This is a genomic window from Octadecabacter sp. R77987 (assembly GCF_042466115.1).
GTDB lineage: Bacteria > Pseudomonadota > Alphaproteobacteria > Rhodobacterales > Rhodobacteraceae > SW4.
Map to the genome: position 1 here is coordinate 2,511,698 of NZ_JAXHBQ010000001.1, position 110,482 is coordinate 2,622,179.

The 110,482-nt window shown below is 60.0% G+C and carries 119 protein-coding genes and 1 tRNA gene (2 of these 120 cut by a window edge); 54 read left to right on the forward strand and 66 right to left on the reverse strand.

Annotation, left to right across the window (positions count from 1 at the left end; translation table 11 throughout):
• From SJY21_RS12745 to SJY21_RS12785, 9 genes are all read left to right on the forward strand, one after another.
• Positions 1 to 578: the 3' portion of a carbohydrate ABC transporter permease gene (locus SJY21_RS12745; protein ID WP_377511250.1), read on the forward strand. Its footprint begins 265 nt before the window's first position; the window shows 578 of its 843 coding nt (coding positions 266–843); its start codon lies off the left edge, out of view; the stop codon is at positions 576 to 578.
• Between the two features lie 23 nt (positions 579 to 601).
• The gene (locus tag SJY21_RS12750) at positions 602 to 1,813 is read left to right on the forward strand and encodes an ABC transporter substrate-binding protein (protein ID WP_377511252.1); all 1,212 of its coding nucleotides are present in this window, start codon (positions 602 to 604) and stop codon (positions 1,811 to 1,813) included.
• 88 nt (positions 1,814 to 1,901) lie between these two features.
• Positions 1,902 to 2,999: an ABC transporter ATP-binding protein gene (locus SJY21_RS12755; protein ID WP_377511254.1), complete on the forward strand. Its 1,098-nt coding sequence runs from the start codon at positions 1,902 to 1,904 to the stop codon at positions 2,997 to 2,999.
• Positions 2,996 to 4,132, forward strand: coding sequence for a Gfo/Idh/MocA family protein (locus SJY21_RS12760; RefSeq protein WP_377511256.1), 1,137 nt, complete (start codon positions 2,996 to 2,998; stop codon positions 4,130 to 4,132). The genes SJY21_RS12755 and SJY21_RS12760 overlap by 4 nt, the downstream gene beginning before the upstream one ends.
• A gap of 2 nt (positions 4,133 to 4,134) precedes the next feature.
• On the forward strand, positions 4,135 to 5,133 hold the full coding sequence (locus SJY21_RS12765) for an SIS domain-containing protein (RefSeq protein ID WP_377511259.1): 999 nt from the start codon (positions 4,135 to 4,137) through the stop codon (positions 5,131 to 5,133).
• A 106-nt stretch (positions 5,134 to 5,239) separates the two neighbouring features.
• On the forward strand, positions 5,240 to 6,139 hold the full coding sequence (locus SJY21_RS12770; protein WP_377511262.1) for an ROK family protein: 900 nt from the start codon (positions 5,240 to 5,242) through the stop codon (positions 6,137 to 6,139).
• Positions 6,139 to 7,278, forward strand: a complete 1,140-nt coding sequence (locus SJY21_RS12775; RefSeq protein WP_377511265.1) for an N-acetylglucosamine-6-phosphate deacetylase — start codon at positions 6,139 to 6,141, stop codon at positions 7,276 to 7,278. The genes SJY21_RS12770 and SJY21_RS12775 overlap by 1 nt, the downstream gene beginning before the upstream one ends.
• Entirely contained in the window at positions 7,265 to 8,005 is a 741-nt protein-coding gene (locus SJY21_RS12780; protein WP_377511268.1) for a copper homeostasis protein CutC, read from the forward strand. Before SJY21_RS12775 ends, SJY21_RS12780 begins: the two co-directional genes overlap by 14 nt.
• 113 nt (positions 8,006 to 8,118) lie before the next feature.
• Positions 8,119 to 9,489, forward strand: a complete 1,371-nt coding sequence (locus tag SJY21_RS12785; RefSeq protein ID WP_377511271.1) for a hypothetical protein — start codon at positions 8,119 to 8,121, stop codon at positions 9,487 to 9,489.
• On the opposite strand, the gene SJY21_RS12790 is transcribed toward SJY21_RS12785, so the two are convergent.
• Complete coding sequence (locus tag SJY21_RS12790) at positions 9,486 to 10,295, reverse strand: division plane positioning ATPase MipZ (protein ID WP_377511274.1); 810 nt, start codon at positions 10,293 to 10,295, stop codon at positions 9,486 to 9,488. The two genes, SJY21_RS12785 and SJY21_RS12790, sit on opposite strands and share 4 nt — an antisense overlap.
• A 697-nt stretch (positions 10,296 to 10,992) precedes the next feature.
• Here SJY21_RS12790 and SJY21_RS12795 point away from each other — a divergent pair.
• Positions 10,993 to 12,303 carry a DEAD/DEAH box helicase gene (locus SJY21_RS12795; RefSeq protein ID WP_377511277.1) on the forward strand — a complete coding sequence of 437 codons (1,311 nt, stop codon included), beginning with the start codon at positions 10,993 to 10,995 and terminating at the stop codon, positions 12,301 to 12,303.
• Positions 12,304 to 12,366: 63 nt separating this feature from the next.
• Here the strand turns inward: SJY21_RS12795 and SJY21_RS12800 are convergent, their stop codons facing one another.
• The 3 genes from SJY21_RS12800 to rplS form a co-directional block, all read right to left on the reverse strand.
• A complete protein-coding gene (locus SJY21_RS12800; protein WP_377511279.1) occupies positions 12,367 to 14,565 on the reverse strand; it encodes a calcium-binding protein in 2,199 nt (732 codons plus the stop codon).
• A 225-nt stretch (positions 14,566 to 14,790) separates the two neighbouring features.
• Positions 14,791 to 15,012 (reverse strand): 50S ribosomal protein L31, encoded by a 222-nt coding sequence (gene rpmE, locus SJY21_RS12805; protein ID WP_377511282.1) that lies wholly within the window; start codon positions 15,010 to 15,012, stop codon positions 14,791 to 14,793.
• Positions 15,013 to 15,023: 11 nt separating this feature from the next.
• Positions 15,024 to 15,407, reverse strand: a complete 384-nt coding sequence (gene rplS / locus SJY21_RS12810; protein ID WP_377511285.1) for a 50S ribosomal protein L19 — start codon at positions 15,405 to 15,407, stop codon at positions 15,024 to 15,026.
• Between the two features lie 353 nt (positions 15,408 to 15,760).
• Here rplS and SJY21_RS12815 point away from each other — a divergent pair, with 353 nt between their 5' ends.
• The gene (locus tag SJY21_RS12815; RefSeq protein WP_377511288.1) at positions 15,761 to 16,618 is read left to right on the forward strand and encodes a hypothetical protein; all 858 of its coding nucleotides are present in this window, start codon (positions 15,761 to 15,763) and stop codon (positions 16,616 to 16,618) included.
• A 156-nt stretch (positions 16,619 to 16,774) separates the two neighbouring features.
• Complete coding sequence (locus SJY21_RS12820) at positions 16,775 to 17,617, forward strand: alpha/beta hydrolase family esterase (RefSeq protein WP_377511291.1); 843 nt, start codon at positions 16,775 to 16,777, stop codon at positions 17,615 to 17,617.
• Between the two features lie 4 nt (positions 17,618 to 17,621).
• Here SJY21_RS12820 and trmD read toward each other — a convergent pair whose 3' ends face one another.
• The 9 genes from trmD to SJY21_RS12865 all read right to left on the reverse strand — a co-directional run bounded on the left by trmD (position 17,622) and on the right by SJY21_RS12865 (position 23,798).
• Positions 17,622 to 18,419, reverse strand: a complete 798-nt coding sequence (trmD, locus tag SJY21_RS12825) for a tRNA (guanosine(37)-N1)-methyltransferase TrmD (RefSeq protein WP_377511294.1) — start codon at positions 18,417 to 18,419, stop codon at positions 17,622 to 17,624.
• Complete coding sequence (locus tag SJY21_RS12830; RefSeq protein ID WP_377511297.1) at positions 18,416 to 19,231, reverse strand: hypothetical protein; 816 nt, start codon at positions 19,229 to 19,231, stop codon at positions 18,416 to 18,418. The genes trmD and SJY21_RS12830 overlap by 4 nt, the downstream gene beginning before the upstream one ends.
• Positions 19,224 to 19,757 carry a ribosome maturation factor RimM gene (rimM, locus tag SJY21_RS12835; protein WP_377511300.1) on the reverse strand — a complete coding sequence of 178 codons (534 nt, stop codon included), beginning with the start codon at positions 19,755 to 19,757 and terminating at the stop codon, positions 19,224 to 19,226. Before rimM ends, SJY21_RS12830 begins: the two co-directional genes overlap by 8 nt.
• A gap of 54 nt (positions 19,758 to 19,811) precedes the next feature.
• The gene (gene rpsP / locus SJY21_RS12840; protein WP_377511303.1) at positions 19,812 to 20,249 is read right to left on the reverse strand and encodes a 30S ribosomal protein S16; all 438 of its coding nucleotides are present in this window, start codon (positions 20,247 to 20,249) and stop codon (positions 19,812 to 19,814) included.
• 50 nt (positions 20,250 to 20,299) lie between these two features.
• Positions 20,300 to 20,596: a chorismate mutase gene (locus SJY21_RS12845; RefSeq protein ID WP_377511306.1), complete on the reverse strand. Its 297-nt coding sequence runs from the start codon at positions 20,594 to 20,596 to the stop codon at positions 20,300 to 20,302.
• A gap of 67 nt (positions 20,597 to 20,663) precedes the next feature.
• Positions 20,664 to 21,242 (reverse strand): GNAT family N-acetyltransferase, encoded by a 579-nt coding sequence (locus tag SJY21_RS12850; protein WP_377511309.1) that lies wholly within the window; start codon positions 21,240 to 21,242, stop codon positions 20,664 to 20,666.
• Positions 21,239 to 21,658: a hypothetical protein gene (locus tag SJY21_RS12855; RefSeq protein ID WP_377511312.1), complete on the reverse strand. Its 420-nt coding sequence runs from the start codon at positions 21,656 to 21,658 to the stop codon at positions 21,239 to 21,241. Before SJY21_RS12855 ends, SJY21_RS12850 begins: the two co-directional genes overlap by 4 nt.
• On the reverse strand, positions 21,655 to 23,142 hold the full coding sequence (gene ffh / locus SJY21_RS12860) for a signal recognition particle protein (protein ID WP_377511315.1): 1,488 nt from the start codon (positions 23,140 to 23,142) through the stop codon (positions 21,655 to 21,657). The genes SJY21_RS12855 and ffh overlap by 4 nt, the downstream gene beginning before the upstream one ends.
• A 38-nt stretch (positions 23,143 to 23,180) precedes the next feature.
• Positions 23,181 to 23,798, reverse strand: a complete 618-nt coding sequence (locus SJY21_RS12865) for a hypothetical protein (RefSeq protein ID WP_377511318.1) — start codon at positions 23,796 to 23,798, stop codon at positions 23,181 to 23,183.
• Between the two features lie 122 nt (positions 23,799 to 23,920).
• On the opposite strand from SJY21_RS12865, the gene SJY21_RS12870 reads away from it, so the two are divergent.
• A complete protein-coding gene (locus SJY21_RS12870) occupies positions 23,921 to 24,847 on the forward strand; it encodes a LysR family transcriptional regulator (protein ID WP_377511321.1) in 927 nt (308 codons plus the stop codon).
• Here SJY21_RS12870 and SJY21_RS12875 read toward each other — a convergent pair.
• From SJY21_RS12875 to SJY21_RS12885, 3 genes are all read right to left on the reverse strand, one after another.
• Positions 24,796 to 25,749, reverse strand: a complete 954-nt coding sequence (locus tag SJY21_RS12875; protein ID WP_377511324.1) for a hypothetical protein — start codon at positions 25,747 to 25,749, stop codon at positions 24,796 to 24,798. The two genes, SJY21_RS12870 and SJY21_RS12875, sit on opposite strands and share 52 nt — an antisense overlap.
• A gap of 73 nt (positions 25,750 to 25,822) precedes the next feature.
• A complete protein-coding gene (locus SJY21_RS12880; protein WP_377511327.1) occupies positions 25,823 to 26,461 on the reverse strand; it encodes a hypothetical protein in 639 nt (212 codons plus the stop codon).
• Between the two features lie 42 nt (positions 26,462 to 26,503).
• Complete coding sequence (locus tag SJY21_RS12885; protein WP_377511330.1) at positions 26,504 to 26,830, reverse strand: ArsR/SmtB family transcription factor; 327 nt, start codon at positions 26,828 to 26,830, stop codon at positions 26,504 to 26,506.
• Positions 26,831 to 27,037: 207 nt separating this feature from the next.
• Here SJY21_RS12885 and SJY21_RS12890 point away from each other — a divergent pair, with 207 nt between their 5' ends.
• The 5 genes from SJY21_RS12890 (at position 27,038) to SJY21_RS12910 (ending at position 29,619) form a co-directional block, all read left to right on the forward strand.
• The gene (locus tag SJY21_RS12890) at positions 27,038 to 27,376 is read left to right on the forward strand and encodes an AtpZ/AtpI family protein (RefSeq protein ID WP_377511333.1); all 339 of its coding nucleotides are present in this window, start codon (positions 27,038 to 27,040) and stop codon (positions 27,374 to 27,376) included.
• A gap of 1 nt (position 27,377) precedes the next feature.
• Positions 27,378 to 28,136, forward strand: coding sequence for a F0F1 ATP synthase subunit A (locus SJY21_RS12895; RefSeq protein WP_377511336.1), 759 nt, complete (start codon positions 27,378 to 27,380; stop codon positions 28,134 to 28,136).
• Positions 28,137 to 28,185: 49 nt separating this feature from the next.
• Positions 28,186 to 28,422, forward strand: a complete 237-nt coding sequence (locus SJY21_RS12900) for a F0F1 ATP synthase subunit C (protein WP_148054488.1) — start codon at positions 28,186 to 28,188, stop codon at positions 28,420 to 28,422.
• 80 nt (positions 28,423 to 28,502) lie between these two features.
• Positions 28,503 to 29,039 (forward strand): F0F1 ATP synthase subunit B', encoded by a 537-nt coding sequence (locus SJY21_RS12905; protein ID WP_377511340.1) that lies wholly within the window; start codon positions 28,503 to 28,505, stop codon positions 29,037 to 29,039.
• A gap of 4 nt (positions 29,040 to 29,043) precedes the next feature.
• Positions 29,044 to 29,619 carry a F0F1 ATP synthase subunit B gene (locus tag SJY21_RS12910; protein WP_377511343.1) on the forward strand — a complete coding sequence of 192 codons (576 nt, stop codon included), beginning with the start codon at positions 29,044 to 29,046 and terminating at the stop codon, positions 29,617 to 29,619.
• A gap of 75 nt (positions 29,620 to 29,694) precedes the next feature.
• Here SJY21_RS12910 and SJY21_RS12915 read toward each other — a convergent pair whose 3' ends face one another.
• The 4 genes from SJY21_RS12915 to SJY21_RS12930 form a co-directional block, all read right to left on the reverse strand.
• Positions 29,695 to 30,462: a FadR/GntR family transcriptional regulator gene (locus SJY21_RS12915; protein WP_377511346.1), complete on the reverse strand. Its 768-nt coding sequence runs from the start codon at positions 30,460 to 30,462 to the stop codon at positions 29,695 to 29,697.
• Between the two features lie 137 nt (positions 30,463 to 30,599).
• A complete protein-coding gene (locus tag SJY21_RS12920; protein ID WP_377511349.1) occupies positions 30,600 to 31,256 on the reverse strand; it encodes an OmpA family protein in 657 nt (218 codons plus the stop codon).
• 111 nt (positions 31,257 to 31,367) lie between these two features.
• The gene (locus SJY21_RS12925) at positions 31,368 to 32,207 is read right to left on the reverse strand and encodes a methylated-DNA--[protein]-cysteine S-methyltransferase (protein ID WP_377511352.1); all 840 of its coding nucleotides are present in this window, start codon (positions 32,205 to 32,207) and stop codon (positions 31,368 to 31,370) included.
• Positions 32,208 to 32,260: 53 nt separating this feature from the next.
• Entirely contained in the window at positions 32,261 to 33,253 is a 993-nt protein-coding gene (locus SJY21_RS12930) for a Hint domain-containing protein (protein ID WP_377511355.1), read from the reverse strand.
• A gap of 98 nt (positions 33,254 to 33,351) precedes the next feature.
• On the opposite strand from SJY21_RS12930, the gene nth reads away from it, so the two are divergent.
• Together nth and SJY21_RS12940 are read left to right on the forward strand one after the other, a co-directional pair.
• A complete protein-coding gene (nth, locus tag SJY21_RS12935) occupies positions 33,352 to 33,996 on the forward strand; it encodes an endonuclease III (RefSeq protein WP_377511358.1) in 645 nt (214 codons plus the stop codon).
• Positions 33,993 to 34,991, forward strand: a complete 999-nt coding sequence (locus SJY21_RS12940; RefSeq protein WP_377511361.1) for an adenosine kinase — start codon at positions 33,993 to 33,995, stop codon at positions 34,989 to 34,991. The genes nth and SJY21_RS12940 overlap by 4 nt, the downstream gene beginning before the upstream one ends.
• On the opposite strand, the gene SJY21_RS12945 is transcribed toward SJY21_RS12940, so the two are convergent.
• The 5 genes from SJY21_RS12945 to SJY21_RS12965 form a co-directional block, all read right to left on the reverse strand.
• The gene (locus tag SJY21_RS12945; protein WP_377511364.1) at positions 34,978 to 35,679 is read right to left on the reverse strand and encodes a hypothetical protein; all 702 of its coding nucleotides are present in this window, start codon (positions 35,677 to 35,679) and stop codon (positions 34,978 to 34,980) included. The two genes, SJY21_RS12940 and SJY21_RS12945, sit on opposite strands and share 14 nt — an antisense overlap.
• Before the next feature lie 112 nt (positions 35,680 to 35,791).
• Entirely contained in the window at positions 35,792 to 36,496 is a 705-nt protein-coding gene (locus SJY21_RS12950) for a phosphatase PAP2 family protein (RefSeq protein ID WP_377511367.1), read from the reverse strand.
• Positions 36,493 to 36,897 carry a hypothetical protein gene (locus SJY21_RS12955; protein ID WP_377511370.1) on the reverse strand — a complete coding sequence of 135 codons (405 nt, stop codon included), beginning with the start codon at positions 36,895 to 36,897 and terminating at the stop codon, positions 36,493 to 36,495. Before SJY21_RS12955 ends, SJY21_RS12950 begins: the two co-directional genes overlap by 4 nt.
• Positions 36,897 to 37,601 (reverse strand): hypothetical protein, encoded by a 705-nt coding sequence (locus SJY21_RS12960; RefSeq protein ID WP_377511373.1) that lies wholly within the window; start codon positions 37,599 to 37,601, stop codon positions 36,897 to 36,899. The genes SJY21_RS12955 and SJY21_RS12960 overlap by 1 nt, the downstream gene beginning before the upstream one ends.
• Positions 37,582 to 38,400 (reverse strand): sulfotransferase family protein, encoded by an 819-nt coding sequence (locus tag SJY21_RS12965; protein ID WP_377511376.1) that lies wholly within the window; start codon positions 38,398 to 38,400, stop codon positions 37,582 to 37,584. Before SJY21_RS12965 ends, SJY21_RS12960 begins: the two co-directional genes overlap by 20 nt.
• A 144-nt stretch (positions 38,401 to 38,544) precedes the next feature.
• Here SJY21_RS12965 and SJY21_RS12970 point away from each other — a divergent pair, with 144 nt between their 5' ends.
• Positions 38,545 to 40,122: a DUF5928 domain-containing protein gene (locus SJY21_RS12970; protein WP_377511379.1), complete on the forward strand. Its 1,578-nt coding sequence runs from the start codon at positions 38,545 to 38,547 to the stop codon at positions 40,120 to 40,122.
• Positions 40,123 to 40,130: 8 nt separating this feature from the next.
• A complete protein-coding gene (locus SJY21_RS12975; RefSeq protein ID WP_377511383.1) occupies positions 40,131 to 40,493 on the forward strand; it encodes an HIT domain-containing protein in 363 nt (120 codons plus the stop codon).
• A 4-nt stretch (positions 40,494 to 40,497) separates the two neighbouring features.
• Here SJY21_RS12975 and SJY21_RS12980 read toward each other — a convergent pair whose 3' ends face one another.
• The gene (locus tag SJY21_RS12980; protein ID WP_377511386.1) at positions 40,498 to 41,427 is read right to left on the reverse strand and encodes an ABC transporter ATP-binding protein; all 930 of its coding nucleotides are present in this window, start codon (positions 41,425 to 41,427) and stop codon (positions 40,498 to 40,500) included.
• Between the two features lie 96 nt (positions 41,428 to 41,523).
• Here SJY21_RS12980 and SJY21_RS12985 point away from each other — a divergent pair, with 96 nt between their 5' ends.
• Genes SJY21_RS12985 through polA form a run of 3 tightly spaced genes read left to right on the forward strand, consistent with a single transcriptional unit; the run spans position 41,524 to position 44,959 of the window.
• Positions 41,524 to 41,703: a zinc-finger domain-containing protein gene (locus SJY21_RS12985; RefSeq protein WP_377511389.1), complete on the forward strand. Its 180-nt coding sequence runs from the start codon at positions 41,524 to 41,526 to the stop codon at positions 41,701 to 41,703.
• Positions 41,700 to 42,137 (forward strand): GNAT family N-acetyltransferase, encoded by a 438-nt coding sequence (locus SJY21_RS12990; RefSeq protein WP_377511392.1) that lies wholly within the window; start codon positions 41,700 to 41,702, stop codon positions 42,135 to 42,137. The genes SJY21_RS12985 and SJY21_RS12990 overlap by 4 nt, the downstream gene beginning before the upstream one ends.
• A gap of 17 nt (positions 42,138 to 42,154) precedes the next feature.
• Positions 42,155 to 44,959: a DNA polymerase I gene (gene polA, locus SJY21_RS12995; RefSeq protein WP_377511395.1), complete on the forward strand. Its 2,805-nt coding sequence runs from the start codon at positions 42,155 to 42,157 to the stop codon at positions 44,957 to 44,959.
• 90 nt (positions 44,960 to 45,049) lie between these two features.
• On the opposite strand, the gene SJY21_RS13000 is transcribed toward polA, so the two are convergent.
• Complete coding sequence (locus tag SJY21_RS13000; protein WP_377511398.1) at positions 45,050 to 45,928, reverse strand: LysR family transcriptional regulator; 879 nt, start codon at positions 45,926 to 45,928, stop codon at positions 45,050 to 45,052.
• A gap of 129 nt (positions 45,929 to 46,057) precedes the next feature.
• Between SJY21_RS13000 and SJY21_RS13005 the strand changes: the two genes are divergently transcribed.
• The 3 genes from SJY21_RS13005 to SJY21_RS13015 are packed head-to-tail and all read left to right on the forward strand — an operon-like array spanning position 46,058 to position 47,652.
• Entirely contained in the window at positions 46,058 to 46,537 is a 480-nt protein-coding gene (locus SJY21_RS13005) for an ester cyclase (protein WP_377511401.1), read from the forward strand.
• Positions 46,538 to 46,563: 26 nt separating this feature from the next.
• Positions 46,564 to 47,058, forward strand: coding sequence for a nuclear transport factor 2 family protein (locus SJY21_RS13010; protein WP_377511404.1), 495 nt, complete (start codon positions 46,564 to 46,566; stop codon positions 47,056 to 47,058).
• Positions 47,059 to 47,103: 45 nt separating this feature from the next.
• Positions 47,104 to 47,652 (forward strand): luciferase family protein, encoded by a 549-nt coding sequence (locus SJY21_RS13015; RefSeq protein WP_377511407.1) that lies wholly within the window; start codon positions 47,104 to 47,106, stop codon positions 47,650 to 47,652.
• Between the two features lie 133 nt (positions 47,653 to 47,785).
• Here the strand turns inward: SJY21_RS13015 and SJY21_RS13020 are convergent, their stop codons facing one another.
• From SJY21_RS13020 to SJY21_RS13075, 12 genes are all read right to left on the reverse strand, one after another.
• A complete protein-coding gene (locus tag SJY21_RS13020; protein WP_377511410.1) occupies positions 47,786 to 48,712 on the reverse strand; it encodes an alpha/beta hydrolase in 927 nt (308 codons plus the stop codon).
• Positions 48,713 to 48,763: 51 nt separating this feature from the next.
• On the reverse strand, positions 48,764 to 49,798 hold the full coding sequence (locus SJY21_RS13025; protein ID WP_377511413.1) for a serine hydrolase domain-containing protein: 1,035 nt from the start codon (positions 49,796 to 49,798) through the stop codon (positions 48,764 to 48,766).
• A 24-nt stretch (positions 49,799 to 49,822) separates the two neighbouring features.
• Positions 49,823 to 50,485 (reverse strand): hypothetical protein, encoded by a 663-nt coding sequence (locus tag SJY21_RS13030; RefSeq protein WP_377511416.1) that lies wholly within the window; start codon positions 50,483 to 50,485, stop codon positions 49,823 to 49,825.
• Entirely contained in the window at positions 50,482 to 51,369 is an 888-nt protein-coding gene (locus SJY21_RS13035; RefSeq protein WP_377511419.1) for an SDR family oxidoreductase, read from the reverse strand. The genes SJY21_RS13030 and SJY21_RS13035 overlap by 4 nt, the downstream gene beginning before the upstream one ends.
• 242 nt (positions 51,370 to 51,611) lie before the next feature.
• Positions 51,612 to 51,971 (reverse strand): glycine zipper family protein, encoded by a 360-nt coding sequence (locus SJY21_RS13040; protein WP_377511422.1) that lies wholly within the window; start codon positions 51,969 to 51,971, stop codon positions 51,612 to 51,614.
• 247 nt (positions 51,972 to 52,218) lie between these two features.
• Positions 52,219 to 53,409: a helix-turn-helix domain-containing protein gene (locus tag SJY21_RS13045; protein ID WP_377511425.1), complete on the reverse strand. Its 1,191-nt coding sequence runs from the start codon at positions 53,407 to 53,409 to the stop codon at positions 52,219 to 52,221.
• A 311-nt stretch (positions 53,410 to 53,720) separates the two neighbouring features.
• Positions 53,721 to 54,194, reverse strand: a complete 474-nt coding sequence (locus SJY21_RS13050; RefSeq protein ID WP_377511428.1) for an Hsp20 family protein — start codon at positions 54,192 to 54,194, stop codon at positions 53,721 to 53,723.
• Between the two features lie 130 nt (positions 54,195 to 54,324).
• The gene (locus SJY21_RS13055; protein ID WP_377511431.1) at positions 54,325 to 55,137 is read right to left on the reverse strand and encodes a trypsin-like serine peptidase; all 813 of its coding nucleotides are present in this window, start codon (positions 55,135 to 55,137) and stop codon (positions 54,325 to 54,327) included.
• A gap of 55 nt (positions 55,138 to 55,192) precedes the next feature.
• Positions 55,193 to 56,512: a glycolate oxidase subunit GlcF gene (gene glcF / locus SJY21_RS13060; protein WP_377511433.1), complete on the reverse strand. Its 1,320-nt coding sequence runs from the start codon at positions 56,510 to 56,512 to the stop codon at positions 55,193 to 55,195.
• A 9-nt stretch (positions 56,513 to 56,521) separates the two neighbouring features.
• Positions 56,522 to 56,881, reverse strand: coding sequence for a hypothetical protein (locus SJY21_RS13065; protein WP_377511436.1), 360 nt, complete (start codon positions 56,879 to 56,881; stop codon positions 56,522 to 56,524).
• Positions 56,881 to 57,987 carry a glycolate oxidase subunit GlcE gene (gene glcE, locus SJY21_RS13070; RefSeq protein ID WP_377511439.1) on the reverse strand — a complete coding sequence of 369 codons (1,107 nt, stop codon included), beginning with the start codon at positions 57,985 to 57,987 and terminating at the stop codon, positions 56,881 to 56,883. Before glcE ends, SJY21_RS13065 begins: the two co-directional genes overlap by 1 nt.
• A 9-nt stretch (positions 57,988 to 57,996) precedes the next feature.
• Positions 57,997 to 59,436 carry an FAD-linked oxidase C-terminal domain-containing protein gene (locus SJY21_RS13075; RefSeq protein WP_377511442.1) on the reverse strand — a complete coding sequence of 480 codons (1,440 nt, stop codon included), beginning with the start codon at positions 59,434 to 59,436 and terminating at the stop codon, positions 57,997 to 57,999.
• Between the two features lie 121 nt (positions 59,437 to 59,557).
• On the opposite strand from SJY21_RS13075, the gene SJY21_RS13080 reads away from it, so the two are divergent.
• Entirely contained in the window at positions 59,558 to 59,968 is a 411-nt protein-coding gene (locus SJY21_RS13080) for a CopD family protein (RefSeq protein ID WP_377511445.1), read from the forward strand.
• Between the two features lie 69 nt (positions 59,969 to 60,037).
• Positions 60,038 to 60,391, forward strand: a complete 354-nt coding sequence (locus SJY21_RS13085) for a hypothetical protein (protein WP_377511448.1) — start codon at positions 60,038 to 60,040, stop codon at positions 60,389 to 60,391.
• 170 nt (positions 60,392 to 60,561) lie between these two features.
• Here SJY21_RS13085 and SJY21_RS13090 read toward each other — a convergent pair whose 3' ends face one another.
• The 4 genes from SJY21_RS13090 to SJY21_RS13105 all read right to left on the reverse strand — a co-directional run bounded on the left by SJY21_RS13090 (position 60,562) and on the right by SJY21_RS13105 (position 67,351).
• Positions 60,562 to 62,634 carry a hypothetical protein gene (locus SJY21_RS13090; RefSeq protein ID WP_377511451.1) on the reverse strand — a complete coding sequence of 691 codons (2,073 nt, stop codon included), beginning with the start codon at positions 62,632 to 62,634 and terminating at the stop codon, positions 60,562 to 60,564.
• Positions 62,631 to 65,396: a DUF4159 domain-containing protein gene (locus SJY21_RS13095; RefSeq protein WP_377511454.1), complete on the reverse strand. Its 2,766-nt coding sequence runs from the start codon at positions 65,394 to 65,396 to the stop codon at positions 62,631 to 62,633. The genes SJY21_RS13090 and SJY21_RS13095 overlap by 4 nt, the downstream gene beginning before the upstream one ends.
• Before the next feature lie 81 nt (positions 65,397 to 65,477).
• The gene (locus SJY21_RS13100) at positions 65,478 to 66,350 is read right to left on the reverse strand and encodes a DUF58 domain-containing protein (protein WP_377511456.1); all 873 of its coding nucleotides are present in this window, start codon (positions 66,348 to 66,350) and stop codon (positions 65,478 to 65,480) included.
• On the reverse strand, positions 66,347 to 67,351 hold the full coding sequence (locus SJY21_RS13105; protein ID WP_377511459.1) for an AAA family ATPase: 1,005 nt from the start codon (positions 67,349 to 67,351) through the stop codon (positions 66,347 to 66,349). The genes SJY21_RS13100 and SJY21_RS13105 overlap by 4 nt, the downstream gene beginning before the upstream one ends.
• Before the next feature lie 62 nt (positions 67,352 to 67,413).
• Between SJY21_RS13105 and SJY21_RS13110 the strand changes: the two genes are divergently transcribed.
• From SJY21_RS13110 to SJY21_RS13125, 4 genes are all read left to right on the forward strand, one after another.
• Positions 67,414 to 68,007, forward strand: a complete 594-nt coding sequence (locus tag SJY21_RS13110) for a DUF1285 domain-containing protein (protein WP_377511462.1) — start codon at positions 67,414 to 67,416, stop codon at positions 68,005 to 68,007.
• Positions 68,000 to 68,761, forward strand: a complete 762-nt coding sequence (locus tag SJY21_RS13115; RefSeq protein ID WP_377511465.1) for a hydroxypyruvate isomerase family protein — start codon at positions 68,000 to 68,002, stop codon at positions 68,759 to 68,761. The genes SJY21_RS13110 and SJY21_RS13115 overlap by 8 nt, the downstream gene beginning before the upstream one ends.
• Before the next feature lie 62 nt (positions 68,762 to 68,823).
• The gene (locus SJY21_RS13120) at positions 68,824 to 69,210 is read left to right on the forward strand and encodes a VOC family protein (RefSeq protein ID WP_377511467.1); all 387 of its coding nucleotides are present in this window, start codon (positions 68,824 to 68,826) and stop codon (positions 69,208 to 69,210) included.
• Positions 69,207 to 69,902, forward strand: a complete 696-nt coding sequence (locus SJY21_RS13125) for a helix-turn-helix transcriptional regulator (RefSeq protein ID WP_377511470.1) — start codon at positions 69,207 to 69,209, stop codon at positions 69,900 to 69,902. Before SJY21_RS13120 ends, SJY21_RS13125 begins: the two co-directional genes overlap by 4 nt.
• A gap of 116 nt (positions 69,903 to 70,018) precedes the next feature.
• Here SJY21_RS13125 and SJY21_RS13130 read toward each other — a convergent pair whose 3' ends face one another.
• Both SJY21_RS13130 and SJY21_RS13135 read right to left on the reverse strand, forming a co-directional pair.
• Positions 70,019 to 72,079 carry a von Willebrand factor type A domain-containing protein gene (locus SJY21_RS13130; protein ID WP_377511473.1) on the reverse strand — a complete coding sequence of 687 codons (2,061 nt, stop codon included), beginning with the start codon at positions 72,077 to 72,079 and terminating at the stop codon, positions 70,019 to 70,021.
• Positions 72,076 to 72,642, reverse strand: a complete 567-nt coding sequence (locus SJY21_RS13135) for an RNA polymerase sigma factor (protein WP_377511476.1) — start codon at positions 72,640 to 72,642, stop codon at positions 72,076 to 72,078. Before SJY21_RS13135 ends, SJY21_RS13130 begins: the two co-directional genes overlap by 4 nt.
• 100 nt (positions 72,643 to 72,742) lie before the next feature.
• On the opposite strand from SJY21_RS13135, the gene SJY21_RS13140 reads away from it, so the two are divergent.
• Positions 72,743 to 73,039: a YciI family protein gene (locus SJY21_RS13140; RefSeq protein WP_377511479.1), complete on the forward strand. Its 297-nt coding sequence runs from the start codon at positions 72,743 to 72,745 to the stop codon at positions 73,037 to 73,039.
• A gap of 36 nt (positions 73,040 to 73,075) precedes the next feature.
• Here the strand turns inward: SJY21_RS13140 and SJY21_RS13145 are convergent, their stop codons facing one another.
• Together SJY21_RS13145 and SJY21_RS13150 are read right to left on the reverse strand one after the other, a co-directional pair.
• Positions 73,076 to 73,330, reverse strand: a complete 255-nt coding sequence (locus tag SJY21_RS13145; protein ID WP_377511482.1) for an HNH endonuclease — start codon at positions 73,328 to 73,330, stop codon at positions 73,076 to 73,078.
• A gap of 286 nt (positions 73,331 to 73,616) precedes the next feature.
• Entirely contained in the window at positions 73,617 to 75,095 is a 1,479-nt protein-coding gene (locus SJY21_RS13150) for an NAD-dependent succinate-semialdehyde dehydrogenase (RefSeq protein ID WP_377511485.1), read from the reverse strand.
• Between the two features lie 80 nt (positions 75,096 to 75,175).
• Between SJY21_RS13150 and SJY21_RS13155 the strand changes: the two genes are divergently transcribed.
• Complete coding sequence (locus tag SJY21_RS13155; protein WP_377511488.1) at positions 75,176 to 75,952, forward strand: alpha/beta hydrolase; 777 nt, start codon at positions 75,176 to 75,178, stop codon at positions 75,950 to 75,952.
• A gap of 55 nt (positions 75,953 to 76,007) precedes the next feature.
• Here SJY21_RS13155 and SJY21_RS13160 read toward each other — a convergent pair whose 3' ends face one another.
• The 4 genes from SJY21_RS13160 to SJY21_RS13175 are packed head-to-tail and all read right to left on the reverse strand — an operon-like array spanning position 76,008 to position 78,107.
• Complete coding sequence (locus SJY21_RS13160) at positions 76,008 to 76,991, reverse strand: P1 family peptidase (RefSeq protein ID WP_377511491.1); 984 nt, start codon at positions 76,989 to 76,991, stop codon at positions 76,008 to 76,010.
• A 1-nt stretch (position 76,992) separates the two neighbouring features.
• Positions 76,993 to 77,346: a cupin domain-containing protein gene (locus tag SJY21_RS13165; RefSeq protein WP_377511494.1), complete on the reverse strand. Its 354-nt coding sequence runs from the start codon at positions 77,344 to 77,346 to the stop codon at positions 76,993 to 76,995.
• Between the two features lie 7 nt (positions 77,347 to 77,353).
• On the reverse strand, positions 77,354 to 77,761 hold the full coding sequence (locus tag SJY21_RS13170; protein WP_377511497.1) for a hypothetical protein: 408 nt from the start codon (positions 77,759 to 77,761) through the stop codon (positions 77,354 to 77,356).
• A gap of 1 nt (position 77,762) precedes the next feature.
• Positions 77,763 to 78,107 (reverse strand): cupin domain-containing protein, encoded by a 345-nt coding sequence (locus SJY21_RS13175; RefSeq protein WP_377511500.1) that lies wholly within the window; start codon positions 78,105 to 78,107, stop codon positions 77,763 to 77,765.
• A 171-nt stretch (positions 78,108 to 78,278) separates the two neighbouring features.
• Here SJY21_RS13175 and SJY21_RS13180 point away from each other — a divergent pair, with 171 nt between their 5' ends.
• The 12 genes from SJY21_RS13180 to SJY21_RS13235 all read left to right on the forward strand — a co-directional run bounded on the left by SJY21_RS13180 (position 78,279) and on the right by SJY21_RS13235 (position 88,353).
• Complete coding sequence (locus SJY21_RS13180; RefSeq protein ID WP_377511503.1) at positions 78,279 to 79,484, forward strand: M24 family metallopeptidase; 1,206 nt, start codon at positions 78,279 to 78,281, stop codon at positions 79,482 to 79,484.
• A 143-nt stretch (positions 79,485 to 79,627) separates the two neighbouring features.
• Positions 79,628 to 80,446, forward strand: a complete 819-nt coding sequence (locus SJY21_RS13185; RefSeq protein ID WP_377511506.1) for a L,D-transpeptidase — start codon at positions 79,628 to 79,630, stop codon at positions 80,444 to 80,446.
• Positions 80,447 to 80,562: 116 nt separating this feature from the next.
• A complete protein-coding gene (locus SJY21_RS13190; RefSeq protein WP_377511509.1) occupies positions 80,563 to 81,639 on the forward strand; it encodes a hypothetical protein in 1,077 nt (358 codons plus the stop codon).
• A gap of 3 nt (positions 81,640 to 81,642) precedes the next feature.
• On the forward strand, positions 81,643 to 81,999 hold the full coding sequence (locus SJY21_RS13195; protein ID WP_377511512.1) for a hypothetical protein: 357 nt from the start codon (positions 81,643 to 81,645) through the stop codon (positions 81,997 to 81,999).
• Positions 81,986 to 83,110, forward strand: coding sequence for a hypothetical protein (locus tag SJY21_RS13200; protein WP_377511515.1), 1,125 nt, complete (start codon positions 81,986 to 81,988; stop codon positions 83,108 to 83,110). The genes SJY21_RS13195 and SJY21_RS13200 overlap by 14 nt, the downstream gene beginning before the upstream one ends.
• 45 nt (positions 83,111 to 83,155) lie before the next feature.
• Complete coding sequence (locus SJY21_RS13205) at positions 83,156 to 85,090, forward strand: ATP-binding protein (protein ID WP_377511518.1); 1,935 nt, start codon at positions 83,156 to 83,158, stop codon at positions 85,088 to 85,090.
• The gene (locus tag SJY21_RS13210; protein ID WP_377511521.1) at positions 85,087 to 85,392 is read left to right on the forward strand and encodes a hypothetical protein; all 306 of its coding nucleotides are present in this window, start codon (positions 85,087 to 85,089) and stop codon (positions 85,390 to 85,392) included. Before SJY21_RS13205 ends, SJY21_RS13210 begins: the two co-directional genes overlap by 4 nt.
• Positions 85,389 to 85,742: a hypothetical protein gene (locus tag SJY21_RS13215; RefSeq protein ID WP_377511524.1), complete on the forward strand. Its 354-nt coding sequence runs from the start codon at positions 85,389 to 85,391 to the stop codon at positions 85,740 to 85,742. Before SJY21_RS13210 ends, SJY21_RS13215 begins: the two co-directional genes overlap by 4 nt.
• Entirely contained in the window at positions 85,736 to 86,047 is a 312-nt protein-coding gene (locus tag SJY21_RS13220; protein WP_377511527.1) for a hypothetical protein, read from the forward strand. Before SJY21_RS13215 ends, SJY21_RS13220 begins: the two co-directional genes overlap by 7 nt.
• Positions 86,044 to 87,396, forward strand: a complete 1,353-nt coding sequence (locus SJY21_RS13225; RefSeq protein ID WP_377511530.1) for a DUF6638 family protein — start codon at positions 86,044 to 86,046, stop codon at positions 87,394 to 87,396. The genes SJY21_RS13220 and SJY21_RS13225 overlap by 4 nt, the downstream gene beginning before the upstream one ends.
• Positions 87,396 to 87,665 (forward strand): hypothetical protein, encoded by a 270-nt coding sequence (locus tag SJY21_RS13230; protein ID WP_377511533.1) that lies wholly within the window; start codon positions 87,396 to 87,398, stop codon positions 87,663 to 87,665. Before SJY21_RS13225 ends, SJY21_RS13230 begins: the two co-directional genes overlap by 1 nt.
• Positions 87,666 to 87,678: 13 nt before the next feature.
• On the forward strand, positions 87,679 to 88,353 hold the full coding sequence (locus SJY21_RS13235; protein ID WP_377511536.1) for a DUF1523 family protein: 675 nt from the start codon (positions 87,679 to 87,681) through the stop codon (positions 88,351 to 88,353).
• 175 nt (positions 88,354 to 88,528) lie between these two features.
• On the opposite strand, the gene SJY21_RS13240 is transcribed toward SJY21_RS13235, so the two are convergent.
• The 3 genes from SJY21_RS13240 to SJY21_RS13250 all read right to left on the reverse strand — a co-directional run bounded on the left by SJY21_RS13240 (position 88,529) and on the right by SJY21_RS13250 (position 92,785).
• Positions 88,529 to 90,880 carry an aldehyde dehydrogenase family protein gene (locus SJY21_RS13240; RefSeq protein ID WP_377511539.1) on the reverse strand — a complete coding sequence of 784 codons (2,352 nt, stop codon included), beginning with the start codon at positions 90,878 to 90,880 and terminating at the stop codon, positions 88,529 to 88,531.
• Positions 90,881 to 90,883: 3 nt separating this feature from the next.
• A complete protein-coding gene (gene deoC / locus SJY21_RS13245; protein ID WP_377513242.1) occupies positions 90,884 to 91,861 on the reverse strand; it encodes a deoxyribose-phosphate aldolase in 978 nt (325 codons plus the stop codon).
• Between the two features lie 63 nt (positions 91,862 to 91,924).
• Positions 91,925 to 92,785 carry an AraC family transcriptional regulator gene (locus SJY21_RS13250; RefSeq protein ID WP_377511542.1) on the reverse strand — a complete coding sequence of 287 codons (861 nt, stop codon included), beginning with the start codon at positions 92,783 to 92,785 and terminating at the stop codon, positions 91,925 to 91,927.
• 117 nt (positions 92,786 to 92,902) lie between these two features.
• On the opposite strand from SJY21_RS13250, the gene rpe reads away from it, so the two are divergent.
• From rpe to SJY21_RS13270, 4 genes are all read left to right on the forward strand, one after another.
• On the forward strand, positions 92,903 to 93,586 hold the full coding sequence (rpe, locus tag SJY21_RS13255) for a ribulose-phosphate 3-epimerase (protein ID WP_377511545.1): 684 nt from the start codon (positions 92,903 to 92,905) through the stop codon (positions 93,584 to 93,586).
• 89 nt (positions 93,587 to 93,675) lie between these two features.
• A complete protein-coding gene (locus SJY21_RS13260; protein WP_377511548.1) occupies positions 93,676 to 95,187 on the forward strand; it encodes a DUF4173 domain-containing protein in 1,512 nt (503 codons plus the stop codon).
• Entirely contained in the window at positions 95,184 to 95,873 is a 690-nt protein-coding gene (locus tag SJY21_RS13265; RefSeq protein WP_377511550.1) for a response regulator transcription factor, read from the forward strand. The genes SJY21_RS13260 and SJY21_RS13265 overlap by 4 nt, the downstream gene beginning before the upstream one ends.
• Positions 95,858 to 96,871, forward strand: coding sequence for a sensor histidine kinase (locus SJY21_RS13270; RefSeq protein WP_377511553.1), 1,014 nt, complete (start codon positions 95,858 to 95,860; stop codon positions 96,869 to 96,871). The genes SJY21_RS13265 and SJY21_RS13270 overlap by 16 nt, the downstream gene beginning before the upstream one ends.
• On the opposite strand, the gene SJY21_RS13275 is transcribed toward SJY21_RS13270, so the two are convergent.
• From SJY21_RS13275 to SJY21_RS13300, 6 genes are all read right to left on the reverse strand, one after another.
• Entirely contained in the window at positions 96,868 to 97,776 is a 909-nt protein-coding gene (locus SJY21_RS13275; protein ID WP_377511556.1) for an NAD-dependent epimerase/dehydratase family protein, read from the reverse strand. The genes SJY21_RS13270 and SJY21_RS13275 overlap by 4 nt on opposite strands.
• Before the next feature lie 21 nt (positions 97,777 to 97,797).
• Positions 97,798 to 98,973: an NAD(P)/FAD-dependent oxidoreductase gene (locus tag SJY21_RS13280; RefSeq protein WP_377511559.1), complete on the reverse strand. Its 1,176-nt coding sequence runs from the start codon at positions 98,971 to 98,973 to the stop codon at positions 97,798 to 97,800.
• The gene (locus SJY21_RS13285; protein ID WP_377511562.1) at positions 98,970 to 100,679 is read right to left on the reverse strand and encodes a hydantoinase B/oxoprolinase family protein; all 1,710 of its coding nucleotides are present in this window, start codon (positions 100,677 to 100,679) and stop codon (positions 98,970 to 98,972) included. Before SJY21_RS13285 ends, SJY21_RS13280 begins: the two co-directional genes overlap by 4 nt.
• Entirely contained in the window at positions 100,676 to 102,904 is a 2,229-nt protein-coding gene (locus tag SJY21_RS13290) for a hydantoinase/oxoprolinase family protein (RefSeq protein WP_377513244.1), read from the reverse strand. Before SJY21_RS13290 ends, SJY21_RS13285 begins: the two co-directional genes overlap by 4 nt.
• Positions 102,865 to 102,940, reverse strand: a tRNA-Ala gene (locus SJY21_RS13295). The genes SJY21_RS13290 and SJY21_RS13295 overlap by 40 nt, the downstream gene beginning before the upstream one ends.
• A gap of 104 nt (positions 102,941 to 103,044) precedes the next feature.
• Positions 103,045 to 103,368, reverse strand: a complete 324-nt coding sequence (locus SJY21_RS13300; protein WP_377511565.1) for a TIGR02300 family protein — start codon at positions 103,366 to 103,368, stop codon at positions 103,045 to 103,047.
• Between the two features lie 106 nt (positions 103,369 to 103,474).
• Here SJY21_RS13300 and SJY21_RS13305 point away from each other — a divergent pair, with 106 nt between their 5' ends.
• Complete coding sequence (locus SJY21_RS13305; RefSeq protein ID WP_377511568.1) at positions 103,475 to 104,167, forward strand: M48 family metallopeptidase; 693 nt, start codon at positions 103,475 to 103,477, stop codon at positions 104,165 to 104,167.
• A gap of 31 nt (positions 104,168 to 104,198) precedes the next feature.
• Entirely contained in the window at positions 104,199 to 104,849 is a 651-nt protein-coding gene (locus SJY21_RS13310) for a GntR family transcriptional regulator (protein WP_377511571.1), read from the forward strand.
• On the opposite strand, the gene SJY21_RS13315 is transcribed toward SJY21_RS13310, so the two are convergent.
• From SJY21_RS13315 to SJY21_RS13340, 6 genes are all read right to left on the reverse strand, one after another.
• The gene (locus tag SJY21_RS13315; protein WP_377511574.1) at positions 104,818 to 105,732 is read right to left on the reverse strand and encodes a hypothetical protein; all 915 of its coding nucleotides are present in this window, start codon (positions 105,730 to 105,732) and stop codon (positions 104,818 to 104,820) included. The two genes, SJY21_RS13310 and SJY21_RS13315, sit on opposite strands and share 32 nt — an antisense overlap.
• A 42-nt stretch (positions 105,733 to 105,774) precedes the next feature.
• Positions 105,775 to 107,163, reverse strand: a complete 1,389-nt coding sequence (gene lpdA, locus SJY21_RS13320; RefSeq protein ID WP_377511577.1) for a dihydrolipoyl dehydrogenase — start codon at positions 107,161 to 107,163, stop codon at positions 105,775 to 105,777.
• Positions 107,164 to 107,227: 64 nt separating this feature from the next.
• Positions 107,228 to 107,617, reverse strand: a complete 390-nt coding sequence (locus SJY21_RS13325) for an MAPEG family protein (RefSeq protein ID WP_377511580.1) — start codon at positions 107,615 to 107,617, stop codon at positions 107,228 to 107,230.
• A complete protein-coding gene (locus tag SJY21_RS13330) occupies positions 107,614 to 108,069 on the reverse strand; it encodes a hypothetical protein (protein ID WP_377511583.1) in 456 nt (151 codons plus the stop codon). The genes SJY21_RS13325 and SJY21_RS13330 overlap by 4 nt, the downstream gene beginning before the upstream one ends.
• Before the next feature lie 103 nt (positions 108,070 to 108,172).
• Positions 108,173 to 109,681 carry a 2-oxoglutarate dehydrogenase complex dihydrolipoyllysine-residue succinyltransferase gene (gene odhB, locus SJY21_RS13335; protein WP_377513246.1) on the reverse strand — a complete coding sequence of 503 codons (1,509 nt, stop codon included), beginning with the start codon at positions 109,679 to 109,681 and terminating at the stop codon, positions 108,173 to 108,175.
• Positions 109,678 to 110,482, reverse strand: partial view of a 2-oxoglutarate dehydrogenase E1 component gene (locus SJY21_RS13340; protein WP_377511586.1) — the 3' end only. The gene runs 2,156 nt beyond the window's last position; the window shows 805 of its 2,961 coding nt (coding positions 2,157–2,961); its start codon lies beyond the right edge, outside the window; it ends in the stop codon at positions 109,678 to 109,680. The genes odhB and SJY21_RS13340 overlap by 4 nt, the downstream gene beginning before the upstream one ends.

Sequence of the window (110,482 nt, forward strand, 5' to 3'; positions counted from 1 at the left end):
TCTTTGTCGTGCCGGCGGCCTATGCCTATGCGCGGCTCGACTTTCCGTTCAAGAACGCAAGCCTTGGAATCTTTCTGGGCGTGAACATGTTCACGGGTGCTGTGCTGTTGATCCCGCTGTATCGGGTGCTGCGCACCTTGGGGTTCCTGAACACCTATTGGGCGATGATCGTGCCCGGTGTGGCGTTCCTGATCCCGACAGGCATCTGGCTGCTGCGGTCATACCTGGAAAAAATTCCGCGCGAACTGGAAGAAGCGGCCTATGTCGATGGCGCGTCGCGCATGTATACGCTGCGCCGCGTCGTGCTGCCGCTGGCCACGCCGGGGCTGATCGTTGTTGGCACGGCCGTGTTTATCGGCGCCTATGCCCAGCAATTCCTGTTCGCAATCACATTCAACCAGACCCGCGAACTGCAACCGCTGCCTGCGGGTCTGTTCGAATTCATCGGCTATCAGTCGGTGACGTGGAACGAAATGATGGCCGCTGCCTTGGTGGGTGTTTTGCCCGTCATGGTCATCTTTTTGTTCCTGCAAAAATACCTCGTCGCCGGTCTCACGGCGGGCGCGGTGAAAGAATAAGTTTAACCAAGGGAGAAGACCAAATGAAACTTGCAAAAATTACAATGGGTGCGCTGCTGCTTTCCGGCACAGCGATGACCGCACAGGCCGAAAGCCACGCGACCGAACTGCACTTTATCATGTGCGGCGGTGAAGTTCGCGATGCCGATCAGGCCGTCGTCGATCAGTTTGTCGCCGACCATGATGGCGTCACCGTCAACCTCGAGGCCGTGCCATGGGGCACGTGTCAGGACAAATCTCTGACGCTGGCCGCTGCCGGTGATCCGCCGTCTATCGCCTATATGGGGTCACGCACATTGCGCCAGCTGGCCAATAACGACCTGATCGTGCCCGCCAACATCGACCCGGCAACACCCTATCAGCCCGGCGTGCTGAATACCGTCACGATCGAAGGGCAGGCTTGGGGTTATCCGCACGCATTCTCGACCAAGGGTCTTTATATCAACTGTGATCTTGTCGAAGAGGCCGGCATGGAATGTGCCGCCCCTGCCACATGGGCCGACATGTATGCCATGGCCGAAGCCGTGACCAACAACACCGATGCCGCTGGCGTTGGTCTTGCGGGCAAGGATTTCGACAACACCATGCACCAGTTCCTGAACTACCTGTATTCCAACGGCGGTGTGGTGATTGACCCTGCGACGGGTGAAAACATGCTTGATAGCGACCAGACCCGCGAAACGCTGGAGTTCTACGGCAGCCTTGTTGCCGTGGCACAGGACGGCCCGACAGCATGGGAACGTGACCAACTCAAAGACCTGTTCAACGATGGGCAGATTGCCATGTATGTGTCCGGCCCATGGGGTTACGGGCAGCATAACGAGGACATCAACCAGCTGGTTGCCCCCGTGCCACACGGCCCATCGGGCGAAAGCGGGTCGATCTTGATCACGGACTCGATTGTCGTGTTCAAAGGGTCCGGCCACGAAGACCTGGCACAGGAACTGGCCCAGCGGATCACATCCGGTGACAGTCAGTATGATCTGGACAGCTCGTGGGGTCTGACGCCGATCCTTGATTATGCCGCGATGGGCAAGACCGACCTTTACTATAACGAAGGTATCTGGCCGATCTTTACTGCGTCGATCCAGACAGGTGGCCCCGAGCCGCTGGTCGAAGACTTCAAATCGTTGCAGTCCGTGTTCACCAACATGATCCAGGGCATCATCCTTGAAGATGACACAGTGGACAATCTGGTGACGATTGCCGGTGAAGAACTCGACGACGCCCTTTAACAGGCGTTTCTCCCCGATCCGGGCGGTGACCGCGTGTTGCCGCCCGGACGGACCCTTACAGATTTCCAACAGACAGGACGCTTGCGCCATGGCCACTCTTGACCTGAATGCGATCAACAAATCCTTTGGCGCCGCCAAGGTGCTGCATGACATCAGCCTTGCGATCGAGGACAAGGAATTCGTGGTCTTTGTCGGCCCATCGGGTTGCGGTAAATCCACGCTGCTGCGGATCATCGCCGGGTTGGAAGAAGCCACATCCGGCAATATCATCATCGAGGGCAAGGACGTCAGTGCCGCCCATCCTGTTGATCGCGGCATTTCCATGGTGTTCCAGTCCTATGCACTTTATCCGCACCTGTCGGTCTATGAAAACATCGCTTTTCCGCTGCGGGTTCAAAAGCTTGCCAAGGATGACTTGGACCAGCGTGTGCAAAAGGCAGCTGAAATCCTGCAACTGACGGACAAGCTGCAACTGAAACCAGGGCAGCTGTCAGGTGGGCAGCGCCAGCGTGTCGCCATCGGGCGATCCATCGTGCGCAACCCCAAGGTGTTCCTGTTTGACGAACCCCTGTCCAACCTTGATGCGGCCCTGCGCGGCGACATGCGCGTTGAACTCTCGCAACTGCACAGTGAGCTGGACGCAACCATGGTTTACGTCACCCACGATCAGGTCGAGGCGATGACAATGGCCGACCGCATTGTTGTTCTGAACGGCGGGCGGGTCGAACAGTTCGGCACCCCGATGGAGCTTTACCACCACCCTGCCACAAAATTCGTCGCCTCGTTCATTGGGCAACCCAATATGAACCTGATCCCCGCGACCGTGACTGGCACCAATGGTGCCCTATCCGTGGAAATGGACGGCGGGCACAAGATGGCATTGCCGGTGGATACAGTCGGAGTCAGCAAAGGAGACATGGTCGAAGTCGGCATCCGCCCCGAAGATGTAGCCCTTGGCGACAGTGGCTTGGACATTTCCGTGCGCGTTCTGGAACGGCTTGGCGGTGTGTCGATCACTTATGGCACGATTGGCAATGGCCACAGGTTCTGCGCCTCGCTGCCCGGTGATGCGCCCGTGCGCGAAGGACACAACCTGACCTTGTCCGTCGCCCCGCAGGATTGCCATGTCTTTGACGCCAATGGTGATGTGCTGCGTCGACTGTCTGCGCCGGCGTTGGTCGCATGAAGGTCGTCACGGCTGGCATAGGTCTGCGCGCGGGCCACGTTTTGTCGATCCTGCGCGATGCGATGCCCGAGGTGGATTTCGTCGGGTATTACGATCCGCAGCCAACTTTTCTGCACATGATCGGCGAGGACACGCCGCGCTTTGACGACGTCGAACAGATGCTGGCCGAAACGCAGCCCGATCTGTTTTTTGTCGGCTCGCCCAACAGTTTCCACCTTGAACATATCAAGTTGGGTCTGGCCGCAGGCGTGCGCATCTTCACCGAAAAACCCGTAGTGACAACCAAAGAGGACACGATGGAACTGGCCGCCCTGTTGGCCAAACACGGCACCGACCGCGTGATGGTCGGGCTGGTCCTGCGCTATTCGCAGCACATGGTTGACCTGCGCGCGGTGCTGGATCGTCTAGGGCCGGTCATCTCGCTGGAAGCCAACGAACATATCGGCCCCTATCACGGTGCCTTTTTCATGCGCGACTGGCGGCGGATGATCAAATGGTCGGGCGGTTTCATGCTGGAAAAATGCTGCCACGACATCGACATCTACAACATGGTCACCGGATCGCGGCCCGATCGCGTGGCCAGCTTTGGCGGGCGCAAGTCCTTCATCCCGGAATTTTCCCCGACCTCCAACACCGAAAACGAAATCATGCACCGCAAGCCAAGCGTCTGGGAAAGCGTCGATGATCCGTTCCGCTCGGATGGGGATATCATCGACTACCAGACCGCGGTTCTTCACTATGAAACGGGGGCCAGCCTTGCATTTCACACCAACCTGAACGTCCCCGACGAACACCGCCGTTTCTGCGTGATGGGCGCGCTGGGCATGGCCGAGGGCGACTTTGTGCGCGGCTACCTCAAGGCGACAGCGCGCGATGGCACGGTGATCGCCGATCATGACTACACGCAAATGGACGGCGCGCGCGCCTCGGCCCATTACGGCGCCGATCACATGATGGTGGACGATATCGCCGCCTTATTGCGCGGCGAGGCCGACAGCCTGCCCGTTGGCGTGGTTGATGCGCTTGAAGCGGGCCTCGCGGCAATGGCCCTGGACGAGGCGCGTATCAACGGCACGATCGTCGATCTGACTGAAACCTGGGCCGAATTTGACAGCTATGGACTGCGGGGATGAGCATGGAAACCAAAACCGCAGGCAGCCTGATGGCCGCCGAAAGCGCACAGGCGATGGATGTGTTTTGCGCCGCTGCCGTGCAAAAGGTGGACGCGCGCGCGCTGCAAAATCTACGCTGTTTTTATACAATCGCACGCGGATCGTCCGATGCCGCTGCCAATATATTGTCCTATGAAATGATGCGCGAACTGGGCGTGCCGGTCACATCCTTGCCGCCGTCGGTGTTTTCACTGGGGCAGGGCGTTGCGATGAACGACACTGCCGCGCTGGTGATCAGCCAATCAGGTGCCAGTGATGATCTGGTCCTTTCCGCCAAAGGTGCGGCCGAAAAAGGCGCGCGCGTGGTCGCGATCACCAATCAGTCAGGGTCGCAGGTTGAACAGGCCGCCCACCTGCACCTGCCCATCAACGCCGGGCCGGAACTGGCTGTGCCCGCCACCAAAACCGTGATCGGATCGGTTGCCGCGGGCATGGCCCTGCTGGGCGCACTTTCGCCCGAATATGCCACGCGCACCGCGCAGTCCATCACCGCCCTGCGCAGCGTCAATCCGACCCATCCGCGCGCTGCCAAACTGCAAGCCGCCCTGCTGCGCGCGCGCCATATCTATGTGATCGGGCGTGACACGGGCTATGGCGCGGCACATGAAGTCGCGCTCAAGCTCAAGGAATGCTGTGCCCTGCACGCCGAACCTTATTCGTCGTCCGAAGTGCTGCACGGGCCGATGCAACTGGCAACGAACCCGCTCATGGTGCTGATCCTTGATAGCGGCGCTGCGCATTTTCAGGACAGTCTTGATCAGGCCGAAGCGCGGTTTCGCAAGATCGGATGTGACGTGCAGCGGATCAGCCCCGCCGATATCGGCGCAACCGGCTTGACGCCTGCATCGGCCGCTGCGTTTTTGCTGGCAATGATGTATCCGGTGATCCTGAACACGGCCCTTGCGCTGGGCATGGACCCGGACGCGCCCGAAACCCTGTCAAAGGTGACGCAAACCACATGAGTAACGATGTGAACCAATGCGCCACATGGCGCGATATCCCCGCTCAGCCGGACATCTGGCCGGCTAGGGGTGCCTCATCGTATGTGCAACGGGCAACGGTGGTGTCATGACAGCGGTTGGGATCGACCTTGGTGGCACGAAAATCGAAACGCAGGTTTTCGGTGACGACTGGCAAGTGATCGCGCGCAACCGCGTTGCGACACCGCGCGATTACGATGGGCTGGTTGCTGCTGTCGCAGGGCAGATCGCTTGGGCTGATCTACAAACAGGTGCGCCCGCCCCCGTGGGTATTGGTGCTGCCGGTCTGGTCAATCCGGTGACTGGCCTTGCCCTGACTGCGAACCTTGTTGCATCGGGCAAACCCTTTCCGGCTGACATCGCCAAGGCGGCAGGCCGTGCCGTAACGTATGTGAACGACTGTCGCGCGCTGGCCCTCTCCGAGGCGGTGTTTGGCGCAGGCAAAGGACACCGCACAGTCATGTCGCTGATCATGGGAACGGGTATCGGCGGCGGCATCGCGGTTAATGGCGCAATCCTGCAAGGGCCGACCCGAACAGGTGGCGAGTTCGGCCATACCGCTGCGCCCGCCCATCTGGTTGCCAAATATGACCTGCCCGTCGTGCAATGCGGTTGCGGGCGTATGGGCTGTTGCGAAACATATATTGCAGGCCCGGGACTTGGCCGGATTGCCAGGACGCTGACAGGGCGCGACCTGACATCACAAGAGATCGCCACCGGGCGCCACACCGAGTTTGCACCTGTTTGGCAGGCGTGGTGCGAACTGGTAGCCGACCTGCTGCGCACGCTGATCCTGACGGTTGATCCTGACATTGTCGTTCTGGGTGGTGGGCTTAGCCAGATCGACAAGGTTGTCGACGATCTGACAGTCGCGACCCAAACTGCACAGATTGGCGATTTTTCGATCCCACCGATTGTTCTGGCGCAGGGCGGTGATACAAGCGGCGCACGCGGCGCGGCCCTTGCCGCATGTAACGAGGTAACGTGATGGACCGCTGGATCGCGCCAGAACTGCTTTTTGACGGCACGGTCGTGCAGCGCGGCAAAGCGTTGCAGCTGTCAGGCGGACGTGTGGTCAAGGTTGCGGATGCGCCGGCTGACGCGGTGGCGGTTACGGGGCTGGTCACGCCGGGGTTTGTTGACCTTCAGGTAAACGGCGGTGGCGGGATCATGCTCAACACGACGCCAACCCATGACGGGATTGCCGGCATACTTGCCGCGCATCGCGGGCTTGGCACGGTTGCAGTGATGCCCACAGTGATCACCGACCACCCCGATGTCCTGGACAAAGCCGCCGACGCGGCGATTGCCGCCAAGGGGCTGCACGGGTTCGTTGGATTGCACATTGAAGGCCCACATATTTCGGTTGCGCGCCGGGGCACCCATGCCGCGCAATATGTGCGCCCCTTTGATGATCGCACGATGGAAACGGTGATGCGACTGCGCGCGCAGGGAATCGCGGTGATGATCACGCTCGCACCGGAAAACGCGACAGCGACGCAGGTCGCGACCCTTGTGCAGAACGGGGTGGTTGTGTCGATCGGTCATACCGATGCCACCGCCGAGGAGCTGCGCATTCTGATGGCAGCAGGGGCCACCTGTGCAACCCACCTGTTCAACGCGATGTCGCCGATGCTGGGCCGTGCGCCCGGTGCGGTTGGGGCCGTGATCAACTCTGATTGCTACGCCGGTATCATCTGTGACGGGCACCATGTGGCTGATGAAATCGTCGGCATGGCGATCCGTGCGCGCCCCACGGCGGGGCGGATGATGCTGGTGTCGGACGCGATGGCAACCGTTGGCGGACCGGATGAATTTACGCTTTACGGGCAGACGATCCGCTTGCAGGACGGGCGGTTGGTCAACGAGGAAGGGTCGCTTGCCGGGGCGCATGTGACGCAAGCGCTGGGCGTTCAACGGCTGGTGGTTCGGACCGGAACACCGCTGGAAACCGCACTTGCAATGGCCACCACCGTGCCTGCGGATTGCATGGGGCGGCCCGATTTGGGTGGTCTGATGGGTCGCGGCGCTGATGACCTTGTTGTGCTAGACGCGGACACCCTTGATTATCGCGGCGACCTTGCAACTGCACTTGCGACGACCGCGCAAAGCAATGCCGCCCAATAGCGCCGCGCTCGAAGTTTGCGTCGATACCGCAGAGGGACTATCCGCCTGCCAGATCCACGCCGACCGGATAGAATTATGCAGTGCGCTTGAATTGGGCGGGTTGACCCCGTCACCGGGCTTGCTGGCAATTGCGCGCGACAGCAAGGTGCCGGTGCATGCGATGATCCGGCCGCGCGCGGGCGATTTCTCTTATGACGATCATGATCTTGAGGCCTGCTTGCAAGATATCGCCGCGGTGCATGCCGCGGGTTTGGCAGGCGTGGTTCTGGGGGCCTTCAAGGATCGCGAGCTTGATCTGGTTGCCCTTGCCAAGATGCGCGCGGCGGCGGGCGACATGGCTTGCACGTTGCACCGTGTGATTGATCTGGTCGATCATCCCCTGCGCGCACTTGAGGATGCGATTGCCCTTGGGTTTGATCGCATTCTGACTTCGGGCGGGGCGGTGCGCGCACCCGATGGGATTGACGGTTTAGCCGCCCTGCAAGGCGCCGCAGCGGGCCGGATTACCGTGATGGCCGGAAGCGGCGTGACAGCGCAAAATCTGGGAGATATCGCGGCGAAAACAGGTATTTACGCGTTTCACGCATCTTGTTCCCTCCCTGTGGCGCAGGGGCACGAGGAACAGGCGTTCGGGTTCGCGACGGCATCGCGCAACCGCACCGACCCCGCCAGGATCGCGCAGATGCGCGCTGCGATTGATGCGCTTCCCGGGGTCACATCACCATAAAATCGGTCGCACCGCGCCGTAAATTGGCCCTAAATCCCCAGCATATTTTGACCACTTCTTTGGTTAGGGCAGGTCATATGCAATACATTTTCGCAGGTCTCATCCGGTTTCTGATGTCTGGTCCTTTGGCGCTTTTTGGCGGCGCAGCGGCTGTGTTGGCTGTCGGATATTTCTTGCAGGTATCTGAAAACGAACGCGAAGTGCGCAAGGCCGCAGCCCTTGCCGCTGGCCCGCCCCCTGTTGTCAACATCGAGGACTATGACCGCGCCACCGACCGCACCGACATGGGCGAGGTGAACCTGCGCGCCCAGCTTGATTTTTCGATGGACTATCAGCTGACGCTGGAAGGGTCGTCATCGACTGACCGCGCGCTCATGGTGCCTTTGATGGAGGCGGAAACTGGCGAACCCGTTGGTGTCGCACTTTATACTGGGCGCAATTTCCAGTTCGAGGACATGGAGCCGATGGCGCTTTTGGCGAAGTCCCAAGGCTTTGGCGAGGTTGGGCCAATCCTTCACTTGAACGGTGAAACGGGACCGTTGGGCAAATGGGACGAGATCGTTGAAGATTCATTTCGCGAACAGGGCCGGGCATTCGCGCCGGGTTTCCTGATTGTTTACCCCTACGTCGACGGGCGTGAGGCTGCGTTTGCGCCCAAAGCCAACAGTTCGGTTTTCGGGCTGTTCTCCAAGATCGCAGGTGCGATCGCCCTGCTGGGTATCCTGAAACTCGTTTTCCGCAAACCCGATCCAGTTGTCTCCGAAATTCCTGACTTGCCGCCACTACAGCCAGCTGAAGCGCCGCAAACACCGTCCGGTTTCAGCCCGCTTGATGATCCCTTCGCGCTGACGGGCAGCGATCGCAAGGGCATGATGGAAGACGATCAGGCTGATCCTTTGGCCGTGACACCTGCACCTGTCATGGCAGCACCAGCTGATGAACATATCCCTGAATGGAAGCGCCGTTTGGATGCGAAAATCAACGCGCAGGTGCCGGACAACACGGGGACCACTGCCTTGCGCGCAGATTTGCTCGGGGTCAATGGCCCTGCCAAGCGATCCTTTGGCGCGACCCTGCGCAAGGGCGCCCTGATCGTCGTCGGTGCCGCCTTTGGCCTCGTCTTGATTGCAACGATCGGCAGCTTGTTGATGGATGCACGCCAGAACGATGCTGCCGCTGCGGTCGCCATTCCGTCAGCCGAAGAACGTGTCGCACAGGTTGTCGCCGAATATGTCGCGCCGACGACCGACGCCGCCGACAAAGAATGGTATGAAATTGACTTTGCGCCGATTGCGCAGTGGTTTGTCAGCAAGGGTCTGCTGGCCGTCAGCGGTGACAAGAATGCGCAGCTGACACTTGCGATGATGGTCGGAGGTTTGTTCCTGTTCATGTTCATGCTGCGCTGGTTCTTCTTTGTGCGCGGCATGTTCCGGCCAAAAATTCAGCCGTCAATGACGGGAATGGGCATGGACAGCGGCTATTAGAAATCCACCGTGACGCCCGGCAGGTTCAGCGCCTTGATCAATTCGCGCAATTCCTGACGGGCCGCGACGTTGGAAATATTCAGCCCCGTCACGCCCAGATCGCGCAAATCCAGCAGGGTCAGCCCGCGCGGGAACAGCTCGCGGAAAATGACCCGTTCGTTGAAACCGGGCGCGGTGCGAAAGCCGATCCGGCGTGACAGTTTGGTAATCGCGGCTTCCATCTTTTGCTTGTTGACCATGTTCTGCGCGCCTGTGCGGTTGCGCACAACGACCCAGTCAATCGGATCAAGGCCCGCCTGCGCACGCAACTGGCGGGCATTCCAGACCATGCTGGAATAGACCGACGGGCCTTTGATCGTTTCGCCATCCGTATCCACATGGGCCAACAAATCAAAGTCGATGAAACTGTCGTTCAGCGGCGTGATCAGCGTATCCGCCAGCGAATGCGCAACCTGTGACAGGCGCGTATGGCTGCCTGGGCAGTCGATCAGGATAAAATCGCTATCGGGTTCCAGCGTGGCCACGGCCGCACTGAGGCGATGATCATAGACGTTCTCGCCCGGCTTCAGGCTGGTGGCATCAATTTCGGGCAGGTCGTGATAGGTCGGGGTAGGCAGCGATAGCCCTTCCTGCGCCATATAGGCGGTGCGGTTTTCGATGTAGCGGCCCAGCGTTTTCTGGCGTAGGTCCAGATCAAGCGTGCCAACCTTGTGACCCATACGCGACAGGGCTGTCGCCACATGCATCGACACGGTCGATTTGCCCGCGCCGCCCTTTTCGTTACCCACAACGATAATATGTGCCACTGCCCTTGCCCCTTTGTCTGATCCGGTTCAGGCCCGGACCGTTGCGGTAACTATATGGCGCAAGGGGTGCAAGGGGAAGCGGATGCACGCGCATTACTCCGACAAGTATTCAAGAATGAAGGTTGCGTTGATATATTGCTGGTATCGCAGTAGCTAATTCAGAACGGGGGTGCCAAAAATGCCGCAATGGAAGCGCAAAGATGAGTCGATACTGCCGTTTGTCGAGCAGAATGTTCGAGTTTGCGGCAATTGCGATTTCCGCTTCCTAAGTGGCGTAATTGTCGTGGAGCGCGGATATCCGGTCAGGGCACTGTGCAGTGATTGTGCCCACCTACATGCTCAGAAAGATTGGGATGACGGCACGCGCGTTAAGAACGACTAGGCAGCGGATGCACGCCAAGCAGATTGCATTTTCGTCAAACCCTTGACTTGTGGTCACAAAGGGGCCATCTGCCCCTAGACCGATGCAGGCTGCCGCGTGAGCAGGGCATGTCAGGGCCAAGCGCCCGACACCGCCAAAGATGCATTGTGACAGGTTCCCACCATCACGCAGGGGTTCCGCGCCACGCCGGCGTGCGAACGTTCTGTTCTCATGTCAGCGCGCGGGCGCAATCCTTTTGCCAGCTTTACCTATTCGGGTAGGGCACATTTTTTCCGCGCGATCCTGAACGGGTCGCCGAACCGATAGGACATCCTTATGGATTTCGACATGCTGGGCCTTGCGCCCCGCCTTGTGGCCAAACTGGCCGAACAGGGCATCAAAGACCCAACCCCAATTCAGGCGCAGGCGATTCCGCACGCGATGAATGGCCGCGACGTGATGGGCCTTGCCCAGACCGGTACCGGCAAAACCGCCGCATTCGGCCTGCCGATGATCGACGCGCTGATGAAGGCGGGTGTGAAACCCGATCCGAAAACAGCGCGTGGCCTGATCCTTGCGCCGACGCGCGAACTGGCCAAACAGATCAGCGACAACCTGCGCGCCTATACCGAAGGCAGCCACCTCAAGGTGAACCTTGTGGTCGGCGGGGCCGGTATCGTCGCACAGATGAAGCGGCTTGAGCGTGGCACCGACCTGCTGGTCGCAACGCCCGGTCGCCTGATTGACCTGCTGGATCGCAAGGCGATCCGCCTGAACCAGACGCAATATCTGGTGCTGGACGAGGCTGATCAGATGCTTGACATGGGGTTCATCCATGCGCTGCGCCAGATCGCACCGTTGCTGGCCACCCCGCGCCAGACGATGATGTTCTCGGCAACGATGCCGAAACTGATGACCGAACTTGCCGGATCGTTCCTGAATGATCCCGTGCGCGTCCAGGTCGCACCGCCGGGCAAGGCGATTGAAAAGATCGAACAGTCGGTGCATTTCGTAGCCAAAGCCGCCAAGAACGACCTGCTGATCGAACTGCTGGACAAGCACCGCAATGAACGCGCGATTGTGTTCGGGCGCACGAAACATGGCTGCGAAAAGCTGCACAAAATGCTTGAAGCCAAGGGGTTTGCCTCGGTCTCGATCCACGGCAACAAAAGCCAGGGTCAGCGTGAACGCGCGATTGAAGGGTTCAAGAACGGCAAGCTGCGGGTGCTGGTCGCCACCGATGTGGCTGCCCGCGGTCTCGACATCCCCGAGGTCAAGCATGTCTATAACTACAACCTACCCAATGTTGCGGAAAACTATGTTCACCGCATTGGCCGCACGGCCCGCGCCGGTGCAGACGGCATGGCAATTGCGTTCTGCGCACCCGATGAAATGATCGAGTTGCTGGATATCCAAAAGGCGATGAAGGCGGATATTCCCGTGGCATCAGGGCGCCCGTGGGAGGTGCTGCCCGGTCAGAAGAAAAAGCCAAATGGCGGCGGCGGTGGTGGTCGGCGTGGTGGCGGCGGTGGTCGCCGCGGCCAAGGTGGCAAGCCCGGTGGTGGTGGCGGCAAACCCGCGCACGCAGCGGCGAAACCGGCGGGCGGCAATCGCCGTCGCCGCAAATCGGGCCGCGGCGCAGCCTAAGACATGCAGGGCGGTCCGATCGGGCCGCCCTTTGCTTTTGCTATGGCGACGGCACGAGCGGCGCTAGAAAATCGCCAGATCTGCCGCCAATGTTGCCGCGTTGATACCTTCACCGCTTTGGAGTTCGATCACATCGGTCCCGAAGGTCAGCGTATAGATCGTTCCCGTCCCGTTCAGTGCACCAAAGGTATCAAGCACATCCTGCGCGTCAACGATGCCAGCGGTGCCAGCCCAAAGCGCTGCATCAAGCAACAGCGTATCCAGCCCTTGCTCGAATGAATTTACGCGGTCCTGATCATAGCCAGCGCCAAACACAAACGTATCCGCATGGGCACCACCGTTCATCACATCGTTGCCTGCGCCACCGTCAAGGGTATCAAGGCCTAAACCACCCGTCAGAACATCGGCGCCCGCGCCGCCAAACAAGACGTCAGCACCTGCAGCCCCACCCAGCGTATCGTCACCATGGCCGCCATACAGCGTGTCGTTGTTGCCCTGCCCGAACAGCGTGTCACTGTCATCGCCGCCATAGATATCGTCGGCACCCGACCCGCCATAAATCGTATCGTTGCCCCCATCACCGCTTAGAACATCGTTTTGTCCCTGTCCGCGAATGGTGTCGGCACCATCACCACCCGATACAACGTCATTGCCGGTTCCCGCCGAGATATCATCATCGCCGCCATCGCCGAACAGGTTGTCAATTTCGGCCTCGCCACGGATCGTGTCGCCATCTTCGCCGCCGTAAACTGTGTCGGCACCATTGCCACCCGACAGAATGTCAGACCCACCACCGCCGTGAACAATGTCGTCACCGCCGCGCCCTTGAAGGTTGTTGTTCGCCGCTGCGCCAGTGATGGTGTTGTCATCATTCGATCCGGCAACGTTTTCAAAGTTGATCGCGTTGATGTTCAGGTCGATATCATCGGCGATCCCGTCGGATTTCAGCACCAGCGTGTCAACGCCCGCGCCGCCGTTCCAAACGTAATCGACCGAGGCACCATCGCCAAAGGTATCGACCGTCACGATGTCATTGCCGCTGCCAAAGATCGCCTGTTCCACGCCGTCAAAGCTTTCGGCAAGGTCGCCGATCAGGGCCGTTCCCACTGTGAAGTCTGCAATTACAGCAGCGGTTTCGGCCGACCAGTCAATCGTGTCGGTGCCGGCACCACCATCATAAACGTCAGCGCCCGCGCCGCCATCAAGCATGTCGTCACCCGCGCCAGCAACCAGTGTGTCACTGCCGGTTTCACCACGCAGAACATCGCCGTAGATGGACCCTGTCAGGATGTTGTCGGCGCTGTTGCCGATCAGGATGATCGCGACTTTTTCAAAGCTCGTGACGTTTTCAAGATTGCTGAAATTGCCAAAGTCAAACACCGACCCGCCGTTTGTCGAAAAGCCCTGATCAATGTCGATGACAAAATCGCCCAACGTGGACACGTTGATATAGCTCGAGGACAGGTCAAGCGTATCGGTGCCCGCGCCGCCATTGATCGTCAGTGTATAGGCGTTGGCACCAACGAACAGATCGTCACCAGATCCCGCAAGGATCTTTTCGATCGAGTTCATGGCAAAGGTTTCGCCGCCCGCCGAGAATGCATAGGTCTGCTGGGCAGAGTTGAACACCATGTCGGCGTCTGTGATGGCCCTGAAATCGCCCGTATCGTTGCCGTTCCCGCCATAAAGATTGTCCGATCCTGTGCCGCCCAGAACCACCAGCGTGTCTTTGCCTGCACCGCCATAAAGCGAGTCGATGCCATTGCCGCCAATCAGCGTGTCATTGCCCGCATCGCCGTAAAGCATGTCATCGCCGTCACGCCCTTCCAGAACGTCATTGCCGTCTTCGCCACGGATCGTGTCATCGTAGTGGGACGAAATCAGGTGGTTGTTGGCAGCATTGCCGATCATCTCGATCGCGACAAAGTCAAAGCTCGTGATGTTTTCAAGGTTGCTATAGCTGCCATCGGAGAAAGACGCGCCGCCGCTGATCGACACACCCTGATCAATGTCGATGACAAAGGTGCCGGGCATCGAAAAGTCAACGGTGCTGGCCGACAGATCAAGCGTATCAACGCCAGCACCGCCATCCACAGCGCTTTGATAGGTCAGCGCGCCTGAAAATGTATCGTCGCCGTCACCGCCAAACAACATGTCGTTGCTGTCGCCACCAAAGATCGTGTCATTCCCGCCCAAGCCGGAAATCTGGTCGCTTCCGGCCGTTCCAAAAAGGGAATTATCGTTCGCGTCACCTGTGCTCATGACAGCAGTCCTCGTGTATTGGTTGTCCGCGCTAACTTACGCGCCTCACCGGTGAGGAATTGCGCACACTTCAAGGTAAAATTATGGCCAGTTTTATTGATCGAACCGGGTCGGATCAGACCGCCAATCGCCCGGTTCAACTGTTGCACATTGCGTTAGCCCCCAAACGCAAAACGCCGCCCTGTTTTACAAGTGCGGCGTTCCATTTCCAAAAGAGTGGGTGCTTTAGAAGCCCAGACCTTCGTACTTTTTCTTGAACTTGGACACACGGCCACCGGTGTCGAGCAGACGGCTGTTGCCGCCTGTCCATGCGGGGTGGACTGTTGGGTCAATATCAAGCGACATCTGGTCGCCTTCTGCACCCCAGGTAGAGCGCATCTGCAACATCGTGCCATCCGTCATTTTGACGTTGATCAGGTGGTAGTCGGGGTGGATATCTTTTTTCATCTCGACTTCTCCTATGCGTTTGCTTCGCCAACGGGGCGATAGTTGGTCTGTTCGGCAATACGCGCCGACTTGCCGCGGCGTGAACGCAGGTAATACAGCTTGGCGCGGCGAACGCGGCCACGACGCACCACGGTGATGCTGTCGATATTGGTCGAATGCAGCGGGAACACACGCTCCACGCCTTCGCCAAAGGAAATCTTGCGAACGGTGAACGAACCGGCGATGCCAGTGCCGTTCTTGCGTGCGATGCACACACCTTCGTAGTTCTGGACGCGCGAGCGCGTGCCTTCGGTCACTTTGTAACCGACGCGGATGGTGTCACCCGCTTTGAAATCGGGAAGGTCTTTCCCGAGGGCGGCAATTTGCTCCGCCTCAAGTTGTGCGATCAGATCCATTGACCGTCTCCTGGTTTTCACGCGGTTTTTCCGCGGATGTGAGGGCTGCCAGAGCTTCGGTCTTCGCGGGTCAGTCACGCTGCCCACCAAAGGTTTCACGGCCTTGCTTTGTGCTATCTGGCGGGTTCGCGGTGAAGAGGTCACGGCCATACCAAACAGGTCCACGACTCGATTTGGGGCGCAGACAGGCGGGATATAGAGGGAAGGGGGCAGTGTGGCAAGGGCGCCTGTGCAGGCAAACCACAGTTGGACCAGAATTCGTCAAGCAAATGTTAACGTTTGTTGAAGCGAGTTGGCCAGAGTGACATAGCTATAGGTGAATATTTCAAAACTTCATTTCAAAAGGAAACCTTATGTTGATCAAGGCAATTGCTCTCCCCGCCGCACTTCTTATGGCGACGGCCGCGTCTGCGCAGGACCATTCGTTCCAGCTAGATCTCTCTCTGGGGTCTTGGTCCAACCTTGATGGAGGCTCGGGTATCCTTTCAAATGGCGGTATCGACGGAGTCGACGATCGCATTCAAAGCGATATCACACTTAGCTATGCACGCGATTTCGGGAATTTCACAGGTGTTATTGCCCTGCATCATGGCGGTATCTCGGGGGCGGACCCATCTTTGAATACGGACGATGCGACATCGGAAGTGTATGATCTGACCGCCCGTGCGCTTATTGAAAACGGGGCAATGACCTACGGCGGTTTCATCGGTGTTGGCGGGCATGACGACTATGGTGATAGCGATGAAGTGATGTCCTATAACTACATCGGCGCCGAATTCTCGAACACAATGAGTTGGGGCGGTTACTTCGCTCAGGTCGGCTTTATCGACAGTGCGGACGAGTATTGGGAAGGCACACAGGTCGCTCCCTTCGTGAATGTCGGCGGGCACTACGACCTTGCGAATGACTACGCGCTTTTCGGCGCTTTCGCATACGGTGGCGGGATCAAGTATGGTGAAGCTGAATACCAGAACCGCATTGTTGATCTAACCCTTGGCGCGTCGCGCGATTTTGGCCAGTTTGATGGTTATGTGGCCCTGCAATCCATACAGATCAGCTATGAGGACGGGCCTGGTGGGGACTATTACGGCGACACCTTCAACAGCGTTGCATTCGGGATTAGTTACGAATTTGGCGGCGACCAGAACCACGGCAGCCGTTTGCCGCAGATTGGTCGTTGGGTTGCGTACAACGCCAACGAAATCGAATAACCCCTTGCTTCAAGGGTGATCGAATGGGCGGGTCTATTCACCCGCCCTTTTTGTTTTCGCAGGTAGGTTCCGCCACTGCATGCATTCGGTCGCATTTCAAACGGTGACGTTGACCTTGGACCCGCACACGCTGACATTCGACCTCAGGGAGGCGGTATGATGCGGAAACTGTGGTTAGCGATCTTCTTTGTGGTGTTTCATCTTTCGCCCGCTTTGGCCGAGTCATTTCTGGGTCGGAACGTGACAATCACCGATGGCCGCGCGGACAGATCGGTGCCCGCCCCGCTTGTCGTTGCGATGCACGGGTTTCTGGGCACATCACGGAATATGCAACGAAAGACAGTTCTGGACGCGCTTGCGCGCCAGCACGTCATCATCGTCGCTTACCCCAACGGCGAAGGGCGCAGGTGGAACGATGGTCGCGCACCTGAAACGACCCCCGATGATGTGGCCTATCTGACGGGTCTGATCACGGCCCTGATCGCCGACAATCGCGCCGATCCTCGGCGTGTTTTTCTAACTGGTCATTCCAATGGTGGCGGCATGGCGATGCGGATGGCTTGTGACCGTCCCGACTTGATTGCCGGTATTTCTGTCGTCGCCACCAAACTTCCCACCGCCTTTCAATGCCCGAACGGCGCACCGGTGCCCGCGATTTTCTTTCACGGCACAGAAGACCCGATCTCTCCCCACGCGGGTCGACCGGCAGGCAGTCGTCTTGGGGCGACCTTGTCGGCGCAGGCGACGCTGGAAACATGGAGCCGACGAAACAGGTGCAACCGTGCCGACGTTCCCCGTGTGGTAGACAGCGTGGACGATGGGACTGTGGCAAGGATATTCCAATACAGACGCTGCGCTGCGCCGCTTGTCTATGTGCTGATCGACGGGCATGGGCACGACTGGCCGGGGCAAGGTCAGCGGAGCACGCGCCTGCAAGGCCCGGCCACCCGCGAAGTCGATGCAGCAAGACTTAGCTGGTGGTTTTTTAGCGGGCTTTAGGCGGTCAGCGCGACGATTTCTCGTGCTTTTCCCACAGATCGGGCCGCCGTTCGGCTGTGATTTTCTCGCTCATCTCGCGGCGCCATTTCGCGACTTTGCCGTGATCGCCGGACGTGAGAACGGGCGGAATTTCCCGCCCTTCCCATTGTGCAGGGCGGGTGTAGTGCGGGTGTTCCAGCAGCCCGTTTGAATGGCTTTCCTCAACCGCACTTTCGGCATTGCCCAGAACACCGGGCAGCAGGCGCACGCAGGCGTCAATCAGCACCATCGCGGGCAGTTCGCCACCGGTCAGAACATAATCGCCCATGGACACTTCGATGATATCGTAATGTTCCAGCACCCGTTCATCGACGCCCTCGAACCGGCCACACAGCAGCGTCACGCCATCGGCAGCGGCCAGATCCTGCGCCATCTTTTGGGTAAACGGCACGCCGCGCGGGCTGAGATAGATCAGCGGCATCCGGCCCTTGGCGCGGCGGCGGGTATCTGTGATTGCATTGGCCACAACATCGGCGCGCAACACCATGCCGGCACCGCCCCCGGCTGGCGTGTCATCGACGTTGCGATGCTTGCCGACCCCGAAACGGCGCAGGTCGGTCGTGTGCAGCTGCCAAATCCCGTCTTTCAGGGCCTTGCCCGTCAGGCTGTCGCCCAAAATGCCCGGAAAGGCTTCGGGAAGAAGGGTAATCACCTGCGCGCGCCAGACATTTGCCAGATCGGGGGCGTCATCCATCAGATCACGCGGTTGCAGCGTGGCGGCGATGGATTTGCGACCGTGGGATTTGCTGGGTTTGTCAGTCACGCGCGCGGCCCCTTCTTCCACCCGCCAACACCGGACATCGCCGAAAGCGCGTCTTTCTGGGCCTGCACTTCGCCATCCGGCAAATCGCCCAGATTCAAGGCAAGAAATTTGTCGGCAAGGTCGTCACTTGGGCCCTGATTGCCCGCATCGACAGGGTCAAGCCGCGCCATAAGACCGTTGGGCAGGTCCAACCCGTTCAGGATCGCACCACCCGGACCCAGCGGATGATCGCGGCTGACTTCGAGTGGCAATGCCGTAATGGGGACCGGCGCGATGCTCTTGCGAATGTCGCTGACAACGGCGTCCAGATCTGCCGCATCGCGATAGGTGTCGCGAAATGCGTCCCAGCTTTTGGTCAGGCGGAAACCGCGCAGATGATGGCGATAGGCACTGTAAAGCCAGTCATCCGCACCGCGCGTCGTCAAGGTGACTGACAGGCTGTGATCGGGAAACCGGTCCTCAAGATAGCCGCATATATAGCTGATCGTGATCGGGGCAGCAGCGTAGGTATCCACATCGGGCCAGCCGGGCAAATGGCCCGATAACCCTTCGCAACTGATCAGAACATGACGCGGGTCATCGGCGCTGACGTCGGCGAAAACCTGATCAAGAGCCTCGATCATATCCATCAACAACAAGGGGTTCTGGGTTTTGGCATAGCCCATGCACAGCTTGGCCACATCGCGCAGATGGCGCAGTTGGAAGATCGCGACATGAGGCGACAGCAGGTCGCGATTGATCCAGAATACATGCTGCGCCGTGCTGGTGCCGGTCTTGTGAAATCCGGGGTGCAACAGGATTTGCCTAGCCATCGGCGGTATCAACCTGATCGGGCATCAGCCCCTCGGGGGGATCAATGATCACGCGACCGGTTGCCAGATCGACAGTCGGGACGAACTTGCGTGTAAAGGGAATGAGGGCACTGTCACGCAAACCCGCGCCGGTGACTTCCAGCATATCCTCGGCGCCGTTGTTCATCACGGCTTTGACGCGGCCAATTTCAGCGCCGCCCGTGTCAAACACCGCAAGGCCGACCAGATCGTTGTGATAGTATTCATCGTCAGGCAAATGCGGCAGCTGCGCGCGATCTGCATAGAGATCGACACCGCGCAGGGCATCCGCCTGTTCTTTGGTCGTGATCCCGTCAAGGCGGGCAATCAGGCTTCCCTTGGTCTGACCAATCAAGACGACAGTCGCGAAAACCCGTCCCTGATCTGTGACCAGCGGGGTGTAATCGGCAATCGCTTCGGGGATGGCGCAAAAGGATTTCAGACGCACGTCACCCTGCACGCCAAACGCGCCGCCAAGTGATCCGACAATGATACGATCCTTGCTCATGCGCGCAATCCTAGCAGGAAAAGCGGGGCCGCCAAGTGACGGCCCCACGTTCGTTTATTCAGTCGCTGCTTCTTCGGCTGCAACTTCCTCAACGGGAGCTTCTTCGACGGGCGCTTCCTCTGCAGGAGCGGGGGCTGCGGCGGCTTCGGCAGCGGCTGCGGCTTTGGCGGCTTTTTCTTCGGCGCGGTCCTGTGCGGCTTTGCCTGGCGTGCCCTTCTTGGGGTTGTTGCGGTCCTTTTTGGGCAGCACACCGGCAGCTTCCAGCATCCGGCTTACACGGTCGGTCGGCTGTGCGCCTTGGCTCAGCCAGTGCTGAATGCGCTCCATGTCCAGCTTGACGCGCTCTTCGCTGTCTTTGGCCAGCAGCGGGTTATATGTGCCCAGCTTTTCGATGTAGCGGCCATCGCGTGGCATACGGCTGTCAGCAGCAACGACACGGTAAAAAGGGCGCTTCTTGGAGCCGCCGCGGGCGAGACGAATTTTCATAGCCATGGTAGTTAGTCCTTTGTTTTCATTTAGGGTAACGTGGGTCCAGACCCACCTTACGATTGGTGGGTTTTGTGGTGCTGAATGACTTCAGCGATGATGAAGTTTAGAAACTTCTTGGCAAATTCAGGGTCCAGATCGGCCTGTTTTGCCAAATCTTCAAGCCGCGCGATCTGCGCGGCTTCGCGCGCGGGATCGGACGGGGGAAGGTCGTGTTCAGCCTTGAGTTTCCCCACGGCCTGCGTGTGTTTGAAGCGCTCGCCCAGCGTATAGACGAGGATCGCATCAAGGCGGTCGATGCTGTCGCGGTGGCCCTTCAAAAGGTCGGCGGCAAGGGTAATCGGATCAGTCATTTTGCCCCCTGAATGGCAATATGGAAAGCGTATGGAATGCGTATGGGAACCGTATGGCTGCGATACATCATGTCAGCGCCCCCTTGCGGTGGCGCCAAATGTTGACGATGGGGTCGTCGCGGTCGGCGGGATCGTCTGAATAGAACTCGCCGCCCGGTGCATTGGCGATGCGGGTGGCTTCGGCGTCAAAGGTTGCGCCAAGGCGTTTGGCCACGGCGACGGATGCGTCATTGCCTGCGTCGATGTGGGATTGCGCGGTGTCAACGCCAAGCGGCCCCCATGCCCACGGGATGATCGCGCGCATGGCTTCAACGGCAAAGCCCTGACCTTCGTGCGCGCCATCATAAAGCGTCCAGCCAAATTCGGGCTCGGCGTATTGCAACGGGTGAAAGATGCCAAAGCCTCCGATGGGTGTGTCGGTCCCGCCTTTGAGGGTTGCCATGAACAGCCCGTAACCGCGCAAGATCCAGTGTCCCGAAATTGCAAAGAAATTGCCGCCTGCACGATCTGCATCAATCGGTCCGCCGGTGAACCGCGACCGTTCCGACCCTTTGAACGCGATATAGGCGTCCGCATCTGCCAGACGCGGCCCCCGCAGGATCAGGCGATCCGTTTCAAGCGTGGGAATGGTGACGGTGGAGGTCATTGGAACGATCTCACACACCGAAATCTATTGTAAATTGTCCACGTTGACTGCCCTGCACCCAGATTTGTATGTGATACAGTCGAGGTTTCCCAATCGACCAGCCAAACGATTGGAACATAGACCCCAAATTCGTCACTACTGTCTTCTATGATGACGCTATAACGATTTTGAGTCGCTCCATCGTCAGAATTCATTTGATAGCGGATTTCCAGTGTCTTGGATGTCAGCCTTAGCGGGAAGGAATCAAATTCACTGACAATTTCTACCGTTCCATCGGCAGCTTGATGAATTGTAAGTGCCTCAAGCCTTTCGGTTGGATCTGCAGCCGAAAAAAGGTCACAGAGCATTTGTCGTTCTCCAGCCAGAACTTCTTGTGAAGTGGTGAGTGCGAGTAGAGTAAAGATCAGAACTTTCATTTCTTTTTGCCAAACCCTGACAGGCCGGGGGGCAGTTGCGCACCGCCGCCACCGAACGGGTTCTGGCCGGGCAATCCGCCCATGCCGCCCATCTGCTGTTGCGCGGCGGCGATTTCGGCCTCGGACGGGCCGCCCTTGCCGAACATGCCTTTCATGGCCTGTTTCAACATCCCGCCTTTGCCCATTTTGCCCATCTTCTTCATCATGTCGGACATCTGGCGATGCATCTTGATCAGCTTGTTCAGCTCGCTAACTTCCATGCCCGCACCCGCCGCGATGCGTTTCTTGCGGCTCGCTTGCAGCAACTGCGGATTGGCGCGTTCGCGTTTTGTCATTGACTGGATCAGCGCGACCTGACGTTTCAGGATGCTATCGTCAAAGCCTGCCTGTTCCACCTGTTTGGCCATTTTGCCCATGCCGGGCATCATGCCCATCATGGATTCCATGCCGCCCATTTTCAGCATCTGTTCCAGCTGCATTTTCAGGTCGTTCATATTGAACTGACCCTTCTGGAAACGCTTCATCATGCGTTCGGCCTGTTCGGCCTCGATGGTTTCCTGCGCCTTTTCGACAAGGCTGACGATATCGCCCATGCCAAGGATACGGCCCGCGACACGTTCGGCGTGGAACTCCTCGATCGCGTCCATCTTTTCGCCAAGACCGACAAAGCGGATCGGCTTGCCTGTCACAGCGCGCATCGACAGGGCGGCACCACCGCGCCCGTCGCCGTCCATGCGGGTCAGGACCACGCCAGTGACGCCGATCTTGTCGTCAAATTCGGTGGCGACGTTGACCGCGTCTTGGCCCGTCAGGCCATCGACCACCAACAGCGTTTCGCGCGGGTTGGCCACATCGCGCACGGCGGCGGCTTGGGCGATCAGTTCGGCATCAATGTGAAGGCGGCCCGCCGTATCCAGCATATAGACGTCATAGCCGCCAAGGCTGGCTTGGGTTTTCGCGCGTTTAGCAATTTGAACAGGGTCTTCGCCTTTGACGATCGGCAGCGTATCAACACCGATCTGCACGCCCAAAATCGCAAGCTGTTCCATCGCGGCGGGGCGGTTTACATCGAGGGACGCCATCAACACGCGCTTGCCCTCTTTTTCTTTCAGGCGTTTGGCGAGTTTCGCGGTTGTTGTTGTCTTACCGGAGCCTTGCAAGCCGACCATCAGGATCGGCGCGGGCGGGTTGTCGATTTTCAGCAGTCCGGGTTCTTCTGACCCTGTCAGCACATGCACCAGTTCGTCATGCACGATCTTGACGACCTGCTGACCGGGGGTGACAGATTTGGTGACGGACTGGCCGGTTGCCTTGTCGGCCACGGCCTTGACGAAATCGCGCGCGACTTCGAGGGAAACATCCGCTTCCAAAAGGGCAACACGCACTTCGCGCAATGCGGTTTTCACATCATCCTCGGACAGCGCACCCTGTTTGGTAAGCTTGTCAAAAACACCTGACAGGCGTTCGGATAGATTTTCAAACATGCCGCAGGCCTCCTTGGCCGATTAGGATATGACCACCCCTAGATAGGAAGTGACCGCGAAAAGCACAAATGCACCAGTGGGCGCAACGCGCTGACTGGTGGCGATCCCCTATGAATAAGGGACCGGAAGTTTGGGACTTCCGGATTTAGGGTGGCGTTTAGGGCTGTTGCGGGGCGGAGTCGAACTACTGCCGCCAGCCAGCCGTTCACAGCATCCGCGCCGCGCCGCGCGCCGCGCCCGCTGGTATAAACCGCGGTGAAGGGGTGCAGCCCTGCGTCCATCCCGCCGTCCAGTTCCAGTGTCATCCGGTGCGTGTCCTGTTTGTCACCGCGTGACGTTTCCACGATGGCGCGCCGCAGGTGGTGCAGATCGTGGCGCACGCGGGTGTGACGAAACAGGGTGCGGCGGCGCATCTCAAGGCGGTTGTCGCGCCGGTCCAGCACCAGTTGGTTGCGCCGCACGAAGATGGCAAAGAACAGGCCGGTGAACGCGCCGCCCAGCACGGCAACCAATATCCCTGTCAGGACTTCGCCGCTCATCATCATCCCAAGTCCGATGGCCACGGCCACAAGAACCATCGCGGCAAGGATGATCCCGACCAGCCATGGTTTGCTGTCGATGATCAGCAGTTCGGGGGTATTGTGCGTGATCTTCATGGGTGTATTTGGCCGCGTGCGGCGGCCAAGGTCAATCGGCGGATTTACCCTGCGCAAGCGAACGTGACTTGGCATTTCGCGGCGGTTGTGTTTTTCAGCGCACAGAAGCAAGTGAGGGACAGATGGAAAACTGGGACGAAATTCGCACCGCCTATCAGGTGGCGCGCTTGGGCACGGTCAGCGGCGCTGCGGATGTCCTGGGGGTGCACCACGCAACGGTCATTCGCCACATTGATGCGCTCGAGGCGAATTTGGGGGCCAAGCTGTTCCAGCGCCACGCGCGCGGTTATACGGCGACCGAGGCGGGCGAGGATCTGTTGCAGGTTGCCCAAGCCACCGACGATCAACTGACCCAGCTTGCCGGCCGCATCAAGGGGCGCGGGCAGGGCGTGAACGGTGATCTGGTGGTCACATCACTTGTGTCGGCAGCACCCGTGCTGACGCCGATCCTGACGCAGTTTCAAATCGCCAACCCCGGTCTGCGGGTGCGCTATCTGACGGGGGACCGCCTGTTCCGGCTGGAATACGGCGAGGCCCACGTGGCCATCCGTGCAGGCGAAGCGCCCGATCAGCCCGATAACGTGGTGCAGCCGTTTCTGCGCCAGCATGTCCGGCTTGTCGCAGCACCTGACTACATCGCGCGCAAGGGCATGCCCGCGGGCGAGGACGATCTGGTGAACCATGAATTTGTCGGCCACGACGATGCCGGATCGCGTGCACCCTTTAACAAGTGGCTGCGCGGCAAGGTGGATGACAGCCAGATCGTGTTTCGCACATCCGACAACCGCGCGATGCTGGATGCCATCGTTGCGGGCGCGGGGATCGGGTTCGTGATGGACTGGAGCTTTGCCCGCCACCCTGAATTGGTCGAGGTGATCCCGACGCGGGATGCATGGTCGGCCGACCTGTGGCTGGTCACACATGTCGACCTGCATCGCACGGCCAAGGTGCAAGCCGTTCTGAAATACCTCAAAGACACGGCCAAGGTGATGTCGCGTCAGGGCAATGTGGCGGAAATGACGTTGGCAAGAAACGCTGACGCGGTGTAGCGCTGCGCCAGCATCGGATCATCAGGCACGTTCGTAAAACTGTGGCTGCGCATGCGGGGTGTGAACATCAGCCGTTCGCCCATGGTGCCGGCGCTTGACGGGTCAAGCAATCCGCCCCCGACCGCAAAGCGGGCATCGACCAGATGCACGGACTGGCTTAGCCCGCCGTTCCGGACCGTGACCCGATAGACATTTTCGACTTGCGGGCTGTCTGGCCAATCGGCCGCGGGCACGTTTTCAAGCTGATAGTCCACTGTCGGAGGCTGTGGAACAAAGGCTGCGCAAAGGTCATCGGAGTCCACCCAAACCTCGCGCCCTGCGGGGAACACATCGGCGCAGGCGCTGCCGTCTGCACGGCTGCGATAGCCCACGGACCGGTCGGACACCTTGGAGAACATCACAACTTCGCTCACGCGGCCTTGGGTCAGCAGATCGCGACAGATCGGGTGGCAGTCAAGGGTTTCGCGCCCCCATTCATTGCGCAGCCCGATTGTGTCGGTTGGCGTGACCGCGACCAGCGCTGTGTCCCGATTGATGAAACCGGTAATGGCATCGTCGACGGTGTCGCCGCGCAGGTAGGTATCAATCGCGGCAAAGGACGCCAGAGCGAACAGCACCGCGCCCAGAAATGCGGTGAACCTGCCCGTGAAAGGGCGCACGACCCGATAACCGATCCGCAAGGGGGCCAAAAAACACAGGATCGGAAAAGCGAACCAGATGAACACTGCAAAAGGCAGACCGATGATGGAAATAGCCGCAATCAGCGCGATTGCGCTACCCGATTCAGTTGTTGCGAAAACGGCCACGCCAGCCAGCAGGCACAAAAGCACATCGGACACGCCGAAAAGACGGGGCGATTTGATCGCCCAAGCGGGCAGCGGCGGTGAACCAACGTGTGACATGGCCGCAGGATGCCACGCGATTATGGCGCGGCTTGGGCCAAGGTTGGGAAAATATCTGCCTTAAATTTCGCAGCTATTCGATTCCGAAACGATCATCCAGAAGCGCGCGAAATTCTTCGGGGAAGCGGGCTTCGGAAAACCGTTCCAGATTGTAATCAACAGTCCCGATGGGCGGTGGCAGTTGCACCTGATAGGTCCAGGAATTGCCGGAACATTGATAGGTGATGACGGGGGTGAAACCGCCCATCCCGCCCGGCGTGATCATGGTCGAGGAACTGCCACCAAGGGTAGACTCCGCATCGACCTGCAGCGCCACGAAACTGTCACCGGTGGTGCAAAAATGCAGGTTCGTGCCGTCACCCCAGATGAACCCGACCTGCGTGCCGATGGCGAGGTTCATATCGACGGTCACTGTGTCTTCTTCGGTAACGGTGATCACCTCCATATCGGTGTGAAAGGGCAGGGTGGCATAAAGCCCGTCGTCAAACACCGTCATTCCCAGCACAGGTGACATGCCCATGATCACCGTGCGTTCGGCATCGGGCAGGGGCATGGAGTCAATCGCCGCCTGAATGCGGATCACGGCGGTGTTGTCACCGATCCAGTTGCCCACAATGCAGGGGTCGGGAAAGGGTATCTCGGCAGGGCAGGCCCCTTGGGACAGGGCGGGGCTGGCAAGGGTGGTGAACAGGGCGATGGCAATGGGTTTCATGAAAATGCTCCGTTGAATTGGGGCATTCTAGCACGGTTGCGGTCAGGTGTCGCCAAGTTGCGTTTCCAGAAACGCCTCGAAGGCATCAAGGTTCACCGCCTCGAACTGCCCGAACCCCTGCATCCAGATCGAGGCATCGCGCATGGCGTCGGGGTCAAGCTTGCACCATTTTACGCGGCCACGTTTTTCTTGGGTGATCAGACCGGCGGCCGTCAGCACCCCAAGGTGTTTGGAAATCGCCGCCAGTGACATCGCAAAGGGTTCGGCCACGTCCGTCACGGCCATATCATCCTCAAGCAGCATCGACAGGATCGTGCGGCGGGTCGGATCGGCAAGGGCCGCGAATACGGTATCAAGGGTATGGGCCATGGATCGGGTTTGGCGCGGGGCGGCTGAAACGTCAACCATTTGGTTGAATAACGTTTTCGCCGGATGCGGGGGTGCGACAGGCTGTCATTGGGGTGGTGTGGTAAAGTTTTATTGTTTTTATTCAATCTCTTGCGCGCACCGTTCCCACGCTTGACTCATTCCCCGTCAAACCGTAGCTACTGCGCAACTCTTGAGTGGGATTTTCGCGTGTTTGACGGACCTTCGCCCGATGATCATGCCAGCCGCCTGAAGGCGCTGGAAGACAGGATCAAGGCGGCAAAGGGCGACGAGGCCAGGCACCACTCGGAAGAGCACTACTCTCAGGCACAAGTTGCCTGGCGAATGGTGATAGAGCTTGTAGCCGGTCTTGGGATCGGCTTTGGCATCGGATACGGGCTGGATTTCCTGTTTGGAACCCTGCCGATCTTTCTGGTGCTGTTTATTTTTCTGGGCTTCGCAGCCGGTGTCAAAACCATGATGCGCACAGCCCAGGAGGTGCAGAAAAGACAGCTGGCCGAACCGGACAGCAAGAACGAGGACGACTGACGTGGCAGACGAAGCACATGGCGCAGAAGAGGGCGGGCTGGTTTTTCACCCGCTGGACCAGTTCATTGTCAAACCGCTGTTTGGCGGTGACGCGGTGCATTGGTACACCCCCACAAACGTGACCCTGTGGATGGGCATTGCGGTGCTTTGCATCATCGGCCTGTTGGTGCTGGGCACCCGGGGCCGCGCGATTGTGCCCACGCGGATCCAGTCGGTTGCCGAACTGCTTTATGGTTTCGTTTACAAGATGGTCGAGGATGTGACCGGCAAGGATGGGGTAAAATACTTCCCCTATATCTTTACGGTGTTCCTGTTCATCCTGTTCGCCAACTTCCTTGGCCTGATCCCGATGTCGTTCACCACGACCAGCCATATCGCCGTGACGGCGATCCTTGGTTTCGGTGTGTTCTTTGCGGTGACGATCCTTGGGTTCGTGCTGAACGGTCCGAAATTTCTGGGCCTGTTCTGGATGTCCGAAGCACCATTGGTCTTACGCCCCGTGATCGCGCTGATCGAACTGATCTCGTATTTCGTGCGCCCTGTCAGCCACTCCATTCGTCTGGCGGGCAACGTCATGGCCGGTCACGCGGTGATCAAGGTGTTCGCAGGCTTTGCCGCGATTACCGCGATTGCGCCGGTATCGGTTCTGGCCATCGTTGCTATCTACGGTCTTGAGGTCCTTGTGGCCGGTATTCAGGCCTACGTCTTTACCATTCTGACCTGCGTGTATCTTAAGGATGCTTTGCACCCAAGCCACTAGGGTCCGTCTTAAACATCTAATGCAAATTCCATCGTAAGGAGAAAATATCATGGAAGGCGATATCGCAAACATGGGTCAATTCATCGGCGCCGGTCTGGCCGCCATCGGTTCCGGCGCAGCCGCAATCGGTGTTGGTCACGTCGCTGGTAACTTTCTGGCCGGCGCATTGCGCAACCCATCCGCAGCTGCATCGCAGACTGCAACACTGTTCATCGGTCTGGCCTTTGCCGAAGCCTTGGGGATCTTCTCGTTCCTCGTCGCGCTTCTGCTGATGTTCGCCGTCTAAACAAACGACGCTTCCTTACGTGTGGGGCGGTGGGTTGACCCCGCCCCATAGACACCAGGATTTGTCGAAAGGACGACGAGATGGCGACCGAAGATACAGCCGTAGAACACGGGGCCGAGGCCGGCGGGGCAGGGATGCCGCAGCTGGATTTCTCGACCTTCCCCAACCAGATTTTCTGGCTTCTGGTCACGCTGGTCGTGATCTATTTCGTGCTGTCCCGCATCGCGCTGCCGCGCATCGGGTCCGTGCTGGCCGAACGTCAGGGCACGATCACCAACGACATTGCCGCCGCCGAAGAGCTGAAGCAAAAAGCGGTTGAAGCCGAAGAGGCCTATAATCAGGCGCTGGCCGATGCCCGCGTCGAGGCAAGCCGCATCGTTGGCGAAGCCAAGGCCGAAATTCAGGCCGATCTGGATGTCGAATTGCAAAAGGCCGACGCACAGATCGCCGCCCAGACCGCCGAAAGCGAAAAGGCCATCGCCGACATTCGCGCCGGTGCCATGGATAGCGTCAAGGCCGTGGCCAAGGACACCGCCAAGGAACTGATCGCCGCGTTGGGTGGCAAGGCTGACGCCAAGACCATCACCGCAGCCGTCACTGCACGGATGAAAGGGTAGCGACATGAAAAAACTTGCATTCGCAACCGCCCTGACATTGGCTGCCTCGCCCGCATTGGCGGCCAGCAGCAATCCGTTCTCGGCGTATTTCTGGACGTTGACGAACACCAACCTGATTGTGCTGATCGCGTTTATCGTGTTCCTTGCCGTGCTGATCTATTTCAAAGTGCCCGGCATGATCGGCAAGATGCTGGATGGCCGCGCTGACGGGATCCGCAGCGAACTTGACGAGGCAAAAGCCCTGCGCGAAGAAGCGCAGACCCTGCTGGCATCCTACGAGCGCAAGCAAAAGGATGTGCAGGAACAGGCCGCCCGCATCGTTGAATCCGCCAAGGAAGAAGCCGCGCGCGCCGCCAAACAGGCCAAGGATGACATCAAGTCTTCCGTTGCCCGCCGCGTCGCCGCGGCCGAAGACCAGATCGCCAGCGCCCAGCAGGCCGCCGTGAACGAAGTGCGCGACAGCGCCATCACGGTCGCCATTGGTGCCGCGCGCGACGTGGTTGCCAAACAGCTGACGGCCGCCGATGGCAACAAGCTGATTGATGACGCGATCGCGGATGTGGCTGCCAAGTTGCACTAGGCCCGTGGGGGAAACCCCGGCTTGCTGAATGAATTGACCCGATGCTGCAAGGCGTCGGGTTTTTCTTTGGCGTTGCTAGCGGCGTGTTTCGTTTTCGAACCGCTTGCGGGCAATCGCTTCGTTGCGGTCGGCCTTTTTCTGGTCGGTCATCGCGATTTCGACAAAGGTCAGATGCGCCTCGACGGCGGCGCGGGCAGCGGCAGGGTCACGGGCCTGAATGGCCGTGTTCATGGCGCGGTGCTGGTCCAGCAGCATGTCGCGGGTGGTGCGCTGTTTGAACATGACTTGCCGGTTATAGAAAACGCCCTCACGCAGCAGTTGGAACATCGAGCGCATCATGTGCAGCATGATCACATTGTGGCTGGCCTCGATGATGCTGAGGTGGAAATCGGCATCAAGTGCGGCCTCGTCCTTTGGGTTCCGTTTGGAATGCGCGGCCTCCATCTTGGTAAAGATCGCGTCAATCACCTTGAGGTCGGTATCACTGCCATAGGTCGCGGCGCGTTCGGCAGCCAGCCCCTCCATGTCGCGGCGGAAGGTGATATAGTCGAACACGGCCTCGTCGTGGGTGGAAAACAGGCGCACCAAAGCATCGGAAAACGCCGATCCCAGAACATCGGCCACGTAAACCCCCGCACCAGCGCGCGACGCCAGCAAGCCGCCGTCCTGCAATTCGGCCAAAGCCTCACGCAGGGACGGGCGCGATACGCCCAACCGCTCGCTCAACTCGCGTTCTGATGGCAGGCGTTCACCGGGGCGCAAGATGCCGCGCAGGATCAGCAGTTCGATCTGGCGCACGACCGATTGCGAGAGTTTTTCTGGCTGGACTTTTTCGAATGGCATTACGGCCCTCGCTGGTTTGGTCAAATCATATGACCAAACCGTCAGGGGTGTAAAGCGAGCGAGGGCCGCAGCAGGGCAGATCAAACGCAAAAGGGCCACCCTGATGGGCGGCCCTTTGTGGTGTTAGCGCAGTGCGCTTAGTTCGGCACGATGATGATTTCAACGCGGCGGTTTTGCTGGCGTCCTTCGGGTGTCAGGTTCGTCGCGATGGGCGCATCCTCGCCCCGCCCGATCGAGCGGATTCGCTGTGGCGCGACACCGGCGTTGATCAGCACGGATGTCACGGCCTGCGCGCGCCGTGCAGACAGCCCCTGGTTATAGCCCGCGTCACCAACATTATCGGTGTGGCCCAGCACGTTGATCGTAGTGTCGGGATAGCGGTTCATGCTGGCGGCAAGGGCCGTCAGATCACCGCGCATCGACCCGGTCAGGGTGCTGCTGTCGGTGGCGAACAGGATGTCCTGCGGCAGGGTCACGATAAGCTGTTCACCAGTATTGGTGATGCCCACGTTGTTGCCCATGGTCTGGCGCAACTCGGCCTCTTGCCGGTCAAGCTGGGCACCGCCCGCAGCCCCAAGGCCACCGCCGATCACGGCACCCACAAGTGCGCCGCGGCGGCGTTCTTCGGCCGTGTCGCCAGACGCGATGCCGACCAGCGCGCCAAGTCCCGCGCCAATCGCCGCGCCTTGCTGGGTGTTGCGGTTGGGGTTGTTGGGGTCGGTCATTTCCTCGCAGGCGGTCAGGGCAAGGATCGAAGTGGCCGCAACGGCCAAGGAAAGTTTGGACAGGGTCATTGGTCTGATTCCATTTGTTTCGGGCGCAAGTTGCGCGCTTGTGCTGGTTATATCGCTGATATGGCGTTGTTATCCAATAACGCGCGAACCGCTGGCAATGTTCCGCCCATTCTAGCCTGCTTTGGCATCCGATTGCGCGGATTCATAAGCCAGCATCGCCCGTTTGACGGGCAATCCCCAGTGATAGCCGCCCAAGCCCCCCGATTTGCGCAGGGCCCGGTGACAGGGGATCAACCAGCTGACCGGGTTGCGCCCCACGGCGGTGCCCACGGCGCGCACGGCGCGCGGCGTTCCGATCGCACCCGCAATTTCGGAATAGGTGGTGACGTGGCCCGATGGAATGGCCAACAGGGCCTCCCAGACTTTCAACTGGAAGGGGGCGCCGATCATATGCAGGCGGGTTTCGCCCTGCATCGCAAGCGCCGGTTCGGCCCAGTGCCGGATCGTCGCCGGGTCCTCGGTGAAACGCGCATTTGGCCAGCGCGCCATCAGGTCGGCCATGGTCGCATCCGCGCCCGTTTCCGCCGTGAACCCCAGCCCGCAGATGCCGCGATCCGTTGCCATGACGACCGCCGGTCCAAAGGGGCTGTCAAATGTCCCCCACCGGATCGTTTGTCCGGCCGCGCCGCGCTTGAATTCACCCGGACTCATCGCTTCCCAGCGCATGAACAGATCGTGCAGCCGCCCCGAACCCGACAGGCCAACCGCGTCGGCCGTGGCAAGCGTGGTGAAATGATCGCGCAGCAAGACCTTGGCGTGATCCAGCGCGAGGTATTGTTGATACCGCTTGGGCGACACGCCGACCCAACTGCTGAAAAGCCGTTGGAAATGCGCAACGCTCATGCCCATCTGCGCGGCAAGGTCATCAAGCGTGAGCGGGCTGTCGGCCTTGTCAATCAGCGCAATCGCGCGGGCCATGACGCCATAATGATATGTGTGTTCCGTATCCATGTGGGCAGGTTAGCGCGCGATCTGCGCCCAAGCGACCCGATTTATGCGGATTGTCAGGCAGCGATCCGGCGCGCAGCACGGCGTTTCCGACTGGTCAGGGATTTAAACAAGCGCACCTCCCATTTGCGCAGACAGGGGCGTGCGGTTTTGATGTGACCGGTGCGCAGGGCAGCGGCGGCCTGCAACCGCAAAATCGGCGGAAGCGTGGCAAAGACGCCGTCACCCCCATGCCCACCGACGAACAGGCTTTCGACCCAGCGGCCGTTGGCGCGGATCAGCTCGTGGCGTTCAAACAGCAAGTGGTGCCAGACCAGCGGCCGGTGCGGGCGCGGCGCGACCGGATCAGCAAGGCCCGCGGCTAGGGCAAGCGCCTGGTCAGTGGCGAAATGGGTTTCCAGCATGGGATCGCGCAGCAGGATCCGGTGCTGCGCCGACACGACAAGCGGGGGCAACCCGGCACCCGAAATCTTTACGGGCCAAAGCCGCGGGTCGGTGCGCGCTGTTTCAGGCACGTCCCAGCGCCCGGCCCACAGCACCCTTTGCGGCCCGTGATCCAGCGTTTGCACAAGATCACCCGCCCTGATTGACGCGACCGCGCGCGGCCCGTTGGCAGTTTCAATCAGCGTGTCAGGCGCAAAACAGGGAACGGAGTTGTTCTCGAAATAGCTGTGATCCATGCTTTCGGTATCGACGTCATTGATGGCGTAAGACGTGCCCGGTGTCAGCGGTTCCGAAGGCAGGTAACCGTAATGCGTGCCATCAACCTCGATCCGGTCAATAAAGGCCGTGCCACCACCGGGCAGTAACAGTTCGGCATAGGCCGGCACGGTGACAAGGCCGGAATCAACGACGTTGCCGTCCATGTCATAGATCGTCGCGGTCTGGTTGGCATCGCCGCTGGAATCCATGACGGAATCATCGTCATTCACGACAACGCGATAGCGATCTTCGGCATAGTCATAACTGGCGTCGAAATCGAAACCGCCCGTGCCTGTGTTGTAGCCGAAAATATCAACGGAATAGATGTAAAACTCGTAGGTCGCCATGGCCCGGTCCTTGCGTGGAACGCCGCACCCTAGGCATCATCCGGTTTCCAGCTGGTTAATCCCCTTGCCCGTGGCTGCGCCCTCGGCCACAAATGCGCATGGCCAAGCAACTTGATTACCATTCCATCCGCGCGATCTTCGCCCGTTTCCATGCCGCCGAACCCGCACCCGAAGGCGAATTGCATCACACCAACGCCTATACGCTGGTGGTGGCCGTTGCCCTGTCTGCACAGGCCACCGATGCGGGCGTGAACAAAGCCACCAAGCGGTTGTTTGAAATTGCCGATACCCCGCAAAAGATGCTTGATCTCGGGCTGGAGGGTGTGACTGACCACATCAAGACCATCGGGCTGTTTCGCCAGAAGGCCAAAAATGTCATTAAAATGAGCCAGATCTTGGTCGATGATTATGATGGAGTAGTTCCCAATAGTCGCGCCGCCCTGCAATCCTTGCCCGGTGTGGGGCGCAAGACCGCCAATGTGGTGTTGAACATGTGGTGGAAGATGCCCGCGCAGGCAGTGGACACGCATATCTTTCGCGTTGGCAACCGCACGGGCATATGCCCCGGAAAAGACGTGGATGCGGTGGAACGCGCCATTGAAGATCACATCCCCGCAGATTATCAGCAACACGCCCATCACTGGTTGATCCTGCACGGGCGCTACACCTGCGTTGCACGCAAACCAAAATGCGCAGCCTGCCTGATCCGCGATCTGTGCCCATTCGAGGACAAAAACCTATGAAAAAGTTCCAGATTGTCGGGATCGGCAACGCCATGGTTGATGTGTTGGCCCGCGCCGATGATGCGTTTCTGGACGAAGCGGGCATCGGCAAGGGTATCATGCAGCTGATCGACATGGACCGCGCGGTTGATTTGTATTCCCGCATTGGCCCTGCCAAGGAAATCAGCGGCGGATCAGCCGCGAACACCATCGCGGGCATTGCCCATCTGGGTGGCAAAACGGCCTATGTGGGCAAGGTCAAGGATGACCAGCTGGGCGCGATCTTTGCCCATGACATGCGCGCGCAGGGGGCCGTGTATGAAACCACGCTGGCACCCAAGGACGCACCACAGGAAACGGGCCGTTGCATCGTCGTTGTGACACCGGACGGGGAACGGTCGATGAACACCTATCTTGGCGTCACCGAATTTCTGGAGCCCAGCGATATTGATCCCGCGATGATGGCCGATGCCGACTGGATTTATCTTGAGGGCTATCGCTTTGACGGGCCCGACAGCCATGCCGCCTTTGCCAAGGCGATCAACGCCTGCAAGGGCCACGGGGGGCGTGTGTCGCTGACCCTGTCTGACCCGTTTTGTGTCGAACGCCACCGCGATGCGTTTCGCGTCATGATCCGCGAAGATGTGGACCTGCTGTTTTGCAATCGCGCTGAATTGCTGTCGATGTATCAGACTGACGATTTCGACGCAGCCATTGATAAAGCCAGCGCCGAAGTGCCACTGGTGGCTTGCACCGACAGTGAAAACGGCGCGCATATTGTTGCCGCCGGTCATCGCTGGCATGTGCCTGCGGTGCCGACCGATATCGTTGATGCCACCGGCGCGGGCGATCTGTTTGCCGGTGCGTTTCTGTGGGGGCTGACGAACGGTTATGACCCCGAGGCCTGTGGCCACATGGGCTGTGTCGCCGCGTCCGAAGTGATCAGCCATGTGGGTGCGCGCCCCGAAGCCGACCTCAAGGCGCTGTTCAAGCGTTACAACATCATTGCAGTGTAGCCAGCCACAGCGCGTCGATCCTGTCGATTTCGGTGGGGTCGAACTGGTTCTCGACCTCCCAATAACGGCCTGATGGGACCATGTAGCCAAGCGCGGCTTCGGCGGCCAATGCCGCTTCGACAGCTGGCTGATCCAACTGTAAGGGGCGCGCCTTGTCCACGTCTTGCAGGGTGGCGCGCGGAAATGTCAGGCGGCTGGGATCACCCGACAGGTTGGCGACTGCGCAGCCGTTTCGCGCGGCGATGGCGGCGAAACGGGCGGACTTTGCCGAAAGCGAACGCAGGCTGATGTCGGTGCGCAGCGGATCGGCTGTACCGGTCCCATAGAAATGGGTTTGCGCGCCTTCGGGATAGATCATGTCGCACCCCAGATAGGCAATGACCGAAGGGCGCAGCGCATGAAGCGCCCAGTAGGACGCGGTAAATGCCATCGTGCCACCGCCATATATGAAACCGCCATAGGCGTTTTGCGCAGGCACGTAATCGCTGGCGGTGATGGTTTGTTGCGGCGGGCGCGTGTCGATGGGGCAGCGTTCGGGGGGGAAATCTTCCGGGTGGATGTGAAAATCCCAGTCGGGGCGCACGGCCCAAGCGTTGTTGATGGCGACAATTGTATCGAAAGGCGCGCGGGGCCAATCGCGCGCGCTCACGACTTGTGCGGCGCTGCCAAGAATAAGAATGATCGACACCAGATGCCCTCCCTTAGGCGGAGATAGGGCACGATTTGTGATCGGCTAGGGCAAAACGACGACGCATGTCAAAAGCAATGGATGGGATTGCCCATGCGGCAGGTGGCGGAAATCATGACTTGCCTGACGAAAGCACCCCGCGCCGCGCCAGAACACCCGCCAGAACCCAACAAAGCAAGGCCCAAGCGGTGCCAAGCGACCAACCTGCCAATACGTCCGTAGGCCAGTGGACCCCCAGATAAACACGGCTGACCCCAACGCCAATCATCAAGAACAGCGCAAGGGTGATGACAAAGACCTTCATCGGATGGCTTTCGTGCAGGCGCGCGATCATCACCGCCAGCGTCAGATAAACGACCGCTGCCATCATTGAATGGCCTGACGGAAAGCTGGCCGTATGCACGAATGACCCGTGCGGCACCAGATCGGGGCGGGGCCGTTCAAACAGCGATTTCGCAAAGCTGCTGATCGCCACGCCCGTGCCAACTGCAAACAGCAGGTAAATTGCTGAACGGTGGTTCTTGCCCAGCCAAAGCCAGATTGTCGTTGCCAGGGTCAGCAGAGTCAGAAACCCGATGCCGCCCAACGCGGACAGATCGCGCATCATTTCCTGCACCCATGCGGGGCCAAGCGGCTGGGTGATGTCATCTGGCGCGCGCAGGGCCAGAAGGATCGTTTCGTCAAAGCGGGCGGTATCGCCCGCGACCACATCGTCGGCGATTCCGGCAAAGCCCCAGACACAGGTCACGACGACCAGCAGCCCGATAAGCCCGCCCAGTTCGATATGGCCAGGCAGCCATGCAATGATCCGTTTCATCGCAACGCCTTGCGGATCACCAGTTTCAGGGCGGACCAGGTGGCATCAACGGCGCAGACTTTGACATCGACGAGCCCCATGGGCAGGCAGACATCGCGGATCACATCTTCGGTCACATCTGTGGGAACCTTGGCCGCTTTTTTGGGCCATGACGCCCAGATCATCCCGTCGCGTGCCATGCTGTCGCGGGTGGCAGCCAGAACGCGGGCCAGTTCGTCGCGTTCGGTGGTGAACAGGTGGGTCATCGTGCAATCGGGGCGCGGGTCGCCCCATAACGCAAGTGGCGCGCCCGCCAAGAGGGTATCGTGATAGCCTTCGGGCGGGTTGATCACACAGGCGGTCATCCCGTCCTTCACCCCCAACTTTTGCCAAAGCGGGGTTCGGGAATACCCGGCGGTCATCACCTGTCCCCGGTCTGCGCGGCAAAGCTTGGCAGCACGGTCCAGACGACCGATGTGCCGCCCATTTCGTCGTCGTCGCAGGTGAATTGCACCAGCATGCTGTCGGATTCCGACATGTAGGATGCGCTGGTTGCCGCCGTCACATCGCAAGTCTGAATCGCAAAGAAATAGGTCGGATCGTATGGGTCAATATCGCCTTCGACCCTGAGGGGTGACAGCAGGTTGCGGGTGGTTTGCAGCGAAAGCACCGCCTGATCCATGACATCATACCATGGCAGGCTATGGGTGATTTCACCGTCGTGATCCGCGGCGCGCACTCTGCGGTCCCGGATTTCCACGCGCGGCACGGTGTGGCGCGGGTCATTCAACGGAGCTGCCTGCATATCGCGGCGGATTGCATAGGGGTCAGCGTGTTCATCAAGGGGGTAGTGGGTGGCGGTTCCGGCCACACTATCAGTCACGACCCGTTCGACAGGCGTTTGGGAAACATCGCGGCCCGTCGCCAGATCACGGATGATCAGGAACGTGTCGGTCTGTTCGATCTGGTGATAGCCCTGATTGTCGCTGATCGTGCGCAGGATCAGGACCGTGTCGGTGGTGATCGCGAACAACCGGTCGGTGGACCAGACCACCTGTGGCGGGGTGGCCGCCGCGGGGGCGGCCAGTGTCAGGCTGGTAAAAAGGCTAAGTGCCCAGTTTCGCATGGACTTCGTCCAGATCAATTTCGCCGATGGGCATCTTGTTCCCCGGGTTTTCAAAGTCGTATTTGAACAGGTTGAAATCGCGTTTGTAGATTTCATAGACCAGATGCATCGACAGGTCGTCGAAATAATCCTCGACCGGGTGGGCGCGCTTGGGCCCGTGCCCTTCGCTTTCGTTGAAACGGGGGATTTTCTTGAGGTTGACCTTGTGCTTGGTTTTGATGCCGTTCAGCACGTCCTGCATCCCGTCATTGAACGATTCCGTCCAGAAAATCTTGTCGTAGCGCCCGCCGTTGACGATGAAGGTGCTGATATGGCCCGATTGCGCCGACCAGTGGATGTCAGGCTCCATCGGGCGGCGCCAGCGGATGGTATCGCGCGCGAACAACAAGAAGCGGCGGAATGATTTGATCTGGTCAAAGTCAAAATCATCTTCGGGCGAGCCAACCTCGATCCCGTATTTCTGGATCAGCAGGGGCACCAGATTGCCACGATAGCGTTTGCCGTTGCGCTGAATGCCGCAGATCTTGTCAAAGAACGACGACAGAATGCGGGTGTAGGGGTTGCGCACACAGGTAAAAGCATAGCTTTTGTGCCCCTTCACGTTGTCGGAAATCAGCTGCTGGCTGTCCTCCATCGCCCATTTGTGCATCTTTCCGGTGGCATCGTGGATGTCACCGTCAAAAAACTCGCCGTGGTCCGAATAATACATGATCTGACCAATGGTCGAACAGGCGCATTTTGGAACGACGCGATACACCACGCTTTCGCTTTCCGTCATCCAAGTTCCGGGAAAACCCATAGCTTACGCGCCTCCAACGCACTGCCCCAAATGTGACTTAGGGAATGTTTCCGCCAAAAAAGCAAAGAAACTGTGTTTATTCAATGTCCCTTCACGTTTAGACATGAAAAACAATCCGAGCAACAATGGGTTACTGTTTCCATAATGGCAAAAATCGCCTTCATCCTGCTGTGTCACAAAGACCCCGATGCGATTATTCAGCAGGCGGAGCAGTTGACGGCTGTTGGTGACTACATGTCGATCCACTTTGACGCCAGCGCCCCGCGCGAGGCGTTTGCCAAGATCAGTGCCGCCCTCAAGGACAATCGCAACGTCACATTCGCCAAAAAACGCATCAAATGCGGCTGGGGCGAATGGTCGCTGGTGCAGGCCACATTGCACGCGGTCGAAGCGGCGGTCGATGCCTTTCCGCGGGCCACGCATTTCTACATGGTGTCGGGTGATTGCATGGCCGTCAAATCGGCGCGCTATGCCAAGAACATTCTGGACAGTGACGATGTGGATTACATCGAAAGCTTTGATTTTTTTGAAAGCGACTGGATCAAGACGGGGATGAAGGAAGAACGGCTGATTTATCGCCATTTCTTCAATGAACGCACGCATAAGCGCATTTTCTATTGGTCGTGGTGGGCGCAGCGCAAACTGGGTTTGCAGCGCGAAATCCCAAGCGACATTCAGGTGATGATTGGCAGCCAGTGGTGGTGCCTGCGCCGCCGCACGGTCGAATGGATTTTGGACATGACCCGCAAGCGCAAGGACGTCATGCGCTTTTTCCGCACCACATGGATTCCGGATGAAACCTTTTTCCAGACCCTTGTGCGCCATCTGGTGCCGGAACATGAAATCAGGACGCGCACGCTGACGTTCTTGATGTTTTCCGACTACGGGATGCCGATCACGTTCTACAACGATCACTATGATCTGTTGTTGTCACAAGATTTCCTGTTTGCCCGCAAGATCAGCCCCGAGGCCAGGGATTTGAAAGACCGGCTGGGGCGGCTTTATGCCTCGGACCGTGATGATTTCAAAATTTCGGACGAAGGGCGCGATCTGTTCAAGTTCCTGACGGGGCGCGGCAGAATCGGCCGGCGTTTCGCCCCGCGATTCTGGGAGACCGAGGCATCACTGGGGCGCGAGCGCGAATTGCTGATTGTCGCCTGCAAGAAATGGCATGTGGCCAAGCGCCTGTTGGGGTCGATCAAGCACCATACCGATCTGCCCGCCATCGAATACCTGTTCAACGAAGAGGACACGCCCCTGCCTGATCTGGGCGGTATCCAATCGACGCTTGGCAAACGCACCCGCCACCGCCGCGCGCTGATGCGGATGCTGTTCGATTACTACGAAACCGACCGGCTGATCATCTGTCTGGACACGGCCAATCTTGATCTGATGCAGGATTTCATGTCGGACAGGTCCACCACCCGATTGTTGGAAATCGAATGCGAATTCAGCGACGAATACCTGATCGGCCACGCCATGCGGGTCGGGCTGGCGGGCGAACAGACGCCGCCGGAAACGCTTGAACAGCTGTTGCCGACGATCCGCTATGATGTGGTCTATGAAAACGACAAGATCCGCGATGCGAATTTCCCCAACTACCTGCGCCTGCGCGAATTGGGTGGGGTTGATGAAAACACTGCCGTGCTGCGCGAATTCTTGACGGCGACTGACGAAGTTGCGCGTGGGATCGCCGAAACCCCCTATCTTTATGACGATTGAGGTCTCTGATGGACTATACTTACGACCCCGAAAACATCTTTGCGAAAATCCTGCGTGGCGACATTCCCAACCAGACCGTGTTCGAAAACGATCACGCGCTGGCGTTTCGCGATATTGCCCCGCAGGCGGCGGTGCATGTGCTGGTGATTCCCAAAGGGCCCTATGTCAGCCTTGATCATTTTGCCCGTGATGCCAGCGCCGATGAACAGGTCGGGTTCATGCAGGCGGTCGCGGCCGTGAGCGAAAGCGAAGGTGTCGATGCCGGTTTCCGCGCCATTGCCAACACCCGCAGCCACGGCGTGCAAGAGGTGCCACACTTCCACCTCCACATTCTTGGCGGGCAGCAGTTGGGGCCGATGTTGCCGAAATAGGGCGTCAGCGCCCCGATGTAAGCGACAGGAACACATCCTCAAGGTGAGGATCTTGGGTTTTGACGTCGCGGATCGTGATTCCGGCGGCGCGCACCCGATCAAGGATCGCATCGGCAGGCGTGGTTTTCGTGCCGTAGGTAAAGACCAGCGCGCCGTCAGCCCGGAGGCTGGCGCTGATTTCGGCAGGCATGTCGGGCAGACTGGCGGGCCCGTCCGGCTGGATCACCATGGTTTTCGTATCAAGACGGCCCAGCAGGTTTGCCGTTGTATCGCGCACGATCATGTTGCCGTGGTTGATGATGGCGATCTCGTCGCACATGGCCTCGGCTTCTTCCAGATAGTGGGTGGTGAGGATGATGGTCATCCCGTCTTCGTTCAGTTTGCGCACGTTGGCCCACAGCATGTTGCGCAATTCGATATCGACACCGGCGGTGGGTTCATCAAGCACGAGGATTTGCGGCGAATGCACCAGCGCCTTGCCCAGCAAAAGGCGACGACGCATGCCGCCTGACAGCGAACGGGCATAGGCTTCGGCCTTGTCGGTCAATCCGATGAGTTCGAGCAGTTCATCGGTGCGCCGCTGCGATTTGGGCACGCCATAAAGCCCCGCCTGCACATCAAGGCTGCCGCGCGGGGTAAAGAACGGATCAAGGTTGGGTTCCTGCGGCATGATGCCGATCGCGGCGCGCGACTGGCGCGGGTTGTCATCCTGATCGAACCCCCAGATGTTCACGGAACCTGCGGTTTTGACGACCAGTCCGGCAAGGATATTGATCAGCGTCGATTTGCCCGCACCGTTCGGCCCCAACAGCCCGAAAATCGACCCGCGCGGGATATTGAGGTTGATATCGTTCAGCGCATTCTTGGCCGCGGTGCGCCCGGTGGCGGCATATGTCTTGCATAGGCCCGTGATTTCGATGGCATTGTCCGTCATGGCGCGTCGTTCCCGTCTTGCCCGCAACCGCTGTGGCGTTAGAATGGCTGCGAATGTAAGGCGGGCCTACCCCGCGACAAGCCAAAGGTAAATCCCATGACCCGACCCGCCCCCGAGACCAAGATCGTGCATGACTGGCGTGTGGCCTGTGACGGGGGAGAGGGCGCGCTGGGCCACCCCCGCGTCTGGCTGCAAATCCCGCATGAGCATGGCTGGGTTGAATGCCCCTATTGTGATGCCAAGCTGGTTCACAAGGATTTCGAAGGCAAAGTGTGACCCGCCTGACGATCCGGTCGGCAAGCATTGCGGACTTGGATGAAATGCGCGCAGTGTTTGACGCGGGTTATGCGCAAGCGCGTGCGGATATTCCGGATTTGCCGGATGTAACAGGCGGGCTGGCGGATGATCTGGTGCAGCAGACTTGTTTCGCGGCCCTTTGGGATGACGCGATTGTCGGCGGTTTGGTTCTGGGATTGCAGGATGATTACGGGCACCTGGTCAATGTGGCAGTGTCGCCTGATCACGGTGGCAAGGGTGTCGCCAGGGCGTTGATTACTGCGGCCGAGGATGCCTGTCGCGCGGCGGGTCTGCGCGAATTGCGGCTGGCGACCCATGTGAAGATGCCGCAGAATGTGGTGATCTATGGCCGGATGGGCTGGATCGAGACGGGCCGTGATGACCGTAAGGTCGAGATGGTGAAACAGCTTTGACGACAACGGGGGCGGCTATGAAAACGCAATTTGGCAAGGGCTGTCATCTGCATCTGATTGACGGATCGGCGTTTATCTTTCGCGCTTATCACGCGTTGCCGCCGCTGACGCGCAAATCCGATGGCTTGCCGATTGGCGCGGTGTCGGGGTTTTGCAACATGTTGCAACGCTATGTGGATGGCAACACCGGCAGTGATGTGACGCATGTGGCAGTGATTTTCGACAAGGGCAGCCATACCTTTCGCAACGACATGTATGATCTCTACAAGGCCAACCGCGATGACATGCCCGAGGATTTGCGCCCGCAGATGCCGCTGACGCGGCGCGCTACGCAAGCGTTCAATATCGCCTGCGAGGAGATGGAGGGCTACGAGGCTGACGACATTATCGCCACCTTGGCCTGTCAGGCCCGCGACGCCGGTGGCCGTTGCACGATCATTTCCAGCGACAAGGACCTGATGCAACTGGTCGGTGACGGGGTTGTCATGCTGGATGCCATGAAAAACCGTGTGATTGACAGTGATGGTGTGGTCGAAAAGTTTGGTGTTGGCCCTGACCGTGTGGTCGATGTGCAGGCATTGGCGGGGGATTCTGTCGATAACGTGCCCGGTGCGCCGGGAATTGGTATCAAGACGGCGGCGTTGTTGATCAACGAATACGGCGATCTTGATACCCTGCTGGCCCGCGCGGGCGAGATCAAGCAGCCCAAGCGCCGCGAAAGCCTGATCGAGAACGAGGAACAGATCAGGCTGTCCAAGCGCCTTGTGCAGCTGGATTGCGAAACGCCGATCACGTTCACGCTTGACGATCTGGAAGTGCGCGACCCTGATCCTGAGGTGTTGCTGGGGTTCCTTGCAGAAATGGAGTTCCGCACGATCGTCAAACGGATTTCCGACAAGCTGGGCGTCGAAGCCCCTGCGGTGCCCGACACCACACCCGAAGGGGCGAACCCGCCTGGCCTTGAGGCTAAGCAGGTGCCGTTTGACGCAGAAAAATACGAATGGGTCCGCGACAGCGCCGCGTTGCAGGTCTGGATTGATCGCGCCTATGAACGCGGTGTTGTTGCCGTTGATACGGAAACCACCGGCCTTAATGAAATGCGCGTCGATCTGGTGGGGATTTCGCTGTGCGTGAACGCTGGCGAGGCCTGTTACATCCCGCTGATCCACAAGGCGGGCGGCGCGGATGATCTGTTTGGCAGCGATGAACTGGCCGAAGGGCAAATGGGCGTTGAGGAATGCATCGACCTACTGCGCCCGATGCTGGAGGACGACAGCATCCTGAAAATCGGCCAGAACATGAAATACGACGCCAAGATTTTTCGCCGATATGGCGTGAACGTGGCACCCTTTGATGACACGATGCTGATGTCTTATGCGCTGAACGCGGGGCTGCATAATCACGGGATGGATGCCCTAAGCGAACGCTATCTGTCGCATACACCGATCCCGATCAAGCCGCTGTTGGGCACCGGTAAATCGGCCATCACCTTTGACCGTGTGCCCGTGGACGAGGCTGTGAGATATGCCGCCGAGGACGCCGATATTACCCTGCGCCTGTGGGAAGTATTCAAGCCGCAGTTGCACCAGACACAGGTGACGACGGTTTACGAGACACTTGAGCGCCCGCTGTCGCCCGTGCTGGCAACGATGGAAATGCACGGGATCAAGGTGGACCGCGATACGCTGTCGCGCATGTCCAATGCGTTCGCGCAGAAAATGGCGGGACTTGAGGCGGAAATTCACGAACTCGCGGGGCGGTCGTTCAACGTGGGATCGCCCAAGCAATTGGGTGAAATACTGTTTGACGAGATGGGGATCGAGGGCGGCAAAAAGGGCAAGACAGGCGCCTATGCCACCGGCGCGGATGTGCTTGAGGATCTGGCGACAGAACATGACCTGCCCGCGCGGGTGCTGGACTGGCGCCAGCTGTCAAAGTTGAAATCGACTTATACGGATGCCTTGCAGGACCACATCAACCCCGACACGGGTCGCGTGCATACGTCATACGTGCAGACGGGGGCCAACACGGGGCGGTTGGCCTCGACCGATCCGAACCTGCAAAACATTCCCGTGCGCACCGAGGAAGGGCGGCGCATTCGCGAGGCTTTTGTGGCGGATGAAGGCAAGGTGCTGGTGTCGCTGGATTACAGCCAGATTGAATTGCGCATTCTGGCCCATGTGGCGGGCATCGATGCGATGAAACAGGCTTTCAAGGATGGGCACGACATTCACGCGATGACGGCCTCGGAAATGTTCGACGTGCCGCTGGACGAAATGACGCCGGATGTACGCCGCAAGGCCAAGGCGATCAATTTCGGGGTGATCTACGGGATTTCCGGTTTTGGTCTGGCCCGTAATCTGCGCATTCCACGCAGCGAGGCACAGGGGTTCATTGACCGCTATTTCGAACGCTTCCCCGGCATCCGCACCTATATGGACGACACCGTGAAATTCGCCAAAGACAACGGCTATGTCCAAACGCTGTTTGGACGCAAGATCCACACACCCGAGATTAACGCCAAAGGGCCGGGCGCAGGATTTGCCAAACGCGCCGCGATCAACGCGCCCATCCAGGGCACGGCCGCCGATGTGATCCGGCGCGCGATGATCCGGATGCCTGATGCGATTGCCGGACAGCCCGCCAAGATGTTGCTGCAGGTCCACGACGAACTGCTGTTCGAGGTCGAGGACGGGGCGCAAGACGCCCTGATCGCAACAGCGCGCGAAGTGATGGAAAACGCGGCTGATCCGGCGGTGAAAATCGACGTGCCGTTGATTGTTGACGCAGGACAGGGCGCGAATTGGGCCGAGGCGCACTAGGGACAATGGGCGCGGCCGGAAACGGAACGATGTGCGCTTCGCGGACTTAGTGTGAATTCGCTGCGGGCGCGCCAAGGGCTGCTTTAACAATCACCTCTGGCTCAGCGCATCCAACGCAAGATGAATAAGGCCATGCTTTGGGGCATTGGCTGGCCAAGCTGCGAAGACATCAATAGCGCGCAACTTCCAATTGGGCAGAACGTATATCATTGATCCAGCTTCCACGTCTTGTCGGGCCAGAAAATCCGGAACGATAGCAAGTCCCGCGCCCGCACGAGCCAGGCGATAGAGTGCCTGGGCATCGTTTGCAAAGATGTGCGCTTCTGGTTTGATGGTTGCTTGAATGCCGCCAGATTTATCGAACTCTAAGGGCACGTTTTGCGCAGGTGTCAGAGCCAGCCAGTCCCAACCAATCAGGTCTTTTGGGTCATTTGGAACCGGTCGTGATGCGAGGTAGTCAGCAGACCCGACCAACATACGCTCGACCGAAAACAGTTTGCGCGAAGTCGATGAGTGTTTGGCCTTTGGTCCCATTCGGATCGCAATATCGAAGCCGTCATCTATGAGCGCACGCCGCGTGTCCGAGAAGTCCAGAAACAATTTGATCCGAGGGTATGTCTTGGAAAAAGCGGCGATTTGCGCTGTGAAATGCGATTGCGACAGGACAGACGGAATGGTGACGCGCAGCTCTCCACTTGGCGCACTTGCGGAAACCGACAGATCAACCAATTCGCCTTCAACGGCCTCCAGCATCTTGCGCGTCGCGGCCAGTAACCTGTGACCCTCCGATGTCAGCGTCAGCTTTCGGGTTGAGCGATAGATCAATGCGACGCCAAGGTTTTCCTCAAGCTGCGAGATATGGTGACTGACCACCGACGGTGACAGCCGAAGTTCCCGCGCCGCGCCACGGAATGACCCGTGGTCAATCGTCTTTGCGAATATTGCCATCTGGCGCAGTCGGTCGATCATAATGTCAAATATCCGAACAGTTAAATCTATTTATCCCATCTTATGATTGTATCTGGATTTGTCCATCTTGGATGCACAGCGCTCGCGACCCCGTGACGCATAGTCATTTATCGACCAGGAGACGTAACCATGAACGCGTTCCGAACAACTCTCGCAGCGGCCTCACTTGGCCTCGCATCCATCGCAACAACTGCCGCAGCCGACGACACGGCCACTGTGCAAACCTTCTACGACTTGCTCAGCAATCCAGGTTCCGAAGAACTGGCAGCATCATTCCTGGCGGTCACTTCCGAGGGCTGGGAAAGCGTTGGAAACTACTCTGGTGAAAACGAAACACGCGAAGAGTTCGTCGGTCAGATGGGCTTCTTCAGCCAGCTCATTCCCGACCTCGACTGGTCCGTTCAAGCCATGCATCAGGACGGTGATTTCGTGACCGTTCGCAGCCGTGCAACGGGAACGCCGACGGGCCCGTTCTTTGGTGTTGATGGTGAAGGGCGCAGCTTTGACATCCTGACCATCGATATCCACGAGCTGGACGATGGCGTTATTGTCCGCACCTATCACGTCGAAGACTGGGCCAGCGCCTTGCAGCAGCTTTCCGGCCAGTAATCATCACCCAAGATTGGATTATCCCTATGGATCGACGACAACTTCTCACCGCATCGGCGGCCGCCGCAACGGGGCTCGCCCTTTCCGCGCCAGCAAGCGCGCAAACTTCAGATGATGAGACCCAAGCATCTTTTGATACGGTCATGGCCTTCATGGGGGCCATGGGCGGCGGAGACATCGACAGCATGGGCGGGCTTATGGCGGATGACATGGTCTGGCAAAACGAAGGCGACCCCGACCTTCCATGGATTGGCACGTGGGAAGGCAAGGAGACGATCTTTGGCTTCTTGGGTGATTTCTCGCAGAATGTTCAGGTGACCCATTGGGAAAACCAGGATGCCTTCGCGTCTGGTAACACAGTGGCCGTGTTTGGTCGGATGAAATTGCTGCTGACAGGATCAGGCGCAGAAACGGACGAATTCACCTTTGCCTTGCGGGCCAAGGTGCACGACGGTCAGGTCGTGCTTTGGAACTGGTTCGAGGACACCTACGCTGTGAGCCAAGCCTTTCACGCTACCTAAGGCACTCTCAATCAACGCTGCGGCCGGGATCATAAGGATTTTAACATGACGACGTTTCCAAAACTGTGTTTGATATCGGCCGTCGCTTCCATGCTGGTTATGGCTGCGCCTGCACTCGCCCAAGACAGTGCCTTCCCTATGCGTGACGCCCCTCGGCCTGAGACAACGAACGGGGTGCCGCATGTGCAGATCGATGTGCAGGCAATCCCTGAACTGTCAGAAGAAATGCTGCGTCAGGTCGCAGAGTTTCCCGGAGTTGTGCTCGGGGCGACCCGTGTGTCACTTCCCGGTGCCGTTGGATTTCAACTTGGGAGTGATGTCCCAATAGCCCGACCGCAAGCCATTGTCGGGGGTCGCGAGTTTGCGCATCTTCATCCTGATGGCAGCCTTCATGCGTCGCTCCACCCGGAAACAGCTCGCGCCGCAATAGATGCTGGTTGGGCCGTGGCACATCCGTGGGCCGATCAACGCGTAGGCTGGGAAGGGTTCGTAATGATCTACACCCCGACCACCGAAGCCGAATTGGACGTGGTGATTCATCTGGTGCGTGGGTCGTATACCTATATCACAGGCGAGTTGTTGCCCGGAAAGTAACGATAGCAGCCATTGGTGCAACGTGCAGCAAGGGTCAATGTGGGCTCAAAACCGCCATGCCATCCCCTCCGTAGGACGCGTCCACGATGAAATCGACCTTCATTTCGGGGTGGCACCATTTTCTACAACACGCTCAACCCTGTTTCAGTATCCAGTCGATACAAAGCTGTGTCACACGCGGGTCTGGTTTCTTTGCCATCAGTTCCGCGTAACGATCAAACGACGCAGGCGCGCTGTCGGTGCGCAAGATATGCGTGAGGTCACTCAGGCAGTGATTTTCAACCGGACCCGCTGCCAGTTCCTTGATTAGCTTGGCATCACCAGGAAGACACTGGATGTCCTTTGCGCCAGCAATTGCAAGCACGGGAACCTGAACTTTCCTGATCCATGACATGGGATCATGGGCCAAAAGCCCCCTAAGGAGTTTGGGCGGGACTGACTGCCCCTTTGATCGAAAAGCGCCCATGTCCGCTGCCTTTATCCGGTCAATGAGGGTGCGTTGCTGTTTTGGAATACCGCCTCTCATACCCGCGATCAAACGGGTGATAACGCCACGCATGCCGGGCATCTGATCTACCATCTTTGCGAAATACCCGGCTTGCCGCATCAACGTTTCTTCAACGGGCTGTATCGTCGGACAAAGCAGGATCAATCCACTGACCTCTGGTTTGAGATGTGCGACGATGGGGGCAATCATCGTGCCCTCGCTGTGCCCCAGCAAGACAATACCATCAGTGTCTGGAAGGGATGCAAGCATGTCGACGGCGGCGCAGGCATCTTTGACCAGTTCGTTAAGGCCAGATGCCCAGTAGTCGCCGCTACTCTGACCACAGCCACGCTTATCATAGCGATAGCTGCTGATGCCAGCCTGTACTAATTCGTCGGCGATTGTGTTGAAAATATCCAGTTTCTGACCCGGCATGTTGCCATCACGGTCAAGTGGCCCGCTGCCGTGCAGCATCAGGACCACAACAGAACCATGCTTTGGCCCGCTCCAAACAAGGCTTCCACAGAGGGTCACACTGTCATTCTCAACAGTGACTTCCTTGATCCGGTTCAATGAAATCTCCTCAACTGCACAGCGTTGATAGATACAGTTGGCAGTGCGGGGTCATCTGCCCCCTCCGTGCTTTGCCACGAGGGCCAAGACACGTAACATGAAGCTGATCGGACGGCGTGGCGCGTCGGTCTGATTGAATGTGCCGATGACATAGATGTCGGGCTTTGGCGCATGAAAGGCGAACGTCCCGCTTGCGCCCGAATGGCCGATCAGTTCTGGCGTGGCACGCAAAAGCGTCATCCAGCGGGGCAACTTCACCCGCATCAGCCCAAAGCCATATTGCAGCGGGAAAAACAACCGGCTCCATTGGCGCATCTGCGCGGTGTTCCCGGGTTTGAAGAGTCGGCCGTCCATGAAAGCCCGCAGGAAGATCAGCATCTCGTCAAGGGTCGAGACGATGCCACCATCTGACGACATGCTGGTCAGTATTTGCGAGACATCGAGCCGTTTATCCGCATGGTAGACGGGCAGCCCCATGTCAGCGCCACACAGCACGCCAGTCTGTTGCAATCCCAACGGGGTGCAAATGCGCGATTGCAGAGCGGCGTCAAAAGTCTGGCCGGTTGCTGCCGCGATCACCGCGCCAAGCAACTGATAGTTGGTATCCGAATAATGTGATTTGCCGCTGTCGGGTGCTGCCTGCGGGGGCAGCGCCTTTGTCATCCGCAGCACGTCGCGCAGGCCATAGCTGCGATCGCGGCCCTGCTTTAGATCATGGACCAGATCACTTTCGTAATAATCGGCAAGGCCAGATGTCTGGTGCAGTAGATGCCGAACAGTCAGCGCCGGCCCATGATCCACACCCTTCACGACATGCAGCCCCGTTAGATCTACACCTGTCAGGATACTTTGCACCGTCTGATCAAGGTCGATTCGGCCTTCATCGACCAATTGCATGATCAGCGCGGCGGTGAACATCTTGGTGATGCTGGCAATCGGAAAGCGGGTGTCGGGGGTGGCCGCGCCTGCTGCCCCGGTGAAATTGACCCGACCATCGCCGCTTTGCACCCGCAGAAGGATCGCATGGGTATTGGCTTTGGCGCTCGCGACATCGAGCAGGCTTTGAAGCCGGTCATTCAGTGTCATGGGTCAATTCCTTCTGTTGGCAATTCAAGACGGCGCGCGCGCGAACACAAGCGCCATACCGATCGCGACAAACCATGCAATCGCGCCAAGACCGAAAACCGCGCCAGCACTGTCGCCAAGGGCCGGGACCAGCGTCAACAGCCCGCCTGCGCCCGTTAGCAGGCCCAGACCAATGGTGATCTTGCCAAGGCTGCGCCCCAGCAATCCGGCCAAACTGACAAGACCGATCCAGACACCGCCTGCGATCTCGTTGCCGCCGCCCAGACCCAATTCAACGGCGTGCAAGGTTTCCCACAGGGTAACGGCGCGGTCCATGTCCGTCTGGGCAAGATGGGCCGCGCGTTCAACGGCAACATTGCCGATCATTCCCGCCCCGATCACCAGCGCGGCCCAGATCAGGCCAAGCGCGCGCGCCACTGCCGCCCAGTCCGGCGTCGTTGCACGCAACCGGGCATGCACCGCGACAACCAGCACGGCCAAGGCCAGCGCATTCAGAATATAGATCACCGAGTTCCACAGGATCAAAAAGCCAGGGCGGGCATCGATAAAACCTACGACGGCACGCGCGTCGATATCGATCGTGCCATAGCCCATGGGGGCCAGTGTTGTGACGAGAAAGGCAAAGCCGAACAGATATGTTGCTGCGCATGTGAGACCGGCAAGGCCTCCGATTTTCTGAATTGTCATGGGGTGTCTCCTTTGGTGTTTTGCGCGCTTGCTGCATCAGAAGACGCCGCCAGCGATTGGAAATGGTCAGCCAATTGACGGGTGCCGTGTGGGGGTGCCGTCATGTTCATGGCCGCAGCTGTCAGAAAGAACTGGGCTGGTCCCGCGATCCGGCGCGGCGCAAGGCGTGGCAGCAGCCACAGGGACAGGCGGCGCAGGACATCCGGCAAGTGTGTGATATGCTGAGGCTGATCGAGTGCCTTGAAGCACAAAGCTGCAACCTCGTCCTGCGTGAAAGTTTTGGGCCCGCCGATGTCTGCCCAAGCGGCACCTCTGCCAACGGCATCGAAAGTGGCCGTCGCAAGATCGGCCCCGTCAATGGGGTTGATCCGGGACTGCCCTTTGCCGAACAACCAAACGCGACCTGCCTTCGCCATAGTGAAGAAATCACCCATGTCCGAGAAATATCCCGTTGGCGCAATGATCGTTGATTGTATCCCTGCCGTCTGGAGCTTTCGCACAAAGGCGGCCTTGGCCGCCACCAGCGGGACGTGATCCATCCGGTCTGCGTGCAAAACATGGACGAAGGCAAAATGTAGCACGTTGCTGCGCAATGCTTCTTCCAGCAGGTTCACGTTGGCCTGGTAGTCAACGTCCCAGTAGCCAACGCCATCTGCCTGACGCGTGATCCCAAGTGCTGAGACGACCAGATCAATGTTCGCCATTGTCCCGTGCAGGCTCGCTGGCCAGGTCGCTTCAGCCTCGATGATTGAATCGGCAGCCAGATCAGCCCCGCCGGTTTTTCTGCGGACCAATGCGGTCACATGCCAACCACGACGCTGGTATTCCGCGCAAAGGTGCCGACCCAGATAACCTGTCGCACCTGCAATCAAGACATGTTTCATTGCTTCGTTTTCCTTTTCACAGCGGATTGGCCTAGCGTCTGCACGGATCAGTCGGGAATGTGCCGAGCGGCCCCGATATGTAGTCTGGTCGGTTGCGTTCAGGCAGCCCCACGTCTTTCATCAGGGCTTCTGGAACTTGCTGCGGTCTGGGCATCTCGGGATGCGCTGCCCCCGTGAGCAGGGCATGAAGCGCCCGAAACCGGCGTGCGCGCATGGATATGATCTCGGCCATGGTTGCACCTCTAACCAACGACCCGGTGGCCACGACCACGCAGGCATTCCAGAACGATGGCTTCACGCCTTTCGCTGGCGTTGACCGTTCCTGCGATGCCACCAGCAAGCGCACCGGCAACGGCCCCGCCCAATGCATCGCCGTTGTCGTCAAGCCCACCAAGGGCAGCACCCGCCCCGGCACCCAGAACGGTCGCGCCAAGGGTTTCTTGGTCGAACTGGTTCTGGTTGCGCGCCAGTGACTGACACGCGGCCAGGTCTGCCCGGTAGGCAGCCGTCGGTGCTCCATCAAGAATGGGCTGGTAGTTTGCGCCGCTGTCGGCGCAGGCGGCCACAGTCAAACAAACTGGAATGATCATTGGAAATTTCATGGATTAAGTCCTTTTCAACAGTTTGACCGATGCGACCTCTGCTCATGGTGAGTTGCGAACCGTCGGTGTGTGAAAAAGGATATGGGGGCATCAGGCCCGTTGCGACCGGACAGGCTGGATCGGACGTTCGGACAAGCTGGATCGAACCAAGAACAAGATTAGTTATTGTTTATCAATGCATTACGAAATCATCAAAGACACGATGAAAGTGATCTATCCAGTGCAACCGTATGCCCGAAGTGGCCAATCAGGGCTTGTGAGTTGTGCGCCACTGCGATGGAGTCTGGTCCGTCACCTTTTTGAAACTGGTGTTGAATGTGGACTTTGCATTGAAGCCAACGGTTTCACTGATCTCAATAATTGATGCGTCAGTCTGGATGAGCAATTCACAGGCATCCCGGATGCGGCACTGGTTTACATAGTCGTAAAAGGACATGCCCAACCTGGTATTAAGCACCTCGGACAGATGGATCGGTGGGATGGCAATCGCCGATGCAAGGCTGCGCAGATTCAAGCCGTGATCCCGCCAAAGCTGACCATCCGCCACACGACGCCCAAGGCGGTCGGCCAAGCGATCGATATCTTCTGGCTGCAACCCTGACCGCGCATAACGGGACGGCGGTGAACCGGGTGCGGGTTTATCGGGCGCTGGTTCATTGGCCAGAACCTGTTCTGACCAGTCTGGCAAAGGCGGGTTTGCCCGCAATGCGAAGATGCCGAATGAAACGGGCAGGATCACATCAAAGAGCAATGACCAGATACCATCACGAATTGATAAGTAACCCATCAGCTGTCGCACCTCATCAACGATCACGATCAACGCGATAATCAGGATTGTTGCCACCAAGGCATCGAGCCAGCGCAGGGTCTTGCCTTCAAGATCGGAAAAGACATCTTTGATGTTGCGCTTGTGCTGGGTCAATCGGCGGATACAAAGCGTTCCATAGACAATTAGGGTGACAACCCAAACGATCCAGAACGCGGTTTCGCCTGTGTTGATCAGGGCTTTGTAGCTTTCGGAAACGTCGCCCGCGACCATGCCGCGCCGCACATCTCCGGGCAAGATAAGGGCCGGGGCGAGGCAAACAAAACCGGCAAACAAGGGCATAAGATGGACCAGATCGGCCGGGATCAGACGGGGGGTCGCGCTTGTGAGGGCGCGCACATAAAAATACAGCGCGACCATGAACCCCGGAATGATCACATCATTCCACCGATAGAGCGCGGCAGGGCCGTCAAACATGTCCGAGTAGGCAAACGAGTTGAGGCCGTCGCAAATATTGACCGTGAAAAACGCGATCATCGCCCAGATATGCATACGCGGAGGGTCGGTGTCGTGCAGCCGAAGCAACAGGCCCAAAAGCACGAATACCGACACAGCCAATGCGCCGGCCACGCCAAGATGTTCCCAATAGAGACTTTCGCGAATTTCCATCATCAAGCAACCTCACTCGATGTCTTTCTAACACCTGCGACGGAAATTCAAAGAAACGGCGACCCGCACTGCATGAAACACGAATGGCTGGTTTTCCCGCCGCGTCGCAGTGATACCGTTATCGCATTTGCGGAAACTGTCATTGGTTCGCGCACGCGTATCATCATTTCAAAATGTCTGCTTGGGGCCCTAAGGTGACGCCGACTACTTTTCAAGTTCTGTTCACAGGAATTCGCAGGTTGTTCCAAATATTTGAATAATAACAAAAACGGGCGCGCCAAGGGTGGCACGCCCGTTGCGGTGTTCGGTTGTGATTAGTTGACCTTGTCGGCCTCGATCACATCGGCCTTTTTGCTGGCCGAGGAGGCAATCGCGATCTGGCGGGGTTTCAGTGCTTCGGGCACTTCCCGCACCAGATCAATGTGCAGCATGCCGTTTTCAAGGCTCGCCGCGGTCACGCGAACGTGGTCGGCAAGGTGAAAGCGGCGTTCAAACGCACGGGTGGCGATGCCGCGGTGCAGGTAGCTGCGGTTCTGGTCGTCTTCGGTTTCGGACTTGCGGCCCGACACCAGAAGGGCATTTTCGCGCACTTCAATCGACAGATCTTCATCGCCGAAACCGGCCACGGCTAGCGAGATGCGCCAGCCATCATCACCGGTCTTTTCGATGTTGTATGGGGGGTAACTTTGGGTGCCGGCGTCATTGGAGAGAACACGATCCATCAGATCGGTAATCTGGTCAAAGCCAACGGTGGCACGGTGCAGGGGTGCAAGGTCAAAAGTTCGCATGGGTGGTATCCTTTCACAAGCGATTCCAGTTGGTTATGCCTTCCCTCATGGGACAGGCGGGTCGTGGCAGCACCCGTATCCGGCGTGCTGTATCACCTATTTGGGGATGGTTTTGCGGCTTTCAAGGCCCCTAGGGGCGCACAAACTTTGCACCGGTTTCCGTGCGTTCGCCCGGCGTGATCACCCGCACCTGTGGCAGCGGCGAGGGCTGAACCGCGCCCGCACCCGCGGCCAGTTGCGCGCGCAACAACGTCAACGGTTCCGTCAGGACCGACCCGAATGAGACCATTTCGCTGTCCATTTCCGCCATGCCCGACACGACTGACACAATGCGTGCAACGCCATTGTCGATCCGGAAAATCGGTGCACCAGAGCTGCCGAAGTCGATGTCGCAGGTGGTGATGATCATGCCCTGCTGTTCGCCCAATATTGCACAGACCTGCTGGAGCGAGGGCGCTTCAGCCCGATCATGGGCATAGGACACCACGCCGACCTGCGATCCCACCGCTGTTCCAGCAGCGGTGTCAAACGGGATGATTTGCGTAGAGCGGATGGGGCGATCAAGTTCAAGCAAGGCCAGGTTGTAGCGCACGATGCTTGTGTCGGCGTTATTGCTATGCACAAAGGCCGGATGCACGACCGCGCGGCGCACCCCGCGATAGGCCAAGGCCCGCCCGTTGCGCATGCCCGCCAAAAACTGGATGCCGGCTGGGTCGACCTGGGTATGCGTTTGGTTGAAAAGGCAATGCGCCGCAGTAAGAACCAGATCGGGCGCAATCAGCGCGCCGGTGCAAAACCCCTTGCCCGCGATATCAAGCCGGCCGACAGCCTCCCAACCGCGCGCGGCGTCCCCTGTTTGCAGGGTCGCCAGCGCGGAATCCTCGGCCAGCGCAGGCAGCGCCGCACCAAGCAAAAGCCCCAAAGTTAGAAAAAAATGCCGCATTGCCTCACCTTTGTTGGCCCTCGCGTAGCAAAAAGATGTGGCACAAATGGGGCAGTCAGCGCAGGATCGGCACCTGTGGTTCGCGTTTGCCGGGTGCTGTCAGGGCAGGAGGCTGTGGCCCGCCCGTGGCCCAGTCAAGCAGTTCGACCGTATGCACGATCGGCACATCCGTGCCGCCCCCGATCTGGATCATACAGCCGATGTTGCCCGCGGCGATGATATCGGGTGTCAGCGCTTCGAGGGTGTCGACCTTGCGGGCCTTGAGCTGTTTGGAGATTTCCGGCTGCATCAGGTTGTAGGTGCCAGCCGACCCACAGCAAAGGTGGCTGTCGGCAGGTTCCAGCACCGTGAATCCGGCACGTTTCAGCAAATCCTTGGGGAAGGTCTTGATCTGCTGGCCGTGTTGCAGGGAACAGGCGGCGTGATAGGCAACTTTGGTGTCCTTTTCAGTGCCTTCGGGCAGGTCGAGCTTCATCAGGACTTCGCTGACATCCATGGCGATGGCGCTGACCCGCGCGGCGTCTGCGGCAAGCGGATCATTGCGGAACATATGCCCGTAGTCCTTGACGGTCGTGCCGCATCCGGAGGTGTTGATCACGATGGCATCCAGCCCGCCCGCGTCCATTTCCGCCGCCCATGCGCGGATGTTCCTGGCCGCCGTGGCGTGGCTTTCGCCTTCCTTGCCCATGTGGTGGGTCAGCGCGCCGCAACAGCCCGCGCCCTTGGCCACGACCACTTCGGCCCCCAGACGGGTCAGCAGGCGGATCGTGGCGTCGTTGATATCGGTATTGAGCGCCTTTTGCGCACAGCCCGTCATCAGTGCCACACGCATCTTCTTGTTCGCCGCCGCAAAGGTCTGCGGATCATCGTTGCGCGACACGGGCGGGATGGATTTGGGGGCCATTTCCAGCATCGCGCGCAGGCGCGCATCGGGCATCAGCCGCGCAAAGGGCTTGCCGATTTTCGCGCCCAGCAATGCCACGCGAAACCGCATGGGATAAGGCAAAATGCGCGCCAGAACCCAACGCAATGCGCGGTCTGTCAGTGGGCGTTTGTAGTTGTTTTCGATGTAGGCACGCGCGTGGTCGACAAGGTGCATGTAATGCACACCGCTGGGGCAGGTCGTCATGCAGGCCAGACAGGACAGGCAGCGGTCGATGTGTTTCACCGTATCCGCATCTGGCACGCGGTTGTTTTCCAGCATGTCCTTGATCAGGTAAATCCGTCCGCGCGGGCTGTCCAACTCATCGCCCAGCACCTGATAGGTCGGGCAGGTCGCCGTGCAAAAGCCGCAATGCACGCAGGACCGCAGGATGTCGTTGCTGCGCTGGATCGCGGGGTCTTGCAACTGTTCGGGTGTGAATGTGGTTTGCATGTGCGGTGCCTAGGGAAAGCCGGTGAAAAAGAACACCATCAAGAGGATGGCAGCGACCGCGGCAGCGATCAGAATGGGGCGCTTGATGTCGCGCGGGGCGAGGTCGGTTTCGGTGTGAACGGGGCGGCGAAAGGCCAATCGCAGGATGGCTGCGATCAGGAAGATCGCGGCCGCACCCATCAGGATCAGCATTTCAAAGGCGTCGCCCATGCCGGTGGGGTCTGGATCGTCAGACAGGGAAAAGGCCGCCGCCATGACCGCAAGCGCCGCGCCTGCGCCGATCCACAGCCAGCGCGCCGGGCCGCCGCGCGGAATGGCGACAAGGACCACGCCGATCAAAACGGCAATCGCGACAAACCCGATCCCCATCAGCCCATCGCCCCGGCGTTGAGGATGCCGCGCGGATCGAATTTCGCGCGCAGGCCGGTGGAGAGGGCGGTGACTGTGGGGTTTTCGGGATGAAATACGGGAAGGGCGGCGCGGGTGTCCGCGCTGGCGCGGATCAGGGTGGCGTGGCCTGCGGTATCGCCCATTTCGGCGCGCAGGTTGTGGCCCGCTTTGGTCAGAACCCAGATCAGGCCACCGCCCCAATCATAAAGCGCACCCATCTTGGACAGACCCGCCACGACCGCAGGTGCGTCCGAGGATTTCAGCGACAACCGCCAGACATCGCCGTCCTGACCGGCAAAGGCAGTCACATCGCGGATCGCAGTCCAAAGCGTGTCGCTATTTTCGGTCACGGTTGTTGCGCCGAACGGGGCGAGCAAATTCGCCAGTTTTTCACTGCGATAGGCGACCGATCCGGTGAACCCTTCGATGCGCAGATGGGTCTGGCCGCTGGCCGGATCATGGGCCGCACCGGATACTTCAAACGGTGATCCAAGCGCGGCAGACATGGCCGCCACAGCGCGGGTGTCATCCTCAATCGCGACCGAAATCGTCGCGCTGGTGTCGGGGCGGGGCAGCACCTTGAGCGACACTTCGCTCATTACCCCAAGTGTGCCGTAGCTGCCGCACATCAGCTTGACCAGATCATAGCCGGTGACGTTCTTCATCACGCGGCCGCCGTTCTTGATGACGGTGCCGCGCCCGTCGACAAACCGCACACCCAGCATGTGATCACGACACGCCCCAACGGCCACGCGGCGCGGGCCAGAGACATTGGCAGCGACAATCCCGCCGATGGTCGGCGTGCCTGTGGTGTCCAGCAGCGCGCGGTGATCCATGGGTTCAAATGCAAGGCGCTGGTTTTCGCGGGCCAGCGCCGTTTCGATATCCGCCACGGGGGTGCCCGCCTGTGCCACCAGCGTCAGCGCGCCAGGTTCATAAAGGGTGATCCCGTTCAGACTGGCGGTGCTGAGGGAGGCGCCGTCAACGGGATTGCCGATGGGGCGCGTGCCGCCACCTGTAATGTGCAGCGGGCCTGTGGCAGCGGCGATTGCAGCGGCCAGCTCGGCCTCGGATTTGGGTGTCATGACAGGCCTTTATTCAGCGGCGACGCGGCGTGGCTGGCTGGCATCCAGCGGGAACACCTTGGCGGGATTCAGCAGCCATGCGGGATCGAACACATCCTTGACGGCCATCTGGATTTCCAGATCGTCGGGGGCAAACTGCACATTCATCAGGTCGCGTTTTTCGATGCCCACGCCGTGTTCGCCGGTCAGGCAGCCGCCCACTTCGACGCAAAGTTTTAAAACTTCGGCACCGAACGCCTCGCAGGTTTCCAGATCGCCCGGCTTGTTGGCATCGTAAAGGATCAGCGGGTGCATGTTGCCGTCACCGGCGTGAAAGACGTTGCCTACGCCAAGCCCGTAGTGTTTCGACATTTCGCCAATGCGGCGCAGCACATAGGGGAGCGACGACACAGGGATCGTGCCGTCAAGACACATGTAATCGCTGATCTTGCCGATCGCGCTGAAGGCGGCCTTGCGACCGGCCCAGATGCGCCCCGCCTCTTCGACCGATTGCGCCTCGCGCAGTTCGATGGGGTCGTGTTTGCGGGCAATTTGGGTGATCACACCAAGTTGCTCGTCGATCTCGGCCTCCGATCCTTCAACCTCGACGATCAAAAGCGCCGCGCATTTGGGATATCCCGCGCCGGAAAACTCCTCGCAGACACCGATCAGCATCTCGTCCATGAATTCGATGGCAACGGGTAGCACGCCTGCCTTGATGATATCGCTGACGCATGCGCCGGCAACTTCGCTTGAATCAAAGGCGATCAGCACGGGGCGCGCGCCTTCGGGTTTGGGCAGGATGCGCAGGGTGGCTTCGGTCACGACACCCAACTGCCCTTCGCTGCCGCAGATCAGGCCCAGCAGGTCCAATCCGCCCGCATCCATGTGCGCGCCGCCGATTTCGGTGATCGTGCCATCCATCATCACCATGGTGACACCCAGCAGGTTGTTGGTGGTCACGCCGTATTTCAGACAATGAGCCCCGCCCGAATTCATCGCGATATTGCCGGCAATCGCGCAGGCCAGCTGGCTTGACGGGTCGGGCGCATAAAAGAACCCGTCCTGTTCCACGGCACCTGTGACGGACAGGTTGGTGCGGCCCGATTGAACGCGGATGTAGCGATCACCGTAGTTGGTTTCGATCACGCCGTTCAGGCGCGCAACCCCAAGGATCACGCAATCGGCGGTGGGCAAGGCCCCGCCCGCAAGCGAGGTGCCCGACCCGCGCGGAACAACCGGCACGCCCATGTCGTGGCAGACCTTGAGGGCGGCAGCGACTTCGGCGGTGGAACTTGGCAACACGGCACAAAGCGGTGGGCATTTATAGGCGGTCAGCGCATCGCATTCGTAGGCTTTGACCTGACGATCTTCGTGGATAACAGCAGATTTGGGCAGGACAGCCTGCAACCGTTCGACCACGGCTGCCTTTCTGGCGATGATGGTTGCATCGGGTATTGGCATGTCCATGGCGGCTCTCCCAGCGGAATTGGTAAACATTTATAACCAATATGGCGCGCGATGCCAAGAGATTCGACGCCGTATCTTGTCATGCCTTGCGGCGGTCACGCAGGCAGGGCAATCAGACCCCATGGATTGGCTCAAGATCATACATATTCTTTGCGTGATGGGGTGGATGACCTCGATTTTCGCAGTGCCGCGCGCGCTGATTTACTGGAAGCGCGAATTTGCGCGGCTGGGCGAATTTGGCCCCACAGGCGACCTGACAGTGCGGCTTTACCGCTTTTCCGCAGGGCTGGGGGTGATTGCCTTGATCACCGGTCTTTGGCTGGGCTGGACATGGGCCTATCCCGCATGGGTCTGGGTGAAACTGGCCCTCGTACTGCTGCTGGCGCTGCACTATGTTTATACCGGCGTGATGGTTGTGCGGGCCAAGAACGGCACGTTCCGCGAAAGCGATTTGTTCCTGCGGATATTCAACGAAATCAGCGTGCTGGGCGTCATCGCGATCCTTTGGGTGGTGGTGGTCAAACCTTTCTGACGGTGCGCCACGCGAGATTGTGATCGCACAGTGCAAGACCTGCACATCACAGGCTGCTAGGCTGGCCACATGAAACATTTTGTCCCGTTCCTGATCGCCGTTTGCGCTGCACCCGTCTGGGCAGATGCGCCCGACGTCACGGATGTCAAAGTCACAGCGAATGGTGACAGTTTCCGTATTGATGTGACCATCGCCCATCCCGACACGGGCTGGGACCACTATGCCGATGGCTGGGAGGTTCTGGCCCCTGATGGCACGCGCCTGGGCATGCGCGAACTGGCGCACCCGCATGTGGAGGAACAACCGTTTACCCGCAGTCTGACGGGGGTTGTGATCCCCGATGGAGTAGCGTCGATCATGATCCGCACACGTTGCAATGTGGATGGGTGGAGTGCAGAGACAGTGACTGTGGCGCTGCCTTAAGTCCCTTGTGAAACGTGCGACGTGCATCGACGGACCGCGGGATGGCGTTCTGACCTATGTGCGTGGCACTTTTTGGTTCCAAAGCACGCCCTTCCCTTGAAAGAGGCACATACTTTGGCCAGATCGCCAGCCCGGCGGCTGCGCCTAGATTCCGTGCAATGAACCGAAAACTATCGCCGCCCTTCTCGCAGCCACGCGCCGATCACCAGAAGCGATGCCAGCAACACGAATGCCCAAGCAGGCAAGAGTGGGAACACCTGCACATCGGCGGTGCGGTAGGCCGCGCGCGGTGTGATGCCGATCCAGCCGCGACCCGATGCCGGGCGGCCTTCGCGCACGGCGCGGATTTGCGGCAACCCGTCGGTGATCATGACGGCCGCACCACCGGTTGTTTCTGCCAGCGGCCCCAGCAGATCGGTCGTCGCAATCGTTTCCTCGAACTCGCGCGGGGCCGAAGGGCCCAGCCCGATCACCGCGTCCAGATCGCCGTTGGCAAGTTGGTAAAGGCCCATATCAGGCGCGTCCCAAACGGTTTCAAACCGCCCGGGCGTTGTTTCTTCGAGCGTGAGCACAGTTTCGGTGCCGTCAGGCGCCGTGACGGTTACATCTGGCACAGTGTCATCCAGCGTGCGCCGAATGATGCGCATGGATTGGCCCGTGCCCTCGGCCCACAGCATTTCTTCCTCAAGGTCGGGTTCTTTCATCATCCAATGCGCCAAACGGCGCAGCATTTCCAGCTGCGGCCCGCCCCCTTCAAAGCCACGATCCCAAAGCCAGGATTGATCAGAGGCCAGCAGCGACACACGCCCCTCGCCGACGCGATCAAGGATCAACAGGGGTTCTTCGTTGATGCCCGACATGACGGTCGTGCTGTCGGCGCCAGGTGTAACCTGAATCAGGCGGAACCAGCGGCCCCAACCGGGGGTGTCTTGGTCGGGTCCGGCGGGCGCGAGCGCGTCCAACCCTTCGGTCACGGGGTGGCGTGCACCAAGGTCTGTCAGGGTCGGCAGATAGCCTTGCTCATACACGCGCGCAGTCGGCGTGCCGGGCAGGATGCGCCCCAGCGGCGACCGAAAGATACTGTCCGCACTGGCATAATCGGGGCCGGCGGCGATCAGCACCGCGCCGCCTTCTTCGACATAGGTGGCGATGTTATCAAGGTAGATCGAGGGCAGGATACCGCGCCGTTTATAGCGGTCAAAAATGATCAGATCGAATTCGTCGATCTTTTCAAGGAACAGCTCGCGGGTGGGAAAGGCAATCAGGCTCAGTTCGTCCACCGGCACACCGTCCTGTTTTTCGGGTGGGCGTAGAATGGTGAAATGCACAAGATCCACGGCGCTGTCGGATTTCAACAGGTTGCGCCATGTGCGCTCTCCGGGGTGGGGTTCACCGCTGACCAGCAACACGCGCAAACGGTCGCGCACGCCGTTGATCTGAATGACGGCGGCGTTGTTGCGGTCGGTCAACTCGCCCTCGGCCACGGGGGTCGCGAATTGCAGCACGTTCATGCCGCCATGCGCCAGATCAATCGGGACTTCGATGTCTTCGCCCACGGGAATGGTGAATTGCAACGGATCCGCCCCATCGATGGCGATACTAAGCGGCACCAAACCGCCATCAGTGGGGGCCGCGCCCTGATCCTCGATCCGCAGGGTCAAGGTGACGGGTTCACCCAGGATGGCAAAGGCAGGCGCGTTGCGCACGATCAGGCGGCGGTCCCAGTCGGTGTCCTGTCCGGTGATCAACGCGTGCAGCGGTGCGGGCAGGTTCGGTGCGCGATCCATGTCGTGCACTCGCCCGTCAGACAGCAGCAGGATGCCCGCGATCCGCGCTTGCGGTTCTTCGCTCAGGGCTTCGGTCAGCGCCGTCATCATCTGTGTGCCACCATCACCCGATGCGTCACCCATGCGCACGATACGCAGGTCTGTATTGGGGCGCAGGGCGATCTGTTCCGTCACATCGGCAATCGCGGCCTCGGTTTGATCGGGGCGTTCAGAAATGCGCTGGCTGGCACTTTCATCAACCACCAGCACAACGATATCGGCCAGCGGCGCGCGGTCCTCGCGCTGGATGGACGGGTTTGCGATGGCGGCAAGCAGTGCAAGGGCGGCAAGCCCGCGCAGCCACCAGCCCGACAACCTGCGCCAGGCCGCCAGCACCGTGCCAAGGGTGGCCAAAGCGGCCAGCGCCCCCAGCAAGACCAGCGGGATCAACGGATCAAGAAGGATGTCACCGCTCATTGGCCCAGCCGATCCAGAAGGGCAGGCACATGCACCTGATCCGACTTATAATTGCCCGTCAGCACATGCATGATCAGGTTGACGCCAAAGCGCAGGGCGATCTCGCGCTGGCGCTCACCGGCCATGCCGCGCCCCACGGGCACAAGGCGGTTGCCGTTGCGATCCATCGCCCAAGCAGCGGCCCAGTCGTTGCCGCCGATCACCACAGGTGTCACGCCATCGTTCAGGTCGCGAAACGGCATCCCTTCGACTTGTTCGGCGTCCGGCGGCGCGGCCTCGACCCAGACCTCGCGGCCGGTGTAGCGGCCCGGAAATTCCTGCAGCAGATAAAATGTGCGGGTCAAAACATGGTCCTGCGGGATCGGTTCAAGCGGGGGAATATCCAGCAGGCGTGCGATGGCTTGCAGGCGTTGGCCTTCGGGCGATCCTGATCCGAACCCCGTCAGATCCGCATCGCGCGTATCGAACAGGATCATTCCACCGGTGCGCAGATAGCGGTTCAGCTTGGCATAGGCATCGGCGGAAGGCAGGGGCTGATTGGCGGTGATCGGCCAATAGAGGATGGGGAAGAACGCCAGTTCATCGGTTTCGATATTCACTCCGATCGGCATGGCCGGTTCGATCGAGGTGCGCCGGTAAAGCGTCTGCGACAGCCCGTAAAGTCCGGCCGCCGCGATATCATCGACTTGGGCATCGCCGGTAATGACATGGGCCAGCACCACCTCGGTCAGCGAGGCAACGGCGAAGGTATCGTCGGCCTCTTGTGCCTGTCCCGTGTGCGGCATGAACAGCATGGCCGCGCAGATGATCGCTGCGGCCTGTGCGCGTGCGCCTGTCAGGCGACCCGACAACAACAGCGACGCGAGGATATCAACGACCAGCAAGCATAGCGCAACGCCGAGAACCCAGCCTTTCAGCAGGGTCTGTGCCGTCACGGCCAGCCCTTCAACGGTGATGCGGGCAGGCCAGCGCATGGCCGCAAGTTCGGTTTCGTCACGCATCACATTCACCGCAATTCTACGTTTGTCGCCCGCATATAGGCCCGGTGGCATATCGGCCGCAGGCAGGCCAGTTGCCAGCCGTTCACCGGCGACACCGGGCAGGGTGTCGGCGGGCAGGATCACGCCAAAACCGTCCAGAACGTCTTCGGGCATCCAGGTGGTGCCTGTCAATTCAGCGGAGTCCGCTTGGGCGGGGCGGGTCGAAACCGCCATCCGTTCCAGCATCTGCACGAACAGGCCCGACAGGGGCAGGCTGCTCCACTCCGCATTTGCCGTAACATGAAACAGCACGATCTGCCCTGCGCCGACGTCCTTGCGGGTGACCAGCGGCGTGCCATCGCTGAGGGATGCAATCACGCGATCCGAAAGCGTTGGATCGGGCTGTGCCATCACCTGCGCCGTGACGGTCACATCATCGGGAATGGCCAGGCCAAAGAACGGCGAAGTATCCGCGAAAGGTGCCAGCGCCTTGGGTTCGCCCCAGCTCATCGCGCCGCCGATGCTGCGCCCGCCCGATCGCAGGCGCACAGGCAGCAGCGGGTCTTCCTCGGCGCGGCCGATATCGGACCCGGCGAGGCGCGGACCGGCAAAGCGCAGCAGCAAGCCGCCCTTGTCCAGCCATGCCAGCATGGCGTCCTGTTCCGGCGCGGTCAGCACGGCCACATCGGCCAGCACGATCACGTCCGGATTGGCCAGCAGGACATCAGCCAGCGTGCCGTCGATCAGATCGGCGGTCGGCACCAAGGCCTGATTGAGGTAATAGAGCGGCGACAGCAGCTCGAGCCCTTCGCGGTCGCCCCCGCCCGCGATCAGCGCAACTTCGCGCCGGCGCAGCGCATCGTCGGTCAGGGTCACGGCACCGGCAGACTGCACGCCGGCAATCTCGAAACGGGTCACGCGGTTGCGCAGTTCCGGTGGCAGGGCGAGGCTGGCAGTTGCCTCGGCCTCGCCCGCCTCCCACGTGATCGGCAGGCTGGCCAACTGGCGCTCGACACCGGACGGATCAGGGCCGATGGCAAGGATCATCGCCTCGGCGGCTGTCGTTGCGGGGACACGGGCGCCGCGCAGCACCACATCGCCGTCCTCGAACCGCGCGGGGCGCAGGGTCGTGATGGTGCGCGGGCTTTCAAACACGGACACGGTGCCGTGAGTTTCCAGCGCCGCGAGCAGATCGGCGCGGCTGTCACGCGCCAGCCCGTCAGACATCCAGAGGCTGTCGAAATCACCGGTGAGCGTATCTGCGAAGGTGGCAAGCGCTTCGCCGTCAGGCGCAAATGGCGCGGGTTTCAGCGCGGGCAAGCGCGTGGCAATGGCATCGGCGGCCTGGAAAACCGGCCCTTCGGCGGGAAGATCGGTCAGGGATACCAATGCGACAGGACGGCCAGCCAGTGATGCCTCGGCCAGCAGCACATCAAGCCGGTCGATCCGGCGCTGCCAGTCGCGCGCATCCGCCCAAGTGCCATCAACAAGCACCAGCAGCGGACCATCGCCCGACTGTTCTGTCTGCGGGTTCAGCACAGGCCCGGCAAAGCCGATGATCACGCCCGCGATTGCCAACAGACGCAACAGCAAAAGCCACCACGGCGTGCGTGCGCTTTGGCTGTCGCTGTCGGTCAGGCCCAGCAGCAGTGCCACACCCGGAAAGCGCCGCCGGATCGGGGCGGGAGGCACCGCGCGTAGCAGCAGCCACAGCAGCGGCAGGATGATCAGGCCTAGAAGAATCCACGGCGCGGCAAAGCCCAAGGGTCCGATACTAAACATGTGGATTTCCGCCTGTGGCGGCCCGCCGGGGCGCTGCCTCGGACCCCGGAGTTGTATGGCCAAGATGAAGTTGGTTTCGGGTCATGCCTTGCGCTCCAGCGCGCCATAAATCCACAGCAGGGCGGCGGCGGCACTTTGGCCGGTGTGATGGGTCGTGAACTGCCAACCGGTGGTGCGCGCGAGGTGGGCAAGATGGTCTTTTCGCGCGGCAAGCCGGTCAAGGTATTGCTGTTTGAGGTCGCCTGCACGCAGGGTTTCGTGGCGCATGGCCCCTGTCATGCTTTCGAAAATGGTGCGCCCGTCAAAGGGAAATGCTTCCTCTTGCGGGTCAAGGATTTGAACCAGGGCACCGCGCACGCCCCGGTCTGCGGCCTGCAGAAGGGCGGTTTCTGTGGCGCGCATATCGCCAAGGAAATCGGAAATGAACAGCGCGCGCGAGTGGGGCAGCATCCCTTGGGCTTCGGGCGTGCCATAGTCGGCGGTGTCATCTTGCGACAAGAGGGCCGCGAGTTTGGAAAGCTGGACCTCGCCGCCGCGCGGAGGCAGGCGCAGGCCCGTCAGGCCGACACGTTCACTGCCGCGGATCAGCAGGATGGCGCTCGCCAGTCCCAGGGCGCGGGCGCGTTCCGATTTGGTTGGCAGGTCGGCGTGTGAGGAAAACCCCATTGATGCGCCCTGATCGACCCAGAGGATCACGCTTTGCGCGATCTGCCATTCCTTTTCCTGCACGAACGGCGCGTCAGCCCGTGCGGACCGGCGCCAGTCGATGCTGCGCGCGGCGTCATGGCTTTGGGCGGGGCGGAACTGCCAGAAGGTATCGCCCAGACCCGCGCGCCGCCGCCCGTGTTCGCCCAGCAGAACGGTGCTCGCCAGATGTTCTGCCTCGGCCAGAAGGGCGGGCAGGGGACTGGCAAGCGTTTCCGCCCGCGCGCGAAGGTCGCCCGATTGCGTCATGCGGCTTTGGTGACGGTCGTGATCTGTGCCGCGACCTGATCAATCACATCGGCCACGGTTTCGCCGCGCGCACGGGCCGCAAAGGTCAGCGCCATTCGGTGGGTCAGCACAGGGGCGGCCATGCGGCGCACGTCTTCGGCGGACGGGGCAAGGCGGCCATCCAGCAACGCCTCGGCACGCACGGTCAACATTAGGGCTTGCGCTGCGCGAGGGCCGGGGCCCCAGCTGACGTTCTGGCGCACCGTTTCAGGGGCGGTATCATCATCGGGGCGGCAGGCGCGCACCAGGTCAAGGATCATTTCGACAATCGCGTCACCAACGGGCATGCGGCGCAGCAGGGTTTGCGCGGCCAGCAGTTCGTCGGCTGTAAACACGGCTGATGCCGCGCCCTCGGCAACGCCGGTCGTGGCGATCAGGATATCGCGTTCGGTTTCGCGATCAGGGTAGGGCACGTCGATTTGTACAAGAAAGCGGTCAAGCTGGGCTTCCGGCAGCGGATAGGTGCCTTCCTGTTCAATGGGGTTTTGCGTGGCGAGAACATGGAACGGGTTGCCAAGCGGGCGATGTTCGCCGGCAATCGTGACCTCGCGTTCCTGCATGGCTTGCAGCAGGGCGGACTGGGTGCGCGGGCTGGCGCGGTTAATCTCGTCAGCCATCAAAAGCTGGCAAAACACCGGCCCTTCGATAAAGCGAAAGGTGCGGGTGCCATCTGCGGCGGTTTCCAGAACTTCGGAGCCTAGTATGTCAGCGGGCATCAGATCGGGCGTGAACTGAATGCGGTTGCCCGACAGGCCCATGACCGTAGAAAGCGTATCGACAAGGCGCGTTTTCCCAAGGCCGGGCAGGCCAATCAACAGGGCATGGCCACCACACATCAGCGCGGCAAGGGTCAAATCAACCACGCTGTCCTGCCCGATAAACCGCTGGGCGATACTGGCGCGCGCTTCGGCCAGTTTGGCGCTTAGCGCCTCGATCTCTGTCACAAGCTCGTTTGCGGCCATGGCAATCACTCCTACTGATCTGTAACCTGTGTCTATCAGACCAGATATCGCAGGCGACCCCAATGGCAAAAACAATCAAAGGTGACAATGGCGTGAACGTTTCGGCGGAAAGCCTCGCATCCTCGGCGCGCGCAGCTTCAAAAAAGGGGCTGCCACCCGTGCATTTGTGGAATCCGCCGTTCTGCGGCGATCTGGATATGCGGATCGCGCGGGACGGGACGTGGTTTTATCTGGGCACACCGATCGGGCGGCCCGAACTGGTGCGGCTGTTTTCAACGATCCTGCGGCGCGATGGCGATGATTACTTTCTGGTGACACCGGTTGAAAAGGTCGGGATCACAGTGGATGACGCGCCATTTGTGGCGGTGGATTTCGAGCGGGTCGGCGAAGTGCTGCGCTTTGAAACCAACGTGGGTGATTTCGTTGACGCGGGGCCCGAGCATCCGATCCGCGTGGTGCGCGACGATGAAACGGGCGAACCCGCGCCCTATGTGCTTGTGCGCGCCAACCTTGAGGCGCTGATTGATCGCAAGTCGTTCTACCGGTTGGTGGAACTGGGCGAGGTTGATACCGTTGATGGGGTCGACTGGTTCGGGCTGCGATCGGGCGGGGAGTTCTTTGCCGTGATCCCGGCGGCGGAATTGCCCGATGCCTAAGACCTGCGCAAACCTGACATGGTTGTTTGCGGACCTGCCCATGCTGGAGCGGCCACGCGCCGCGGCGCAAGCAGGGTTCGGCGCGGTCGAGGTACTGTTTCCATATGACGAAAACGCGGCTGATCTGGGCAATGCGATTGCGCAAGCGGGCGTGGAACTGGCGCTGATCAACTGCCCGCCGCCCAATTACGCCGATCCGGACGGGCCGCGCGGTTTCGCTGCCGTCCCGGCTGAACACGCGCGGTTTCAGCAGGCGTTCCGGCGCGCACTGCGGTATGCGGGGGCGCTGGGCGCGCAGCACGTGCATATCATGGCAGGGGTCGCCGAAGGGGCTGCAGCGCGGCAGGTTTTCGTTGAGAATTTGCGCTGGGCGGCCGCGGTTGCACCAAAGCAAAGCCTGACGATCGAGCCGATCAATCCGGTGGATATGCCCGGCTACTATCTGAATGACTTTGATCAGGCCGCAGGCATTCTGGCCGAGGTCGCCGCACCCAACCTGCACCTGCAATTTGACGCTTACCATGCCCACCGGATTACAGGCGACGTGATGGGATGCTGGGAAAAGTTCGGCCATCTGGCGCGCCATGTGCAGGTGGCCGGGTTCCCCGGACGGCACGAACCCACGGGCGGGGACATTGATTACAAAGCGTTTTTCGCGCGGTTGCGGGCAGATGGGTATGACGGCTGGATCAGTGGGGAATACACACCCGCGGGTGAAACGCTCGACGGTTTGGACTGGCTGGAAACATGCTGACACAATGCTGTCAGCAGGGGTATGTCACAAGGGTCTCATCAACAACGCAAGGAGATGAGACAATGACCAGTCAACCCGTTCAGCCGATGGCCGCATGGTTCGAAATTCCCGTGACCGACCTTGCCAGGGCGCAGGCGTTTTATGATGACGTCTGCGGGTGGACGTCGCAGGTTGTGACCAATATGGGCCCCAACCCGATTGTCGTGCTGGATGGCGGTGATGTCGCCGGCGGTGGCCACCTTTACGAGGGCAAGCCTGCCGCGGCGGGAACCGGTGCGACGACACATGTAACGATCAACGGCTCGCTGGAAGCCGCGGCTGAACGTGCGATCAAGGCTGGTGGCCAGATCGTCGGCCCGATTGTTCCCATCCCCCATGGCCGGTTTCAGTATATGATTGACCCCGATGGAAATTCCATCGGCCTGTTTGAACTGGCCAAAGCCGCATGAGACGCGCCGACCGCCTTTTCCAGATCGTGCAGTATCTGCGGGGCGGTCGGCTGACCACGGCGGCGCGTCTGGCGCAGCAGTTGGAGGTGACAAAGCGGACCGTTTACCGCGATATCGCCGATCTGATCGGATCAGGTGTTCCGATCGAAGGCGAGGCGGGCGTCGGATACGTCATGCGCGCCGGATACGAGGTGCCGCCGCTGATGTTCACCGAGGACGAGATTGTCGCGCTGGTTGCCGGTGCGAAACTGATCCGCGCTTGGGGCGGGGCCAATATGGCCGCAGGGGCCGAAGAAGCCCTGATCAAGATTGCCGCAGTCTTGCCCGATGGCGCGCGCGCGCGGGCCGAGGCGGTGAAGATCAACGCATTTACCATGTCCGAAATGACCGACGATTTGCGCGAGATGATTGATCGGGTCGAGGCGGCCTCGGAAACCAATATCCGCCTTGAAATTGACTACGCCGACGAAAGTGGCGCGACCAGCCACCGTGTTGTGCGCCCGCTGGGCCTATGGTTCTGGGGCAAGACATGGACGATGGTTGGCTGGTGCGAAAAACGCGCCGATTTTCGGATGTTTCGGCTGGATCGCATAGCGCAGATGAAAGACGCAGGTGTGTTCAAACCCCAACGCGGCCAGAGCCTGCGCGATTTCTATGCCGATGAAACCCGCCGCAGCCACCGCCCGAAATGAGGCGCTGCCGCGCCGTTGTTTGAGTGGTGTGGCGGGTGATCGTTTTGCCGCCGAAGGCTGTAGGATACGAGGCGTTAGAGCCTCCGGCGGGGATATTTTTGGCAAGATGAGCGTGTCTAGTTTCCTGACAGACTTGCGGCCAGCCGCATCAGTTGCACCGCTTCGGTGCGATAACCGAACGGGTCGTCGCCGCGGTTGGCATTGGCCAGCGCGATGGCATCGGCGTAAGTCCAGTCACCAAGGTAGGTGCCGCCCTGCAGCAATTGCCCAAAGCCCGCGATAGCGGCGGCGAATTGGGCCTCGCCATCGGTGGATGTCGTGGCAATGGGCGTTTCGATCAGCTGGCTGTCACTGTCACCCGGTGCCTTGTAGCGCAGGCGCAAAAAGCCGAGTTCGTCGCTGTCATCCGCTGCGGGTGTAGGCTGATAGCGCAAAGGATCGCTTAGGACCGCAGGCGAGCCAACGGGCGTGATTTCATAGATTGCCGTGACCGTGTGACCGGCACCAAGTTCACCTGCATCCACCGCGTCGTTGTTGAAATCCTCGCGCCGCAGCGCGCGAGTTTCATAGCCGATCAGCCGGTATTCGGCGACCAGTGCGGGGTTGAATTCGACCTGGATTTTCACGTCATTGGCGATCGGGAAAAGTGCGCCGGTCAGGTTGTCGACCAGCACTTTTTGCGCCTCGGACAGCGTGTCGATATAGGCGGCCGTGCCGTTGCCGTTTTGCGCCAGGGCTTGCATGGTTTCATCGTCCAGATTGCCACGTCCGAAGCCCAGCACCGACAGGTATGTGCCACTATCGCGCTGATCGGCGATGTAGCCTTCCAACCCGCGCGGATCGGACAGGCCGACGTTGAAATCACCGTCCGTGGCAAGGATCACCCGGCTGACTTCGCCGTCACGTGCCATCGCGGCGGCGGTTGCATAGGCCTGTTCCAGCCCGCCCTGCCCGTTAGTGCCACCGCCTGCGGCAAGGGCGTTGAGCGCGGCCAGAATCGTGGCGCGGTCGGATGCAGGCGTGGGGGCCAAAACCTGACCCGCCGAACCGGCATAGGCGACGATCGCCACTTCGTCTTGCGGGCGCAACTGGTCAAGCATCAGGCGGAACGACTGTTTCAAAAGCGGCAATTTGGCCGCGTCGTTCATTGATCCGGATGTGTCGATAAGAAAGACAAGGTTCAGCGGCGGGCGATCTTCCAGCGCGGGCATCGTGCCTTGGATGGCGATTTGCACCAGTTGCGTGTCGGCGTTCCACGGGGTCTCAAAGACGTTGACCGTGGGGCGGAACGGGGCTTGGCCCGCTTCGGGGACCGCGTAGTCATAGGGGAAATAGTTGATCAGTTCTTCGATACGGATCGCGCCTGGCGCAGGAAGTTGCCCGCGCATCAGCGAGGAGCGCAGGACCGCATAGCTGGCCGTGTCCACGTCGATGGAAAACGTCGAAACGGGGGTCTCGGCGGTGATCCGTAGGGGGTTGGTTTCGGCATTGGCAAAGGCTTCGGTATCGGGTGCGACGCGGGCGTCGTCAGCGTCTTGCGGGCCGGGCGCGATACGGGGCGGGGCGGCGGGGGCCATATCGGCCATTTCGCCCGCAGGTTCCGTTATCGCGCGCAGACGCCCAAGTTCCTGCGCACCTCGTTCGGCAGCCGGTGACTGGGTCAGCATTTCGACGGGCGCTTCCTCGCGCTCGGCTGTGATTGCGGGCGGCACCAGCGCGCCCTCGTCCAGGGCGAGGTCCGCAGCATCTGGTGACGGGGCGACAGCGATGGCATCAGACTCCTCGGCGATCGTGCCGCCAAACGCAGTGACGCCGGAGTCGTCCTCGGTCGGTGTCGGCGCGGTGTTGGTTTCGCCAAGTTCGCTGACGGTCGGCTGCCCGCTGGGTAGGTTGATCAGGTCGCGCCCCTGCGGTGTCAGCACAAGGAAACCGCAGGCGATGATAGCGGTGGTGACGGTCAGCCCGCCTTTGGTGGTCAGCTTGGTCAGCATGGTTTTCACTCCTGTCCAGAGGGGTGATCCCTCGGTTGCAGGGGTATGACGGGTGGCATCGCGCGATCCTTGGAGCGCGGCGAAGTTTTCGCGAGCCAGGGCGATGTCGGCGGCGCGTTTCGCGGCGTCCGGTGCAGGTGTGGCGGCGTCGAGTGCGGCTCTCAGATCGTCGAGTTCATCGGTCATCGCGCGCCCTCCTCTTCATTTTGTTTCATCGCGCGCAGGCGTTTGCGGGACTCGGACAATCGCCAGCTTATCGTCCCTTCGGAGACGCCCAGAACCTCGCCTGCTTCGGCGTGGGTCATGTCGTCCATGATCAGCGCCAGTGTGTCACGCAGATCGTCGGGCAGGCCGGACATGGCGGCGGTCAGCCAGTCCAGTTGCGCGCGGGTTTCAGCGATTTCGGCATGACGGCCCAGTTCCCAGTCGCCCCATCCGTCCGCGGCGCGCGCATGGCTGGCGGCGCGGCGGCGGCGATCATGGGCGGCGTTCACGGCAACGCGGTAAAGCCATGTCGTGACCTTGGATTGCCGCCGGTAACTCGCCAGCTTGGCAGGCAAGGCGGCGCAAATGTCTTGCGTCAGATCTTCGGCCTCGGCCCGCGCGCCCGTGAGGCGAAAGCAAAGCGCGAACAGCCGATCATAGCACCGCGCGAGCAACAGCGCGAAAGCCTCGCCGTCACCACCCGCGGCCGCCTGGGCCAGATCTTCGTCGCTTGTCATCATGCGCATCACAGTCGTTTGACGCATGCGCGCGGTCAATCCTTGGAATGAAATGCGCGATTAGGCAAAGATTGTTTTCCGTGCTTAGGTGGCGGGCAAATTGAAGGGACAGAATATGCCGAATTTCATGATAACCTACCACGGCGGCGAGCCGTTCGCGACCAAGGAAGAAGGGGCCGCGCATATGCAGGCCCATATGGCGTGGATGGCCGATATTGGCGACGACATCGTGCTGCCAGACGCCCCGTTCAAGGCGCGCCGCATCGTAACGGCGGAGGGTGCAAGCGACGGCGGTTATGCAGGCATCATGGGCGCGCTGGTGTTTCGCGCCGATGACATGGCCGCCGCCGAAGCGGTCGCGGCGGCCTGTCCGTTTCTGGCAATGGGCCATATCGAGTTGGCAGAACTGATGTCGATGGGGTGAACGGGGTTGAGGTGGCGTGTGGTGACGCCCCGTTTTTCAGTGCCCCCAGCCGCCCGTTGCGATCTTTTCGGCCACGAATTTTCGGTAGTCGTTTGGCGATAACGGCGATCTAGGGCGATGGCGACTCGTGTTGCAATGCAAGCAAGCCGCAGCGATATTTCTGCGGATATCGCGACCGCCATCACATCGGGCCCACAGATGTTCGGCTGTGACCAAGCGCCGTTTGGCTTGATTTTGGGTCAATCCGTGTTTGCGCGCAAATTGCGTGGGATCATTGCCCGCCCACATCATGCGATCACAGTAATAACAGCGCCCGTTTTGGGCGTGAAATGCAGCGGTTCGGTGTTCTTGTAGTCTGTTGGCCACTTGGCAACTCCTTTGACTTTCTTTCGAAAGCAGAAGCGCGATGACCTAAGGTTCATCCCCCATGACGGGACACTTGCGTGTGCACAAGGCCGATGGCTTATGCCAAACCCTGCAGTTCATGTCGGACTATGTGCACGCAATGGGCGTGCCCCAAGCGCATCCGCGCTCGGGCCGTATTCAATAATTAATACAACAGCTTGCCTGTTTCAAGTCAGACCGAGGTGCAGATGTATTTCATCTCCATGTAGTCTTCGATGCCGTGGTGGCTGCCTTCGCGGCCAAGGCCGGATTGCTTGACTCCACCAAACGGCGCGACTTCGGTGCTGATGATGCCGGTGTTCACGCCGACGATGCCGTATTCCAGCGCCTCGGCCACCTTGGTGACGCGGCTGATGTCCTTGGCGTAGAAATAGGACGCAAGGCCGAAAATCGTGTCATTGGCGAGCTTGATCACGTCATCCTCGTCCTCGAATTTGAACAGCGGCGCGAAGGGGCCAAAGGTTTCGTCGGTGCTGACTTGCATGTCGGGGGTGGCGTTGGTCACGATGGTTGGCTCAAAGAACATGCCACCCAGATCGTGGGCCTTGCCGCCGGTCAGGATTGTGCCGCCTTTTGACAGCGCATCGGCGAGGTGTTCCTTGACCTTTTCCACCGCCGAAGGTTCGATCAGCGGGCCAAGGGCCGTGCCTTCGGACAGCCCGTCACCTACGGCCAAAGCCTCGACCGCCACTTTCAGTTTCGCAGCAAACGCATCGTAAACGCCTGCCTGCACGTAGATACGGTTGGCGCAAACGCAGGTCTGGCCATTGTTGCGGAACTTGCAGGCTATGGCGCCAATCACGGCCTCGTCCAGATCGGCGTCGTCGAACACGATAAACGGCGCGTTGCCGCCCAATTCCATGCTGCACTTCATGACCTGATCGGCGGCCTGTTTCAGCAGGATGCGCCCCACTTCGGTGCTGCCCGTGAATGTCAGCTTGCGCACCAGCGGGTTTTCGCAAAATTCCTTGCCCACGTCTGACGATTTGGTCGAGGTCACGACGGACAGCAACCCCTTGGGCAGGCCGGCTTCCTGCGCCAGTTTTGCCATGGCAAGGGCCGACAGCGGAGTCAGCGATGCGGGGCGGATCACAAAGGAACAGCCCGCCGCCAGGGCAGGCGCAACCTTGCGCGCGATCATCGCATTGGGGAAATTCCACGGGGTAATGCCTGCGGCCACGCCGATGGGCTGCTTGATTACGGTGATGCGTTTGTCGGGCATATGGCCGGGGATGGTTTCGCCGTAGATGCGCTTGGCCTCCTCGCCGAACCACTCCACGAAGGATGCGCCATAAGCGACCTCGCCACGGGATTCCGCCAGCGGTTTGCCCTGCTCGGCGGTCATGATGATCGCGAGATCCTCTTGATTGACCATCAACAGGTCGAACCACTTGCGCAGGACCTGCGCGCGGGATTTGCCGGTTTGCGCGGCCCATGCGTGGCGCGCAGCTTCGGCGGCGGCGATGGCGGTGGTAATTTCGGCGCGCGACAGGTCGGCGACCTTTGCAATGACATCGCCGCGCGCTGGGTTGACCACATCGAATGTCTTGCCGTCCTTGGCATCGACCCAGTCACCGCCGACGAAGGCCTGTTCACAGACCAGATCGGGACGCGACAAAAGCGATTTCAGGTTGGTGGTGTTGTCAAGCATGCGAGCCTCCTGCAAAGATTTGACACAGGGATACCCAAGCGGCTGGCAGAGTCCATGGGGTGTGTGCGAAAGGGTGCGAAATGGAGCTTGATGACGCTTACGCCAATGGCGCCTATATCGCCGGTGGGGACAAGTTTCCCGACCGGTGGGCAGGCGCTGCAGCGGCATTTCGCGACGCGGCGCAGTGTGAACTGGACCAACCCTATGGCGGGCGGGCGCGCGAGGATTATGACCTGTTCCTGCCCGTGGGCGCACCCAAAGGCGTGGTGATCTTTGTCCATGGCGGATACTGGATGGCCTTTGACAAGTCTTGGTGGTCGCATCTGGCGGCGGGGCCACTGGCGCGGGGTTGGGCGGTGGCGATACCGTCATATGATCTGTGCCCCGACATCACGATTGCCGGGATCACCCGCCAGATCGCGGCAGTCGTGGATACTGTCGCGGCGCGGTTTGCCGGGTTGCCCCTGCGTCTGACCGGGCATTCGGCGGGCGGGCATCTGGTGGCACGGATGGGCTGCGCGGATGTTTCGCTGGCCGCAAGGCACCGGATCGCGCGGATCGTGCCGGTCTCGCCATTGGGTGATCTGGAGCCGCTGTTGCGCACCAGCATGAATGAAACATTGCAACTGGATGCGGCCGAGGCGCGGGCCGAAAGCCCTGTGCTGCATCGGGCACCTGACGCGCCTGTCACGGTTTGGGTTGGCGCCGATGAACGCCCGGCATTCATCGCGCAGGCGCAGGGGCTGGCGAGGGCGTGGCAAGGCGATCTGGTGATTGAACCCGCGCGCCACCATTTCGATGTGATCGACGGGCTGGCCGACCCTGACAGCAATCTGGTCGCGGCCCTGTTGGGATAGGTCCGTGGGGGCCAGCCCCCACACCCCCGGAGTTGCATGGCCAAGATGAAGGGGCTTAGGTGTCGTGCAGCATCGCCCATGTGGGCAGCGGATCGTTCTCGGCTGGCGTTGCATGATAGACCCCACGGGCAATCGCGCGGGCAAGGCAGGTTGCCGCGGCATGGCCAAGGGCAAGCGTGTCCAGCGGTTCATTGGCCAGCGGTTTTGCGCCCGTGCTGGCGGCAAAGACCAGATCGCCGTCCATCGGCGTGTGGCTGGGCACCAATGCGCGCGCCATGCCGTCATGGGTGGCCGTGGCAAGGCGGGTGCATTGTGCCTGGGTCAGGATCGCGTCGGTGGCAACGATGGCAATGGTCGTCGCCCCACCCAGTTTTGTAGGCGGCATGTGGCGCGGATAGCTGATTGCGGGGCCACGCCCGCCGAACTCGGTGCCGATTTCCCATGGTCCGGCCCAGAAATGCGCGCCATCCCCGACCGTGGCGGTGCCAAGCGCGTTCACGGCGACAAGCGCGCCGACCGTGTGGCCGGATGGCAGGATCGCCGAGGCAGAGCCAAGCCCGCCTTTGAGGGTTGCCGTGGTCGCGCCGGTTCCGGCACCCGTGGTGCCAAGCTGGAATGTGCTGTCAGCGGTGTTCAATGCGGTGCGACCAAGGGCGGCGTAAGGGTTCGCCGCCCAATCCTTGGCCCCGCCATTGAGCAAATCGAACAGGATCGCCGCAGGCACGATCGGCACGCGCTGATCCCCCACGGCGAACCCGCGGCCCTGTGCGCGCAGTGCGTCCATCACGCCTGACGCTGCATCAAGGCCAAAGGCCGATCCGCCTGCAAGCACCAAAGCATCGACCTGTTGCACGGTCTTGTCGGGCGCCAGTAAATCGGTTTCCCGCGTGCCCGGTGCGCCGCCCATCACGTGAACGCCCGCGGTGAATGGTGCATCACCGACCAACACCGTGACGCCCGATTTCAGCGCATCGTCCTGTGCATTGCCAACACGCAGGCCGGCCACATCGGTGATCAGGTTGGTCGGACCGGCGCGCATATCAAAGACGCGGTTTGGGCGCGGCGGTGGCCGGATCGCCGGTGTTGGGGGTGCCTTTGGGTTCGATCAGCAGCACGGCGGCTTCATCGGTCAGGGCGCGCGGGCGGTGTTCGACGCCAGCAGGCACAACGAACAGATCGCCCGCGTCCAGTTCCAGTGTCTGATCGGGCAGATCAATCGCCACGCGCCCCTGCACGACCAGAAAGAAGTCATCGGTGTTGGGGTGGCTGTGCCAGTGGAATTCACCTGAAAACCGGGCCAGCATCACATCATTGCCGTTGTAGTCGGCGACGATCCGTGGGCTCCAGTGGTCATCGAACTGGGCGAGTTTTTCGGTGAGCGTGACTTTGTCCATGGGACCCCTAGGATGAGATGGTGAAAGCGCCCAGATAGCGCAACGCGGGTGTATCGTTCAGGGTATAGGGCATGCCACCGAAGGCGGATTCAGAGATCATCACGAGGGTGTTGTCGTTGCTGATCCGGTCGGTCATGTCATCAAGGTCGGCTGCGGGGATGATCATGCGCAGGGCAAACGGCACCCGTTCCCCGAACGCGACTTCCACGAAATTTGTATCCACATAGGCGTCTGCCAGATCGCGGGTCAGCGGTTCGGGATGGTTGTCATCGGGCGTGTCATAGCAATATGACATCGCCGTTTCTTCGGACGGGAAATGGCCCGCGAACAGGTGCAAGCGGTCACTACCTGCCTGTGGGGACGGGGCCGAAGTGCGCGGTTTGAACCACGACAGGATTGTTTGCAAAACCCCCATGTCAGACCTTGATCACATAGTCTTTGCGGGTGGTTTCGATCACCTCCCAGATGCCGGTGAAACCGGGGCGGATCACGATACTGTCGCCTGCGCGCAGGGTCTGCGCCGTACCGGTGGCATCATCACGCAGCACGGAATGCCCCGACAGGATGTGGCAGTATTCCCATTCGTCATAGGCAACGCGCCACGCCCCCGGGGTGCTTTGCCAGATGCCGCAAAACAGCCCGTCGCGGTCTTCAAGGTTCCATGTGGTGAATTGCGGATCGCCCGACACCAACCGGTCGGCCGCAGGGGCGTCATGTTCGGGCGGGGCGGCGTCGGGTGTGAGGCGGGCGAAATGGGTCATGGTGTCCTCCGTAGGGACAGCCTAATGCGCCCGGCGCGCCCATCACAAGGTGGATTGACTCGTGGCATCGGTTTCGGGCAATGAACGCCCATGCGCGGGGCGATGGCGTCGCTCCTGATCAACAGCGCAATCCGTCCTGAACGCCCGGACCTTCTGAAAAGGAGGTGCCTTATGGACCGTCCCGAATTTTACCGCTTTCACAATGGCGAAAAGGCCGTGCAAGCCTTTGAAGCCGCAGAATTTGACACCCGCCTTGCGGGCCTGCGCAAGATCATGGCCGAAGCCGGAGTCGAGGCCTGCGTTTTCACATCCATGCACGCGATCGCCTATTATTCCGGCTTTCTGTATTGTGCGTTTGGCCGCCCCTACGGGTTGGTCGTGACAGCCACACAGGATGTGACCATCAGTGCGGGGATTGATGCAGGCCAGCCGTGGCGGCGCAGCCATGGTGACAACATCACCTATACCGATTGGACCCGCGACAATTACTGGCGCGCGATCCTGTCGGTGACAGGCGAGGGGCGCGTGATTGGCTATGAGGGCGATCACCTGACCTTGCTGCAAAAGACCAAGTTGGACGGGTTCCTGAAACCGTCCAAGACCGTCGATATCGCCCCTGCGACCATGGTGCAGCGCATGCACAAATCGCCTGCCGAGATTGCCCTGATCCGCCATGGCGCGCAGGTTGCCGATGTGGGCGGCTATGCGATCCGCGATGCAGTCAAGGTTGGCGCGCGCGAGATTGACGTGGCCATGGCGGGGCGTGATGCGATGGAACTGGAGATCGCCAAACGCTTTCCTGACGCCGAATACCGCGACTCTTGGGTCTGGTTCCAGTCGGGCGTGAACACGGACGGGGCGCATAACCCTGTGACGGCGCGGGCGCTGGAAACGGGCGATATCCTGTCGCTGAACACCTTTCCCATGATCAGCGCCTATTACACAGCGCTGGAGCGGACGATGTTCGTGCGCGAGGTCGATGATGCCTGCCTGAAGATCTGGGAGGCCAATGTGGCGGCCCATGAATATGGCATGTCCCTTCTGCAGCCGGGCGCAAGCTGCGCCGAGATCACCCACAAGATCAACGCCTTCTTCGAGGAACGCCAGTTGTTGCAATACCGCACCTTTGGCTATGGCCATTCGTTTGGCGTCTTGTCGCATTACTATGGCCGCGAGGCAGGGCTGGAACTGCGCGAGGATATCGATACCGTGCTGGAACCCGGCATGGTCATTTCGATGGAACCGATGCTGACCATCGCCGAAGGCAACCCCGGCGCGGGCGGCTATCGCGAACACGATATTCTGGTGATCACCGAGGATGGAAACGACAACATCACGGGCTATCCTTATGGCCCTGAATTCAACGTCGTTGGATGAAACCGGACGGGCGGTTTCGTGCCGCCCGTCTGCCCGCTGCCGCGCGATGGCCCGCGAATTTGTCACAAACGCGCGCGCGGGCTTTCGCTTTGGTCAACCAGCGTGTTAGATCGGGACGAATAGTTTACCAAGGCGGACTGCATATGCCCTTTACCACCCCTGATCGTCGCAAATTTCTTGCGCTTTCCGGCGCTGCTGCCCTTGGGGCTTGCACCCCCGCCCTGACCGAAGAAGAAGTGCAGGCAGCGACTGATCTGGAACAGTTCGGCTTTACCCCCGCCGAAGGCTATGGGTTGATCGAGGATGGCGGCTATACGCTTCCACCGATCCCGCTGAGTTATCTGGAATACCCCAACCGCCGCCAGTTGATTTTCTATGATGGAACGCAGCCTGCAGGAACGATCGAAATCGACCCGCATGGCAAGTTCTTGTATTGGATCTTGGATGATGGAACGGCGTGGCGCTATCCCATCGCGGTGGGGCGCGCGGGCCGGTCCTTGCGCCGCCCGACAACCATCCGGCGCAAGGTCGAATGGCCCGGCTGGACCCCAACCGCCAACATGCTGCGCACCCAACCCGAGGTTTATGGCGAATTTCGCGGCGGCGTGCCGGGCGGGTTGGCCAGCCCCTTGGGCGCGCGCGCGCTTTATTTGTATCAGGGCGGGCGCGATACGTTTTACCGCATCCACGGGACCAACGACCTGCGCTCGATCGGCAATTCGGGGTCAGCAGGCTGTATCCGCTTGTTTAATCACGATATTATCGACCTCTATGAACGTGTGCCAAACGGCACCAATGTGCGTATCCGCTCGAAGTCGGAATCCGAACGCATCCTTGGTCCGGAATTGTCCAACCGCGGTATCGAACTGCCCGCAACGATCGTGTCGCCGGAAACGATCTATGGCGCGGTCGAGGAACAGGGTGTGGTTGAAACCGATCCAGGCGCGGAAACCGACGCGTAATCGCGATTCCATGGGCAAAAGCAGGTTGAAACGCGATTTTCGCTCTACTGCACCCGTGTAAAATGTCGTAAGATTTCCCATATAAAGCACAGACGATTACCAACGAGGGACAAAGTATGGCAAATTTCGACGCGCAGATCCGTGAATCACAGGAACAGGTGGCCGAGGCACAGGGCAAGATTGCCGAACTGACCAGCCGGATCGAAACCGCGCGCCAGAAGATGGCCGAGGGCACAGATATCGCCGTGGATATCGAAAATGCCTCGCTTGCGGATGTGCATGCCCATACCGAAGCGATGAACGCCAATATCGCCGAACTGATCATGGGGCTCGACGATGTAACGGCCGGATTTTCCAAAGATTTTGACGAGATGCGCTCGAAAACAGGCTGGGAAACCTTTGTCGGTATCTTTTCCAAGGGCAAATCGGAATCCCTGCGTCAGGAACGCATGCGCACGGCGTCGGTTGATGACAAGCTGCAAGACCTGATCGCCAAATCCGATGTGATCACCCAGCTCCTCGAAGGGCAGTTGGCGGTGCTGAACGAACAGAAAACCAAGGTTGAAACCAACCTTTCGGGCACGCTGGAAGACCGCGAAACCACCGTGTCCGAACTGGAAGCGGTCAAGGCCGAGATTTCCGGCATGGACCCGACGATCATCGCGCTGGAAAACAAGATTTCCGTCGAACAGGATGCCGCGAAACGCACGGCACTGGAAACCGAACTGGCCGCCGCCAACACCCGCTACAACGATCTGGTGCAGCAGGAACAGGTCAAGCTGGCGAAATCGCAGACGCTGGAACGCTATATCGAAAAAGGCAAAACCTGGATCGATTCACTGCAAAACCAGGCGGCGACGCAGATGGTGCTGATCAACAAGCTGCAAACAGACACCAAACAGCGTGTGGTGCTTTATGACGCGCTGACCAAATCGCTGAAAACCGCGCAGCAGCAGGACGTGGCCCACCAGATCAACGAGATCGGCGTGAAAACCGACCAAGAGGCGCAGACCGCGATGGCCGCAATCGGGTCAGCCACCAACGCGCGCATGGCCGAAATGATGGAAGCCCACGAGGACCACATGGTCTTCGCCCGCGAAGTGCTGGAGCAAAAGGCGCGTGCGGACGAGCGTTTCATGCGCCGTTTCGAGAAAATTGTAGAGAAGCACGACAGCAACCAGTACGGGGCTTGATGCTTGAGTTTCATTAAGGCGGGCATGTCGGCGGTGTTCGGCTTTCAATTAGTTGCTTTGGGCAATTTGGCGGCCCTGTATGTGGTATTTTTAGGAGTTTTCTTTTCGTACGAACTGTATGTCCACGAAATGTGGGTATTGTTCGGTATGAGTCTCATGAAGATATTGCCGCTCGTAACCATCTTCGCCTATTTTCAGCTGTTCTTTACCATTCCGAGCGCCGTTAGGCTGATTTCCTTGGCATTCTTAGGTGATGGCCGGCATATTGACACATCTGGGATATTGATCGTAATCGACCAGTTCAGGAGGTCTGTCACTAAGTTAAGGTCAATGATAGGCTTGAATAATGCCGCAAGCTGACACCCCCCTCGATCATTTCCAACTGGAAGATACGCGCGTCACGCGGCGCTATTTTGGCAAGTTTGAAAAGATCACGGGCCATCTGGGCCGTGTCGCTGCGGCGATGGAGGCTGAACGCCGCCTGACCCGCGCCGAGGTGGAAGTCATGGCGCGCTACCTGGTGGGCCTGACGCTGACCTTCCGCGCGCTGGCCCACAAATACCATTTCAGCGGCCGTTTCGCCCATGCGGGCAAGCTGACGTTTGACCGTGTCGAAAGCGGCTTTCCCGTCTTTGCCGAACTGCTGACCATGGCCAACGACGCGCTCCAGGCCGAACGCCATCTGCGCGAAATGCGCAGTGAGGAAGCGCTGAAGGACGAGATGATCCGGTCGATCCTGCACGATCTCGAAATCCCGACCAAGCTGCAATACGCCCTGTCCCAGCGGCTTTATTATCAGGAGTTACGTCGTGGCGGGCTGTTTTGGGCGCAAAACGATCCAGTGGCCGTCTGGCAGGGCAACCCCAGCGAAATGCGCCGGAATTTCCTGATCCACTGGGCGGTTTATGACAGCCAGACCAACCTGCCCACGATCTACCTGATGGAGGTCGAGGATACCGGCAAGGTCGGCCTGCCCAAAGACGAACGCCGCTGGCCCGAAGCCCAAGCGCACCTGATGGCGCAAAGCCTTGGCGGGTTGAAGTTGCTGACCATCGCACGGGGTTTCGATCAGGATTTCGACGATCTGCACCCCAAACGCCTGCGCCGGTTCCACATTGGTCCGATGTATTCCCATGCCTTTACCAAACAGGCGGGGCCCTTGCGCGAAGTGCTCGAAGCCGCGCGCGCGCCAGTGGGCGAAGACTGGGCGCTGGTCTGGACCGAGGAAGAACTGACATCCGCCGACACGGTGCGCGAAAAATCCGGCTGGTTCGGCATGGTGCAGCGCGAGGTGTTCGCGCTCGACCCATTCGCAGGCCAAGGCGCGGAAACCGGCGCAACCCGCATGGAACGCAGCATCATCCTGCCCCAACGCCCCTATCAGGCGCTGGAGGAACGCAAACCGCCCGGATTCGGGGATGTGCGCAAGTTCGTCGTTTCGCCCAACGGGCGTGTGTTGAGCTATCGGTGAGGGTTGGATTTTGGATATTTTTAGCAAGATGAGATTGGGTGCCGTATGAGCCAGACAGCCGACCAGATGGAATTGCGCGAAGAAGATGTCGTAAAGCACTACGCCGCTGCCTTGGACATGCTTGACGGGTTCGACCACGCGCCGCGCATTGCCGAAGCCAAGGAAAATCCGGTGGCCGAAAAGTCATCGGGCATCGGCACGCGGCGGCGGTTTCGCAACACTACGCCGGGCCTTGTGACCAAACGGACCGCCCGCAGCGAAGGGGTGCAGATCATCGCGCGCGTCGAAAGTGCGGACGAAGGTGACGGGCTGTGTTCACCGGTGCAGGCCAGCGTGCTGCAAGGGCTGCGCCGCGCCATTGCCATCGCACTGGCCGTGGCCGAACAGTATTCCGACCGCACAGGGCTGGCTGATCTGAAGCGTGCCAACCTTGAGGGCAGCTTGCCCAGCGGCAAAAAGGCCGCGTTTTCCGAGATGCTGAGCGCCGAGGCGCTGATCACGCTTTATGTGTTCGGGTCGGCCACGGCGTTTCTGTTGTCCAGCCACGCGAGTGAAGAAACCGTCGAGGTGGGCGAGGTCGAGGAAGTCTTGACCGACAACGGCCAACTGGCCCTGCATGGCGCGCTATGGGAGTTGGATCAGGACATCGGGTTGTTCGCGGCAACCGAAGGCAAACTGGTTGCCACGGTCCTGGCATTCGCCGAAAGCCTGATGGCCAAGGTCGCCGCACGCGCCAGCACCGCGTCACGGCTGGAGCCGTTCAAGGCGGCAAGCTGGCGGGTCGAGGCGGACGGATTTACTGTGGACGGGTTCAGCCCCGCGCGTGCGGCGAAATCGTCCAAACTGACCATGACCTTCAAGAAGCCAAACGAAGTCGTTGGCAACCATATCGCCAAGTATCAGGCGATGAAACTGGCCAAGATGGTCATGGCCTACGACTTTGATCGCAAGCTGAACCCCTTTGCCGAACTGGGCGGTTTCATCTTTACCTTCATGGGGGATGGCAAGCCCGGCACGGGGAAAACCACCCTGATCCAGATGATGGCAGGGCTGATCAACGACTACTGTCAGGTCGCGGGCTATCCGTTCCGCTATCAGAACCTGAGCACCGACAACATAGACAGTTATCAGGGCAAATCGGGCCAGAACGCCAAGGCGTTTATTAACAATATCATTGATCCCAATGTCATCGGCTTTGGCACGATTGACGATATTGACCAACTGGCAGGCAAGCGCGGCGATCGCCAGTCAAGCGCGGGTCAGTTGGAAATTACCGCCGTGCTGATGGAAAGTTTCGCGGGCGCTAACACAGTCGTGCGCGGCAATTGCACCTTTGGAATGTTCAGTAACTACCCCGAGAATGTGGATGATGCCCTGCGCCAGCGGGCGGGTGCGCGGTTCCTCGTCGACGGGCCGATCACGCGGGATGATTACATCGATATTCTGTATCTGCTGATGGGCAAGAACCACGATATTCCGGTCGGCGATCACGAGGTGTTTAGCGCACAGGAGATCAAGAAGGCCGTTGCCGCCAGTTTTGAAAGCCATTCCCGCCCGCACGAAGACGGGCTGGAGCGGGTGTTTGACAAGGTCAGCAAGGACATCGGCAAGCTGGATACGATTGCCAAACTCGGCACCTATCTGAAGGGTATTCAGGAGGCGGATGATCGGTTCACAGGCCGCGCGATCAAGAACATCACGGACGCTGTGAAGGTGCGGGCGATGGACTTTGAATTGCCGGACGAATGGATGGAAAACCCCGACCTGTTCCTGTTCAAGGACTACGACACCAAAAAGGCGATGATCGACGACATGCGCCAGCCGATCACGGTGGAAATGGTCATTCAGGAGATCAACCGCTACGCCGACAGCGAATTCCGCTATGCCGATAAATCCGACGAGGTCGCGATTGAAAACATGATCCGCGACTTTGGCCGGCAGGAAGAAGCCAAACGGCGGTATCTGGAGGGCAAGGGGTGAGTGCAGCGCTCCTCATGATGGTGGCGACAGTGCTGGCGGGGGTGATCATTGTGATCATCGTGCCGCTGCTGTGGGCACGCGTGGGGGGGATTGCGGGCTTTGCCTTTGGGATCATCGCGATTCCGGCGGTTTGGTTTGGCGTCTTGTATCTGGCCATAACGATTGCCCAGCCTATTTGGGGGGACGCGGCGGATATGAAAGTCCTGCCCGATCAGTCGCAACTTGCGGCTTCGGGCGTGTTGGGTGTGTTTGTCATGCTTGCCGCGATCATCAGTGCGGTTATGCGGCGTGGTGGCAAATGAGCGATCTGTTCACATCCGGCCAGTTGGCCATTGTTTTGCCCGCCTTGACGCTGGCACTGATCGGCTGGCTGGTGCCGAAACTGCTGGCCATGGTGTTTCCCGAAGGGGTGAGGCCGCTGTTTCTGCTCGCCTTTTGTGCAACCTTGATCATGCTTTGCGTCGGGATGCTGTTCTTTTTGGCGCTTTACCTGTGGCAAGGCATCAGCCTTGCGACCCTGACCGAAGCAGGCACGGCATCTGTCATATTCCATTTCCTCCGGTTGGGCGCGATATCGGCGCTGCTGTGGGCGCCGATCATGATCCTGTCCATCGCGGGCCTGCCAAAACACTGGGTCAAGAAAACATGGTAGGGGCGCTGGGCATTACAATGACGCTGGCGACGATGCTGACAGGTGCGTGGATCGGCTGGAACCGTGGCCGCGATGACATGCGGTCAGCCAGGGATTTCCTGCGCGGTCTGGGCATTTGCCTTTTTGTCGCGACGGCGGTGAATTTCATTATTCTGCTGGCGGTTGTCGGTGTGACGCGGGCCAGTCTTGGCGCTGCGTTTTCCTTGTCCGAGACGCTTTGGATGCTGGTCATAACGGCGGCGTTCTGGCTGCCCGCAACAGGTATCGCGTTTACCTGGCAGGCCATTCGGGAGCGTTCCGCATGAAGCGTTTGATCGAAAAAGGTCTGATGTTTGGCAATCTGATCCGCGTGGACAGCCCCGTTTTGGTGGATCGCTATAACCGTGCGCTAAAGCACCTGACGGGCAAAACCACCAAGTTGAAGGACTTTCACGTCGATATATCCGGCTATTCGCCGGAAATCGGTGATGAACTGGGTGATACGCTCTATTTGAACCACGAAGGAGTGAACCGGCAGTTCATCCTGCTGACCACCGAACAGAAAACCGCGCCTTTGTTGAATGTGCAGTTCTCGACCTCGCGCGGGATCTTGCGGCAGTTCATTGAGAAGAACGCGGCTGAGTTGTTTGCCCTGACCGCGCGCGATGCCGTGGCAGGTGAATTGGTGAATTCCGTCTTTACTGCCGACACAGCCGCGCGCCTGTTCGATATCCGCCAGATCACCGTCGAGGCGGATACGACCGAAGGCACGGTCGCCACGGCAGCGAAATTGGGCGCGATGATTGACCGTTTCAAGACCGAACCGGATGCATGGTTCGATGACGTGCTGATTGCAGACATGATCGGGCTGGCCAAGAAGACCGGTGATGTGGTGCGCAATCCTGTGAATCTGCGCCAGATGACCTTTCACCAGGATAACTTCTGGACCGCGAAATTCGGCGGGCTGTTCGTGTTTCGCCAGGTCGAACATCCGGCGGCGATCACAACAGGCGACAAGAAAAAGCTGGGCGATCTGCCCGTGCCATACGTTTTTGATCTGACCGACACTTCGGCCATCGCCAAGTTCCTGCAACTGAACGATCTGGTCGAACCCATCATCAAGGCGCGTGGCATCGACGCCGCAGCGATCCTGCACCAGAAGATGGATTTCGTCGTGGCCGAGGTGGCCAGCAAGATGGGCGAAGACCTGTCTGGCGCGACGCGCCGCGATCTGCGCAATCTGGGGCGGCGCTATGCCAAGGACCTGCCCGAAGAATGGCAGGGGCTGGCCGCACTGGTGCGCTGGGCGGATGAAGGGGGCGACTGGCCACATATCACATCCGAACACCCCGCCTATTTCTATACGCTACGGGCCAAGGATCACGCGGATGCGGACCTGATCAACATGCTGCTGGCGCAGCTGACCCCGCTGGATATTCGCCAGCTTTTCATCTGCCACAAGGAAGCATTCTATGCGACCTATGCCACCTGGCCGGACGAGAAAAAGGAATATGTCGCCGATTTTCTGCACCGCGAGTATCAGGTCGACAAGGCTGGCACACGCAAGGCGCTTTTCGGGCACGAGGCACCAATGGCCGAACCACAGGTCGTGCCGCCGCCAATTCCTGATATGATCGAACAGGTCGGCCCCTGGGGCGCAGTAAGGAGGAAATGATGGCACTCGTTCGACTGATCGTATTCGGATTTCTGGGCCTGAGCGTGGTCTATATCTGCATCTCGCTTTATTCCCGCTCGATCCGGCGTGAAAAGCTGGAAAACTGGTGGGCCGAGGATCATCCCGACGATCTGGATTCACCCGTGCGCACTGCCTATATCACAGAGGGCATGGCCAAATATGAAAGTGGTTTCCGCAAAAAGTTGATCGTGCTGGTCTATGTGATACCCACAGTCATCGTCGGCACGATCCTTTACTTCGTCAACTGAAAGGCGCCCAATCATGCGCAACTTCCGCCGTATCCTTCGCATCACGCTTTTCGTGATTTTCGGGCTGTTGCTACACTACGCCTTGCCGCAAAAGGACGTGGCGCGCATCACCGGAACCGACACGATCCGGCAGGATTTCAGCAGCTTTAACCGTTGGTTCTTTGCACAGGCCGACAGCGGAAACGTGGATGGGGTGAACCGCGATGTGCTGTTCATTACCGTGCAGCGCAAGCAGACCTATCTGTTCGGGCTGATCCGCGGCGGCGACGATGTGATGGTCTATCGCAACGAAGATACAGGCTGGATTTGGCCGCCCTACTTCAAATTCGATACCCGCGATTTGCAGGGCGAGGCGCAGGATCTGGTGTCAACAGCCGAGGATCCCAAATGGGTGACGATCACCCATTATGGCTGGCGCAACCGGTTCTTTACGATCTTTCCCAATGCAATCGGGATCAAACAAATCGACGGGCCCGATTACCGCCCGTTCCCGTGGTTCAATATCGGTTTTTTCATTTTCCTGATCATCGGCATCCTGTTCATCCGCGCCATGTGGATGCAGTTCCGCGAACGCACGCTTGATCCGATTGCCGACAAGGCGGGCGATCGTCTGGATCACGTCAATGCCGATCTGGCCGAGCGGCGGGGCCGCATCCGCCGCTGGCTTGATAGCTGGAAAAGCAAGTAGGGTAGGGCGGCGAGACAAAGACGCAAGGCGCGGCGCGCAAGCGCCATGCCCGACCTCCCCCACGGGAGGGCATTCAGCAACGACCGCTGCGCGCTTTGGCTGGTTTGTGGACGCAACGACCGTCACGCGGGATAGTGAACCCTCCCGAGGTCGGGCATGGCGCTTCCGCGCCCGATCAACCTTCGCCGTAGGGAATCCAGATTGTCTTGACCTCGGTCGCGGCGCTTAGGAAAGCGCGGCCTTCGCCAACCGCACGGTCCATCCAGTCGCGCGCGTGGCCATTGTTGACCCATGTGCGTTTCAGGTTTAGCGCGGCGGCGCGTTCGATTTCGCCCGATAGGTCCGTGCTTGAGAACGACCAGACAGCGTCGATATCCATGTGGCTGGCCAGCGTTGGGGCCAGTTCGGCATGCGATCCCGTCAGGATATTCACCACCCCTCCCGGCACATCGGATGTTTCCAAGACCTGATAGAAATCGGTCGCAGCCAGCGGGAAGGGCTCGCTTGCCACCAGTATCGTGCGGTTGCCCATCGCAATCGCGGGTGCCATGGCGCTGATCAGGCCCAGCAGCGGGTGCTCGTCGTCACAGAGCGCTGCAATCGTGCCGACCGGTTCGTTCATCGCCAGCGCCACACCACGGATCGGCACGCCTTTGGCCGCGCCATCCAGTTTGTCGGCCCATGCGGCATAGGTGAACAACCGGCGAATGGATGCTTCGACCTCTTTGCCGCCACTGCGCCCGCCCGTCAGATGGTTGATGCGGTCGGCGAATTCCTCGGCCCGCGCCGACAGGTTTTCGGCGATGTAATACAGAATTTGCGCGCGCAGGTGACCCGTGGTCTTGCCCCAGTTCTTGGCGCCATTCGCAGCCTCGACCGCATTGCGCACGTCCTTGCGATTGGCAACAGACGCATGGCCCAGCAACTTGCCAGACCGGTCAAACACCGGATTGGAATAGCCACCATCGGGGCGGGATTGCTTGCCACCAATATAGAGCTTGGCCGTGCGATCCAGCGGATCGGCGGGGTGGCCGTCTTCGGTGGTGAATGCGGCGACAGGTTTCAATTTCTTCGCGCTGCCCTTGGGGCGCGTGTAGGCCTGCAAGCCTTCCCAGCCACCTTCGCGCCCGAACCCGCTTTCGCGCACGCCGCCAAATCCGGCGGCGGCGTCAAACATGTTCGTGCCGTTGATCCAGACCACGCCCGCGACCAGTTTCGGGGCGATATCCAGCGCAAGGTTGATGTTCTCGCTCCACACTGTCGCGGCCAGCCCATAGCGGGTGTTGTTGGCCACTTCGACTGCTTCGGACGGGGTGCGGAATGTCGTGCCGACCAACACGGGCCCAAAGATTTCTTCCTGCATCAGCGTATCCGCAGGGGTCAGGCCGGTGATCAGGGTCGGCGGATAAAAACACCCCTCGGCGGGCATATCGCAAGCGGCGCGATAGGTGACGCCAGCATTGTTGCCATCGACCTTGTCCTTGATCTGTTGCAGTTGCACGGGGTCGACAATCGCGCCTACGTCGATGCATTTATCCATCGGGTTGCCCACGCGCAGCTTGTCCATGCGGGCGCGCAGTTTGGTATAGAACCGGTTTGCCACACCTTCCTGCACCAGCAAGCGTGATCCGGCACAACAGACCTGCCCCTGATTGAACCAGATCGCATCGACAAGGCCTTCGACAGCGCTGTCCAGATCGGCATCATCAAACACGATGTAGGGGGACTTGCCACCCAGTTCCAAAGTCAACGCCTTGCCACTGCCCGCTGTTGCCTCGCGAATACGGCGGCCCACGGCTGTCGATCCGGTAAAGGCGATCTTGTCGACGTCCGCATTGACGATCATTTCGCCTACCGCGCCGTCACCGGTCACGATGTTGACGACACCCTTTGGCACACCCGCCTGACGGCAGATATCCGCGAACAAAAGCGCGGTAAGGGACGTATATTCCGCAGGTTTCAGCACCACCGTATTGCCCATCGCCAGCGCGGGCGCGATTTTCCACGACAGCATCAGCAGCGGGAAATTCCACGGCACGATCTGACCGCAAACGCCCAGCGCCTCGCGGTCGGGCAGTTCGGATGACATCAGTTGCGCCATGCCCGCGTGGTAATAAAAATGCCGCTGGGCCAACGGGATGTCGATGTCGCGGCTTTCGCGGATCGGTTTGCCGTTATCCAGAGTTTCCATCACCGCGAACAGGCGGGAGTGTTTCTGCAACAAACGTGCGATGGCATACAAAACCTTGGCGCGGCCATGCCCGCCCAGTTTCGCCCATTTGCCTTGCGCCTTGCGCGCGGCGGCAACGGCAGCATCCACGTCCGATTGCGTGCCTTGGGTGACATTGGCGAGCACGTTGCCGTTGGCCGGATTGCGACTTTCGAATGTGTCACCCACAGGGGTGAACTGCCCGTCAATGAAATGACCAAAGCTGTCACCCATATCCACCAGCCACGCCAGCGCCTCGGCGGCACCTTCGGGGGCGGGGCCGTAATCCATCGTTTCGAAAATTTCCTTGACGGTCATGTCTTATCCAATCGCGTGACGCCACTGGGCCGAATAGGCGCCGGTGACGTGATGTTCGAGTTGCCGTTCAATATCACCCAGCAGGCTGGAGGCGCCAAAGCGGAACAAATCGGGCTGCAACCAACGATCGCCCAATTCGTCCTTCATCATCGCCAGATAGGTGATCGCATCCTTGGCCTTGCTGATCCCGCCCGCGGGCTTGTAGCCGACACGGATGCCTGTGCGTTCATGGTATTCGCGGATCGCGCGGATCATTGTCAGGGTCACGGGCAGGGTCGCGTTGACCGGTTCCTTGCCGGTGGACGTCTTGATGAAATCTGCCCCCGCCATCATGCAAACGACCGAGGCACGCGCGACATTGCGCAGGGTTCCCAGCTCGCCCGTGGCCAAGATCGCCTTGACGTGGGCATCGCCGCAGGCATCACGCATGGCGCGCATTTCATCATAAAGCGCCTGCCAGTTTCCGGTCAGCACGTGACGGCGGGAAATGACGATGTCGATCTCCTGCGCGCCCGCGTCAACGCTTTCGCCGATCTCGGCCAGCCGCAGGTGCAGCGGTGACAGGCCAGCGGGGAAACCGGTGGACACAGCCGCCACAGGAATGCCTGACCCGCGCAGCGCGTCGACGGCCGTTTCGACCATATCGTGATAAACGCAGACCGCACCGGTGGTCAGGCCAGTCATTCCCAGTTTGTCGAGGATATCGGCCCGCACGGGTTGGCGGGCCTTGGCGCAGAGGCGGCGCACGCGCCCTTCGGTGTCGTCACCAGCCAGCGTGGTCAGGTCGATGCAGGCAATCGCGCGGCACAGCCACGCCGCCTGATAATCCTTTTTGACGCTGCGCCGCCCCGGAAGCGTCGCGGCGCGCCGTTCAATCGCTGATGTGTTCGCCTGCACGGATCGCACCCACGACAGATCAAGCGGCAGGCCGTCATTGCGCGCCTCGACCGTCTGGGGCAGGTGGGTCGTTTTGGTGTCGATGGTGGTGGTCACGACGTCTTCTCCGATTGCAGAGATAGAACGTGGCACGGCCCCGCGCCGTTTTCAAGCGCGCGCGGGCTGCAGAACGTCACGTTGTCGCGCACGGCGATAGCGTTGCGGGGTCTGGCCATGATGCGCCAGAAACAGCTTGTGAAAATGAGACAGGTTCGGGATGCCGCAATCGGCGGCGATTTCCGTCAATGTGTCGGCCGTGCCCGACAGGCGGCGGGCGGCGTAATCCATGCGGATCGCGTTGATATATTCGGACGGGCTTTGGCCCAGATGGGCGCGTGTGGTGCGGCTGACATGCGGGTGGGCACGCCCTGCAACCGCGACAAAACCGGCGGCGCCATCACGGAAAACGGCGGGGTCTTGGGCGGCGGCGCAGGCCTCGGCCAGCCACTGTGGTGCGCCGGCTTGCACATCTGGCGCGCCGTCAAGCAGGCTGGTCAGAAGGGGAAGCAGGAACGCCTCGGCCTCGAACGCGCTGGGTTTGGCGCGCTCCAGACGCAGCGCGGCGGCGTTCACGGTGGCAAGCTGGCGCATATCGCGGTGTTTCAGCACGGGGGCAGGGCCGTCAGCCCAGAAAAACCGACCCTGCAAGGCGTCGTGGCGTTGCCCAAGATCAGCGATCATATCGGGCGACAGGCTGATCGAGACAACCAGCGCGTCTTCGCCGCGCCCTTGCAACCCGTGGGTATGATCGGGGCGCACGAACAGCATGTCGCCCTCTCTCAGATCGGCGCGCCCGTCCGGCATGTGATGGCGCACAGTGCCGTTCTGCACCCAAAGAAGTTCAAAGAAATCATGGGCATGCAGAACCTGCGGGCGGCGCGTATCCAACGTCGCGCGGGTCAGGTGATAAGCGGCCCCTTTGGGAATGATATCAGCGTGATGTAGGGTGATATGATCCATAATATCCATATACCACACTCTTGCGCAGGTCGCCCCCTGCCATCGCGTCGCACCCCCACGGGGGGAGGTGACGCCGCCCGTCTGCTGGGCTAAAGGGTATGAAACGCTGCACAAGGAAAGCCTGCCATGACTTTTGACCGCTCTTTGAAAATCGCTCCGTCCATTCTGTCGGCGGATTTTGCCAACTTCGGCTTGGAAATTCAGGCGATCGAGGATCAGGGCTGTGACTGGGTCCATGTGGATGTGATGGACGGGCATTTTGTGCCCAACCTGACCTTTGGCCCGCCCCTGTGCGCCGCGATCCGCCCGCATATCAAAACGGTGATGGACGTGCATTTGATGATCTCTCCGGTGGATCAATATATCGAAGCCTACGCCGCCGCCGGTGCCGATTACATCACCGCCCATGTCGAGGCTGGCGCCCATACCCACCGCACGATGCAGGCGATCCGCGCGACAGGTGCCAAGGCGGGTGTTGCGCTGAACCCCGCCACGCCAGCGGGCGAGGTCGAGTATCTGCTTGATATGGTTGATATGGTCTGTGTGATGACTGTGAACCCCGGTTTCGGCGGACAAAAGTTCATTCACAGCCAAATTGAAAAGGTCCGCCAATTGCGTGCCATGATTGGCGACCGTCCGATCCACATCGAAATTGACGGTGGCGTGACGCCTGAAACTGCGCCGCTGGTCGTTGCGGCGGGGGCCGATGTTCTGGTCGCCGGATCAGCTGTGTTCAAGGGTGGATCGGTGTCCAACCCCGCGCCCTACGGCGAAAATATCCGCGCCATTCGGGCTGCCACCGTCAAATAGCCTCTGCACAAAAACTGCACAAACGCCGCGCGGGGCTTGCACCCCTGCGCCCTATCCCTGTCGTCAATCAACAAGACGAGGGATCAGACATGTCAGGATACATCGTGCGCGGATTGCCCCGCGGACTGGCCAAGGATGCGTGGTGGATGGCCGCGGACAGCCGCAGCGGGGCGACTGACGGCGTGCACCCATTGCCGGTTGTGACGCAGGGCGCCTTTCCGGTGTTGATCGCTCTGATTGTCCTGATGGATGTGATGATGTGGCAGGTCACGCCGGGGCTGTCACTTGTCGTGTTCATCATCGCCCTCGCCGCAGCCGCACAATTCTGTCTGGGCCGTCGCCTGTCGCGGCGCGGGATGATGTTGGGGTGGGGGGGCATCGCGCTTGGCGTTCTGCCGCTTGTCGAAACTGTGCAGCCCTTGTCCATCGGTTTTGCGATTGCGGGGCTGTTACACTTTGTGGCGTGGTGCTTGCTGGACGGTGGCCCTGTCGATGCTGCGCGTCTGGCGCGCGCTGTCGGGCGGTTTTTGCTGCTGGGGCATTGGCAAACGGTTCGCGACATTCTGGCGACCACCAAACAGGTCAAAGTTGGTGAAACGGCGCGCAGTATCCCCTTTGGCGGGTTGTTCACCAATTGGGCGCTGCCTGTCGGACTTGGCGGGATATTCCTGATCCTGCTGATGCGTGCCAATCCAATCCTTGCGGCTTGGGTGTCCACGCTCACCAACCTTGCGCCGACGACGATTGGCGACATTGAACGGATCTTGTTCTGGGTCTTTGCGGGGCTTGCCGTCTGGCCCGTGCTGCGGCTGGCCCCGCTGCGTGCATACATGGTGCCGCGCCTGCCGGTGGCGGGCACGACGTCGCTGTTTCGCCTGCCCCATGCGGTTTTGAACGCGGCGTCCCTGTGGCGCGCCCTGATCGGGTTCAACCTATTCTTTGCGGTGCAGACGGCCATGGACCTGACCTATCTGTGGGGCGGGGCAAGCCTGCCCGACGGGATGACCTATGCACAATACGCCCATCGCGGTGCCTATCCGCTGATCGCCACAGCGCTGCTGGCGGGGTTGTTCGCGCTGCTGGCGCAACCTTTCCTGCCGGGGCGCAAGGGGTTGAAAGCGCTGCTGTATCTGTGGATTGCGCAGAATGTTGCCCTGACGCTGTCGGCAGTGCTGCGCCTTGATCTTTATGTGCAGGCCTACGGGCTGACCTACCTGCGGTTTACGGCGATGGTCTGGATGGGGCTGGTTGCAGCAGGGTTGATCGCAATGATCTTGCAAATGGTGCGGGTGCACAGCATCAATTGGCTGATCCGTGTCAATGCCGCCATGGCCGTGGCCGTGCTTTATGTGCTGTGTTTCGTGAATGTAGCGGGGATCATCGCGACCTATAATCTGGCGCACCACCCCCAAGCGACGCCTTATGTTTGCCAGCTTGGCGAAGGGGCGGACGCCGCGATTGTCGCCCATGAACGCGCACTTGGATATCAGATTTGTCCCCCGTCCAACATGACCCTTACCGCCCCCCAAGGTTGGCGCGATTGGGGCTACCGCAACTGGCGCTTGCGCCGTAACCTGACCCCGGAAGGGAGCGCGACATGAGCAACAAGGTCCTGATCGTTGATGACGATCCGCAAATCCGCGACATCCTGAAAATCGCGCTGGGGCAGGCGGAATTCGACGTGGTGCAGGCTGGCGACGGGGCGATGGCGGTGACATTGGCGGCGCGTGAAATGCCCGACCTGATCGTGCTTGATATCGGGTTGCCGGAAATGGACGGGTTGGCCGTATGCCGCGAGGTGCGCAAATCAAGCGAGGTGCCGATCCTGTTCCTGACAGCGCGCGGCGATGAAATCGACCGTGTGGTGGGCCTTGAAATGGGCGCGGACGACTATGTTGCCAAGCCGTTTTCGCCGCGTGAACTGGTCGCCCGTGTGCGTGCCATTCTGAAACGATCGGGTACACGCGCCCCTGCGCAAACCACCGCGCGCCACGGTATCATCGAGGTCGACCAGACCCGCCACATCTGCCGCGTGAACGGCGACACCGTGCCGCTGACCGCGCGTGAAATGGACCTGCTTGCGCGGCTGATCCAGCGGCCCGATCACGTGACCTCGCGCCCGCAGATGGTCGATGCGATCTATGGCACAAACATCCACGTCAGCGACCGCACAGTCGACAGCCACCTGCGCAACCTGCGCCGCAAGCTGACGCAGGCCGGTTGTGCGGACGCCATTGAAACCGTGCATGGTGTCGGGATCAGGATGGGTGCATGTCGGGGCAAATAACGCGCAAGTGGCGTCCCACGCTTGCCCTGTTCCTGGGCTGCATGTTGGTCGCGGTGCTGGCCTTGCCGTTCCTTGGGTTCGGGGTGGTGCGCGTGCTTTGCGTGCCCCTTCGCCCCGCCTTCATTGGCGAAGGCTGGCCAACGATGTCATGCACAAACGCATCAATCCTGATCACCTTTCTTGTGATTGCGGCCACCGCAGTTTTGGGCTGGATGATGTGGCGCGTCTTGCTCAATCCGATCACCGCACTGGCCGAGCGCGCCCATGAAATCAAGAACGGCGAAGACGCAGCACTTGCCCCCTTGTCCCATTACGGCACCGCCGAGATGCGCGATATGGGCCAGTCGATCCTTGATATGGGCCATGTTTTGCTGAACCGCGAGGCAGTGCTGCGCAGCTATGCCGATCACGTCACCCACGAGTTGAAATCCCCCCTTACGGTGATCCGTGGTGCAACCGAACTGCTTGCCGCGCCTGACTTGCCCGCCGATGCGCGCGCAAGATTGCTGGCGCAAATCGACGCGGCGACAACCCGCATGACCGCCCTGCTGGACGCGCAACGCGCCCTTGCGCGCGCGCAGGAACCGCTGGTGGAGGGGACTTGCCGGATCACCGATCTGGCCGCCGGATTGCGTCAGGATTTCCCGACACTTGAGATCACGGTAGAGGGCGGCGACGCCCTGCCACTGCCCGCCGAGAGGATGCGGCTGGTATTGGATCATCTGCTGGGAAATGCCGGTGCGCATGGCGCAACAAAGGTGACGATCACCGCGCGCGACGGGCGCGACCTAACGGTCGCCGACAACGGCAATGGCGTGACTGACGGAAACCGCGCCCGCATTTTCGACCCGTTTTTTACCACCCGTCGCGATGCGGGTGGCACCGGAATGGGGCTGCCCATCGTCGCCCGCATGCTTGAAGCACACAGCGCGTCAATCGCGCTGGCCAAGACCGTGCAGGGGGCGACTTTTGTCGTCCGGTTCAGCGCGGCGACCTAGCTCATTCCCTTTTTCGACAAGAATGACGGCAGCTTGCCACCGTTGCCTTTGGGCGTTGCCGCGCCTTCTGGCGCTGGCGCGGTCTCACCCATTTTCTTGATCATTGCCACGCCGCTTTCGCCCAAGGGCACGGTCGCGAACGGCCCGCCGATCCGCATTTGTGCAAGGTTCTGCGGATCTGCCGGTCCTTCTTTGGCAAACAGGGCTTCGGCCCAGTCTTCGGCGTTGTCCTTGGGGCGATACCCAAGGAAAGACACGCGGGTGTTGTCTACGGGCGCGCGGGTGTTGGCGCTGACACCATAGACGACCGTGTAGCCGACTGTTGGCGTGTCGATCGCGCGCTGCACAAGCTGGATCAGATCGTCATAGGACAACCATGTGCCAAGCGCGCGCACGTTTCCCGGTTCGGGCGTGCAGGACGCGATGCGCAGGCACACCGATTCCAGCTCGCGTTTTTCCCAATACATCCGGCCCATATCTTCGGCAAAACACTTGGCCAGACCATAGAACGTGTCGGGGCGGTGATCGCAGTTTGTGTCGATTCCGTCCGCCGTTGGCTGCATCCCGACCGCATGGATTGACGAGGCATAGATCACACGGCGCAGCCCATGCTGATAGGCCGCTTCCCAGACGTTATAGGCGCCGATGTAATTCGGCCCCAACAGTTCCTCGAACGGGCGCTCGTCCGGGATGGCGGCGAAATGCACGACCATATCCGCGCCTTCCAACACGGGGCCGATTTCGTCCATCTTGGCCACATCGGCCTTGGCGTAAGTTTCATTGTCCAGCAAATCTGGCGCATCCGCCAAATCGACTGATACCAGTTCGTCCGCCATCGCGGCCAGCGGTTTGCGCAGTTGCGATCCAAGCGCACCCAGCGCTCCGGTAAGGACGATTTTCTTCATGTGACAGCCTTTATTCTTGTGTCAGATCACGGCCCGCTCAACGAACGGTGTGTTGCTTGCGATACGCTCATACCCCAGGGGCGCAAGGTCAAGGGTCTGAAATGCGCCATGCACCAGCAATTCGGCCATTCCCCGCCCAATGGCGGGGCTTTGCTGAAGTCCGTGGCCGGAAAATCCGTTGGCAAAGTAGAAGTTGGCGACCTCGGGGTGCGCGCCGACGATCGCGTTCTGGTCCAGCGTGTTATAGGCGTAGTGCCCGACCCATGTGTTGATCAGCTTGATTTGTTCAAAGGCAGGCACGCGGGTGGCAAGAACCGGCCAGACCTTGTTTTCCCACAGGCCGTGATCAATGGCGAAGTCGTCAAATTCCACGGCAGGATCATCATCGGGCGGGCATCCGGCAAGGTAGTAGCGCCCGTCGCTGCGCATATGCACGCCTGACGGGTCAATCGTCAGGGGCAGATCGCGGTCCAGCGGCTTGGCCGCATCAAAGATGAACGTATAGCGGCGGCGCGCCTCGACGGGCACATGCAGCCCCGCCATCTGTGCGGTAACATTGGCGCGCGGGCCAGAGGCGTTGACGACCTTGGCCGCGCTGATGCCCGTGCCGTCCGACAGGGTCACACCCGTCACGGTGTCGCCCGAACGGGTGATCCCCGTAACCTCGCCTTTGATATACTCAACGCCCTGCGCACGGGCCTTTTTGCGAAACCAGTCGAATATGGTGCCGCCGTCAAAATACCCTTCGTTCAAGGTGTTGTGGCTGCCGCAAATCACATCATCAAGGTTGTAGAACGGATAGGCGGCGGCAATCTCGTCGCGCGACATGATCCGCGTGCCCGCGCCCATGTCGGTCTGCACCTGTTGGTTGTCGCGCAAGACGCTGGCAAATTCGGGGGTGTCGGCCAGATACATGTAGCCATAATTCTGGATCGGCAGGTCGGGCGCGTCACCACCCATGTAGCGTTTGAAATTGTTGATAAATTCAGCGCCGAACTGGCTGATCTGGATATTGATGCGGGTGCCGAATTGCTGGCGGATGCAGGAATTGGTGTGCGTGGTTGATGCAAATTCATAAGTCGGATCACGCTCGATCACAGCGATGCGGCCCTTGAACGCGGGATCGCGCGATGTCCAATAGGCGATGGAGGACCCCACCATCGCCCCGCCGATGATCACGATGTCATAGGTATTCATGGCTCGCGCCCTTCCTGCACGGCTTGGGCCACGGCACGGATGTCCGCATCGCTTAGCCCATAATCCGCTTGCGCCGTTTCAGCCGAAATATAGCCCCGCGCCAGATCGCTCTTTACAAGGTCAAGAGATCGCGCTGACGGGTCGCCATAGCCAGCCCCGCCGGGAAAGGCCATGACCACGCGTCGCCCGTGCGCGACGAACTGTTTACCCTTGCCGCGCATCGGCGTGCCGTCATCCTGCGCGATGGTCGTGGGTGCGCCTGCGCCACCACCACGCCGCCCCTGTGCGGGGTGATCGACGCGGTCGAACATCGCCTGAATGTCGAATTCATGGCCCGCGCGCGCGCCCACTTCCATGTATTGCCCAAGGCCGCCGCGCTGTTTGCCCGCACCGCCGCTGTCGGGGCGCAATTCCTTGCGCCAGATGATCACGGGGCCGGCGTGTTCGGTCGCCTCGACCGGCATGGTCATCACGCCGGACGGAAAGGCGGTCGCATTCAGCCCGTCAAACGCGGGTCGCGCGCCGGACCCGCCGGAATTGAACGTCAGAACTTCGGATCGCACGGCACCGGCAGGGGCGGGCGCATCGGTGCGGGGGCGCAAGGAGACCTGAAAGTTGCACAGGCATCCGGCCCCTTCGGCGGGCACCAAACCGGGGACAATCTGATCAAAGGCATTGAACACCGCATCCGGCACGAAATGCCCGACGATATGGCGCAAAGCCACAGGCGCGGGGTGCACGGCGTTGACGATGGTGTTGTCCGGCGCGGTAATTTCAAACGGCGCGAGGCTGGCGGCGTTATTGGGAATTTCCGGCGCAATCGCCACTTTCAACGCGTAACAGGCATAGGCCTTGGCATAAACCAGCGGGCAGTTGATCCCCTTTTTGTCAACGCCTGATGTGCCGGTGAAATCGCTGATGATCCGGTCCTTTTCGATGGTCAGCTTGACGCGCAGGGTGATCGCTGTATCAAACCCGTCAATCGTCAGCTCTCCGGTTGCTGATTTTCGCGGAAGGGCGGCGATCCGCTCCAGCGTGGCGGCGCGGGAGCGGTCAAGGATAAACGCCGCGATGCCATTCAGATCGTCCAGCTCGAATTCCTCCATCATGTCGATCAGGCGGCGGTGGCCGATTTCGTTGCAAGTTGCCAGCGCGTAGATGTCACCGATCAACTGGTCCGGTTCACGCACATTGCCGCGCACGATCGCCACAAGCGTGTCATCCACCGTGCCGCGGTCGGCGAATTTCATGATCGGGATATAGATACCTTCCTCGTAAACGCTGGCGCCATCGGCCCCGAAACCGCGCCCGCCCACATCGACCACATGCGCTGTGCAGGCGAAAAAGCCCACATGTGCGCCTTTGTGAAACGACGGGCTGACGATGGTGAAATCATGCAGGTGGCCGGTGCCTTCCCAGGGGTCGTTGGTGATGTAAACGTCACCCTCGGCGATGTTGTCGCGCCCGATCCGGCGGATGAAATGCGCCACGGCATCGGCCATGGCGTTGACGTGGCCGGGGGTGCCCGTGACAGCCTGTGCCAGCATTTGCCCGTCAAGGTCATAGACGCCTGCCGACAGATCGCCCGCTTCCCGCACGGATGTCGAAAAGGCTGTGCGCACAAGGGCTTGGGCCTGTTCCTCGACGACAGATATCAGGCGGTTCCACATGACCTGATAGGCCACGTTTGATGGCTGGCTGGTCATGCGCGGCCCCCTTTGATGTCGATGCAACCGTCTGGTTGGCGGATGGCATGGCGGCTGACGGGGATGATAACAGTGGTTTCATCCTCGACGATCGCTGCAGGGCCGGTGACGGTCTGGCCCGTGGTCAGATCGGCACGTTTGACGATCCGGGCATCGGCAAATGCGGCACCTGCGGGGTCAAAAATCGGGCGGGTTGTCTTGGCATCCGACGCGCCCGCGTCATCCGCCAGCGCGACCTGTTCGACACGTTCAGGCGGCGTAGTCGCGTTGACCGACCAGACGGTGATTTCCACGTCCAACCCCGCAACCGTGCGCCCGAACAGTTTTGTGTAATCGGCCTCGAACAGCTGCAAGAAGGTGGCCGCGTCGGGGGCGTTGGCCTGATCCACAGTCAGCGTGATCGGGATTTCCCAGCCCTGTCCGGTGTAGCGCATATAGACTTTGAATTCCGACAGGATGTCGGCGTTTGGGTCGCAGTTGCGGACAAATCCACGCGCCTCGGCCTGCAATTCTTCTAGCAGGGTGGCCACGCGGGGGGCATCAAAATCCGACAGCTTCATGTAGACAGACCTGTTCGCCTCGAACGAAAACGGCGCGCGCAGGAACCCGATGGCTGATCCGACACCGGCCCCCGGTGGGACAAGCAAGCGGTCAATGCCCAGCTTTTCACACAAACGCCCCGCGTGTAGTGGGGCCGCACCGCCAAAGGCGATCATCGTGTAATCGGACAGGTCCTCGCCGTTTTCCACGGCATGCACCCGTGCGGCATTGGCCATGTTTTCATCGACAACTTCGGCCAGTCCAAAGGCCGCCGTTACTGCATCCATATCAAGCGGCTCACCCAGCACGCGGGTCAAGGCATCGCTGGAATTATCCGTGTGCAGCGGGATCGTGCCACCAGCGAAATTGTCGGGGTCCAGTTTGCCCAGCACTAGGTCGGCGTCCGTCACTGCAGGGCGATCCCCGCCGCGCCCGTAACAGGCCGGACCGGGTTCGGACCCTGCCAATTCCGGCCCGACGCGGATTTGCTGCATCGCGTCAACATGTGCGAGCGATCCACCGCCCGCGCCAATTTCCACCATATCTATCACGGGGATCGAAATGGGCATGCCCGACCCTTTCTTGAAGCGATAGGTGCGGGCAACCTCGAACACGCGCGACGTTTTCGGGGTCTGGTTCTTGATCAAGCAAATCTTGGCCGTGGTGCCGCCCATGTCAAAGCTCAGGACCTTGTCCAACCCGTAACGCGCGGCGATATTGGCGGCGAACACGGCACCCCCGGCAGGGCCGGACTCAACCAGTCGCACGGGGAATTCGGCGGCACTTTCGATCGACATGATCCCGCCGCCCGAATGCATCAGAAAGATGTTGCAACCTACGCCTTCGGCCTGCATCCGCCCGCGCAAACGGCCCAGATAGGATTTCATCTGCGGCTTGATATAGGCGTTGGCAACGGTGGTGTTGAACCGTTCGTATTCACGCATCTGCGGCGACACCTCGCACGAAAGCGATAGCATCGCTTCTGGCATGATTTCGGCCACGACTTCAGCCACCAGCCGTTCGTGCGCGTCGTTCAGATAAGAATGCAGCAGGCCGATGGCCACGCTTTCATAGCCCGCATCGGCAATTTGCTGCACCACGGGAATGATATCCTCGCGGGTCAGCGGCACCAATTCGGCCCCCGTCGCGTCAATCCGGCCGGGCACGGTGTAACGCATCTGACGCGGCAACAGCGGGTCGGGCAACGTCAGGTTCAGATCATATTGTTCGAACCGGCTTTCGGTCCGCATTTCAATGACATCGCGAAAGCCTTGGGTGGTGATCAGCGCCGTTTTCGCCCCGCGCCGTTCGATCAGCGCATTGGTGGCAAGGGTCGTGCCATGGATGATCTGGCCGATATCCCCAGGCGTGATGCCCGATTTGGCACAGACCTGATGCATCCCGTCGATGATCGCATCCTCGGGCGCGCTATAGGTCGTCAGAACCTTGGTCGAGAACGAACCGGCAGCCGTTTCCAGCACGACATCCGTAAATGTCCCACCAATATCGGCGCCGAGTTCGATTGATGATTTGTGACATGCGCGCCCCCATGTGTTTGGAAAACCTTGAAGCGATTTGGGGGCGACTGCAAGCCTTGTGAACGCGCGTACAGCGGCGCGTTCATGGTCTGGAATGTCGGGGAATTTGGTGGAGCCTAGCGGGATCGAACCGCTGACCTCCTGCATGCCATGCAGGCGCTCTCCCAGCTGAGCTAAGGCCCCAAATGCTGACGTAGGAAATGATGTCAGCGAGGTGCTGTCTATGCAGCGTCGCGGGCGAGATCAAGAGAAAAAATCCCGCCCAACGGTGATTGGTGCGTGATCACCTAGCTGTCGTCGTCCGGTGCGGCGACATCGGCAATTTCGTCAAGCGAAACATCATCGTCGTCGTCATCTTCCAGAACGTCATCACCCAGATTGACATCTTCGTCATCATCATCGTCGAGCACGAGATCATCATCTTCAGATTCGTCCTCCATCTTCTTGGTCTGCGCATCCGCAGCATCGGCGACCATTGTGCGGGTCTTGCCGGTGTTGATGGTGACCGTTTCGCCGGTGTAGGGGCTAATGATCGGGTCGGCGTTCAGGTCGTAGAACCGTTTGCCGGTTGTCGGGCAAACACGTTTGGTTCCCCACTCTTCTTTGGGCATCTTGCTTCCCTTCAAAATCTGACTACTTGCAGCGCAATGACGCCAACTGCCATAAGCTGTCAGGCGTGTCAAAGCCTTTGGCGCGGCATTCTAACTGGGACGTCATATGGGCCGTCATGTCATTGGGGGCAACCCCCCGATCGAAGTCACGTTGCGCCGTTCGACCCGTGCGCGCCGCCTGTCGTTGCGGGTGTCGCGGCTGGACGGGCGCGTGACGCTGACCTTGCCGCAGCGGGTAAGCGAACGCGAAGGAATCGCCTTTGTGAGCGAGCGCGAAGACTGGTTGCGCGGGCATCTGGCCGGCATCACCGCCGAAGTGCGCCCCCAGATTGGTGGCACCGTGCCGTTTGGCGGGCAGGATCTGGAAATTGTCGCCGGTCCTGTGAAACGCGCTCGCATGGGCGAAGCGGCACTGATTGTTCCCGATGATCCGGGGCGTGTCAGCGCCCGTGTAGAGGCCTATCTGAAACTTCACGCGCGTGATCGGCTTGCGGATGCATCGGATCGGTATGCGGCCGCTTTGGGGCGCACCTACGGGCGGATCACCCTGCGCGACACGCGGTCACGCTGGGGATCGTGTTCATCGGCAGGCGATTTGATGTATTCGTGGCGGCTGATCATGGCCCCGCCTGATGTTCTTGATTATGTCGCGGCCCACGAGGTCTCGCATCTTGTTGAAATGAATCACTCGGATGCCTTTTGGGCGGTGGTCGCCGACATTTTTCCCGATCACAAGCGCTGCCGCAAATGGCTGCGTGAAAACGGTGACAGGCTGCACCGCGTGCGGTTTCGCGATTGACCGCAGCGGCGCTTGTGATCACATATGACCCATGTTGATCCAGTCCCGCCCGAACGATCCTGCCGGATCCGCCCATGACCGCGTGTATCGCACGCTGCGCACCCGTATCATGCACGGCGAGATGGAGCCGGGGCAGGCACTGACCCTGCGCGGGATCGGCAAGGAATTTGGCGTGTCGATGACGCCCGCGCGCGAGGCCGTGCGCCGTTTGGTAGCCGAAGGGGCGTTGTTTCTGTCGTCATCCGGGCGGGTATCCACGCCGGAACTGTCAAGCGAAAGGCTCGAGGAACTGGCGGCCCTGCGCGCGCTGTTGGAACCGGAACTGGCCAGTCGCGCCCTGCCACGCGCGCACCTTGCCTTGATCGAGCGTCTGGAAACGATCAACGCGGGCGTCGGGCAGATGGTCGCGCGCCACGATGCACCCGGATATATCCGCATGAACCTTGAGTTTCACCGCACCCTCTATTTGCGTGCGCAGGCGCCTGCGATGCTGGCCATGGCGGAAACGGTCTGGCTTCAGGTCGGGCCGACCATGCGATCACTTTACGGGCGCTTGCGCCGCACCGAACCGCCCTATCACCACAAGCTGATCATCGCCGCGCTGAAAGCGGGCGATGAACCGGGATTGCGGCTGGCGGTGCGCACCGATGTTACGCAGGGGCTGCGGCTACTGGCGTCCTGAGAAGGCCCGCGAAGTCGCGCACCATCGACATGATCTGCGGCGCGGGGATCACCAGCGCCTGGGCCATATGGCCGATCACGCGGTGTTCGGCGTCCTGAATTTCGCCGTCCGAGCAAGCCACCAGAAGCGCGCCACGCATGATGATCTGGCGATCCGCCTCGCGGGTGCCTGCGCCCAAATCGCCAAGCTGGCGGGGGTCGGTGACAAAGGGGGCCTTGGCCAAGGCAGTGCGAATTTCCATGGATGTCAGGCGCTTGCCCATGATTTTCTCAAAGGCGAAATTGATCGCCTTTTCTTCTTCGCCGTCAATGTGGCCGTCAGACTTGGCAACAATGCACATGGCTGACAGCATCTTGGCGGCAATCGCCGCGCGCGGAACAGCGCGTTTGCGGCCATGTAGCAGGAATTGCAGCGCTTTGAAGAACCCGGCGATGCCCAGCAGGATCAACCAGCCAAAGCCGATCATCAGTTGCTGACCGGTCATACGCGGGGTTGCGGGCATGTCGGCAGGCAGGATGCCAGCGGCCTGCGCGGCGGCAAAGGCGGCAGCGTCAAAGCTGTAATAGCTGTTGCCTTCGCAGCCTGTTGTGGACATCACATAGCCTTCGCTGCGTGCCCAATACCCCAGAAACACCACGTGATTGCGCACTGTGTGATGGCAGAGGGAAGCATTGCGACCACCAGGGCCGATCGCACCCATTTCCGCAACGAAATCAAGGCTGTGCTGGGTGCCATAGGGGATTGAACCACGCGCCGCGGCGGGCGTTGCAGTCATGAATGTCAGGCCCAGAACAAGGGCGATAAGGCTAAAGAAAGGTTTCATCGTATCCTGCCGTAAATGCGTTTCACCGACAGGTTTGCCAAAGAAATGTGGCACGGCCATGGAATTAGCCGCGCCACTTTTGGGCAGATGGTTAACGAAACCTTAAGCGTGGATCGCGCCGTCACCGCAGGCAAGGGCCGCTTCGCGCACGGCTTCCGAATAGGTGGGGTGGGCGTGGCAGGTGCGCGCGAGGTCTTCGGCGGCGGCACCAAATTCCATCGCCACGCAAATTTCGTGGATCAGGTCTCCCGCCATCGGGCCGATGATATGCGCACCCAAGATACGGTCGGTTTCCTGATCGGCCAGGATTTTTACGAACCCGTCACCGGCAAAATTCGCCTTGGCGCGGCCGTTGCCCATGAAGGAAAACTTGCCGACCTTATAGGCGCGGCCTTCGTCTTTCAGTTGTTCTTCGGTCTGGCCTACGGTCGCGACCTCGGGGTGCGTATAGATCACACCGGGTATCACACCATAGTTAACATGTGGTTTCTGCCCCGCCAGACCCTCGGCGCAGGCCATGCCTTCGTCTTCGGCCTTGTGGGCCAGCATGGGGCCGTCGATGGCATCACCGATGGCATAAATCCCTTTGATATTCGTGGCATAGTGATCATCGGTCTTGATCTGGCCACGCTCGGACATCGCGACACCCAGCTTGTCCAGCCCCAGCCCGTCGGTGTAGGGCCGCCGCCCCGTGGCGAGCAGAACAGTGTCGGCGTCAATCGTTGCCTCGCTGTCGTCTTTGCGCAGTTTATAGGTGACGGTGGCCTTGCCGCCTTTGGTCGTGACACCCTGCACGGCGGCGCCCATGACAAATTCAAGCCCTTGTTTTTTCAGCGTTCTTTGGAACACTTTCTGGATTTCGCCGTCCATGCCGGGGGTGATTTTGTCAAGAAATTCAATCACCGTCACCTCGGCCCCCAACCGCTTGTAAACGCTGCCCAGTTCCAGTCCGATCACGCCCGCGCCGATCACGACCAGCTTCTTGGGGATTTTGTTCAATTCCAGCGCGCCGGTGGAGGACACAACGGTCTTTTCATCGACCTCGACACCCTTCAAGTCGCTGACTTCCGAGCCGGTGGCGATGACGATATGCTTGGCCTCGTGCACCTCTTCTCCGACCTTGACCTTGCCCGCTTCGGGGATGCTCGCCCAGCCCTTGATCCAATCTACCTTGTTCTTTTTGAACAGAAATTCGATACCCTTGGTGTTCTGACCAATCACATCGTCCTTATAGGCCAGCATCTGTTTCCAATCGACGGAGGGCGACTTGCCCTTCAGGCCCATCGCCGCGAAATTGTGTTCGGCTTCGTGGAGCATATGCGAGGAATGCAACAGCGCCTTGGAGGGGATACAGCCCACGTTCAGACAGGTGCCGCCCAGCGTGTCACGCCCTTCGACAACAGCCGTTTTCAGACCCAGTTGCGCGCAACGAATGGCGGACACATAGCCGCCGGGGCCGGACCCGATGATGATAACGTCGTAGGTGGACATGGGCGTAATTCCTTCGATTTTGGCCGTATGGTAGGCGTATGGAAAGCGTATGGAAACCGTATGGCTAAAGTATTGCGGCCAACAGCATCAGCAAGGTGGCAAGCAAGCCCACCGCCCAGATCGCGCTGCGCCACGGTGCCCAGCCGAACACATAGGCGGGGATATAGACGATGCGCGCGATCAGATAGGCATAGGCGCAGGTTGCGGTGAACGGGGTCGATTGGTTTGAGAGAGTCACGACCAGCACAGCGATAGTGAACAGGATCAGCCCTTCGAAATGGTTGTTCATGGCGCGTTGCAGGCGGCCCGCCGTGCCGGTCAGCTGGATATGCTGGTCACGCGGGCCGGCAGCCTTTTTGACGCCAACCTGCTGGATCGAGGTCAGCGAATAGGCGCAGAACTGGCCGATTTGCAGGAGGCCTGCGAGGGTGAGGGCTGTGAGTTCGGGGGTCATGATTCCTCAAGCTCCGCGACTAGAGCCAAAAAGGTTGCACGGAGCGAGTTGAGATTTGAGAGGTTAGGTGCCTTGGTCCAATTTGCACATCCATTCCCAATTAGCTCTAGTATCGCAGGGGCGTCATTGGCTAAGTCATTGTGAAATTCAATCGCTTCGGCCGCGAGGTGATTGTCCGAGCGACCTGTCGCCAAAACGGCTAGCGCCAGCGTTGCGACGGCTTCTTGCTCAACACCGCAAATCCGGCTGAAATGATCGCAAAAAACCAGCAAGAAAAGGCCTAGCGTAAGTTGATAGTCTGGGCGGGTAACATCGCCCTGATCAATTGCACTGACTTCCGCCGACAAAGCGACAGCCGCTTCAGCACACCAACTGATAGGCTCACTGCTTGAAGTGAGTGCCAGATCGAGAGTGTCAAAAGCTGCCTGCAGTGTCTCTGTTGTGTTGGTCATCACTTAGTCCGTGCTTGCACGGGCAGCGCCCGGACCTCCCCCATGGGGAGGGCGCTTTGCACCCACCCCGAGGTCCGAACGCTGCCCTGTGTTGCGTGCATGATCAGAGGTCCATCAACAACCGACGTGGATCTTCCAGCGCTTCTTTCACTCGCACCAAGAACGTCACGGCGCCTTTGCCATCCACAATCCGGTGGTCATAGGACAGCGCCAGATACATCATCGGGCGGATCACGACTTCTCCGTTGATCGCCATGGGACGGTCCTGAATTTTGTGCATACCCAAAATACCACTTTGTGGTGGGTTCAAAATGGGCGAGGACATGAGCGAGCCATAGACGCCGCCGTTGGAAATGGTGAAGGTGCCGCCTTGCATTTCTTCCATCGACAACTTGCCGTCGCGCGCCTTGGCGCCCTTTTCGGCAATCGCCTTTTCGATGTCGGCGAATGACATCGCGTCGGCGTCATTGATCACCGGCACCACAAGGCCGGTGGGCGTGCCCGCGGCGATGCCCATGTTGACGTAGTTTTTGTAAACAACATCGGTGCCGTCGATTTCGGCGTTCACTTCGGGCACTTCGTTCAGGGCATGGCAGCAGGCCTTGGTGAAGAAGGACATGAAGCCAAGCTTGACACCATGTTTCTTCAGGAACAGGTCTTTGTATTCGTTGCGCAGGGCCATCACCTCGGTCATGTCGACCTCGTTATAGGTGGTGAGCATGGCAGCGGTGTTCTGGCTTTCCTTGAGGCGCCGCGCGATGGTCTGGCGCAGGCGGGTCATCTTGACGCGTTCTTCGCGGTCGGCCTGTGCGGCGGGTGTGGCGGCGCGCGGGGCCGACACAGCAGCGGGCGCAGGTGTTGCGAGCGTTTTCAAGACGTCTTCCTTCATGATGCGGCCATCCTTGCCCGATCCGGTGACTTGATCAGCGGACAGATTGTTTTCAGCCATCAGCTTCTTGGCGCTGGGCGCGTCTTCGGTGTCTTTGCCTGATGGTGCTGCGGCGGTGGTGGTTTCCGGCGCGCCGGTTTCGACAGCATGGGCCACAGCGCCGTCACCGCCGCGCGACATCACGGCCAGCTTGCCGCCAGCCTGCACGGTGTCGCCATCCTTGGCGAGGATTTCGGTGAGAACGCCATCGGCCGGGGCGGGCACTTCGACGCTGACCTTGTCGGTTTCCAACTCGCACAGCATTTCGTCGGCTTTGACGCTGTCACCGGCCTTTTTGAACCATGTGGATACGGTCGCCTCGCTCACGCTTTCGCCCAATGTGGGGACCATGACATCGACAGCTTCGCCGCCCTTGGCAGGGGCATCGTCGGATTTGGCTTCGGCCTTGGGCGCTTCCTTGGCGGGGGTGCTTGCGGCAGCTTGCCCGCCTTCGCTGATCTGGGCCAGCAGGGCATCGACGCCCACGGTTTCCCCTTCGGCAGCGACGATTTCGGACAGGGTGCCGGCCACGGGGGACGGCACTTCGACGGTCACCTTGTCGGTTTCCAGCTCGCACAGCATTTCATCCTGCGCAACGGCATCGCCGGGTTTCTTGAACCATGTGGCAACGGTGGCCTCGGTGACGCTTTCGCCAAGGGTGGGGACACGAACTTCGGTCATTATTTCGATCCTTCGATGGTGAGCGCGTCATTCACGAGCGCGGCTTGTTGGGCTTTGTGTTGGCTGGCAAGGCCCGTGGCAGGCGATGCAGCAGCGGCGCGGCCGACATAGCCAGGCCGCGTATGTTTGGATTTGGCGCGGGTCAGCACCCATTCGATATTGGGTTCCATGAACGACCACGCACCTTGATTTTTCGGTTCTTCCTGACACCAGACCATTTCGGCATTCTTGAAACGACTGAGTTCCTTGAGCGCGGATTGCGCGGGGAAGGGATAGAACTGTTCGAACCGCATGAGGTAAACATCGTCGATCCCGCGGGCATCGCGTTCTTCAAGCAGGTCGAAATAGACCTTGCCCGAACACATGACCACGCGCTTGATCTTGTTGTCCGCCACCAGTTTCGTGTCCGACAGCCCGTGCTGCGCATCGTCCCAAAGGACGCGGTGGAAGGAACTGCCGGTCTGGAATTCTTCGGCCTTGGAGACGGCCATCTTGTGGCGCAACAGCGATTTCGGCGTCATCAGGATCAGCGGTTTGCGATAGCTGCGATGCAACTGGCGGCGCAGGATGTGGAAATAGTTGGCGGGCGTCGTGCAGTTGGCGACGATCCAGTTATCCCCGCCGCACATTGTCAGGAACCGTTCCAGTCGCGCGCTTGAGTGTTCCGGCCCTTGCCCTTCATAGCCGTGGGGCAAAAGGCAGACGAGGCCGGACATGCGCAGCCATTTGCTTTCGCCGGAACTGATGAACTGGTCGAACATGATCTGCGCGCCGTTGGCAAAATCGCCGAACTGCGCCTCCCAG

Excerpts from the sequence above, each read along its gene's own strand:
- SJY21_RS12750 (WP_377511252.1), top strand. The coding sequence starts at position 602 with ATGAAACTTGCAAAAATTACAATGGGTGCGCTGCTGCTTTCCGGCACA.
- SJY21_RS12755 (WP_377511254.1), top strand. The coding sequence starts at position 1,902 with ATGGCCACTCTTGACCTGAATGCGATCAACAAATCCTTTGGCGCCGCC.
- SJY21_RS12760 (WP_377511256.1), top strand. The coding sequence starts at position 2,996 with ATGAAGGTCGTCACGGCTGGCATAGGTCTGCGCGCGGGCCACGTTTTG.
- SJY21_RS12765 (WP_377511259.1), top strand. The coding sequence starts at position 4,135 with ATGGAAACCAAAACCGCAGGCAGCCTGATGGCCGCCGAAAGCGCACAG.
- SJY21_RS12770 (WP_377511262.1), top strand. The coding sequence starts at position 5,240 with ATGACAGCGGTTGGGATCGACCTTGGTGGCACGAAAATCGAAACGCAG.
- SJY21_RS12775 (WP_377511265.1), top strand. The coding sequence starts at position 6,139 with ATGGACCGCTGGATCGCGCCAGAACTGCTTTTTGACGGCACGGTCGTG.
- SJY21_RS12780 (WP_377511268.1), top strand. The coding sequence starts at position 7,265 with ATGCCGCCCAATAGCGCCGCGCTCGAAGTTTGCGTCGATACCGCAGAG.
- SJY21_RS12785 (WP_377511271.1), top strand. The coding sequence starts at position 8,119 with ATGTCTGGTCCTTTGGCGCTTTTTGGCGGCGCAGCGGCTGTGTTGGCT.
- SJY21_RS12795 (WP_377511277.1), top strand. The coding sequence starts at position 10,993 with ATGGATTTCGACATGCTGGGCCTTGCGCCCCGCCTTGTGGCCAAACTG.
- SJY21_RS12800 (WP_377511279.1), bottom strand. The coding sequence starts at position 14,565 with ATGAGCACAGGTGACGCGAACGATAATTCCCTTTTTGGAACGGCCGGA.
- rpmE (WP_377511282.1), bottom strand. The coding sequence starts at position 15,012 with ATGAAAAAAGATATCCACCCCGACTACCACCTGATCAACGTCAAAATG.
- rplS (WP_377511285.1), bottom strand. The coding sequence starts at position 15,407 with ATGGATCTGATCGCACAACTTGAGGCGGAGCAAATTGCCGCCCTCGGG.
- SJY21_RS12815 (WP_377511288.1), top strand. The coding sequence starts at position 15,761 with ATGTTGATCAAGGCAATTGCTCTCCCCGCCGCACTTCTTATGGCGACG.
- SJY21_RS12820 (WP_377511291.1), top strand. The coding sequence starts at position 16,775 with ATGATGCGGAAACTGTGGTTAGCGATCTTCTTTGTGGTGTTTCATCTT.
- SJY21_RS12830 (WP_377511297.1), bottom strand. The coding sequence starts at position 19,231 with ATGGCTAGGCAAATCCTGTTGCACCCCGGATTTCACAAGACCGGCACC.
- rimM (WP_377511300.1), bottom strand. The coding sequence starts at position 19,757 with ATGAGCAAGGATCGTATCATTGTCGGATCACTTGGCGGCGCGTTTGGC.
- rpsP (WP_377511303.1), bottom strand. The coding sequence starts at position 20,249 with ATGGCTATGAAAATTCGTCTCGCCCGCGGCGGCTCCAAGAAGCGCCCT.
- SJY21_RS12845 (WP_377511306.1), bottom strand. The coding sequence starts at position 20,596 with ATGACTGATCCGATTACCCTTGCCGCCGACCTTTTGAAGGGCCACCGC.
- SJY21_RS12850 (WP_377511309.1), bottom strand. The coding sequence starts at position 21,242 with ATGACCTCCACCGTCACCATTCCCACGCTTGAAACGGATCGCCTGATC.
- SJY21_RS12855 (WP_377511312.1), bottom strand. The coding sequence starts at position 21,658 with ATGAAAGTTCTGATCTTTACTCTACTCGCACTCACCACTTCACAAGAA.
- ffh (WP_377511315.1), bottom strand. The coding sequence starts at position 23,142 with ATGTTTGAAAATCTATCCGAACGCCTGTCAGGTGTTTTTGACAAGCTT.
- SJY21_RS12865 (WP_377511318.1), bottom strand. The coding sequence starts at position 23,798 with ATGAAGATCACGCACAATACCCCCGAACTGCTGATCATCGACAGCAAA.
- SJY21_RS12870 (WP_377511321.1), top strand. The coding sequence starts at position 23,921 with ATGGAAAACTGGGACGAAATTCGCACCGCCTATCAGGTGGCGCGCTTG.
- SJY21_RS12875 (WP_377511324.1), bottom strand. The coding sequence starts at position 25,749 with ATGTCACACGTTGGTTCACCGCCGCTGCCCGCTTGGGCGATCAAATCG.
- SJY21_RS12880 (WP_377511327.1), bottom strand. The coding sequence starts at position 26,461 with ATGAAACCCATTGCCATCGCCCTGTTCACCACCCTTGCCAGCCCCGCC.
- SJY21_RS12885 (WP_377511330.1), bottom strand. The coding sequence starts at position 26,830 with ATGGCCCATACCCTTGATACCGTATTCGCGGCCCTTGCCGATCCGACC.
- SJY21_RS12900 (WP_148054488.1), top strand. The coding sequence starts at position 28,186 with ATGGAAGGCGATATCGCAAACATGGGTCAATTCATCGGCGCCGGTCTG.
- SJY21_RS12905 (WP_377511340.1), top strand. The coding sequence starts at position 28,503 with ATGGCGACCGAAGATACAGCCGTAGAACACGGGGCCGAGGCCGGCGGG.
- SJY21_RS12910 (WP_377511343.1), top strand. The coding sequence starts at position 29,044 with ATGAAAAAACTTGCATTCGCAACCGCCCTGACATTGGCTGCCTCGCCC.
- SJY21_RS12915 (WP_377511346.1), bottom strand. The coding sequence starts at position 30,462 with ATGCCATTCGAAAAAGTCCAGCCAGAAAAACTCTCGCAATCGGTCGTG.
- SJY21_RS12920 (WP_377511349.1), bottom strand. The coding sequence starts at position 31,256 with ATGACCCTGTCCAAACTTTCCTTGGCCGTTGCGGCCACTTCGATCCTT.
- SJY21_RS12925 (WP_377511352.1), bottom strand. The coding sequence starts at position 32,207 with ATGGATACGGAACACACATATCATTATGGCGTCATGGCCCGCGCGATT.
- SJY21_RS12930 (WP_377511355.1), bottom strand. The coding sequence starts at position 33,253 with ATGGCGACCTACGAGTTTTACATCTATTCCGTTGATATTTTCGGCTAC.
- nth (WP_377511358.1), top strand. The coding sequence starts at position 33,352 with ATGGCCAAGCAACTTGATTACCATTCCATCCGCGCGATCTTCGCCCGT.
- SJY21_RS12940 (WP_377511361.1), top strand. The coding sequence starts at position 33,993 with ATGAAAAAGTTCCAGATTGTCGGGATCGGCAACGCCATGGTTGATGTG.
- SJY21_RS12950 (WP_377511367.1), bottom strand. The coding sequence starts at position 36,496 with ATGAAACGGATCATTGCATGGCTGCCTGGCCATATCGAACTGGGCGGG.
- SJY21_RS12955 (WP_377511370.1), bottom strand. The coding sequence starts at position 36,897 with ATGACCGCCGGGTATTCCCGAACCCCGCTTTGGCAAAAGTTGGGGGTG.
- SJY21_RS12960 (WP_377511373.1), bottom strand. The coding sequence starts at position 37,601 with ATGCGAAACTGGGCACTTAGCCTTTTTACCAGCCTGACACTGGCCGCC.
- SJY21_RS12965 (WP_377511376.1), bottom strand. The coding sequence starts at position 38,400 with ATGGGTTTTCCCGGAACTTGGATGACGGAAAGCGAAAGCGTGGTGTAT.
- SJY21_RS12970 (WP_377511379.1), top strand. The coding sequence starts at position 38,545 with ATGGCAAAAATCGCCTTCATCCTGCTGTGTCACAAAGACCCCGATGCG.
- SJY21_RS12975 (WP_377511383.1), top strand. The coding sequence starts at position 40,131 with ATGGACTATACTTACGACCCCGAAAACATCTTTGCGAAAATCCTGCGT.
- SJY21_RS12980 (WP_377511386.1), bottom strand. The coding sequence starts at position 41,427 with ATGACGGACAATGCCATCGAAATCACGGGCCTATGCAAGACATATGCC.
- SJY21_RS12985 (WP_377511389.1), top strand. The coding sequence starts at position 41,524 with ATGACCCGACCCGCCCCCGAGACCAAGATCGTGCATGACTGGCGTGTG.
- polA (WP_377511395.1), top strand. The coding sequence starts at position 42,155 with ATGAAAACGCAATTTGGCAAGGGCTGTCATCTGCATCTGATTGACGGA.
- SJY21_RS13000 (WP_377511398.1), bottom strand. The coding sequence starts at position 45,928 with ATGATCGACCGACTGCGCCAGATGGCAATATTCGCAAAGACGATTGAC.
- SJY21_RS13005 (WP_377511401.1), top strand. The coding sequence starts at position 46,058 with ATGAACGCGTTCCGAACAACTCTCGCAGCGGCCTCACTTGGCCTCGCA.
- SJY21_RS13010 (WP_377511404.1), top strand. The coding sequence starts at position 46,564 with ATGGATCGACGACAACTTCTCACCGCATCGGCGGCCGCCGCAACGGGG.
- SJY21_RS13015 (WP_377511407.1), top strand. The coding sequence starts at position 47,104 with ATGACGACGTTTCCAAAACTGTGTTTGATATCGGCCGTCGCTTCCATG.
- SJY21_RS13025 (WP_377511413.1), bottom strand. The coding sequence starts at position 49,798 with ATGACACTGAATGACCGGCTTCAAAGCCTGCTCGATGTCGCGAGCGCC.
- SJY21_RS13030 (WP_377511416.1), bottom strand. The coding sequence starts at position 50,485 with ATGACAATTCAGAAAATCGGAGGCCTTGCCGGTCTCACATGCGCAGCA.
- SJY21_RS13035 (WP_377511419.1), bottom strand. The coding sequence starts at position 51,369 with ATGAAACATGTCTTGATTGCAGGTGCGACAGGTTATCTGGGTCGGCAC.
- SJY21_RS13040 (WP_377511422.1), bottom strand. The coding sequence starts at position 51,971 with ATGAAATTTCCAATGATCATTCCAGTTTGTTTGACTGTGGCCGCCTGC.
- SJY21_RS13045 (WP_377511425.1), bottom strand. The coding sequence starts at position 53,409 with ATGATGGAAATTCGCGAAAGTCTCTATTGGGAACATCTTGGCGTGGCC.
- SJY21_RS13050 (WP_377511428.1), bottom strand. The coding sequence starts at position 54,194 with ATGCGAACTTTTGACCTTGCACCCCTGCACCGTGCCACCGTTGGCTTT.
- SJY21_RS13055 (WP_377511431.1), bottom strand. The coding sequence starts at position 55,137 with ATGCGGCATTTTTTTCTAACTTTGGGGCTTTTGCTTGGTGCGGCGCTG.
- glcF (WP_377511433.1), bottom strand. The coding sequence starts at position 56,512 with ATGCAAACCACATTCACACCCGAACAGTTGCAAGACCCCGCGATCCAG.
- SJY21_RS13065 (WP_377511436.1), bottom strand. The coding sequence starts at position 56,881 with ATGGGGATCGGGTTTGTCGCGATTGCCGTTTTGATCGGCGTGGTCCTT.
- glcE (WP_377511439.1), bottom strand. The coding sequence starts at position 57,987 with ATGACACCCAAATCCGAGGCCGAGCTGGCCGCTGCAATCGCCGCTGCC.
- SJY21_RS13075 (WP_377511442.1), bottom strand. The coding sequence starts at position 59,436 with ATGGACATGCCAATACCCGATGCAACCATCATCGCCAGAAAGGCAGCC.
- SJY21_RS13080 (WP_377511445.1), top strand. The coding sequence starts at position 59,558 with ATGGATTGGCTCAAGATCATACATATTCTTTGCGTGATGGGGTGGATG.
- SJY21_RS13085 (WP_377511448.1), top strand. The coding sequence starts at position 60,038 with ATGAAACATTTTGTCCCGTTCCTGATCGCCGTTTGCGCTGCACCCGTC.
- SJY21_RS13090 (WP_377511451.1), bottom strand. The coding sequence starts at position 62,634 with ATGAGCGGTGACATCCTTCTTGATCCGTTGATCCCGCTGGTCTTGCTG.
- SJY21_RS13095 (WP_377511454.1), bottom strand. The coding sequence starts at position 65,396 with ATGTTTAGTATCGGACCCTTGGGCTTTGCCGCGCCGTGGATTCTTCTA.
- SJY21_RS13100 (WP_377511456.1), bottom strand. The coding sequence starts at position 66,350 with ATGACGCAATCGGGCGACCTTCGCGCGCGGGCGGAAACGCTTGCCAGT.
- SJY21_RS13105 (WP_377511459.1), bottom strand. The coding sequence starts at position 67,351 with ATGGCCGCAAACGAGCTTGTGACAGAGATCGAGGCGCTAAGCGCCAAA.
- SJY21_RS13110 (WP_377511462.1), top strand. The coding sequence starts at position 67,414 with ATGGCAAAAACAATCAAAGGTGACAATGGCGTGAACGTTTCGGCGGAA.
- SJY21_RS13115 (WP_377511465.1), top strand. The coding sequence starts at position 68,000 with ATGCCTAAGACCTGCGCAAACCTGACATGGTTGTTTGCGGACCTGCCC.
- SJY21_RS13120 (WP_377511467.1), top strand. The coding sequence starts at position 68,824 with ATGACCAGTCAACCCGTTCAGCCGATGGCCGCATGGTTCGAAATTCCC.
- SJY21_RS13125 (WP_377511470.1), top strand. The coding sequence starts at position 69,207 with ATGAGACGCGCCGACCGCCTTTTCCAGATCGTGCAGTATCTGCGGGGC.
- SJY21_RS13130 (WP_377511473.1), bottom strand. The coding sequence starts at position 72,079 with ATGACCGATGAACTCGACGATCTGAGAGCCGCACTCGACGCCGCCACA.
- SJY21_RS13135 (WP_377511476.1), bottom strand. The coding sequence starts at position 72,642 with ATGCGTCAAACGACTGTGATGCGCATGATGACAAGCGACGAAGATCTG.
- SJY21_RS13140 (WP_377511479.1), top strand. The coding sequence starts at position 72,743 with ATGATAACCTACCACGGCGGCGAGCCGTTCGCGACCAAGGAAGAAGGG.
- SJY21_RS13145 (WP_377511482.1), bottom strand. The coding sequence starts at position 73,330 with ATGATGTGGGCGGGCAATGATCCCACGCAATTTGCGCGCAAACACGGA.
- SJY21_RS13150 (WP_377511485.1), bottom strand. The coding sequence starts at position 75,095 with ATGCTTGACAACACCACCAACCTGAAATCGCTTTTGTCGCGTCCCGAT.
- SJY21_RS13155 (WP_377511488.1), top strand. The coding sequence starts at position 75,176 with ATGGAGCTTGATGACGCTTACGCCAATGGCGCCTATATCGCCGGTGGG.
- SJY21_RS13160 (WP_377511491.1), bottom strand. The coding sequence starts at position 76,991 with ATGCGCGCCGGTCCGACCAACCTGATCACCGATGTGGCCGGCCTGCGT.
- SJY21_RS13165 (WP_377511494.1), bottom strand. The coding sequence starts at position 77,346 with ATGGACAAAGTCACGCTCACCGAAAAACTCGCCCAGTTCGATGACCAC.
- SJY21_RS13170 (WP_377511497.1), bottom strand. The coding sequence starts at position 77,761 with ATGGGGGTTTTGCAAACAATCCTGTCGTGGTTCAAACCGCGCACTTCG.
- SJY21_RS13175 (WP_377511500.1), bottom strand. The coding sequence starts at position 78,107 with ATGACCCATTTCGCCCGCCTCACACCCGACGCCGCCCCGCCCGAACAT.
- SJY21_RS13180 (WP_377511503.1), top strand. The coding sequence starts at position 78,279 with ATGGACCGTCCCGAATTTTACCGCTTTCACAATGGCGAAAAGGCCGTG.
- SJY21_RS13185 (WP_377511506.1), top strand. The coding sequence starts at position 79,628 with ATGCCCTTTACCACCCCTGATCGTCGCAAATTTCTTGCGCTTTCCGGC.
- SJY21_RS13190 (WP_377511509.1), top strand. The coding sequence starts at position 80,563 with ATGGCAAATTTCGACGCGCAGATCCGTGAATCACAGGAACAGGTGGCC.
- SJY21_RS13200 (WP_377511515.1), top strand. The coding sequence starts at position 81,986 with ATGCCGCAAGCTGACACCCCCCTCGATCATTTCCAACTGGAAGATACG.
- SJY21_RS13205 (WP_377511518.1), top strand. The coding sequence starts at position 83,156 with ATGAGCCAGACAGCCGACCAGATGGAATTGCGCGAAGAAGATGTCGTA.
- SJY21_RS13215 (WP_377511524.1), top strand. The coding sequence starts at position 85,389 with ATGAGCGATCTGTTCACATCCGGCCAGTTGGCCATTGTTTTGCCCGCC.
- SJY21_RS13220 (WP_377511527.1), top strand. The coding sequence starts at position 85,736 with ATGGTAGGGGCGCTGGGCATTACAATGACGCTGGCGACGATGCTGACA.
- SJY21_RS13225 (WP_377511530.1), top strand. The coding sequence starts at position 86,044 with ATGAAGCGTTTGATCGAAAAAGGTCTGATGTTTGGCAATCTGATCCGC.
- SJY21_RS13230 (WP_377511533.1), top strand. The coding sequence starts at position 87,396 with ATGGCACTCGTTCGACTGATCGTATTCGGATTTCTGGGCCTGAGCGTG.
- SJY21_RS13235 (WP_377511536.1), top strand. The coding sequence starts at position 87,679 with ATGCGCAACTTCCGCCGTATCCTTCGCATCACGCTTTTCGTGATTTTC.
- SJY21_RS13240 (WP_377511539.1), bottom strand. The coding sequence starts at position 90,880 with ATGACCGTCAAGGAAATTTTCGAAACGATGGATTACGGCCCCGCCCCC.
- SJY21_RS13250 (WP_377511542.1), bottom strand. The coding sequence starts at position 92,785 with ATGGATATTATGGATCATATCACCCTACATCACGCTGATATCATTCCC.
- rpe (WP_377511545.1), top strand. The coding sequence starts at position 92,903 with ATGACTTTTGACCGCTCTTTGAAAATCGCTCCGTCCATTCTGTCGGCG.
- SJY21_RS13260 (WP_377511548.1), top strand. The coding sequence starts at position 93,676 with ATGTCAGGATACATCGTGCGCGGATTGCCCCGCGGACTGGCCAAGGAT.
- SJY21_RS13265 (WP_377511550.1), top strand. The coding sequence starts at position 95,184 with ATGAGCAACAAGGTCCTGATCGTTGATGACGATCCGCAAATCCGCGAC.
- SJY21_RS13270 (WP_377511553.1), top strand. The coding sequence starts at position 95,858 with ATGTCGGGGCAAATAACGCGCAAGTGGCGTCCCACGCTTGCCCTGTTC.
- SJY21_RS13275 (WP_377511556.1), bottom strand. The coding sequence starts at position 97,776 with ATGAAGAAAATCGTCCTTACCGGAGCGCTGGGTGCGCTTGGATCGCAA.
- SJY21_RS13280 (WP_377511559.1), bottom strand. The coding sequence starts at position 98,973 with ATGAATACCTATGACATCGTGATCATCGGCGGGGCGATGGTGGGGTCC.
- SJY21_RS13285 (WP_377511562.1), bottom strand. The coding sequence starts at position 100,679 with ATGACCAGCCAGCCATCAAACGTGGCCTATCAGGTCATGTGGAACCGC.
- SJY21_RS13290 (WP_377513244.1), bottom strand. The coding sequence starts at position 102,904 with ATGCAGGAGGTCAGCGGTTCGATCCCGCTAGGCTCCACCAAATTCCCC.
- SJY21_RS13300 (WP_377511565.1), bottom strand. The coding sequence starts at position 103,368 with ATGCCCAAAGAAGAGTGGGGAACCAAACGTGTTTGCCCGACAACCGGC.
- SJY21_RS13305 (WP_377511568.1), top strand. The coding sequence starts at position 103,475 with ATGGGCCGTCATGTCATTGGGGGCAACCCCCCGATCGAAGTCACGTTG.
- SJY21_RS13310 (WP_377511571.1), top strand. The coding sequence starts at position 104,199 with ATGTTGATCCAGTCCCGCCCGAACGATCCTGCCGGATCCGCCCATGAC.
- SJY21_RS13315 (WP_377511574.1), bottom strand. The coding sequence starts at position 105,732 with ATGGCCGTGCCACATTTCTTTGGCAAACCTGTCGGTGAAACGCATTTA.
- lpdA (WP_377511577.1), bottom strand. The coding sequence starts at position 107,163 with ATGTCCACCTACGACGTTATCATCATCGGGTCCGGCCCCGGCGGCTAT.
- SJY21_RS13325 (WP_377511580.1), bottom strand. The coding sequence starts at position 107,617 with ATGACCCCCGAACTCACAGCCCTCACCCTCGCAGGCCTCCTGCAAATC.
- SJY21_RS13330 (WP_377511583.1), bottom strand. The coding sequence starts at position 108,069 with ATGACCAACACAACAGAGACACTGCAGGCAGCTTTTGACACTCTCGAT.